The organism is Bradyrhizobium manausense, from assembly GCF_018129685.1.
Lineage (GTDB): Bacteria > Pseudomonadota > Alphaproteobacteria > Rhizobiales > Xanthobacteraceae > Bradyrhizobium > Bradyrhizobium manausense_D.
In genome coordinates this window covers 1-115,343 of record NZ_JAFCLG010000011.1, presented here as the reverse complement: position 1 = coordinate 115,343, position 115,343 = coordinate 1, and the positions used below count along the sequence as shown (strand labels likewise).

The 115,343-nt window shown below is 61.3% G+C and carries 101 protein-coding genes, 1 tRNA gene and 2 pseudogenes (1 of these 104 running past the window's edge); 47 read left to right on the top strand and 57 right to left on the bottom strand.

All coding sequences use genetic code 11. The features are described from left to right. The 4 genes from JQ621_RS24115 to JQ621_RS35525 all read left to right on the top strand — a co-directional run. Positions 1-36, top strand: partial view of an Ada metal-binding domain-containing protein gene (locus JQ621_RS24115; protein ID WP_212237250.1) — the 3' portion only. It extends 234 nt beyond the left edge of the window; the window shows 36 of its 270 coding nt (coding positions 235-270); its start codon lies off the left edge, out of view; its stop codon occupies positions 34-36. Continuing rightward, entirely contained in the window at positions 33-968 is a 936-nt protein-coding gene (locus JQ621_RS24110; protein WP_212237249.1) for a metallophosphoesterase, read from the top strand. Before JQ621_RS24115 ends, JQ621_RS24110 begins: the two co-directional genes overlap by 4 nt. Before the next feature lie 484 nt (positions 969-1,452). Next, a tRNA-Arg gene (locus tag JQ621_RS24105) sits at positions 1,453-1,529 on the top strand. Continuing rightward, complete coding sequence (locus tag JQ621_RS35525; protein ID WP_244645946.1) at positions 1,515-1,988, top strand: hypothetical protein; 474 nt, start codon at positions 1,515-1,517, stop codon at positions 1,986-1,988. The genes JQ621_RS24105 and JQ621_RS35525 overlap by 15 nt, the downstream gene beginning before the upstream one ends. Positions 1,989-2,039: 51 nt before the next feature. Here the strand turns inward: JQ621_RS35525 and JQ621_RS35520 are convergent. From JQ621_RS35520 to mobF, 3 genes and pseudogenes are all read right to left on the bottom strand, one after another. After that, positions 2,040-3,164 (bottom strand): annotated as a pseudogene (locus JQ621_RS35520) (recombinase family protein); the annotation flags it as partial. Positions 3,165-3,262: 98 nt separating this feature from the next. After that, positions 3,263-3,463: a hypothetical protein gene (locus JQ621_RS24095; RefSeq protein ID WP_188102945.1), complete on the bottom strand. Its 201-nt coding sequence runs from the start codon at positions 3,461-3,463 to the stop codon at positions 3,263-3,265. A 28-nt stretch (positions 3,464-3,491) separates the two neighbouring features. Next, a complete protein-coding gene (mobF, locus tag JQ621_RS24090) occupies positions 3,492-6,152 on the bottom strand; it encodes a MobF family relaxase (RefSeq protein ID WP_188102943.1) in 2,661 nt (886 codons plus the stop codon). Positions 6,153-7,060: 908 nt separating this feature from the next. On the opposite strand from mobF, the gene JQ621_RS24085 reads away from it, so the two are divergent. Then, positions 7,061-7,291, top strand: coding sequence for a hypothetical protein (locus JQ621_RS24085; protein WP_188102940.1), 231 nt, complete (start codon positions 7,061-7,063; stop codon positions 7,289-7,291). Between the two features lie 410 nt (positions 7,292-7,701). Here the strand turns inward: JQ621_RS24085 and JQ621_RS24080 are convergent, their stop codons facing one another. Next, entirely contained in the window at positions 7,702-7,980 is a 279-nt protein-coding gene (locus JQ621_RS24080; RefSeq protein ID WP_188102938.1) for a hypothetical protein, read from the bottom strand. Positions 7,981-8,475: 495 nt separating this feature from the next. Here JQ621_RS24080 and JQ621_RS24075 point away from each other — a divergent pair, with 495 nt between their 5' ends. The 3 genes from JQ621_RS24075 to JQ621_RS24065 all read left to right on the top strand — a co-directional run bounded on the left by JQ621_RS24075 (position 8,476) and on the right by JQ621_RS24065 (position 10,393). Beyond that, positions 8,476-8,685, top strand: a complete 210-nt coding sequence (locus tag JQ621_RS24075; RefSeq protein WP_244645945.1) for a hypothetical protein — start codon at positions 8,476-8,478, stop codon at positions 8,683-8,685. A 262-nt stretch (positions 8,686-8,947) separates the two neighbouring features. Next, positions 8,948-9,202 carry a hypothetical protein gene (locus JQ621_RS24070; RefSeq protein WP_188102937.1) on the top strand — a complete coding sequence of 85 codons (255 nt, stop codon included), beginning with the start codon at positions 8,948-8,950 and terminating at the stop codon, positions 9,200-9,202. A gap of 453 nt (positions 9,203-9,655) precedes the next feature. Next, positions 9,656-10,393: an outer membrane protein gene (locus tag JQ621_RS24065; protein WP_188102935.1), complete on the top strand. Its 738-nt coding sequence runs from the start codon at positions 9,656-9,658 to the stop codon at positions 10,391-10,393. A 681-nt stretch (positions 10,394-11,074) separates the two neighbouring features. On the opposite strand, the gene JQ621_RS24060 is transcribed toward JQ621_RS24065, so the two are convergent. The 8 genes from JQ621_RS24060 to JQ621_RS24025 all read right to left on the bottom strand — a co-directional run bounded on the left by JQ621_RS24060 (position 11,075) and on the right by JQ621_RS24025 (position 20,339). Further along, the gene (locus JQ621_RS24060) at positions 11,075-12,826 is read right to left on the bottom strand and encodes a PAS domain-containing hybrid sensor histidine kinase/response regulator (RefSeq protein WP_307768972.1); all 1,752 of its coding nucleotides are present in this window, start codon (positions 12,824-12,826) and stop codon (positions 11,075-11,077) included. A gap of 606 nt (positions 12,827-13,432) precedes the next feature. Then, positions 13,433-15,133, bottom strand: a complete 1,701-nt coding sequence (locus tag JQ621_RS24055; protein WP_188102933.1) for a type IV secretion system DNA-binding domain-containing protein — start codon at positions 15,131-15,133, stop codon at positions 13,433-13,435. Positions 15,134-15,138: 5 nt separating this feature from the next. Then, complete coding sequence (locus JQ621_RS24050) at positions 15,139-15,747, bottom strand: hypothetical protein (protein WP_188102932.1); 609 nt, start codon at positions 15,745-15,747, stop codon at positions 15,139-15,141. Continuing rightward, the gene (locus tag JQ621_RS24045) at positions 15,740-16,594 is read right to left on the bottom strand and encodes a hypothetical protein (RefSeq protein WP_188102930.1); all 855 of its coding nucleotides are present in this window, start codon (positions 16,592-16,594) and stop codon (positions 15,740-15,742) included. Before JQ621_RS24045 ends, JQ621_RS24050 begins: the two co-directional genes overlap by 8 nt. 115 nt (positions 16,595-16,709) lie before the next feature. After that, entirely contained in the window at positions 16,710-17,345 is a 636-nt protein-coding gene (locus tag JQ621_RS24040) for a hypothetical protein (RefSeq protein ID WP_188102928.1), read from the bottom strand. Between the two features lie 120 nt (positions 17,346-17,465). Continuing rightward, positions 17,466-19,052, bottom strand: coding sequence for a hypothetical protein (locus tag JQ621_RS24035; RefSeq protein WP_188102926.1), 1,587 nt, complete (start codon positions 19,050-19,052; stop codon positions 17,466-17,468). Positions 19,053-19,094: 42 nt separating this feature from the next. Then, positions 19,095-19,811: a SprT-like domain-containing protein gene (locus tag JQ621_RS24030; protein ID WP_188102924.1), complete on the bottom strand. Its 717-nt coding sequence runs from the start codon at positions 19,809-19,811 to the stop codon at positions 19,095-19,097. A 132-nt stretch (positions 19,812-19,943) separates the two neighbouring features. Continuing rightward, complete coding sequence (locus JQ621_RS24025) at positions 19,944-20,339, bottom strand: glyoxalase superfamily protein (protein WP_283813210.1); 396 nt, start codon at positions 20,337-20,339, stop codon at positions 19,944-19,946. Positions 20,340-20,945: 606 nt separating this feature from the next. Between JQ621_RS24025 and JQ621_RS24020 the strand changes: the two genes are divergently transcribed. After that, positions 20,946-21,719 carry a hypothetical protein gene (locus JQ621_RS24020; protein ID WP_188102920.1) on the top strand — a complete coding sequence of 258 codons (774 nt, stop codon included), beginning with the start codon at positions 20,946-20,948 and terminating at the stop codon, positions 21,717-21,719. Here JQ621_RS24020 and JQ621_RS24015 read toward each other — a convergent pair whose 3' ends face one another. Next, complete coding sequence (locus JQ621_RS24015) at positions 21,720-22,748, bottom strand: hypothetical protein (protein ID WP_188102918.1); 1,029 nt, start codon at positions 22,746-22,748, stop codon at positions 21,720-21,722. Between the two features lie 307 nt (positions 22,749-23,055). Between JQ621_RS24015 and JQ621_RS24010 the strand changes: the two genes are divergently transcribed. The 12 genes and pseudogenes from JQ621_RS24010 (at position 23,056) to JQ621_RS23955 (ending at position 38,471) form a co-directional block, all read left to right on the top strand. Continuing rightward, a complete protein-coding gene (locus tag JQ621_RS24010) occupies positions 23,056-23,628 on the top strand; it encodes a hypothetical protein (protein ID WP_188102916.1) in 573 nt (190 codons plus the stop codon). A gap of 311 nt (positions 23,629-23,939) precedes the next feature. Continuing rightward, positions 23,940-24,344, top strand: coding sequence for a hypothetical protein (locus JQ621_RS24005; protein WP_188102914.1), 405 nt, complete (start codon positions 23,940-23,942; stop codon positions 24,342-24,344). Positions 24,345-24,500: 156 nt separating this feature from the next. Next, positions 24,501-25,388, top strand: a complete 888-nt coding sequence (locus JQ621_RS24000; RefSeq protein WP_188102912.1) for a hypothetical protein — start codon at positions 24,501-24,503, stop codon at positions 25,386-25,388. Between the two features lie 436 nt (positions 25,389-25,824). Further along, positions 25,825-26,297, top strand: a pseudogene (locus tag JQ621_RS23995) (DUF932 domain-containing protein); the annotation flags it as partial. Positions 26,298-26,424: 127 nt separating this feature from the next. Continuing rightward, positions 26,425-27,411, top strand: a complete 987-nt coding sequence (locus JQ621_RS23990) for an ArdC family protein (RefSeq protein WP_188102910.1) — start codon at positions 26,425-26,427, stop codon at positions 27,409-27,411. A 200-nt stretch (positions 27,412-27,611) separates the two neighbouring features. Then, on the top strand, positions 27,612-29,723 hold the full coding sequence (locus JQ621_RS23985) for a ParB/RepB/Spo0J family partition protein (RefSeq protein ID WP_188102978.1): 2,112 nt from the start codon (positions 27,612-27,614) through the stop codon (positions 29,721-29,723). Between the two features lie 141 nt (positions 29,724-29,864). Continuing rightward, positions 29,865-30,107: a DUF6117 family protein gene (locus JQ621_RS23980; protein ID WP_188102908.1), complete on the top strand. Its 243-nt coding sequence runs from the start codon at positions 29,865-29,867 to the stop codon at positions 30,105-30,107. Between the two features lie 146 nt (positions 30,108-30,253). Continuing rightward, complete coding sequence (locus JQ621_RS23975; protein WP_188102907.1) at positions 30,254-30,496, top strand: DUF4326 domain-containing protein; 243 nt, start codon at positions 30,254-30,256, stop codon at positions 30,494-30,496. A 214-nt stretch (positions 30,497-30,710) separates the two neighbouring features. Next, positions 30,711-35,063, top strand: coding sequence for a strawberry notch-like NTP hydrolase domain-containing protein (locus tag JQ621_RS23970; RefSeq protein WP_188102905.1), 4,353 nt, complete (start codon positions 30,711-30,713; stop codon positions 35,061-35,063). Between the two features lies 1 nt (position 35,064). Next, positions 35,065-36,114: a DUF7146 domain-containing protein gene (locus tag JQ621_RS23965; protein ID WP_188102903.1), complete on the top strand. Its 1,050-nt coding sequence runs from the start codon at positions 35,065-35,067 to the stop codon at positions 36,112-36,114. A gap of 325 nt (positions 36,115-36,439) precedes the next feature. Beyond that, positions 36,440-37,378, top strand: a complete 939-nt coding sequence (locus tag JQ621_RS23960) for a DUF2493 domain-containing protein (protein ID WP_188102901.1) — start codon at positions 36,440-36,442, stop codon at positions 37,376-37,378. A gap of 796 nt (positions 37,379-38,174) precedes the next feature. Continuing rightward, positions 38,175-38,471: a DUF736 domain-containing protein gene (locus JQ621_RS23955; protein WP_188102899.1), complete on the top strand. Its 297-nt coding sequence runs from the start codon at positions 38,175-38,177 to the stop codon at positions 38,469-38,471. 356 nt (positions 38,472-38,827) lie between these two features. Here JQ621_RS23955 and JQ621_RS23950 read toward each other — a convergent pair whose 3' ends face one another. Then, positions 38,828-39,217 carry a helix-turn-helix domain-containing protein gene (locus JQ621_RS23950; RefSeq protein WP_188102897.1) on the bottom strand — a complete coding sequence of 130 codons (390 nt, stop codon included), beginning with the start codon at positions 39,215-39,217 and terminating at the stop codon, positions 38,828-38,830. A 573-nt stretch (positions 39,218-39,790) separates the two neighbouring features. After that, the gene (locus JQ621_RS23945; RefSeq protein ID WP_188102895.1) at positions 39,791-40,039 is read right to left on the bottom strand and encodes a hypothetical protein; all 249 of its coding nucleotides are present in this window, start codon (positions 40,037-40,039) and stop codon (positions 39,791-39,793) included. A gap of 351 nt (positions 40,040-40,390) precedes the next feature. Here JQ621_RS23945 and JQ621_RS23940 point away from each other — a divergent pair, with 351 nt between their 5' ends. Then, positions 40,391-40,642 (top strand): helix-turn-helix transcriptional regulator, encoded by a 252-nt coding sequence (locus JQ621_RS23940; RefSeq protein WP_188102893.1) that lies wholly within the window; start codon positions 40,391-40,393, stop codon positions 40,640-40,642. A gap of 421 nt (positions 40,643-41,063) precedes the next feature. Continuing rightward, on the top strand, positions 41,064-41,315 hold the full coding sequence (locus JQ621_RS23935) for a PilZ domain-containing protein (protein ID WP_188102891.1): 252 nt from the start codon (positions 41,064-41,066) through the stop codon (positions 41,313-41,315). Between the two features lie 137 nt (positions 41,316-41,452). On the opposite strand, the gene JQ621_RS23930 is transcribed toward JQ621_RS23935, so the two are convergent. Next, positions 41,453-41,677, bottom strand: coding sequence for a hypothetical protein (locus tag JQ621_RS23930; protein ID WP_188102890.1), 225 nt, complete (start codon positions 41,675-41,677; stop codon positions 41,453-41,455). Between the two features lie 158 nt (positions 41,678-41,835). On the opposite strand from JQ621_RS23930, the gene JQ621_RS23925 reads away from it, so the two are divergent. The 3 genes from JQ621_RS23925 to JQ621_RS23915 all read left to right on the top strand — a co-directional run bounded on the left by JQ621_RS23925 (position 41,836) and on the right by JQ621_RS23915 (position 43,582). Continuing rightward, positions 41,836-42,201: a hypothetical protein gene (locus JQ621_RS23925; RefSeq protein ID WP_188102888.1), complete on the top strand. Its 366-nt coding sequence runs from the start codon at positions 41,836-41,838 to the stop codon at positions 42,199-42,201. Between the two features lie 108 nt (positions 42,202-42,309). Then, positions 42,310-42,888: a hypothetical protein gene (locus tag JQ621_RS23920; protein ID WP_188102886.1), complete on the top strand. Its 579-nt coding sequence runs from the start codon at positions 42,310-42,312 to the stop codon at positions 42,886-42,888. Positions 42,889-42,931: 43 nt separating this feature from the next. Beyond that, positions 42,932-43,582: a hypothetical protein gene (locus JQ621_RS23915; RefSeq protein WP_188102884.1), complete on the top strand. Its 651-nt coding sequence runs from the start codon at positions 42,932-42,934 to the stop codon at positions 43,580-43,582. Positions 43,583-43,765: 183 nt separating this feature from the next. Here JQ621_RS23915 and JQ621_RS23910 read toward each other — a convergent pair whose 3' ends face one another. From JQ621_RS23910 to JQ621_RS23900, 3 genes are all read right to left on the bottom strand, one after another. Next, a complete protein-coding gene (locus JQ621_RS23910; protein WP_188102882.1) occupies positions 43,766-44,281 on the bottom strand; it encodes a hypothetical protein in 516 nt (171 codons plus the stop codon). A gap of 311 nt (positions 44,282-44,592) precedes the next feature. After that, the gene (locus tag JQ621_RS23905) at positions 44,593-45,714 is read right to left on the bottom strand and encodes a DUF2336 domain-containing protein (protein WP_212237246.1); all 1,122 of its coding nucleotides are present in this window, start codon (positions 45,712-45,714) and stop codon (positions 44,593-44,595) included. A gap of 31 nt (positions 45,715-45,745) precedes the next feature. Continuing rightward, positions 45,746-47,701 (bottom strand): putative bifunctional diguanylate cyclase/phosphodiesterase, encoded by a 1,956-nt coding sequence (locus JQ621_RS23900; RefSeq protein WP_212237244.1) that lies wholly within the window; start codon positions 47,699-47,701, stop codon positions 45,746-45,748. Positions 47,702-48,707: 1,006 nt separating this feature from the next. On the opposite strand from JQ621_RS23900, the gene JQ621_RS23895 reads away from it, so the two are divergent. Next, entirely contained in the window at positions 48,708-49,973 is a 1,266-nt protein-coding gene (locus JQ621_RS23895) for an IS256 family transposase (RefSeq protein ID WP_212237242.1), read from the top strand. A gap of 804 nt (positions 49,974-50,777) precedes the next feature. Here the strand turns inward: JQ621_RS23895 and JQ621_RS23890 are convergent. The 6 genes from JQ621_RS23890 to JQ621_RS23865 form a co-directional block, all read right to left on the bottom strand. Next, on the bottom strand, positions 50,778-52,820 hold the full coding sequence (locus JQ621_RS23890; protein WP_212237427.1) for a carbohydrate porin: 2,043 nt from the start codon (positions 52,818-52,820) through the stop codon (positions 50,778-50,780). A 164-nt stretch (positions 52,821-52,984) separates the two neighbouring features. Beyond that, positions 52,985-53,212, bottom strand: coding sequence for a hypothetical protein (locus JQ621_RS23885; protein ID WP_212237240.1), 228 nt, complete (start codon positions 53,210-53,212; stop codon positions 52,985-52,987). 9 nt (positions 53,213-53,221) lie between these two features. Continuing rightward, the gene (gene mgtA, locus JQ621_RS23880) at positions 53,222-55,903 is read right to left on the bottom strand and encodes a magnesium-translocating P-type ATPase (RefSeq protein WP_212237237.1); all 2,682 of its coding nucleotides are present in this window, start codon (positions 55,901-55,903) and stop codon (positions 53,222-53,224) included. 126 nt (positions 55,904-56,029) lie between these two features. Continuing rightward, positions 56,030-56,296, bottom strand: a complete 267-nt coding sequence (locus JQ621_RS23875; protein WP_212237235.1) for a hypothetical protein — start codon at positions 56,294-56,296, stop codon at positions 56,030-56,032. 911 nt (positions 56,297-57,207) lie between these two features. Continuing rightward, positions 57,208-57,453, bottom strand: a complete 246-nt coding sequence (locus JQ621_RS23870) for a PilZ domain-containing protein (RefSeq protein WP_212237233.1) — start codon at positions 57,451-57,453, stop codon at positions 57,208-57,210. Positions 57,454-57,833: 380 nt separating this feature from the next. Then, entirely contained in the window at positions 57,834-58,061 is a 228-nt protein-coding gene (locus tag JQ621_RS23865) for a hypothetical protein (protein ID WP_212237230.1), read from the bottom strand. Positions 58,062-58,371: 310 nt separating this feature from the next. Here JQ621_RS23865 and JQ621_RS23860 point away from each other — a divergent pair, with 310 nt between their 5' ends. From JQ621_RS23860 to JQ621_RS23850, 3 genes are all read left to right on the top strand, one after another. Then, entirely contained in the window at positions 58,372-59,592 is a 1,221-nt protein-coding gene (locus JQ621_RS23860) for an efflux RND transporter periplasmic adaptor subunit (protein ID WP_249125521.1), read from the top strand. A 43-nt stretch (positions 59,593-59,635) separates the two neighbouring features. Next, positions 59,636-62,893 carry an efflux RND transporter permease subunit gene (locus tag JQ621_RS23855; protein ID WP_212237221.1) on the top strand — a complete coding sequence of 1,086 codons (3,258 nt, stop codon included), beginning with the start codon at positions 59,636-59,638 and terminating at the stop codon, positions 62,891-62,893. A 66-nt stretch (positions 62,894-62,959) separates the two neighbouring features. Further along, positions 62,960-64,486 (top strand): efflux transporter outer membrane subunit, encoded by a 1,527-nt coding sequence (locus tag JQ621_RS23850; protein ID WP_249125520.1) that lies wholly within the window; start codon positions 62,960-62,962, stop codon positions 64,484-64,486. A 359-nt stretch (positions 64,487-64,845) separates the two neighbouring features. Here JQ621_RS23850 and JQ621_RS23845 read toward each other — a convergent pair whose 3' ends face one another. The 3 genes from JQ621_RS23845 to JQ621_RS23835 all read right to left on the bottom strand — a co-directional run bounded on the left by JQ621_RS23845 (position 64,846) and on the right by JQ621_RS23835 (position 67,341). Then, a complete protein-coding gene (locus tag JQ621_RS23845) occupies positions 64,846-65,181 on the bottom strand; it encodes a hypothetical protein (RefSeq protein ID WP_212237217.1) in 336 nt (111 codons plus the stop codon). Positions 65,182-65,288: 107 nt separating this feature from the next. Then, the gene (locus JQ621_RS23840; protein ID WP_312015440.1) at positions 65,289-66,668 is read right to left on the bottom strand and encodes an ATP-binding protein; all 1,380 of its coding nucleotides are present in this window, start codon (positions 66,666-66,668) and stop codon (positions 65,289-65,291) included. After that, the gene (locus JQ621_RS23835; RefSeq protein ID WP_212237215.1) at positions 66,652-67,341 is read right to left on the bottom strand and encodes a response regulator transcription factor; all 690 of its coding nucleotides are present in this window, start codon (positions 67,339-67,341) and stop codon (positions 66,652-66,654) included. Before JQ621_RS23835 ends, JQ621_RS23840 begins: the two co-directional genes overlap by 17 nt. A gap of 216 nt (positions 67,342-67,557) precedes the next feature. Here JQ621_RS23835 and JQ621_RS23830 point away from each other — a divergent pair, with 216 nt between their 5' ends. The 3 genes from JQ621_RS23830 (at position 67,558) to JQ621_RS23820 (ending at position 71,035) form a co-directional block, all read left to right on the top strand. Then, on the top strand, positions 67,558-67,776 hold the full coding sequence (locus tag JQ621_RS23830) for a hypothetical protein (RefSeq protein WP_212237213.1): 219 nt from the start codon (positions 67,558-67,560) through the stop codon (positions 67,774-67,776). A gap of 469 nt (positions 67,777-68,245) precedes the next feature. Continuing rightward, positions 68,246-69,700, top strand: a complete 1,455-nt coding sequence (locus tag JQ621_RS23825) for a glycosyltransferase family 39 protein (protein ID WP_312015439.1) — start codon at positions 68,246-68,248, stop codon at positions 69,698-69,700. A gap of 816 nt (positions 69,701-70,516) precedes the next feature. Then, complete coding sequence (locus JQ621_RS23820; RefSeq protein WP_223806705.1) at positions 70,517-71,035, top strand: tetratricopeptide repeat protein; 519 nt, start codon at positions 70,517-70,519, stop codon at positions 71,033-71,035. A 31-nt stretch (positions 71,036-71,066) separates the two neighbouring features. Here JQ621_RS23820 and JQ621_RS23815 read toward each other — a convergent pair whose 3' ends face one another. Then, positions 71,067-72,413, bottom strand: a complete 1,347-nt coding sequence (locus tag JQ621_RS23815; protein ID WP_006022561.1) for a sensor histidine kinase — start codon at positions 72,411-72,413, stop codon at positions 71,067-71,069. Next, a complete protein-coding gene (locus JQ621_RS23810; RefSeq protein WP_024343199.1) occupies positions 72,413-73,066 on the bottom strand; it encodes a response regulator transcription factor in 654 nt (217 codons plus the stop codon). The genes JQ621_RS23815 and JQ621_RS23810 overlap by 1 nt, the downstream gene beginning before the upstream one ends. A gap of 119 nt (positions 73,067-73,185) precedes the next feature. On the opposite strand from JQ621_RS23810, the gene JQ621_RS23805 reads away from it, so the two are divergent. From JQ621_RS23805 to JQ621_RS23795, 3 genes are all read left to right on the top strand, one after another. Next, complete coding sequence (locus JQ621_RS23805; protein WP_006022563.1) at positions 73,186-74,460, top strand: TolC family protein; 1,275 nt, start codon at positions 73,186-73,188, stop codon at positions 74,458-74,460. Beyond that, complete coding sequence (locus JQ621_RS23800) at positions 74,457-77,687, top strand: efflux RND transporter permease subunit (RefSeq protein ID WP_006022564.1); 3,231 nt, start codon at positions 74,457-74,459, stop codon at positions 77,685-77,687. The genes JQ621_RS23805 and JQ621_RS23800 overlap by 4 nt, the downstream gene beginning before the upstream one ends. Positions 77,688-78,285: 598 nt before the next feature. Then, positions 78,286-78,981: a VIT1/CCC1 transporter family protein gene (locus JQ621_RS23795; RefSeq protein WP_006022566.1), complete on the top strand. Its 696-nt coding sequence runs from the start codon at positions 78,286-78,288 to the stop codon at positions 78,979-78,981. 548 nt (positions 78,982-79,529) lie between these two features. Here JQ621_RS23795 and JQ621_RS36035 read toward each other — a convergent pair. Together JQ621_RS36035 and JQ621_RS23785 are read right to left on the bottom strand one after the other, a co-directional pair. Continuing rightward, positions 79,530-79,775, bottom strand: coding sequence for a PilZ domain-containing protein (locus JQ621_RS36035; protein WP_080655009.1), 246 nt, complete (start codon positions 79,773-79,775; stop codon positions 79,530-79,532). 145 nt (positions 79,776-79,920) lie between these two features. Continuing rightward, positions 79,921-80,397 (bottom strand): hypothetical protein, encoded by a 477-nt coding sequence (locus JQ621_RS23785; RefSeq protein ID WP_124810153.1) that lies wholly within the window; start codon positions 80,395-80,397, stop codon positions 79,921-79,923. A 369-nt stretch (positions 80,398-80,766) separates the two neighbouring features. On the opposite strand from JQ621_RS23785, the gene JQ621_RS23780 reads away from it, so the two are divergent. The 7 genes from JQ621_RS23780 to JQ621_RS23750 all read left to right on the top strand — a co-directional run bounded on the left by JQ621_RS23780 (position 80,767) and on the right by JQ621_RS23750 (position 90,646). Further along, on the top strand, positions 80,767-81,063 hold the full coding sequence (locus JQ621_RS23780) for a hypothetical protein (RefSeq protein ID WP_006022569.1): 297 nt from the start codon (positions 80,767-80,769) through the stop codon (positions 81,061-81,063). A 303-nt stretch (positions 81,064-81,366) separates the two neighbouring features. Continuing rightward, the gene (gene mgtA / locus JQ621_RS23775) at positions 81,367-84,081 is read left to right on the top strand and encodes a magnesium-translocating P-type ATPase (protein WP_006022571.1); all 2,715 of its coding nucleotides are present in this window, start codon (positions 81,367-81,369) and stop codon (positions 84,079-84,081) included. Positions 84,082-84,642: 561 nt separating this feature from the next. After that, positions 84,643-86,802 carry a carbohydrate porin gene (locus JQ621_RS23770; RefSeq protein WP_006022572.1) on the top strand — a complete coding sequence of 720 codons (2,160 nt, stop codon included), beginning with the start codon at positions 84,643-84,645 and terminating at the stop codon, positions 86,800-86,802. An 87-nt stretch (positions 86,803-86,889) separates the two neighbouring features. Then, a complete protein-coding gene (locus tag JQ621_RS23765) occupies positions 86,890-87,588 on the top strand; it encodes an MgtC/SapB family protein (RefSeq protein WP_006022573.1) in 699 nt (232 codons plus the stop codon). Between the two features lie 90 nt (positions 87,589-87,678). After that, positions 87,679-88,743: a sensor histidine kinase gene (locus JQ621_RS23760; protein WP_006022574.1), complete on the top strand. Its 1,065-nt coding sequence runs from the start codon at positions 87,679-87,681 to the stop codon at positions 88,741-88,743. Continuing rightward, entirely contained in the window at positions 88,743-89,375 is a 633-nt protein-coding gene (locus JQ621_RS23755) for a response regulator transcription factor (RefSeq protein ID WP_006022575.1), read from the top strand. The genes JQ621_RS23760 and JQ621_RS23755 overlap by 1 nt, the downstream gene beginning before the upstream one ends. A gap of 311 nt (positions 89,376-89,686) precedes the next feature. Further along, positions 89,687-90,646, top strand: a complete 960-nt coding sequence (locus JQ621_RS23750) for a LysR family transcriptional regulator (protein WP_024343196.1) — start codon at positions 89,687-89,689, stop codon at positions 90,644-90,646. Here the strand turns inward: JQ621_RS23750 and JQ621_RS23745 are convergent. From JQ621_RS23745 to trbB, 11 genes are read right to left on the bottom strand one after another with little or no spacing between them, the layout of a single operon-like run. After that, complete coding sequence (locus JQ621_RS23745) at positions 90,579-90,818, bottom strand: DUF2274 domain-containing protein (protein ID WP_006022577.1); 240 nt, start codon at positions 90,816-90,818, stop codon at positions 90,579-90,581. The two genes, JQ621_RS23750 and JQ621_RS23745, sit on opposite strands and share 68 nt — an antisense overlap. Before the next feature lies 1 nt (position 90,819). Further along, complete coding sequence (locus tag JQ621_RS23740) at positions 90,820-92,076, bottom strand: TraB/TrbI/VirB10 family type IV secretion system protein (protein WP_006022578.1); 1,257 nt, start codon at positions 92,074-92,076, stop codon at positions 90,820-90,822. Further along, positions 92,073-93,140, bottom strand: a complete 1,068-nt coding sequence (gene trbG / locus JQ621_RS23735) for a P-type conjugative transfer protein TrbG (RefSeq protein ID WP_006022579.1) — start codon at positions 93,138-93,140, stop codon at positions 92,073-92,075. Before trbG ends, JQ621_RS23740 begins: the two co-directional genes overlap by 4 nt. Beyond that, positions 93,137-93,820 (bottom strand): conjugal transfer protein TrbF, encoded by a 684-nt coding sequence (gene trbF / locus JQ621_RS23730; RefSeq protein WP_006022580.1) that lies wholly within the window; start codon positions 93,818-93,820, stop codon positions 93,137-93,139. Before trbF ends, trbG begins: the two co-directional genes overlap by 4 nt. Before the next feature lie 2 nt (positions 93,821-93,822). Then, positions 93,823-95,178 (bottom strand): P-type conjugative transfer protein TrbL, encoded by a 1,356-nt coding sequence (gene trbL, locus JQ621_RS23725; RefSeq protein WP_006022581.1) that lies wholly within the window; start codon positions 95,176-95,178, stop codon positions 93,823-93,825. A 1-nt stretch (position 95,179) separates the two neighbouring features. Next, positions 95,180-95,581, bottom strand: a complete 402-nt coding sequence (gene trbK-alt, locus JQ621_RS23720; RefSeq protein ID WP_006022582.1) for a putative entry exclusion protein TrbK-alt — start codon at positions 95,579-95,581, stop codon at positions 95,180-95,182. 10 nt (positions 95,582-95,591) lie between these two features. Then, positions 95,592-96,353 carry a P-type conjugative transfer protein TrbJ gene (trbJ, locus tag JQ621_RS23715; RefSeq protein ID WP_006022583.1) on the bottom strand — a complete coding sequence of 254 codons (762 nt, stop codon included), beginning with the start codon at positions 96,351-96,353 and terminating at the stop codon, positions 95,592-95,594. Continuing rightward, positions 96,350-98,788, bottom strand: a complete 2,439-nt coding sequence (gene trbE, locus JQ621_RS23710; RefSeq protein WP_006022584.1) for a conjugal transfer protein TrbE — start codon at positions 98,786-98,788, stop codon at positions 96,350-96,352. Before trbE ends, trbJ begins: the two co-directional genes overlap by 4 nt. A 13-nt stretch (positions 98,789-98,801) precedes the next feature. Beyond that, positions 98,802-99,083, bottom strand: a complete 282-nt coding sequence (locus JQ621_RS23705; RefSeq protein WP_006022585.1) for a VirB3 family type IV secretion system protein — start codon at positions 99,081-99,083, stop codon at positions 98,802-98,804. Further along, entirely contained in the window at positions 99,083-99,415 is a 333-nt protein-coding gene (locus JQ621_RS23700) for a TrbC/VirB2 family type IV secretion system protein (RefSeq protein WP_006022586.1), read from the bottom strand. The genes JQ621_RS23705 and JQ621_RS23700 overlap by 1 nt, the downstream gene beginning before the upstream one ends. Beyond that, a complete protein-coding gene (trbB, locus tag JQ621_RS23695; RefSeq protein WP_024343194.1) occupies positions 99,412-100,428 on the bottom strand; it encodes a P-type conjugative transfer ATPase TrbB in 1,017 nt (338 codons plus the stop codon). The genes JQ621_RS23700 and trbB overlap by 4 nt, the downstream gene beginning before the upstream one ends. 373 nt (positions 100,429-100,801) lie before the next feature. On the opposite strand from trbB, the gene JQ621_RS23690 reads away from it, so the two are divergent. Further along, positions 100,802-101,008: a hypothetical protein gene (locus JQ621_RS23690; protein WP_006022588.1), complete on the top strand. Its 207-nt coding sequence runs from the start codon at positions 100,802-100,804 to the stop codon at positions 101,006-101,008. A gap of 362 nt (positions 101,009-101,370) precedes the next feature. Here JQ621_RS23690 and JQ621_RS23685 read toward each other — a convergent pair whose 3' ends face one another. From JQ621_RS23685 to JQ621_RS23665, 5 genes are all read right to left on the bottom strand, one after another. Further along, positions 101,371-101,823: a hypothetical protein gene (locus JQ621_RS23685; protein WP_006022590.1), complete on the bottom strand. Its 453-nt coding sequence runs from the start codon at positions 101,821-101,823 to the stop codon at positions 101,371-101,373. A 171-nt stretch (positions 101,824-101,994) separates the two neighbouring features. Continuing rightward, positions 101,995-103,761, bottom strand: coding sequence for an NRAMP family divalent metal transporter (locus tag JQ621_RS23680; protein WP_006022591.1), 1,767 nt, complete (start codon positions 103,759-103,761; stop codon positions 101,995-101,997). A 46-nt stretch (positions 103,762-103,807) separates the two neighbouring features. Then, positions 103,808-104,179 carry an SLOG family protein gene (locus JQ621_RS23675; RefSeq protein ID WP_242443339.1) on the bottom strand — a complete coding sequence of 124 codons (372 nt, stop codon included), beginning with the start codon at positions 104,177-104,179 and terminating at the stop codon, positions 103,808-103,810. A 32-nt stretch (positions 104,180-104,211) separates the two neighbouring features. Then, entirely contained in the window at positions 104,212-104,730 is a 519-nt protein-coding gene (gene hisE, locus JQ621_RS23670) for a phosphoribosyl-ATP diphosphatase (RefSeq protein ID WP_006022593.1), read from the bottom strand. A 77-nt stretch (positions 104,731-104,807) separates the two neighbouring features. Next, positions 104,808-105,023, bottom strand: coding sequence for a hypothetical protein (locus JQ621_RS23665; RefSeq protein ID WP_006022594.1), 216 nt, complete (start codon positions 105,021-105,023; stop codon positions 104,808-104,810). Positions 105,024-105,363: 340 nt separating this feature from the next. On the opposite strand from JQ621_RS23665, the gene JQ621_RS23660 reads away from it, so the two are divergent. The 3 genes from JQ621_RS23660 to JQ621_RS23650 all read left to right on the top strand — a co-directional run bounded on the left by JQ621_RS23660 (position 105,364) and on the right by JQ621_RS23650 (position 107,462). After that, a complete protein-coding gene (locus JQ621_RS23660) occupies positions 105,364-105,642 on the top strand; it encodes a metal/formaldehyde-sensitive transcriptional repressor (RefSeq protein WP_006022595.1) in 279 nt (92 codons plus the stop codon). A 165-nt stretch (positions 105,643-105,807) separates the two neighbouring features. Then, positions 105,808-106,827, top strand: a complete 1,020-nt coding sequence (locus JQ621_RS23655; protein ID WP_197057830.1) for a sensor histidine kinase — start codon at positions 105,808-105,810, stop codon at positions 106,825-106,827. Continuing rightward, positions 106,824-107,462 carry a response regulator transcription factor gene (locus tag JQ621_RS23650; protein WP_006022597.1) on the top strand — a complete coding sequence of 213 codons (639 nt, stop codon included), beginning with the start codon at positions 106,824-106,826 and terminating at the stop codon, positions 107,460-107,462. The genes JQ621_RS23655 and JQ621_RS23650 overlap by 4 nt, the downstream gene beginning before the upstream one ends. An 81-nt stretch (positions 107,463-107,543) precedes the next feature. On the opposite strand, the gene JQ621_RS23645 is transcribed toward JQ621_RS23650, so the two are convergent. The 9 genes from JQ621_RS23645 to parA all read right to left on the bottom strand — a co-directional run bounded on the left by JQ621_RS23645 (position 107,544) and on the right by parA (position 115,121). After that, positions 107,544-107,972, bottom strand: a complete 429-nt coding sequence (locus tag JQ621_RS23645) for a hypothetical protein (protein ID WP_006022598.1) — start codon at positions 107,970-107,972, stop codon at positions 107,544-107,546. 7 nt (positions 107,973-107,979) lie between these two features. Next, positions 107,980-109,968 (bottom strand): conjugal transfer protein TraG, encoded by a 1,989-nt coding sequence (locus tag JQ621_RS23640; protein WP_006022599.1) that lies wholly within the window; start codon positions 109,966-109,968, stop codon positions 107,980-107,982. A gap of 24 nt (positions 109,969-109,992) precedes the next feature. Further along, positions 109,993-111,732, bottom strand: coding sequence for a relaxase/mobilization nuclease domain-containing protein (locus JQ621_RS23635; RefSeq protein WP_033965849.1), 1,740 nt, complete (start codon positions 111,730-111,732; stop codon positions 109,993-109,995). A 244-nt stretch (positions 111,733-111,976) separates the two neighbouring features. Further along, complete coding sequence (locus JQ621_RS23630) at positions 111,977-112,750, bottom strand: lytic transglycosylase domain-containing protein (RefSeq protein WP_006022601.1); 774 nt, start codon at positions 112,748-112,750, stop codon at positions 111,977-111,979. A 3-nt stretch (positions 112,751-112,753) separates the two neighbouring features. Further along, on the bottom strand, positions 112,754-113,101 hold the full coding sequence (locus tag JQ621_RS23625) for a DUF736 domain-containing protein (protein WP_006022602.1): 348 nt from the start codon (positions 113,099-113,101) through the stop codon (positions 112,754-112,756). Between the two features lie 70 nt (positions 113,102-113,171). Further along, positions 113,172-113,717, bottom strand: coding sequence for a S26 family signal peptidase (locus JQ621_RS23620; protein WP_006022603.1), 546 nt, complete (start codon positions 113,715-113,717; stop codon positions 113,172-113,174). Next, positions 113,714-114,235 (bottom strand): DUF2840 domain-containing protein, encoded by a 522-nt coding sequence (locus JQ621_RS23615; protein ID WP_006022604.1) that lies wholly within the window; start codon positions 114,233-114,235, stop codon positions 113,714-113,716. Before JQ621_RS23615 ends, JQ621_RS23620 begins: the two co-directional genes overlap by 4 nt. Continuing rightward, the gene (locus JQ621_RS23610; protein WP_006022605.1) at positions 114,232-114,486 is read right to left on the bottom strand and encodes a hypothetical protein; all 255 of its coding nucleotides are present in this window, start codon (positions 114,484-114,486) and stop codon (positions 114,232-114,234) included. Before JQ621_RS23610 ends, JQ621_RS23615 begins: the two co-directional genes overlap by 4 nt. After that, positions 114,483-115,121, bottom strand: coding sequence for a ParA family partition ATPase (parA, locus tag JQ621_RS23605; protein ID WP_006022606.1), 639 nt, complete (start codon positions 115,119-115,121; stop codon positions 114,483-114,485). The genes JQ621_RS23610 and parA overlap by 4 nt, the downstream gene beginning before the upstream one ends. Positions 115,122-115,343 lie beyond the last annotated feature (222 nt).

Genomic DNA, 115,343 nt, shown 5'->3' with positions numbered 1-115,343 from the left:
TACAAAGCCTGGCGCGCCACCCAATCGCAAAGATGAGCAATTTGCAGAGACCTAATCAAGGATACGATCTCGTCGGCGACATCCACGGTCACGCAGGCCCTCTACGTCGGTTGCTGGATGAACTCGGCTATACAGAGGTCGAGGGAATTTTCCGACATGCCGCGCGGAAAATGATCTTTGTCGGTGACTTCATCGATCGCGGTCCGCAACAACGGGAGGTTCTTCGTATTGCCCGCGCGATGTGCAAGGCCGGGACCGCTAGAGCGGTCTTAGGAAATCATGAGTTCAACGCCATCGGTTGGGCGGCCCAGAATGAGGACGGGCACTTCCTTCGAGAGCATTCTGCCAAAAATGCGCGCCAGCACGCTGAATTTCTCCTCCAATTCGGAGAGGGCTCCGCTGCTCATATGGAAGCCGTCGGTTGGTTTAGAAGCCTGCCGATTTGGCTGGACCTTCCGGGCCTTCGTGTAGTCCACGCGTGCTGGCATGAAACGTCCCGCGTGGCCCTCATGCCATTTTTGGACGAGCGAGGCTGCATCACGGAGACAGGAATCCGGGAAAGTTATCGTCGCGGAACAGCCGCACATGCCGCTGTCGAGACACTCCTCAAGGGCCCAGAACAACGATTGCCCGAGGGTATTCATTTCTTCGATAAGGATGGGCACAAGCGAGAGGAGGTGCGCCTCCGGTGGTGGGACGACGCCGCGACGACGTTCCGAAGCGCCGCCCTCAGCATGGACGGGCGAGAAGACGAGTTGCCTGATTCAGCGCTCCCCAGAGACTTCCGATACACCGGGAACAAGCCAGTGTTCTTCGGCCACTATTGGCTGCAAGGCCTCCCTGAGCTCACCGCCCGGAACGCTGCCTGTCTCGACTTCAGTGTAGCCAAAAACGGTCATCTAACGGCTTATCGATGGTCGGGAGAAACCGATCTGTTGACCGAAAACCTAATATCGGTCGCTGCATAGGGAGCTAATTCGCCGCAGCAGCGGCGAATTAGAACCGCCACAGCCCCGGCACGCTCGGCATTTTTTGGCGCACCCGACACGATTCGAACGTGCGACCTTTGCCTGAGGAGGGCCCCGCAACCATGCTACCGAGCCAGCCCAGGCAAACCAAGCGGTTGCCCATCCCTCGCCATTAGGCTATTGAGGCGGCGCTGCACCCGTAGCTCAGCTGGATAGAGCGTTGCCCTCCGAAGGCAAATGCAAGCTCTTTCTGATGGTCGAGGGTGTCGTAAAAAACGAGTGAAACCAAGCGATTGGCGAAACTCGAAGGAAGCACGAAAATCGCATTCGAGGTCGCGGAAGCACCACGGAAGCAAACCGAAAGGAGGTTGTGGAGTACGAATGGCGATGATCGGCGAGGCTTTAGCCCGCGTCGTTTGAGCCATGTCGATTCTAGAATTCGCGATTGACCGTGGTCGATCTCGGACACTATCTGAATATCGATGCGCCCGTAGCTCAGCTGGATAGAGCGCCACCCTCCGAAGGTGGAGGCCACACGTTCGAATCGTGTCGGGCGCGCCATTTGCGTACAAAACCACGAACATTTCCGTTCTCGGTCTGTTTGCCGGCGATGGCGGCTTGCAGGACGTCCTTGCTGCCGATGATCCGGATGGCACGGTCGTCAACCTCGACCGCATCGAGGATCGAACGGATGTAAGCCTTGCGCGTATTGGTATCGCCGGCGTCCAACTTGTCGGACATCAGTCGCGCAAATGCATCGATCTTCTGGGCGTCGACAGCTGCGGCCGTGCCGCAAAGGGCCCGGGCCTGGTCGAGGGCTGCCTTCGCGCGCTCGCGTTGGCCTTTCAGGGCGGCGGTACGCTCCCTCAGGATATCATCCAACTCAACGATGCCATCCTCAATAGACCGATAAAGGCGCTTCAGGCGATCTTCCGAGTCGCTCAGTTCTTTTTGCAAGGCAACCAGCCGCTGGCTCGCGGATTCAGTCTTCGCGGCCTGGCGTTCGATCAGCGACTTTAGGAGGTCGGCGAGCCGGTCAGGAGCCAGCACGCACGCCTTTAGGTTGGTCAAAACGATGTCATCCAAGGTCGCGGCCGGGATATGACGACCCTTGCAGACAGTTTTGCCCTTCTGCTGGCAACCCGCACAGGAATAATACGAATACGACCGGCCCTGCCGGTTAGTCGTTCCCGTACGGGTCATTCCCGCTCCGCAGGACGCGCAGACCGCGATGCCCGTGAGCAGCGAAGGGCCGTTGACTACACGGGGCGGCGTGGTCTTAGGATTGTTACGCGCCAGTTTTGCTTGCACGCGCTCGAAGTCGTTCTTCTCGATCAGAACCGGGATAGTGATGTGGACGACGCTGGACGGATCATGGTGGCGCCCATCACGCGAGCTGCGCACGCCGTAGGGCCACTGGCCAGTGGCATAGCAAGCGTTGGTCAGGATCTTGTGCACCGGCCCGACGCCGAAAGTGGCGCCCCGTCGCGTGCGGTAGCCGTGGCTGTTGAGCCACTTCGTCGCCTCCTTCACGCCGAGCGGGCCGGTTGTGCCGTCCCCGTCCAGATAGAGCTTGTAGAGCAACCGGACAGTCTCGGCTTCGACGGGATCGATATCGAGCTTCTTCTTGACCTTCTGTCCGCGTCGCTCCGCTTCAACGATCTTGTAGCCGAGTGGCGGCGTGGCACCATTCCAAAAGCCCTGCCGCGCCGACTCGCGCATCGCCCGCGTCGTGTTTTTGGAGATTTCACGGGAGGTGTGCTCGTCAAAGGCTCCGATGATTTGTCTTACAAGGATTTGGCTGGGATCATCGCCAGTCGGTTGGGTCACCGAGATGACCTCGACGCCATGCTTGCGCAACTTGCGGATGGTCAGCTCCATCTCGGCGACGTTGCGAAAGAAGCGATTGAATGCGTAGAACACGATCGCATCGTAGGGATGGTCCGGCGCGCAGGCCCTGTCAATCATCGCCTGCAGCACGGGCCTGCGGTCGTCCGTCGCTGTCTTCGCCTCGACGAATTCCTCGACGATCGCGCAACCATTCTGATCGCAGAAGCCCGCCGTGATCTTGCGCTGGCTCGGGATCGAAGCTTCGTTGGAAAATTGTCGCCCGGTGCTGACCCTGTAATAGGTCGCAACGCGCCTTGGCGCATCGTCTTGCTTCTGAACCGAGTTGCGAAATACGTGCTTGTTCATGGTCAGACCTGCGATTGCACAGTGCTAAGTCTTGGCTGTCTCGGATCGAATCTGCGCAGCAGATAAGGTACCCTGTCAATCAAAATCTGCGCACAAGATCAGCGTTCCTTCGGGGTGTTGCCGAGCAAGTCCTGGAGTTCTGCACCCAGTAAAATTTCAATTGCGCGCAGTTCTCTCTCAAGGATCGGCACGGACTGCGGTATCTCAATCGTCACCTGGAAATCGGCCGGTTGTGGCTGGCGCGGGCCACGCTTCCGCGGCGCACTGGACTTACCAGGCGCGACATTGCCGAACACCAAGATAGCTCGTTTGCGAAGGCTTGCGCGCCTAGAGCTCATGGCTGAGCTCCCGTCGCCGTTCGCGTGAACGTTCGGCCGTCCGACCGAGGGGCCTTATCCCCTCGATCACATCGAGCGTGGAGATCTTGGGTGCTGCGCGGGAAAGCCGCTCGGCCAGCCAGCCCCGGCGCTGTGCTTCCGCGAAGACCAGGCCGTCACGCTGCTGATCGAACGGCAGTTCGGAGGCGAGCCGCCGATCAATGCTCTTGGCGTCAAGGACGAGCGTCGTCCGCTCGCGTGCTCGGCTCGCCGCCACGTAAATGTCATGACGATTGTAGCTGTGGTCCAGATAGGCGATGGCGTGGTCGACCGTTAGGCCCTGGCTTCCGTAGACCGTCGAGGCGTAGGCCCAGCCAAGACGCGGCCGCCCCTGCGCGTCAGCAAGCCGCATGGGATCGAAAGTGGTCTGTCGCCCGTTGATATCGGCTTCGATGAGGATGCGGCTCGCATCGCTCGAGGACTGAGCGGTTTCGCTGACGTTGACAATGGTGGCTGCAGAGCCGTTGACCACGCCCAGTTCGTCATCACGGCCGAGGAATCTGATCCTGTCCCCCGCGGCCAGTGAGATCTGGGCGGTGTGGCCGGAGGGCGTGGCCGCGGTGAAGCTAACCTCGGTCCCCCTGATAATCCCGGCCTCCTTGAGGCGCTCGCGTGCCGCTCGCGAGATAGCGGCAACTGTCGCGTTGGACTTGGCGAGGATCAGGACTGAGGCGCCTCGATCGTGCGCATGGATCTGCTCGGCGGCATCAAGCGCCGCCGTAACGGCCGCTTTGGCTCCGTCCGCCTCGATCAACAAACCTCGGTCTGCGAAGGCCTCGAGCGCGGGGGCTGCCCGCCCGCCGCCGAAGGAAGTGATGGCCTCTCGGGCCCAGGGCTCCCGCTGGCGGACAATGTTGCTCACTCGCGCTGCTTCAACGGCCCGCGCCACGAGGTCGAGACCAGGGCCGGCGCCAATCGCCTGGAGCTGCCGGCGATCCCCCACCAGTATGATCTTGGCGCCGGCATTGGTTACGGCGTCGAGCAGCGCGCCCATGTCCCGCGAGGACAATAGGCCCGCCTCGTCGACGATCAGAACGGTCCGGCTGTCGAGAATCTTTTCGCCGGCTCTCAGTCGCGCGATCCAGGAGGCCGTCGCCCGCGCCTCGATTCCAAGATCGTCCCGGAGCATGTTTGCGATCCGCCAGGCGGATGCGGTGGCGATCACCCGGCACCCGGCTGCAGCGTATCCACCCACGACCGGCGCCAAGAGCGTGGACTTGCCGACCCCGGGGGCCCCCTCGACGATCGCGACCGCGGAGCTAGTGGTCGCCGCCAGCGCCGCGTCGGTCTGTTCTGCCGTGAGGCCGGAGGCGTTGCAACGATCCCGCAGCGCCCCCGGATCGACGGCAAGCCAGGACTGGTTCGCGAGACGTCGCGCCTGCTCGACGACATTCCGCTCGATCGCGAGCATTTCGGGGGTGGAGTAACAGGGCAGCCCGAGGGGATCGCGGCCGATCTCGACAACGGCCCCCTGGCTCAGCAGGCAATTGAGCTCGACATTCGCACGCTCCGCTGGCAAGCTGGTGCCGACGAGGGCGGCGGCCACCGCGCGCAAGAGCTCGCGCCGCTCGATAACGCTCTCATGCTCGGTGAGATTGGCCGGCAGGGCTGCCATCCTCTCCGAAAGCAGCCGTTCGGCCGCCTGCTGATCAAGCACCGTGGAGTGATCCCGCAAGCTGTCGGCGAATGATTCCGTGTCCAAGCCGAGCGACTGCGCCGCATCGCGCCAGACGTCTTCCCGCCGGAGGCTTTCGCCCTCAAGCTTGCTGCTTCGCGTCGCCTTGGCGATTGCGCCGGCGAGTGCGGCTGCCTCGCCGCTGATGACACCGTGCTCCGCAAGTTCGTCCTCGATCTCCTGTCGTCGCGCGCTGAAATATCTGATGGTCGCATCGTCGACGCCTGCAATCTCGAACACGCCATTCTTGCCGACGCGGTCGATCGCAAAACCGATCTTCTCGAGCTCATGCGCGAGAGCGGCGTGATACGTCGCACCCGCGGCCATCTTGAAATCGCGGATGATTTTTGAATGCAGCCCACCGATCGTGTGATCGCTTTGACGTGTAGCAATGTTCAAACAGACGCAATGCGTATGCAGATTTGGGTCGGCGAATACCTTCCCATCGCTATGCTGAGCCGGCCGGCTTTCGCCATGCCGAAACGTCGCAGAAGTCAGGGCCACCTTTTCGAGAAAGGCACCGTTGCGGCCGCGACGCGCCCACGTCGCCTCGCGCTCCAACATCGACAGTGTGGCGCGAACGGCCTTCTGCTGAGCCGCTTCGATCAGACGTTTTGTATCGTACGGTGCAAGACCCCAGACCACCCCGACTGAACGCGGGGCACTCAGGGTGATGTCGAAGGCGGGCGTGCGCTCCTTGTGCCGACGAATCTGTTCGAGCAGTGGGGCACCATCTTCATCGCGCGCGTGATACAGGCGATCGAAGGTGGCGCGGTCGACGGGTGAGCCGTCGACGATGGCAAACTCTCCTGCAGGCGCGTACCAGATGCCAGCCGGTTCGCTGCTGCCGGCGTAATACTCCGTCTCGCGCTGACGCGTGTAGTACGTGCTCGCCGCTGCCGGATTCCAGGTCGCAACCACGAAGAAAGCCCCCAATGGAGGCCTTCTTCAATATGCATATCTCGACCAATTGCGATTGAATCAATGCGGTCAGATTGTTATAGATATCTCAATGGCTTGGCGTTGGCGCTGAATGCTTGAAAGCTCAGCTCTATGGCGCCACCTGCGTTACCTTGATCCACCACTTACGACCGTTCCTCAAAGAGGCCGTGCCGATCACCCGCCGCCGATCGGGGACCAATCACAATAGTCAAATCCGGTGGATGAGAATTCCAGGGCAAATCCTTCAGCGGTGGACCCTGTGCTGACACCTGCACGACGAGCTTTCTCCGCATGGAGAGATCCGTGCCACCGCAAGACAAGTTCCACCGAAGGCCATCAGGTCAGCGAGAATCGTCGATTGTAGTACTCAAATTTGAGTGTGTCTGGCGGTCTCATTGCGAAGCGCGACGAATGAGCTCTTTTCCGATGGAATACCGTTTGTGCAGCCTCGCATAGGGAGGCGATCTTTTCCTGGACGCATTTGACGCCTTGCAACTCATAGCCTAACCCCAGTGCCACACCAAGAATTTCGATCCGTGACCACAAGCTCGAAGACCTTGAACCTCGGATGCCGCGTTCTAAATCAAGGCGCACAAGCCACTGCGAAGAAGCACAAATGTCGGACCTTGAAAGGCAAGGCGTATCGTCTCGCCGAGACCATCATCGCCCCGAGCGAGCTTTAATGGCCGCCATAGGCAACTCATTGACCGGCTGCGAAACCGCGACTGGATATCAGTCTCAAAACTCTCAGATCATTCAAGCATACGGCGCACGCTAGGCCAAAATGGATGGATCGAGCGGCGTATGCGATTGCGGGGGTCGAGTATCGAATAGCGCAGAGCGGCCTTGCCGAGCTGCAGTTGCAACGATAACAAGAGTGTAGCGCAAGGCGTAGATGCCCCATGTCAAAAGCTATGGAATTGATCGTCGCAGGTTATGTCAAGGGTAAGAACCGGCGCGCTCTATCGGATCTTCTTGCCCACCGCCGGAAGGTGCTGGCCGAGCTTCAGGCCGTGACGGGCATCAATCCAGCGAACGCCGCACAGGCCGTGCAGGAGGAATTGTCGATTGTGGAGGCGGGGCTCCAAGAGCTCAAGCTGCCGCCCGGTTCTCTGCCTGAAAACGAGTTCTAACTCTCACCGCATCACGGCTATCTGCAATTTCGCCACAGCGTCATTTCCCTGCAAGGGTCCGGCGAAGCTGTTGACGGCAACGTCTCGGTTGCGAATTTGTTCTATTGAGAAAGTCGCCACATGACTCTTGCCCAGTTTTGGATGACAAAAGGGGAGGGCAGCGTCTGCTCATCTCGCTCGCCTTGCAACTCGTTATTGCGCTAAGGGCGGGAAACTACTGGGCTGAAAGTCGTTGGATGTCGCCGGCCCGGGTGCTGTGAGAATCATTTGGGCCAGTGTGCCGTCGTGCCGTGCCCGGTGAGATCAGTAGTTGCCTCATTCGGAACGAGCAGGTTGCTAATATTGCTTCGGTACGAGCGTTGTCGCCCTCTTGCTTCAGAAGGGGGCATCGCTTTTTCGCTCAGGGCCATTCAGCGACTTTCATCGACCTTTGCCGTCCGCGCGATCCCATCAGCTGTGAGCCGGTAAAGCGTATCAGGGCCCTGCTCGATGAGCGATGTCTCGGCGAAGGCCGCAAACATGGCTTTCGGAATGCGTAGCGCGGCGCGATAGCTTCCATTTGCTGCCAACATCCGCACGTGCTTTCGTTCCGCCGTGACGATCCAGACATCGTTCGGTGTCCTCTCATCCACCAGAAGTCGGAAGTCGTTTTCGGCGATTAGTTGGAGAGCCTCGCCGGCGGATTTCATAGGTGCCCCGTTCTTCGGGAGTTGGTTTTCGCAACCATGGCCTTAACATCTTCAGGTTGAACGAACGTTACCAGCGTTTTTAGAACTTGATTGTCTTTTCGAAGCCTGCCCGCGCCTTCAGCCGGCGGCCGAGAATGGGAGCGTAAAAAATTTTGCGGATTTCTGGGGCATCTTGCGGACAAATCTTTTGAGGAGAGCAGGAGACGACCTCGCCAAAGAAGGGGCAATGGATCCTTCGCCGACGAGGTCGTGACGCCAACTTGGAAAGGCGCCTCTGACATTCTACCGGAACTTGCGATCGTTTGTGCTGGAAGATGCGTGTGGTCGGACCGAAGAAAGTAAAATAATTCGAGGCTTTGGTAGAACGTAGAGCCTCGCGGAAGAGACGGGTTGCTCGCTGTGACAGAAAAGCCGCAGTTCGCATTTCTTTCGGTAAGGTACACCTTTGATGCGGTCTTTGCTCTCAACAATGGCTAGTTGTCTGACCGGAAAAGGATGGGCGCCGCGCGTCCAAATTCAAAAATGGCTTACCGGGTTTATTCGAAGGCGAGCGTCGGTGCGGTTGGCATTATCGTCGAGACCGCGAAAGACGCGCTGGTTAAAGCAGCCGAGTTTGCCGAAGATGGTGTCGATGTGGTGGTCAAGGATTTTGCCGGGCGCGTAATCGACCTGGACGCCCTCGCCGAACGCGCCGCCAACGAGTAGTTGCTTAGCAACGGACAGGGCCATCCCGTAGTCGTGCAGTCCGGTCGGTCGTTTCCGCTTGATGCTTGTCGCGACAGCCTCGAGACATTCCGTAATGGAGGTTTCTGCCCCGAATTGTATCGGCATTCGGCTGTGCGAACCAAGCTCGGCTCAATTACGCCCCGGCGCAACTTACTTTAACCAATCCCTTCAGCCCGCTTGAAACCAACGCGCCCCAAGGGGATAAGGGATGCTCTGATGTGAACCACTGGATGCACCACTGATGGCGGGTTGGATGGTAACGGTCGCCGTCGTGAGAGAAAACGACGAACTCGGTCATGAGATGTATGCGGTTGCAATTGACGATCCGGCCCAAGCCGCGCAGTTTGCATTGAAGGTCGCCAACAGCGATGCCGCGGTGGTAGACGGCGAGATAGACGAGGCTTCGATAAAGAGCATTGGGCTGAAGCCAGGAGATCTCATGAAAGTGTTGGATGAGACATCGGACCCGCTCACCAGCAATATGCGACGTCACTAACTCTGCTCAGCGGTTTGAAGCGGACTCAACCGAGCGCCAGTTCGGCGGGGGAGTGTGTGCCTTTGCACCCCGTTGAGGCGCAGTTGATACTCACAGTATCGGTCACAACCAACCGGGAGTGAAGGATTTCCTCCAACCCACGGGCATCAGGAGGCGGCGCTTTCCTGTCGGTCGCCGGTCGTGGACTTGTAGCTCGCTGATCCTTGAGGTGCGCCGCCTTAGGAAAACTCGGCGACCCGAATACTCGTTTCCCGAAGCTGCAGAGCGGTCTGCGCGCGTCTGAGCCTGAGGGCTTGCTTGGAAGCTCCAAGTCCGAAGTAGAAGCCAAAGCCGGGCCCGCTCCAAAGCGTTTTCGGTTGAACTGTGACCATGCCGCCACAGCTGTTTGGCGTCCTCATGCGTTGTGATGCGGGCAAACGATCGAAGCCCATGGTTTTTTAGGGGATCACTCACATGAAGACGTTCTTGTCATCCGCCGCACTCGGCATGCTCCTCCTAGGGACGGCGTCAGCCTCTGCTGCCGATCTTGCGGCGCGTCCTTATACAAAGGCGCCCCCGATGGTCGCCCAGATCTACGACTGGAGCGGCTTCTACATTGGCGTCAACGGGGGCTGGGGCCAGAGCCACGACAACCGCTCGTTCGATCCGACGGCAACCCCGTTCGGCAGTTATGATGCCAATGGCGGCACGGTAGGTGGCCAGATCGGCTATCGCTGGCAGAGCAGCCAGTGGGTGTTCGGTCTGGAAGCTCAGGGTAACTGGGCTGACATCTCGGGCAGCACGGCGAACCTGATCCTGCCGGGTGGGGCCGTCCGCTCAAAATTGGATGCGTTCGGTCTGTTCACCGGTCAGGTCGGCATGGCCTGGAACAACGCCCTGTTCTATGTCAAAGGCGGTGCGGCGATTACCGATCGCAACTACCAGTTTCTGGCGCCCGGTGGCGCGCTGGCGTCTCAGACCGGCTATGGCACCCGGCTCGGCGGAACCGTCGGTGTCGGCTTCGAGTACGGCTTTGCCCCAAATTGGTCGTTCGGTATCGAGTACGACCACATCTTCGAGAACAAACACACTGCGACTTTCACGACGCCGGCTGGCGCCAGCTTTACCGGCTTTAGCACTGGCGGCGACACCGACCTGGTTCTCGGTCGTCTGAATTATAAGTTCGGCGGTCCGGTTCTCGCGCGTTATTAATCGCTGCTTCTGAACGCGACGTTGAAAGCCCCCGGGCTGCGGCTCGGGGTGTTTTTCATTGCTCGATACTGACGTCATTCCGGAGCTTGCGGGCGTCAGTTGTAGATCTCCGCCGGTTGCTCGGGGCTTCTTCTCGTCGGCCAACGCTTACAAGGTCGCGGCAGGCGGCCATGGTCCGGTAGTCCGGAGCCAGCCGGCGGATCAGCCTTATAGCTTTAAGGTCTCGAGCAGGCGCGCTCAAAATGCCGCGACGATCGGACCTGATTGAGATAAGCCCACATGTAGAGCCTGAGCATCACCAGGCTCGAATCCGGGCTGCCACTTCGTCGAAAGCGATCGCTCGGTTGAAGCCAACGTCGGCCATGTCCAGGCTGGCGACGAATGCGTCGACCATACGGACGCGACGTAATCGTCCACGCGCGCCGGCAACCGGCTGATTTGATCGTCGGCTATCGCCTTCGATAAAGCCCACAAGGCTCCTTCACTCGCCTCAATGCGGTGATTGTAGGCATTCGGCCACGCGCAGAAGAGGTGGAGCGGAGCCCGTGCGACCCAAATTGCAGTTCGAAGTGAAGCTGCGGTCGGAATTTAAGTTGTCCGCGTGGACCCGTTTTCTAGCTGAGACAGGGCGGTGGTGGGGCTGCTGTGGGGTCGCCTCCTGAAGATTCCGGTTCTTCAGGCCTAACTACGATGGCCGCGGGGCCGGTTGGCCCCGTTCCCATCAAGAACTTGGCGCACCTTTCGGGCGAGCGCATCGAGCGAGAAGGGCTTGGGGAGAAACGCGACACCGGGATCAAGGGTACCGTTGTGGATCACAGCGTTGCGCGTGTACCCGGTCGTGAAGAGGATCTTGAGATCCGGTCGCCTTTCGAGGGCTTCGTCGGCGAGCCGGCGGCCATTCATGTCGGGCATGACAATGTCGGTGAACAGCAGGCTCACCGATGGCTGCAAGTCCAACAGCTGAAGCGCCTGCGCAGCGTTCTCTGCCTGGATAACGGTGTAGCCGAGCTCCCGTAGGGCATCTACGCTCATATGTCTGACGCCGGCCTCATCCTCCACGACCAGGATGATCTCGTTAACCATGCCAGCAGGGCGAGGTTCAGTTGAGCCCCGTACCGGACTGGACGAGGCCTGCCCCATGAACCGTGGTAAATAGATCTTGACGGTCGTGCCTTGGCCAGGCTCGGAGTAAATCTTTACGTGCCCGCCGGATTGTTTCACGAAGCCATAGACTTGGCTCAAGCCCAGGCCCGTTCCGCGGCCAGCGCCCTTCGTTGTGTAGAACGGGTCAAACGCGCGCTCGATGACCTCTGGCGGCATGCCTGTCCCCGTGTCGGTGACAGCGATGAGCACGTATTGGCCTGCGGTAACCTCCGCGTGCTGACCGGCATAAGCTTCGTCAAGGTGCGTGTTAGAAGTTTCAATCGTCAGGCGGCCGCCGTCGGGCATGGCGTCGCGGGCATTGACGCACAAGTTCAGGAGGGCGTTCTCAAGCTGGCTGGCGTCGGCATAGGTCCGCCAAAGCCCACCCGCTAAGACGGCTTCGACACGTAAATCCTCGCCGATCGTTCGCCGAAGCATTTCGGACATTCCGCCGACCAGTTTGTTGGCATCTACAGATTCGGGCTCGAGAGGTTGCTGACGGGAGAACGCCAGCAGCCGCGCAGTCAAGATTGCCGCGCGGCGTGCGCCCTCCTGCGCATTCTCGATGCAGGCCGTGGCTTTTTCAGGTTCGGTAGCCAGCCGCCGAAGGGCAATGTCCAAGCTACCAATGACGATCGCCAGCATATTGTTGAAGTCATGCGCAACGCCACCGGTCAGCTTCCCAATAGCGTCCATCTTCTGGGACTGACGGAGCGTGTCTTCTGCCCTTCTCCGCTGTTCGATCTGATCCTGCAGTTCAGCAGTTCGTGCCTCAACCAGCCTCTCAAGCCGTTCTTCGATCTGCTTGCGATCGGAGATGTCGATGATGGCCGACAAGATAAATAAACCCTCGTCCGTTTCGATTGGATTCAAACCAATTTCAATCGGAAATTCACTCCCGTCCTTCCTGAGGCCGTAGAGATCGCGGCCCGCTCCCATCGGGCGCGATACTGGTTGTTGAAGGAAAGCGGAGCGATGGTGGGGATGCCCCGAACGGAAACGTTCAGGCACGAGCATCTCGACCGCCTCACCGAGCAATTCCTGCCGCGACCAGCCGAATAGAGCTTCGGTTTGCGCATTCACCAGATGAATGCGCCCATCGGTACCGACCAGCACCTTGGCGTTCGGTGAGTGCTCGACCACTTGGCGAAACCGCTGCTCGCTTTTTTGAAGGGCGGCTTCATACCGGGTGCGCTCGACAGCGCGAAAGGCCAATGCCCCGACTGCAGCCGCGAGCACCAGCAAAAGCGCTCCCGTTGCGATCAGACCTGCAAGCTCAAGCGCGGTCACAGAAGCGGCCCTCCTTTATAGGTGCTCACGCGCGGCCTGTCGCGCTATCGATCCAAACTTGATCTTACTCACGGCACGACGCGACGCGTCTGGTTGCGCTCGAGGTTGCCGGACAACCATTTTACGCCCCGGGGGCGTTACATAGCACAGGTAGATAAGGAATTGCGCTAGCGACACGCAGCGCATGAGACGACCTTAATTTCGGCCCGACGGCGGGCGGGCATTTCGACCTGGTTACAAGCCTCCGATCGGCGCGGCCAGGGAGGCAATTGCCTCCGGGAATACCGTAGGATTTTGGACTGACGATCGCGCGACCTATTTATCGGCTGGTGACGAGAGCGTAGATTCAAAGGAGCAGCGAAGCCCTGTCCGGCTGAAGGTCTGGCGAGACGGCATTATTGCTGGAGGCGTTATCGACTTGAATTTAATTGCCGAACGTGCCGCCGAAGGAGTAATCTTCGAGAGTCAGACGGGCTGTGGTGCAGCCGGGATGTGTCGCCGCGCATGCCTGCGGCGCTTGAGGCGATGCGCGTCTCGTCGCGATTTGGACCAAAGCATACCATAACGAAGATTATGCGCCTCGCCACTAGTAATGCGACACTTGCGCTAAGTGCGCCTCTGCCTTCGCCAGACTCGCATCGGCCATTCCACTTCGAGCACGTCGCCGAGCCCAAGAACGAGAGCTTTGACCTTCCGATGGGCAACGCCAAGTCGGTACGCAAGGTATTCCGCTCGGACGATTGGCACCTCTCGCACGCGTTTCGCCATCGCGCTTTGCTCAGTTCGACCTGCGGGCCCACGCTCGACGGTCACCGTCACGTCCGCCTCGAGGATGGAGCGCTTGCCAATCGTCTCTTCGGCAAGCTCCGTCGTTTCGGGGCCTTGGGTCTGTGCGCAGACGATCTTGGTCCTGAAGCGCTGGAAGATGCTCGGAGCCGCATCCTCATAGATTCGCTTGAACTGTGCGATATCCTGAATAGCGGCGATTGTAGATGCTCCCTTGTTCCTTGCGACATCCAAGAGATCGGGCCATCGCCGCAGCCGGCCTAGCGCAGGGGCCTCGTCAAGCACGAAGTTCCGGATGCGCGTTTGGCTTACCGACAATCTGTTGTCGCCGACCGCCGCCGTGATGAAATCGACGGCCATCCCGATCCAGGCCGCGCTGGTTTCCGGATGACGGCCGGACCGCTGAACGATGACGACCTTGGGCTGATTCGGGTTCGATCCGCTAACCCATTCGCCGAACGAGAATTGCCGCTCTCGCGGAATGCCTACCCATGCTCTCGCCAGTGGTCGGAGCACTCGCAGCACGCTGCCGCGGAACGTTAGCAACAGCGAGACGGTGGTCTTGCTGAGCTCGCCCGACCCATCGAATTCGATAAGACCCGCTGCTGGGCGATAGAACTGCTCGAATTCCGTCTTCATTCGCGCGGGCTCGCGGAGGCAGGCCATATAGAGCTGCGGCAGTCCCCAAGTGTCGCCGCACTTGGCCTTGCACACGATCATGCAACCCGCAAAGAGCGTCGCGGCGCCTTTGCCCCAGAACGCCTCGCTGGTCTGGCCGATGATCTGCTCGGCCGCGCTCTCACAATCGCCGTCGTCACGAAGATCCCGCCCCATCGCCCAGGCAAACGTTCCCGGACGATCCGGATTGATGAAGGCGAACTGATCGTCCTCCATCGGAAACCCATCCAAAATCTCACCGGTCGTGTCGTGAACGAACAGGCCGTAATCGGCGGAGGGATTTCGCAGCAATCGACCGATCATTTCTTCCAGCAGGTAGAGAATGATGCGCGTCTTGCCGGAAGCGATAGCGCCAAGGATCAAAAGGTTTTGAACTTCCATGACGCGCGGGATGAACACGCCCGGCAGCCATTGTATCGTACGGTCACCTCCTTTGGGCCCTTTACCCAACAGCTCATTGGCGCTCGCGATCGCGGCTGGCCCTTTCAGGAGTTTGAGCCCTTCGTAGTGCTCGCGACCATCCACAATGGGCGTGGCGCGACGGCGCACCCGAAACGCGATAATTCCCGACATGAGCGCAGCGAGGGTTATACCGATTAGCCGCGGCAGTGTTTCGCGGAGCAGATCGTCAGCAGAAAGGGCGGCGAGCGGGCCGTGCCTGTTGATGTTTGAGACCATCTCGGTAACGCTAACTGCGACCGCCGTATCCTGCCGCCACGCCGTCGGCGGAATGAGCGCGAAGGACAGCGCGAGCCCGATCAGGCACGATAGCAAGGCCATGCCAACGAGGGCGAATGCCGCTGGCGTCGCCGGACGATATTCGTAGTTTGCGAGACGATCCATGCTGACTACTCCACCAGACGGCCACGATGGCGCCAAACCGCGATTGGCGCACGCGCAGGAATGAATTGCGGGGGAAGATGCTTGTTGTCGTCGTAAAGCTGTTGCCGCGGCATGCGCAGTTGCGCGGCAACAGCGTTCCAGTCCATGTCATGGGTCGGGAAATACAGGCAGCCATCGGTGTACGGGCTCAGCCGGGTGCAGCGCGGCCAGTTCCCCCGCTCGCCCGGCCGCACGATTTCGATGTGGGTCAGGGTCCACCTCCAGACCTGCGGACTCGCAATTGCCATCATGACAATGGCGGTGGTCAACACCGACGTGACCGCCGTCATCTGCGCAGAGGACGGCAACAGCCGCCACCGCTCACGCCATCCGAGCGTCTCGCGCTCAGGCTTGGCCGGCGGCGAAGGCGCCGGCAACCTGATCTCCGGCGCGATCGTGCCGACAACCTCGCGATACTGGGCGGCGGTCAAACGTGCCAGTGTCTTAGCCGGCAGGCGCACGAATTGCGCCGGCGTCATCTGCTTGAGGCGATTCATGAGCTGCCGCGATTCGCTCGTGGCGTCTCTCTTTACCTTCGTCACATCCTTGCGGAAGAGGGCGCGGCGATCAGCCATCGCGCGCTCCCGAGAGGAACGGCAGGATGCGGACGATCTCGTCCTGCATGATGCCCGACCATTCGGCGATATCTTTGACCAGGATTTTCGCTTCGTCGCGCGGGCGGCCGGTGCGGCGGATCGCTTCCGCATAGTTGTCGACATGCCAGGATACGACCGTCGAGGGCAGCGCCTGCAGGCGCTCGAAGATGGCCATGCTGCGAGGGCGCACCCTGGGCATCTTGATCACGGGATAGCGCTTCGTGGCGCCCAAGAAGGCCTTGCGCGTGTCCCCGTCGACGTAGCGGATCGCCTCGATCGGATCGCCCGCGTAGTAGTTCAGGACCACGACCGTGGTGGCATTCGGCAGATTGCGCTCGATGCGCTTGAGCTCGCGGAGCATCTGCGAGGCGGAGTCTTCACCGGCTTTGCATACCACGAGCGCCAACACCTGCAGGCCCAGGCTCGTGATATCCTCATCGAGGTCGAGGTCGGTGATGCCGGCATGGAACAACGGCGCGAGCGCGCCTCCGACTTCGAGCAGCACGGACCGCTTGGACTGCGGCATATCGGTGACCGCGCGATACCAGGGCGCGATGAGATCGCTGGGAACGAGATCCTCTCCGCGGCTCTCCCGATGCTCCGGGACGAGCAAGCTCGCGACGGTAACACCGGACTTCATGGCAAGCTTTCGCTTGGAATCCATCTGGAAGAGATCGAGCGGCTGCTCCGCCAATGCGAAAGCAGTGACGAGCTGCAGCGCGGTCGTGGTTTTGCCCGCTGCGCCTTCATCGGAGCTCAGGATCACGCTGACAGGACCGCTCTCGGCGAAGGAGATGTTCTTTTTCTCAATATTCTGGTCGTTCATTCTTGCCACTTTTCGGTTGGGGCTGCGCGACGGCTTGGTTGCGCGCTTGCTGTTTCAGGATGCGCGATACGTCTTGGAGAAAGGCGCCGCGCTGAATGGCGCGGCGGCTTCGATGCTACGCTCCCGACTTGGCGCCGGCCCGCAAGGTGGCCAGGATCAGCTCGCGGTCGCGCCCCTCCCGAGTACGCTCGCGCGCCCGCCAGTATTCGGCCTGCGGCAAGGGCAGCGCGATGGTGTGGTAGGCTTCGATCGGGATGACGTGTGCGCCGTCGATCAGATACGTCTCGTTTTCGATCGCCTGCACGAGCTGCACATACGTCGGCCGGATCATGTCGACGGCATCACGCGGCAGCAGCGGCTGGCACAGCGCGCGGAAGAACGTGTGCTTCATCCAATTCTCGCTATCGTTGCTCTTGGGGATGTCCAGGTGCTCGGCGAGGGGCTCGAGATCATCGCGCGAGATCGACAGCTCGGCGGCGCCAAACGTGGCAATCTCTGCCGCCGCGCCCCCCGCGAGGAGGCGGCTCTTCAGGGCGGGCTTGGCAGCGATCCGGGCGCGATAGCTCTCATCGATGTAGCCGGCATGCCGCCCATTGTGCGGATCGATGATGATGTAGTCGGTCGGGATGCCTGCGGTCGCGGCCACAACGACGTGACCGGTCTCGTGCACCAGGAGGCGGCTCATGACGGGGACCTCCTCCGTGGCGCTCGCGCCGCGCGGGAGGGGGTAGGCATTGAGATTCGGCAGCATGCTTGGTCCTTCTCCTCGGTTGACGGGCGCTTTGATCCGCCCGACCGCGATCGTGCGGGCAGCGCACGCCGTCCGTCCAAAGAATGAATCGAGACAGAAATGAAACGTCCTATCAGTGCCTTACTGGATGTCCGGGGGCAGGACGACGACGGCAAGCGAGCCCTTTGGTCCCGCGACGATGGCGTAGCGCCGTCCGTCGTGCTCCTTGACGGTAACCTCCCGCGTTGCTCGCGCGGCACGAATCGTCCCGTTCACCGATCCCGCGATCTCCAACGCAAACTTGAATTTCGCGGGCGCGATGGTCTTGCTCAGGACCTCGCGGAGATCGATCTGCATGCCGGACAGAACGGTTCCCTCGGGCCGCGCTGTCAGCAGTTGATTTGCAGCCCCCCACAGGTCGCGGTCGAGCTCAGCATCGACGCCCCTTGCAATACGTCCGACGAAGCGTGCCAGTTCGAACGTCCTTCCGCAGACCGCGCCGTTCTGTATCCAGAGCGCAGCCGGGTTGATGTCGGCGAAGATCGCGACCTGACAGGCCTCGATCACCGACAGGTGCGTGTTGGCATCATTGTATGCTGCTTCCAACGTTGCGGCGGTGGCGTCCTCTTTCGTGCCGGAGGCCTTGCGTTGTGCTGTGACCACCAACTGCGCACGCTGATAGGCGCGAAACAGGATTCTCACCGTTTCCGTTTCCGCGCGAATGGCGTCGCCCAGCCAGTCGTTCGTATGCCGCTCGCCCCCACTTCTCGATGCGGCATACTTGTGATTTGCCCACTTCTCAAGCTCTTGCTCCGATCTGAACGCAGTCAGGCTCGCAAGGTGCTCGCGACCCGTGACCAAGCGGCTGGGGATGTCGCCGAGCCCGATCGGCATGGCGGCGAGTTCCTTTACCGCGCGACCGGCGCCGCCGAGAAGCGCTCTGAGACCATGGAAGGTCAACAGCATCTGCACTGAAAGCGCGACCTTGAGCTGTTGCACGCTGCCTTCGTGCTTGTACTGTCCCGACGTGCTCTTAGTCGCTGGAATCTCGCTGAGGACGGCCATCACGAGATTGCTATCGCCCGTCTTCAGCACCGTCGGGCGGATGTTGATGGTCGCGAGCGGCGCCGGAATGTCGCCGTATTCCCGCTTCTCCTTCTCCCGCTGGCGCTCGGCTGCCGTTTCGCGCAGCCTGCGGCTGTGTTCGCGCCTTGCGTCTTCATCTTTCGGCTGCGCTTGTTTGCCCGCCTTCGCTCTCCCGTCTTGCTCCTTTACTGCGCACGCTGCCGACTGGGTTGCGCGATCCGAGGTGATCGCGGAGTTCCCGAAGCCGCCGATCCGAACAAAGAGCTTGTCGACCTCGCGTGAAGCAGTGAGTGCGACAACCGGCCTGTCCTTGAACATCCCCAGCACGCCGTCCGTGACCAGGCCATCTTCCTCTCGCAGCTTGGCAGGGCAGATCGTCAGAACCTTGTCGCGCACCATGCCCACCACGGCCCCGACCAGCGCCCAATCGCCGATGCGAAAGCGGATAGGAACGGTCGCCGTGATAACGTCGAAGGGAAGCTCAAGCTTAGCCGAGCACTCCAGGACGCTGGGACGCTCGCCGCCCGCGGACAACATCAACCTCGCGGTCATGTCCCCGATGAGCTCTCGCTGAATCCGTGCCCCGCCGGGCTTTTCGCCGGCGGCCTCGATCGCGCAAATGAAGTTCCAGGCGGCATTCATGTTCGATCTTCCTTCCGTGATATGGTGATGTTCTTCGCCTACCTAAGGCACGAGCCGCTCTTGGCAGTCGCCGCAGACGAGATTGGCCACGGGCTTGGCCCAGGCGTTCTGCTGACAGCACGGGCACCGATAGCGGGTCTTGCTCTGGCGCTTCTTCAGCGCGACCTTGCGCTGGGTCTTGGTCGTGCGCTCGACGTAGGCGAGCGCGAAGCCCTTGGCGATCAGCGCGTCGGCAATACGATCGAAGCGCCCGCCCGGCTGGATGAAGTGCGTCATCCGCTGGCCGGTCTTATTGCCGCCGGGACGCCCCGTGTGCGAGGGAATAAGGCCGATCTCGGCCATCTTCGCCGCCCACTCCGAGTTGTGGTACCCGCTGCGCGAGGGCTTGCCGTAGTGATGTTGCCACTGGTGCACGAGCTCGTGAGCAAGCGTCGACAGCACCCTCTTCGCGCCGCGGGCGGCGAAGCACGCGGGGTTGAGCGCGATCTCGTCGGTGACGACGGCGCCGTCGGATGACTTGAAGCGGCGGCCGGCGAAATAGCCCAGAGCGCTGCGCTTGCGTTGCAGTGTCACCAGGCACGGCGGCAGCTTGCCGCCGAACAGCTGGTTGTTGAACCGAACGCAGGCCTGACGCAGCGGACGGTATGACTGCGGGATCGGATCGATCCTGGGGCCAGCCTTTACCTTGCGGTGCTTTTGTATCGTACGATCAAGCAACGCGTGCTTGCGACGCCGATTGACCCTGCCGGTGGTCGCCATCAGGCTGCTCCGTCCTCGATGGACCAGCACCGAGAAGACTGCGGCATCGCCGCTTTCGCCCCATTGTGGTGATTTCCCACTGAGGGGCGGATGCCGGGACGCGTCATGGTGATCGTCTGTTCGACGTCAGTATCAAACATCGCTCTCGCTCCCCTTGATGAGGTTCGAGGTCGCGGCCGCATCGTCCGCGAACTCGTTGTCACTACACAACATCGACTTGCGCCGTCCTGTGGGGTTCACTTCATCGAGCACCGCGCCTGCAACGTCGGCGAACCCGGCTTCTGCCATCACGCGCTCCTGGTGCTGGAAGCGGGCTTCGACTGTCTCGTCGTCGGCATCATCGTCGAAGGGGCTCAGCGGCCCATCCCAAATCGTGTTCTGCCATTGGGAGAAATGGACAAAGCCGTGTAGGCGGGCCATCAAGTCGAGGCACTTGGTGTACTTCAGGTCGTGGCCGTACCTCGCCAACGAATTCCTCAGACGCCTGGCGTCCCTCTTGATCCTCTTCTCGTATGTGAAGAAATGCATGCCACTCACGCTAACTGGCACTTCGATTAAGCTCGGCTCGAGCGCCCCTGTCGTGCGAATACGTTAGGGTCTCCCTTGACCAAGACCCAGGCGGGTAACCCCCATGGGTTTCGGTGCTGATCACTTCTATGATGGCAGGTGGACATCATTCGCGTTGACGGTCGGCTCTCGATTGACCATCGCCGACGTACGCGAGGCGGACGGTTCAACAGTTTCCAAGGAGAGCGCGGGGCTCGGCAGGCGGTTCTTCGCGATGTCACCGACATGGTCCCGACTCGAGCCGCCGAGGGTCGGATCAAACAAGCGGTAGCGCGATACTAGAGTCATCGCCGCGCGCGCTGTGTTTAATTCCGCCTTGCTTCCTTCAGAGAGCTTGTTCGAGCGTCCATTCCGATGTTGCGATACCCGGCACCGCCGATCGAGCGCTGCGATGGACGGATTGAGCACTGATGAAAGTGAGAGTTAAGCTTCTATGCGCTAAACGTCGTTGTCTGCGACCCGCCCTGCTGAGGACCTCGCTGGAGCGCACGCGCGACCCGCGACGGCGAAACGGAGAAGCTCTTTGTTAAGCACAGTCGGTAAAACCGCTCCTCGCGAGCACGTCACGTGAGCCATGATCTTGTTGATCTGGTTCGCGCTGCTTTGCCGGCCCTCTCAGGAGGACTGCCCTGGGACGTTCGTCTTGTTGATCATCTCGGTGATGCCGGCGCTGAGCCCGAACTGGGGACAGTTCGCATTCACAAGAACTGGCGCACGTCGATTCACGAGCCTCGTCTAGCCCATGTCACCCGACACTATCCTCTTGCGATCGAGCCGTTCGACGTCGTCGATCCCCGCGAGGTCCTGGAACGCCACCGCATGCAATGGCGCCAACACCGAGTCATGATGTGCAGAGCCGTCACACTTGAGCGAGAGTGGCGTGGCGGACGCTTCACCGGAAATCTCATCGCAGGTCCCGCCTTCATCGCGAGGGTTGAGGAAAACCAACCGGTTGCCCATTGGCATCCCGCGCAGGCGGTGGCGGCTGCCCTGACCGCGGCGCGCTCGAAGCAGCAGGCCGAGTCCCGCCATTTGGCCAAGCTGCGAAGAAACGCCCGTGCGTTCCTCGATGAGCTTGTTGCAGCCCCGCGATTCCTTGGCCTTGATCTGCCAGTCGCGCCATACAGGTCCCTCGTTCCCGGCCTTTGGCGCCTCAGAAGGACCGAGAGCATCCCATTTCTCACGCTCAAGGACACTATCTGTGATCAGATCGGGCGCATGGACCGAGACGGTATACTGAAGCTCCTTCTGCAGCTTGGCCTCGATCTTGCTGAGCAGCGCAGCTTGCTCGAAAAATTACTTGATGAGTTCTTCGCTCAGCTGAACGATCCTACCGCATGATCAATCCAACAACCTCATCGAGTGAAGGGGCGCGGCGTCGAGCGGACCACGACAATGAGAGGCGACGAAGATCAGCTTGCGGAGCCTACCTTCGGTCCCGTGACGCTGCATCTTGAAGTGACCGCGAACCCTGATGCGGCGCCCGAGCTGCCAGCCCTCTTGGTTGTTGGCCCGGACGCGGCGCCCGAAATTGTCGGCGGGGGCACGCAGGCGCTCAACACGGAAAAGGCTGAGTCCGCGCTGCCGCCTTCGCGCCGCCCGATTGGGCAGGCGCCCCTCTCTGTTGATCGTGGCCATCGGCAGGATCTCGCGCCGATCCGGCTGAGCAACGGCCGCATAGGCAAGCGTCAGCCAAACCAGATCCTCGATCTCCGTCACGAGGCTGTCGAATTGCAGGCCAGATTCGTGATGACGATGACGGACCAGCTCGTGGAATAGGTCGTCACCGCGACCGGACTGGCTGCCGACGACCCAGCTGGCGCGGGCGCACGCCAAGCCGCCGATGGCGCCGGCTACGGCGAAGATCCGAAGTCGATCCGATGCATCAGGCACATAAGGATCGAGTGAGCGGGGCCTCATGTAACGATCCGGCCGCGGTACGCGGTAAACGAAAACGGCCCGAAGCTGATGGGTTTGACCGAGGCGAAACGCTCCTTCGGCGACGTCGATATAGATCGCGAACTTTTCCCGGGCGAAATCGCGCGCCCGGCGAACGACTTCTTCGGATGCGCCCGCACCGGCAAACAAAGGAGCAAGATCCCGTCCTACGGCGCAGGCGAAGGGCGTCACCCGAAGATCGTCCGGCCGGGCGAAGAACGGAGCCAGAGCAGCGAGAAATTGACTGTCGTCGTCTGCCTTACGCCCCCGCCTAGCCGCTCGGACCGTCTCCGCCGCGGCATCCTCAGTCAGCATGCGCATCAACTGATAGTCAGTCAGCCGATGAAACCCCGCCGCGCGCGCCTCGTCGTCCGCCAGCGTCCGGACCACATGGCCCGTCTCTTCCGTAATCTCGTCCAGCCACGCACGCATCTTCTGACTCTCCTTCGTCGCACTTGCGGAGATCGTTGCGGATCTCTCGCTCGCGACATCCGATAGCGAGGTCGGATCGGAAGATTCAGAAGGGTTACCCGGGGTAGTTTTGGCTGAGATCAGCCGATGGCCTTGAATGGACGGTTCTGTCGGCCGATCTGAGAATGATCCCTGGAGCCGTCTCGTACGCCCTCAGCAGTGAGCATTCTCGCCATTTGTGTAACGAATTATTTCAAGCCGATGTCCTATGACACAATACCACCTTTCGTGCGCAATGAAGAATGGTCCTTGGAATCGGAGGTAAGAGATGGGGCTCAAGATGCCTGCCTACGCCTACTATTCGGCGAAAGGTCACAATAGCGTCCGCGATGAGGAAGACCGTGGGTGGAATCCCAGGAGTCAGCAGAAGCTGGACAAATTCTTCAATTTCGTCGCGCATCCTCTCGTTCGAGAGATCGGTCTCAAGCAGGTGATCTACAATAACCAGCAAGATTTGCGCGAAATCGATTGGCGCGCCCGGACCATTTTCGAAGTCGAAATCGAGTATCGGCCTCACCTGGCAGAGCTGATAGATGCGATAGATGAGCACGGCACCGTGGTCGTCCCCGACATGAGTCACCTGACCGACGGCAATTCCTGTTGTCTTCGAGTGATTGAGCGATTCTGCGAGTGCGCCGTCGCGCCCGTGACCGTGGCGGACGTTGAAAACAGAATCGACCGGCTTGAGCCTCATCTCAGGCGACCTCTGCCGGAGCTGCGACGGACGCCGCGTTTCCTGGCGGACGTCAAGTTATTCTTCAAGGAGATCGGCAACGGCGCTGTCGACAATCGAGACCGGCTCAAGAATTGGCTGGCGCACAAGCCCAAGGAATTGGCCTGATCCTTTGTTTGAGGAGACACGGCGTCAAAAGCTCGATCGTGTGCGTGGAGTTTTGAGCAAACCCTCTGGGGTAACCTTCCTATGTTGTCCTGACATGTTGGACTAGTGCTTCCCCCAAGCAGTCGTACGACTGAACGTTCAGTGGGAAGCACATGTCCAGCAACAAGTCGCAGCGCGCCAAGCGGAACCGCTCTTCGAAATCCAATGACCAACACAAGGCGGGCGCATCGACGTCCGCTGCACCGCGGGGCGCTGAGGAGCTCCGTTCGTTGCTCATCGATCAGTCCAATCTGCCGGCCGCGGCTGGCAGATTGGCCGAGCGCCTCGCGAGCTCGTCAAAGCTCTTCCAGCGTGGCGCCGGACTCGTCAAGCTGATCGAGACCGCTGATGGGTTCTCGACTCTCGATCTCAACGTCCACGACGTCGTCAATCATGCGCACCAGGTGTGCCGCCCGGTTGTGAAGAAGATCGTCCGTGGTGAAGTCGTCGTCGAAGCCGTGACCCTCCCCGATCGGGTCGCTCGGTTGTATCTCAACCGGCACGACGCCTGGGGCGTTCCCCACCTCGACGGGATCTGCCGCGCTCCGATTCTTGCGAACGATGGCTCGATCCGCGTCGCGCGTGGCTACGACAAGGATACGCGTTTCTGGTGCACGGGCATCGAGCTGCCGAGCATTCCCGAGCGCCCGTCACGCAAGCAGGCCGAGGCGGCCTAGCGTACCCTTCGCAAGCCCTTTGCCAGCTTTCCCTTTGCGGACGCACAGACGATCGCCAGCCCCAGCGGCCAGTCCATCGTCGATCCCTCACACCCTCCGGGCATCGACGAAGCCACCTACGTCCTCGCGGTTTTGACCGCGGTGTGTCGTCCGAGCTTGCCGCTCGCGCCCGGTTTCATCATACGTTCGCCGCAGTATTCGGGCGCTGGCACCGGCAAAGGTCTGCTCGTTCGTGCGGCGTCACAAATCGCCTTCAACTTCTCTCCGAAGGCCTTCACCAGCTCCGGCGAACGCGCCGAGCTCGAGAAGCGATTGACGGCCGCCCTCGTCGCGGCCGACCCGATCATCTTCCTCGACAACGTCAACGCGGAGGTCGTGCGTTCGAATTTGCTGGCGCAGATCGCCACTGAGAACCCGTGTGCGATCCGTCGGTTCCGCGAGAATACGAAGGTGGTTTCGATCACGAGCTCCGCCTTTCTGGCGATGACCGGGAATGCCACGACGGTGTCAGAGGACCTGGCGCGGCGCTTCCTGATTGTCGAACTCGATGCCGGCTGCGAGGACCCCGAGCAGCGCCGGTTCGATGAGGATTTTCGTTTGACCATCAAGGAGAAGCGAAATGAGCTCCTCGCTGCGGCGCTCACCATCTGGCGGTGGGGACGCCGCAATCAGAGCAAGCCTGGCCTGGCGCTCGGCAGCTTTGAGCAGTGGGCCACTTGGTGTCGTGATCCGCTCCTTGCCCTCGGCTGCCCCGACCCGGTTCGCCGCATCTCCGAGATCAAGCGCGATGATCCGCTCCGCGCGCAGGTGGTTGAGTTCTTTACCACCTGGCACGAGCTGTATGGGGAGCGCCCTATGAAGGTGAAGGAGCTCGACATTCGCTTATGCCGGTTGGCTGACCCGCAGGAGCGCGGCAGCCGGCAGAGTCTCGCGAGCTTTGTGGCACGACTCGAGGGGACGCGTGCTGGCGGCTTCGTGATGCTCCGCATCAAGTCCCCCTCCAAGTGGAGCCCGTCGAGCTACGCGCTGAAGAGGACCGAATAGGAGGCCAGCAAAGGACCTCCGACATCACGGACCTCGGCGCGCAAACGCTGCGAATGAATCAGCAAACGCCACGACAACGCGGTCATAGGGGGCATAGGGACCATGGGTGCCATCGGGGGGATTGCAGCGATGGGCACTCAGCAGTTTGTACGCGGCTTGGTAACTGCATCAATTCTACGCTCCCTCAGCATACGATCGATGCTTGTAGCTGCAGTCACCGAAACATCAAGTCATAGGGGGCATAGGGATCATAGGAGGTACCGTGCGGCGAGTACATCAGCCGCAGGTCGGGCCCTGCTATCGCAGCTTCTTATCCCGCGTTGGGCAGGTCCTTTGGATGCGTCCGACCGATCGTAGAGTCAGAGTTTGGCAGGAATTTCCGTGACGGGTTGAGGCAGGCGAGAGAGTCTCGCGGCGCCCGTCATGGAGATGTCCCATGACCCAACTGAATGTTCTGGACGCCGATCGCGGTGTACGCGCCGGTTACAAAGTGGATACGAGCCGCGGCGAGCGCATAGGCCGCGTGTCCTCGGAGTGGTTTTCCCGGTCGGCCGACGAGCGCTACCTTTCGCTGTCGGAGTTGCAAGCCGCGGTGCTCGGCCGGGCCGAACGCAGCCGGACCCGGACCATCGAGAGCGCGGCGATCCGGGTGGAGGCGAGCCGCGACGATGGCGAGCGGCTGACGTTGATGCTGCCGGGCGAGACACCAGTCGCGCCGACCCATTGGAGTTTCGGTCACCTCGCAACGATGGTCGGCGCGGCATCCGCCTATTTGCGCCAACTTCCGGCACCGCTCGCGGCGATCAATCTACAATATGGACTGACTTCGAATCGCCGGAACAGATCAAGACGCTTGAGGTCGAGGATGGGCGCGTCGAGCTGCGCGCGGTCACAAGCCCGGACTACGGCTGTTATCTGAACAGTCAAGCTGTCTCACCAGCCGTTCACTGATTCCTTTCCATCGACGTTGAGCCTGATGCCGCCCGCACGCGGTGGCGATCCCTTGCGCTCGCGTCGCTCCCAAGGAGCCATCACGATGTCTTCCCAGAAGCAGCCCGGAGCGCGAGCCGATGTTTACACGCGCATCACCGCCGAGATCATCGCGGCAATCGAACAAGGTGCAGGCGAGTGGCGTGCGCCGTGGTTCCACAACGGGACGAGCGTTGCCCGTCCGACCAATGTTGCTTCCGGCAAGCGCTACCGGGGCATAAACACGTTGGCGCTTTGGCACGCAGCCATGGCTGGCGGTTACGCTGATGGCCTATGGGGCACTTATCGGCAATGGCAGGCTGCCGGCGCGCAGGTCCGCAAAGGCGAACGCTCAACCACCGTCGTGCTGTGGAAGCAGATCGCTTCCCGGGAGTCGGCTGACGGCGATGACGGTGGTGATGATGGTCGCCAGCGGATGTTTGCCCGGGCATTCTCGGTATTCAATGTCGCGCAGGTGGATGGATACGAACGGCAGCCCATTGACGTCCTGCCGGAGAGCGAGCGTCTGGCGCATGCCGAGGCTTTCATCACCAATCTCGGGATCAGGACCGTGTTCGGTGGTTCGGAAGCCTACTATCTGCCTTCATCGGACGCGGTGTTCATGCCGGATTTTGCTTCCTTCCGTGATGCTGCGTCATTCTATGGAGTTTGGCTGCATGAGAACGGACATGCCTCAGGGGCAAAGCACCGGCTTGACCGCGATCTCTCGGGCCGGTTCGGTTCGGCTGCCTATGCCGCCGAGGAATGCTGCGTGGAGATTCTCAGCGGTCTCGTCCTTGCCGATCTGGGTATAGCTCACCATCCGCGGCCCGATCATGCAGCATATATTGCCTCGTGGGTCCAAGTGCTGAAGGACGATCCTCGTGCTATCTTCACTGCCGCCAGCAAGGCGCAGCAGGCCGCCGACTGGATGCACGCCAGGCAGCCCGTATCCACCGAAGCGCATCAGGCGTCATCCGCCATCCCCGACGAGACGGATGTAGGCCCGCACCTGCTCCAGATCTCGCTGGCGCGTTGTGCCAGTGGCACCTGATCCGAACCAACCGCGCCGGGCACAAATCCGCTTGTCCCCACCAACATCGGTTCGCCTGTGCGAGCCGGGTGATCGCATGTATTCCCCGTCTCGATTTTCATTCCCGGGGCGCGCCGGAGAGTGAGAGGGGCGTGCGGATTTCACTGACGGGTTGGAGGTCGAGAGAGAGTCTCCCGGCCGCCCGTCGTGGAGAATCCGACATGGCAAGCGCCGTTCAGAAGATCAAGCTCAGTCCGTCCCGCGATATTCCCTTCAATAAGCTGGTGTTGAGCCAGTCCAACGTCCGCCGCGTCAAGGCGGGCGTCTCGATCGAGCAATTGGCGGAAAGCATCGCGCAACGCACCTTGCTGCAAAGCCTCAGTGTCCGCGCCGTTATCGACGGCGATGGCCGGGAGACCGGCATGTTCGAGGTCCCCGCCGGCGGCCGGCGGTATCGCGCCCTCGAACTCCTGGTGAAACAGAAGCGGATGGCGAAGACGCAAGCCGTGCCTTGCGTGGTGAGAGACGAGGGCCTCGCCGAGGACGACTCTCTCGCAGAAAATGATGAGCGAATCGGACTTCACCCCCTCGATCAGTTCCGCGCGTTTCAGACCCTCCGCGAGAGCGGTATGAGCGAAGAAGACATCGCAGCGCGGCACTTCGTTTCGCCGGCGATCGTCAAGCAGCGCTTGCGCCTGGCATCCGTCTCACCAAAGCTGCACGACATCTATGCCGAGGACGGCATGACGTTGGAGCAGCTCATGGCGTTCTCCGTCACCGGCGACCATGCACGCCAGGAGCAGGTCTGGGACATCGTCAGCAAGTCAGGCTACGACGAACCGTATCAGATCCGCCGCATGCTGACGGAGAACACGGTTCGGGCCTCCGACCGCCGCGCCCAGTTCGTCGGGCTCGACGCCTACGAGCAGGCTGGTGGCGTCATCATGCGTGACCTGTTCGAGCAGGACGACGGGGGCTGGCTAAAGGATGTGCCGCTGCTCGACCGTCTCGTCACCGAAAAGCTCAAGGCGGAAGCCGAGACCATCGCCGCCGAGGGCTGGAAGTGGATTGGCGTGGCGGTCGACTTCCCCTACGGCCACACCAATGACCTGCGTGAACTCGAAGGTCGACCCGTCGATCTCACGGATGACGAGCAGGCCACCCTCGACGCCCTCAACGCCGAGTATGCCAAGATCGAGACCGACTACCAGGACGCCGGCGAACTGCCCGATGAAATCGACCAGCGCCTCGGCGAGATCGAAGCGGCTCGCTCCGCCTTCGAATCCCGCTCGCTCAGCTACGATCTCGCCGAGGTCGCCCGCGCCGGCGCCTTCGTCGGCATCGACGCCGAAGGGAGGCTCTCGGTCGATCGCGGCTATGTCCGGCCGGAAGACGAGGCGTCCGAAGTCTCGGCCATCGAATCCGACGGGGAGGGCCATGAGGATCGTACCCAACCGGCTGGCGCGAGTAAGCGCGCGGTCATCAGTATCGGCGGCGCCCCGGCCGAACCCGTGGAGGATGAGGATGACGACATTGCAAAACCGCTGCCGGACCGGCTTATCACCGAGCTGACGGCCCATCGCACGCTGGCGTTGCGCGATGCCTTGGCAAACCATCCTGCCATGGCGTTCCAGGCGGTGCTCCACACTTTCGTACTGGCCAGCTTCTACCGCTTCGCATCGTCGAGTGGCTGCCTGGAGATTGCGATCCGAACGCCGACGTTCCCCGCTCAGGCTCCGGGCTTGAAGGAGAGCGCATCGGCCATCGCCATCGACGCGCGTTCTGCGGCGTGGAAGGCGCGCCTGCCGAAGGATGAGGCCGATCTGTGGGACGCGCTCACCGCACTCGACGGAACCACGCAGGCGGCACTGTTCGCGCATTGCGCCGCGTCTGCTGTCAACGCGCTATATGAACCGGCGAACCGGTACAACGAGGGCCGAGTCTTCGCCCACGGTGTCCGGCGCAGGCTCGATCAGGCCGATGTCCTGGCACGCGCGATCGGGCTTGACATGGTGACGGCAGGTTGGAAGCCGACCGCCGAGAACTATCTCGGGCGCGTGACCAAACCCCGGATTCTCCAAGCGGTGCGGGAGGCCAAGGGTGAGGCATCCGTGCAACTCATCGATCACCTCAAGAAGGGGGACATGGCGCGGGAAGCCGAGCGTCTGCTCGACGGCACCGGCTGGTTGCCCGAGCCGCTGCGGCTGGCCGATCCGGACAGCGAGCACGCCCCGGTTGGGGAAGCCGAGGCGTTGCCGGAATTCCTCGCTGAGGATGACGAGGGGCGGGGCTATCCCGAAGACGACCGGCTCCTGGTCGTTGCCGCCGAATAGCTCTCATGCGGGAGCGGCTCACCGCCGCATCTGAAGACTTCCATTTCTCCTCTGAGCCCGGCCAGCGCGCCGGGCTCTTTCATCTCCGGAGAACGATCATGACCATCCGCAATCAACCTCAACGCCTGGGAGGGCCGTGCAATGAGCATTCCCGACTACATCAGCGCCAATTTCCAGTCATTGCTGCGTGCGGCGGCTGACGGCAACCTCGCGCTGATAGAATGTACCGACGCGGTGACCGCTGAGCCCCGTTACGTGATTTGCGGCGTCGGCCGCGACGGCACCGACCTTGTTCTCACGCCCTTTGGCCATCTCGCGGATGGCAATCCCTACACCGCCTATCTGCCGCCATCCGAACCGCGGGCCCGATCATCCCCAACCTGACCCTGCCGCGCAGGGACCTGTCTGGCCGCGGCAACGTCAATGGGCAAGCCGTCCCCACATCCCCAAGGGCGATGCGTGACATCCATCCCTGAACCGTGCCCTCACGGCCAGTCCATCGCAACAGACGGGTCAGGAGGGACAGTGATGTGCAGGTTCTCAACAAGCATCAGACCGGCGTGCAGTCGGATGCCCTCAACATCGGCCGCGGCAGCAAATGGGGCAACCCGTTCCGGATCGGCCACGATGGCGTCCGCGTTGCGGTCGTCAAGAAGAACGAGCGTTGGCTCCGCGATCAGCATCCCCTGCTGCATACGCTCGACGAGTTCCGCGGCTGCGATCTCGTCTGCTTCTGCGCGCCGCTCGCCTGCCATGGCGATTGTCTGCCGTGACTCGCCAATGCCTGCCGCGACGAACGCGTCGCTTGGTGGCGCGGTCTCATCATCCGCAACCCATCAGCATGTGTGTAGCTCGGCGGTGCCTCGATTGGCGCGGCGGGGCCCCGCGTTCTTAGAGGACGAGCGCGGCCGGGACGGGTTTGAGCCGGCGAGGTCGAGAGAGCGCCCGCGGGCTCCACCCGTTTTCGCTCTCCCGAGGCCTGCCTCCATGACAAACTTCTCTGCTTCCGCCGCCGTCTCCGCGATCGCCCCATCTTCTGTTGTCGCTTTGGATATCGCGGACCGTTCCGCCGCGACCGGCCGAGCCGCCCATCTTCTTCTTCCTCATCTCGAACGGGGCCGCCGCATCGACGCTGCCCTCTTGCGCGCCGCCATGGAGACCGCCTTCGGCGGTACTGACGCGTCGGGCGCCTGGGACTGGAAGACCGGCTATGACGCCGTGGAGGCCGCGACCGTGCTGTTCCTGCGCAAGTTCGGCCCGGCGATCCGCGCACGCGCCGCATCGCCTGCCGCCATGCTGCCGCTGCTGGCCAGGATCGCCAGTCTTCTTCCCACCCACACCCGCCGCTCGGAAGAGAGCGAGACGTTTCAGCAGTTCTCGACGCCCATTCCTCTCGCCTTTGTAGCGAGCGTGGCCGCAGCGATCCGCCCCGATGACGTTGTTCTGGAGCCGTCCGCCGGCACCGGGCTGCTCGCCATCCTGGCCGAGCTCGCTGGCGGATCGCTGGTGCTCAACGAACTGGCCGAGGCCCGCGCGGAACTTCTGTCGCGCCTTTTCCCCGCTATCGCCGTCACCTCGTTCGACGCCGCGAACATTGACGATCATCTCGACACCGCTATCGTTCCGAGCGTGGTGCTGATGAATCCGCCATTCTCGGCCATCGCCAACGTCGACCGCCGAATGGCCGGCGCGGCGCTCTGCCATATGTCCTCGGCCCTGGCACGTCTCGCCGAAGGCGGCCGTCTGGTCGCGATCACGGCCGCGAGCTGCGCGCCCGACAATCCCGCATGGAGGGATGCCTTCATCGCCTTGCAGGAACGTGGGCGCGTGGTGTTCTCCGCCGCCATTGACGGCGCGGTCTTTGCCAAGCACGGCACCACCGTCGAGACATGCCTGACGGTGATCGACAAGGCGCCCGCGCGAGACATCAAGTCGTTCCCGCCATCTCCGGGCACCGCGCCGGATGTCGCGACACTGCTCAGCTGGGTGATACAACAGGTGCCGCCGCGGTTGCCGATCGGATCGGCCGTCGCCATTCCAGCGGCCGCGCGGCCGGCCATTCCCAGAACAGTCCGCGCTTACGCCATGCGTCCGGCCGCCGTCCCGGTGTCGGCGATGGCGCCCGAGGCGATCGAGCTCGCCTATGAATCCGTGACCTGGAAGCCGGTCGAACATGGCGGCATCACCGAAGCGCTCTACGAGCCCTATGGATTGCAATCGATCCGTATTCCCGGCGCCCAGGCGCATCCGACCAGGCTGGTGCAGTCGGCAGCCATGGCCTCGGTCGCGCCGCCCACTCCGTCCTACCGGCCACATCTCCCCGCGATTGTGGTGCCGGACGGCCTGCTGTCCGACGCCCAGCTTGAATCCGTCATTTACGCCGGCGAAGCCCACGGCGGCATTCTCGCGGGGGCGTGGACGGTCGACGAGACCTTCGATGTCGTCTCGGCCGCGCCGGATGATGCCGAGAGCGCCGTCCGGTTTCGGCGGGGCTGGTTTCTGGGCGACGGCACTGGCGCCGGCAAGGGCCGCCAGGTCGCGGGCATCCTGCTCGACAATTGGCTCAAGGGCCGGCGCCGCGCGCTCTGGGTCTCGAAATCCGACAAGCTGATCGAGGACGCGCAGCGCGACTGGTCGGCGCTCGGCCAGGAGCGCCTGCTGGTGACCCCGCTGTCGCGGTTCCGGCAAGGCACGCCCATTCGTCTGGAGCAGGGCATCCTGTTCACGACCTACGCCACGCTGCGCTCCGACGCGCGCGACGAGAAGGTTTCGCGTGTCAGGCAGATCGTCGAGTGGTTGGGCCGTGATTTCGACGGCGTCATCGTCTTCGACGAGTCTCACGCAATGCAGAATGCTGGCGGCAGCAAGGGCGACCGTGGCGACGTGGCCGCTTCGCAGCAGGGCCGAGCCGGGCTTCGCCTGCAACATGCCCTGCCGAACGCGCGCGTCGTCTATGTCTCGGCGACCGGCGCCACCACGGTTCACAACCTCGCCTATGCGCAGCGGCTCGGCCTCTGGGGCGGCGAGGACTCTCCCTTCGCCACCCGGGCCGAGTTCGTCGAGGCCATCGAAGCCGGCGGCGTCGCCGCGCTGGAGGTGCTGGCGCGCGACCTCAAGGCGCTCGGTCTCTATGCCGCGCGCTCGCTCTCCTACGAAGGCGTCGAATACGAGTTGGTCGAACACACCCTCAGTGAAGAGCAGATCCGGATCTACGACGCCTACGCCGGCGCGTTCGGCATCATCCACAACAATCTCGACGCGGCGATGCAGGCGGCGAACATCACCGGTTCGACCGGCACGTTGAACGCGCAGGCAAAGTCTGCCGCGCGGTCCGCCTTTGAAAGTGCCAAGCAGCGCTTCTTCAACCACCTCATCACGGCGATGAAGACGCCGTCGCTGATATCAGCCGTCGAGCGCGATCTCGCGGCGGGCCATGCCGCCGTGATCCAGATCGTGTCGACCGGCGAAGCGCTGATGGAGCGGCGACTCGCCGACATTCCGACGGAGGACTGGGGCGACGTCCAGGTCGACATCACCCCGCGCGAATACGTCCTGGACTATCTCGCGCACTCGTTCCCGACCCAGCTCTATGAACCCTTTACCGACAACGAGGGCAACCTGTCGTCGCGTCCGGTCCATCGTGACGGCCAGCCGGTGCAGTGCCGAGACGCGGTCGCACGCCGCGACCGGCTGATCGAGAGGCTCGCCTCTCTGCCACCCGTGCACGGCGCGCTCGATCAGATCATCCAGCGCTTCGGCACCGAGGAGGTCGCCGAAGTCACCGGCCGGTCCCGGCGGATCGTTCGCACGCGCGGAGCGGATGGTATCGATCGGCTCGTGGTCGAGAACCGTGCCGGTTCTGCCAATCTCGCCGAAACCCAGGCATTCATGGATGACGACAAGCGCATCCTCGTCTTCTCGGAAGCCGGCGGTACCGGGCGCAGCTACCATGCGGAGCTCTCGGCGAAGAACCGCCGGCTCCGCGTTCACTACCTGCTTGAGGCCGGATGGAAGGCCGATGCCGCCATTCAGGGCCTTGGCCGCACCAATCGCACCAACCAGGCGCAGCCGCCGCTGTTCCGCCCGATCGCGACCAATGTGAAAGCCGAGAAGCGTTTCCTCTCGACCATCGCCCGTCGTCTCGACACCCTCGGCGCGATCACAAGGGGCCAGCGCCAGACCGGCGGCGAGGGACTGTTCAGGTCCGAGGACAATCTGGAGAGCCACTATGCCCGCGACGCGCTGCGGCAGCTCTATGTCCTCCTCGTCATGGGCAAGGTGGAGGATTGTTCGCTCCAGACGTTCGAGGATGCCACCGGGCTGAAGCTCACAGACGCCAACGGCATCAGAGACGAGTTGCCGCCGATCACGACGTTCCTCAACCGATTGCTGGCGCTGACCATCAACCTTCAGAATATCCTGTTCACAGCGTTCGAGCAGTTGCTCACCGCACGGATCGAGGGCGCGATCGCAAGCGGGACCTACGATGTCGGGCTTGAGACGCTGACGGCGGAATCTTTCGTCGTGACGGGACGGCAGACCATCTACACCCATCCCGGCACTTCGGCCGGAACCTGCCTCTTGACCATCGCCCAACGCGACCGAAACCGCCCCGTCGCCCTGGACGAGGCCTTGGGCCGTCTCTCCGACCCGCGTGCCGTGCTGCTGGTGAACAGTCAGTCTGGTCGCGCCGCCGTCCAGGTGCCGGCGCGTAGCCTGATGACGGACGACGGCGAGGTCGAACGCCGCGTCCGGCTCATCCGCCCCATGGAGCATCCGACGGTCGCACTGACGACGATGCCGCAGACCCACTGGCAGCAGACCGACCGCGCGACGTTCTCGCGGGTCTGGGCGGCGGAGGTCGCCGAGGTGCCAGAGTTTACCGACAGCGAGATCCACATCGTGTCGGGATTGTTGTTGCCGATCTGGAAGCGGCTGCCCAACGAATCGACGCGCGTCTATCGGCTCCAGACCGACACAGGTGAGCGGATCATCGGACGCAAGGTCTCACCCGCATGGGTCGTAGGCGCGCTGTCAACCGGGATGACGACGCTGACGCCGGAGCAGGCCTTTATGGCATTGCTGGACGGCAAGACCGTCCTCGATCTCACCGACGGGTTACAGCTTCGTCGCGTCCGCGTCATGGGCGCCAACCGCATCGAGCTTACCGGCTTTACCGATGCGATGCGAGACCGGTTGCGAGTCTACGGCCTGTTCCACGAAATCATCTCCTGGAAGCTGCGGATGTTCGTGCCGACGGATGCGTCCGGGCTGGCAATCCTCGGCAAGGTGCTGGAGCGCTATCCGCTCTCGCGCATCTCCGATCGGGCGGCGGCATGACATGTCGCGCGATGCTTCCGAACTGGCGCGCCGCCTCGCGCGCGAAGCTGAGGCGGTGTGCCGCCATTACCTGTCCAACGGGCGGCGCCAGGGCCGCTACTGGACGGTGGGCGACGTTCGCAATACGCCCGGCCGGTCGATGTTCGTCCGGCTCAGCGGACCGGAATCCGGTCGCGGCGCCGCCGGGCATTGGACCGACGCCGCCTCGGCCGAATATGGCGATCTTCTCGACGTCATCCGCGAAAGCTGCGGTCTCGTTGACTTTCGCGATGTCGCCGAGGAGGCGCGACGCTTTTTGCGTCTGCCCCGCGCCGAACCGTACCAAACCCCAAAACCCGTTCGCACACCCGTCCCCGCCGGGTCGCCGGACGCGGCGCGGCGGCTGTTTGCGATGTCGCAACCGATCCGACGGACGCTGGTCGAGAGCTATCTGTGCCACCGCGGCATCAAGGCTGTCCACGACGCAGGCGCGCTGCGGTTCCATCCACGTTGCTACTATCGCCCGGATGACAGTTCGCCGACCGAGACCTGGCCGGCGATGATCGCCGCCGTCACCGATCTCGAGGGCCGGATCACCGGCGTTCATCGCACCTACCTCAATCCGCAGGGCTTCGACCGCTCCGCCAGCGGCAAGGCGCCGATCGACACGCCCAGGCGCGCGATGGGTCATCTGCTCGGTCACGCCGTTCGCTTCGGCATCGCCAGGGATGTCATGGCGGCCGGCGAGGGTATTGAGACGATCTTGTCGCTCCGCTACGTCTTGCCTGATATGCCGATGGTGGCAGCGCTTTCAGCCGCTCACTTGGCAGCCGTGCTCTTCCCTGCGGGTCTGCGCCGGCTTTATATCGTGCGCGACGACGATCCCGCTGGCGACAACGCCGTGGAAAGCTTGAGCGCACGGGCCGGCACCCAGGGCATCGAGGCGATCCCGCTGTCACCGCGCTATGGGGATTTCAACGAGGATCTTCAGAACCTTGGCACGGATACCCTTCGGGTAGCCCTGCGGGTGCACTTCACTCCAGAGGACCTGGCACGCTTCATGGCGCTCTGAGGCGACGCCGATAAGGGGAAGCGAGCGCGCGGCTCGCATGTTCGGTCGGACGAGATCGCCAACGTTTCCTGCGATGCCGGAGAGGCCGCATCCCCGGCCTTCTGAGAGGGCGACCCTGCGGCAAGCGGTCCGGCCACGCAATGGCGGGAGCCGGCTATTTTCCGTCGCGCCCTAACGGGCGCTTTACATCGCGAAGCAAAATAGCCGGCTCCCGCCATCCTCCGCTCCGCTTCGGCCGCTGCGCGGTGCAGGTCCGGTCCGCCCGCCGCCTTTCGTCGCCACGAAGGCCGCGATGGGCGCGGCCGATCCGACAAAGGAAATCGCCATGACGACCGATCGTGACGACCAGGTTTTCGATCCCGTGCTCACGACATCCCCAACCGATCACGTCCTCACTGAACTCCAGCTTCACGGCTATCGCCCGTTCCAGGACGAACCGGACCCCAGACTACTGCCCGAAGCGCGCACCGTCGCCAACGCCGTCGCCGACATCTTCGACGCCCTGATCGCGACACTCAGCGACACCCGCCTCGAACCCGATCTGGAGAACCTGCTGTGGGGCAGCGTCAATCTCTTCCACCGCGCCACCGAACGGATCGAACGCGAGCTCGACGGCAACGAACTGGCGCAAAAGCGCAGCCAGAAGGATCAGGACGGCTCAGAAATCCGCTCGGTCGAACTGGAACGGCTCATCGCCGAGGGCATGACCCTGATCGAGCGGCGCAACGCCATCGAGCTCTTCCGCGAGCTGGCCATCGAGCAATTCGAAACCCACACCGGCTCACTCTGGCGGCCCCGATCCGGATCGCTGGTCGACCATCGCGCGGTCACCGCAGCGATCATCGACTCCAGGGATTTTCTGGCCGCAAAGCGTCGTGCCGATACCGAGGTGCTCGTCCCGGTCGGACCCAAGATCGCACTCACCGGAGGCCTCGACTTCGATGACTACCACCTCATCTGGGATCGTCTCGACAAGGTGCATGGCAAGCACCCCGACATGGTCCTGCTGCACGGCGGCTCGCCGAAAGGCGCCGAGTTGATCGCCGCCAAATGGGCGACGAACCGCAAGGTGCCGCAAGTCGCTTTCAGGCCGGACTGGACGAAGCACGCCAAGGCGGCACCCTTCAAGCGCAACGATCTCATGCTGACGTTGATGCCGATCGGCGTCATGGTCTTCCCGGGTACCGGCATCCAGGATAATCTGGCCGACAAGGCGCGCAAGCTCGGAATTCCCGTCTGGCAGTTCGGCAATGGCGGCGCGTAAGCGCCGCCACGGCCGACAAGAAATTCTCGGTCCTGACCCGACAAGAATGCCCGCATCAAATGGTGCTCGTTCAAGATCTCATGTCCCTGACTCGGAACCGCGCAGCGCCACTGTTGCTTCCCAAGGACAATGTCCGAACGATGGCACTGCGGCTCGGTCATGCCGATCAGCACCAAGGAGTTGACGTGCGATCGCGTCGAGAGGCCGACGGCGGCAGGAGCGGTCAATCCGCTGGAGCCGCGCCGCGATCTGTTCACCGCCCTGACGCGTTGATCGCCTCTTGATTGGAGATTGCATTGCCGTCGCCAGCCGAGAGCTCGGCATCACCCGTTCCGACGGTCTGCTCGGGTCCACTGTCGCGCGGCGTTCGACCAAGGCCAACCTTCACAAAGAGATCCGGAGCCTTCGTCCGATCGTGATCGGGGGTGAGCCTTGCTGCGAGAGCCAGACGATTGCTGCGGCCGGCCAGCCATCATCGGCTGTGCTTGGTGCGACCTTGAGCCAGTGCTCTCCCGTGAGTTGCAGATGCCCTCGTCCATGCGGGCCTTTTTTGCTGGCGGATCACGCGCCACAATACGCTCGCTGCGCTCGCCGACCTTTGCCCTGCAATGGCTTGATCGCGATCTTCTTCCCCTGCCGCCAAGCGGCGGCATTCCTCGCGAGACAACAAGATCGCTCGACGCCATCCTCCGCTGTGCTGCGGGCCTGACGGCTGCAGGTCGGTCGTTGCGGCTCTCACTGACCGCCATCAAGGCCGCGATGGTCGCGGGCTTGAAACAAGCAACAGGAGATCACCATGGCTCAGATTGGCACCTTCACCCGCGCTGAAGACGGCTCGTACACCGGCACCATCAAGACGCTCTCGCTCAACATCAAGGCGCGCTTCACCCCAGCCGAATCCTCCGAGAATGAGAAGGCTCCCGACCTGCGCGTGCTGGCAGGCAATGTCGAGATTGGAGCCGCGTGGCAGCGCACCTCGAAAGAGAAGACCGTCTACCACTCGGTGAAGCTCGACGACCCCTCCTTCCCGGCGCCGATCTATGCGAACCTCGTCGCAGTCGATGACGGCTACGCGCTGGTCTGGTCGCGCTGAACCGAGCATCACGGCGCCTCGCCCCTCGCGAGGCGCCGCAGCTCTTCTACCTCGCGCGGCACGCCGCGAAGATGCGCCTTGGCGAACTCTTTCGACCGCATCCGCCATGTCGCCGGCCGGGCAAAGTGCATGGTCCATCGCACCTTGCGCCGGACACGGCGGCGTGGCGCGCGATGACCGCACCTTGTGCTGAGGAGCCGCAGGATATTGCCGGCGAGCCCAGCATGGGGTCCTTGGCGCAGGACGTGGCGCGGCCCGAAGGCCAGGGGCGTCCGCCCAGTGAAACGGAGCGGCTTCAAGCGAAGGTCGCCGCTGCACGGCGCCAGCCCGCAATGATGCGGCGCTGAGACTACGGGTCAGGCGTTCTCACCCGCCCTGGCGATCCGCTCTGCGAGCACCGAGAGCTGCCGTCTGAGCCTCCGATCGGTAATCTGCTGAAATGCCTCGAACATCCTGACGGCGTCCTTGTCCACATCGGCGGTCAAGATTGCCGGCAATTGAGCGCCTTGCGATTTCAGTTGCCTCTCGCCGAGCAGGAAGCCGGCCGAGACGCCAAAAATGTTGGCGAACTTGAGAAGCCTTGTCGGGTTGACCTGGTTCTTGCCCTGTTCGTACTTCTGAATCTGCTGGAACGTGATCCCGAGCTTGCCGGCCAGTGTCTCCTGGGTGAGTCCCTGATGGAGACGCAGGCTCCGGATACGGGCACCGATAGCTGCGTCGATGGATTCGTCTTTCCGTTTCGCCAATTCAGAACCCCAATATAGGGAAAGGAACAAGTCCCAGTCATCGAACCAGACTTAACTATGATGTCAACGCGCTGTTTCCGAAACCGGGCGCGCAGCCGTCCATCAGAGCTCTGACGCTCGCATTCGTGCCCTCTCGATCAATTCTTCGGCTTGCGTGATGCATACCGAAACATCCGTGGCATTTGGATCGGGGTTCATCGCGGCGCGGCGCAGATGAGCGGCGGCCAGCTCGATAAACAAGAGGATATAGCGAAGGTCCCGTCAAACACGCCTCGGTATTTCGTCGCCCCGGCCTGGAGTGCGAAGTAGAGCCTCGGCGACGGCCGGCGCGTTCTCGGGCCTGGGATTGGGTTGCGACGAGATCGGCTTCCGGAATTTCGCGACGTTCGACATGAGCGTTCTGCCGTATCGACCGGTTTCGCAGGCTTGCGTTGCGGTCGAGATTAGAGAGTTGCGGGTTAGCGTCGGGTTAAACCCAGCGTTGTTGACACTAGGAGGCATCTGCCGGGATGTGAAGTGTGAAGAGACGCCCCGATCGGATCGTGCATGTGCCACAGCGACGCCTCCGAGGTTTCAACAGGGCGGCGCATCGGGCCGATTGCTGGTCTCCCGGGCCCTCCTGGCGAATTCGGCCTCCACCAGCAATTCGTGGACGAGAACGCGGGCGAGCCGGTCAGGCATCATTCGCCCACGCTCGGCGATGCGTTCTTTCTCCCCCACGACCACGACGAGCTTGTCGCCGACGATCCGATATCCGCATTGATGCCGCTCGCCACGGTAGATGTAGTCGAACGGCACGACGTTGCCGTCGTCTGTTGCCATCATCACTCTCCCCCAAAGCCATAGTCACGGAATCGAACTGCCTATCCGATTGCGGCGATACGAGCTTCGCCCGACGCAATCTTGCCCGACAGAATTGCATGTTTGGCGCAGTATAAAGCTCATCCTCGATCACGAAACCTCGGTCGCAAGCCACGGCATGAAGTCTGTGCGGCAACGTTCCGCGCATGAAGGTTGGTACCAGCTTGTCTGGCGTTGATTGACGTAACGGGGCGCGACCCAACAACATCGTCTTGCTCGCAAGAGTATACGCCGCCAACGCTATACGCTTAGACGTGTATTATACGTTAAAGCGTGTAGCGCGACTTCCTCGCAAATGCATCATCCTGATGGATGAGGCGGCGAAACCCTGCACATACGAGACGGCTGCTTGCCCGCAATCTCCGTCGGCTGCGAAATGAGAAATCATGGTCGCAGCACGATCTCGCCGATGAGGCGGACGTTCGCCAGGCACTCGTCAGTGCGTTGGAGGTCGCCAAAGCCAATCCCACCCTGGAATCGCTGGACCGGATTGCCGCCGCCCTCGATGTGGACGTGGCGGATCTGCTTGCGTCCCACATCGGGTCGAAGCGATCGACAACCTAGCACCGCCATTCTTCCGGCGCCCGCGCCTCGCGATGCGAGGCTGCCGGCAACGAATCTCTGCAGATGAACTACGGGAGTCCCGCGCGCTCCCAGATCGTTCTTGTGAGCAGAGCCATCAGAGCAGTTTGCCGAGATCGGCGAGCACCTTGCCGGGCTTGCCAGGGAACCGGCTTCCTTCAAGGTAAGCAGCCGCTCAAACCCGGGCTGAAGAGATATCCGGCGCGCCCCGCAAGATCGAACTTTCTGGTGCGGCTCTCGACGAGACGGGCAGCCGCTAGGACGTTCAGGTCTATTGTGCGTGCCAGCATCGCAGGTACGCCATAGAGGGCCCGCCGACCGTCTTACATCAATCCGGGGGATTGAAAATCCGATCTACGAGCCGTCTTATGCGCACTCGTTGGGAGTGAATCGCGCGCGAACCATGACGAATGAAGACCATCGCATCTCGCCCAGACGCCGAGTGCTGAAATCGGGGACTATTGAATTTTCCGGCAGCGCACTCCCGTGCACGGTTCGCAATCTCTCTGAAACAGGCGCGGCCATCGAGATCAATAGTCCGCTGTGGTTTCCTGAACGGTTCACGCTGGTCATCGACAGCGAGCAATTGCGCAAACCGTGTCAGATCGCGTGGCGCAAGGAGAGACGGGTCGGGGTCATCTTTGTGGTAACATAGGACCACAATTTTCGATCCCTTCGTCAAGGCTGCTGCAGCGCTATTGTATTCGTCGCGCTCGCCTTTCGCTGTCTTGAGCTCACACGAGACTAGCGCGCGGCTCCGCTGAACTGGTGGACGACTATCACGACGCGCCGCTAACCGGTGCTGGAGTGTCGGTTCTGGACGGCGGCATTCAGCGCCTCGATCGTCTGCTGTAGCCGCACAACGATCGCGCGCTCGTTTTCGATCGTCTGCCGAGTGGCGTCTGCCGAATGTACGCCGACGGCCATCCTCAGCGTTTCGCCGGCCTCAAGCCGCCGGATGCGGTCGTTCGTCAAATCGATCAGATCTTGAAGTCGCTTCTTCCAATGCGAGGGCATGCTTGCAATCTCTGCGGGTATCATCCCATAACTTGCTTGCGGGACCCCTAACAAATCGTTTTGCCTTGCCCGCAACTCACACCCCCGAAAAATCCCAACTTGACCTCTCTGAAATCGGACGGCACACCCGCCAAGCGTTCTGAATGTAATGAATTCCCATGCCCAAAGACGCAAGACACCGCCAGGCGTGGAACCGGCATGGTCAACAAGGGCATGAGGACGCTGAAGGACACAAGAACCTGATGAAGTCTTTTCTCGCCGTTGTTGCGCTCTTCGCTCTGACGGCCCCGGCCAGCGCATTCTACACCGAGTGCACAGTCTCGAAAGACATCGAACTCGCGAACCGGCCTGACGGCCAAACCGAGCCGCGCTACATGCCGGTCAACAAGGGCGACAAGGTCGCGGTCCGCGATGAGTACCAGGATTGGTGGTTCGTCATGCATAGTAGCGACGGCAGCACCGATTATGGTTGGCTCCCGAAGAAAGTCTTGACCAGGTGCAAACAGATGGAGGGAACGCCTTAGGCCAGGCCAACCGATCAACCAGCAGAACCCCGGCGGCACTTGAGGTGCATACGGAGCCCGGGCGCTCGCATTGCACAGGTTGACCCATGGTTCTATGACTAGAGGCAAATGGGATCAGATGCACATAGCCACAGCACGACCTACATCCGTGAAAACCTCGACCTCAACCTGGTGAATGGCCGATATGCCTCGGGCCTGGTTCGCGAGCTCACCGAGATGTACGACGGCCGTACCGACAACGTGTTTGCGATCTTTGATGAAATAGCCGGCCTCGAGGGCCATCCCATCGCACGTCCTAGCCTGACCAAGCCGCCGTCGCGGTTTGCAAAGTCGCCGCTACAGGGGCTGTGGCACAAGCACTACCATCAATCCGCTTTTATTCCGACGAATGTCGTAAATCACTGGCGCGCAAACGGCTTTGCCGATCACCTCAAAGAGACGGCGGCCAAGATACCAATTGCCGATGACAAGATGATGGGCTTCCTGCTGCACGAGTTCGTCATCTCGGGATACCGCGATCGTAGCCAAGCCCGACGATTGACGGGCGAATGGATTATCTACGCCCGGCAAGACGACAGAAATACCTACCTTACGTTGGGTATCCACGGTGATGATCACGCCATCTATGAAAGGGTGCAGGCCTGCGCGAACGAGTTTCCGGATCTCGAATTGATGCGGCGCCTTTAGCAGAACTCCGCGGTCCAGACCTCATTACACACGGACACCGTCCATGAGCTACGATGCTTTGAATGCCGCGATCGATCGGTTCTTCCGATGTTACTTCAACCAGCTTCAGGCGCCGGATCCCGACACGTTGCTCAATTTCCTGAACGCGCTTCACGGGTTGAATGACAAGCTGAAGCACGAATCCGGTCGGGATCTTTTTGGGTCCTCGGATTTCATTGCGCTCAAGGCGCTGCGCAATCTCTTTCATCATCACCTTGAGCTGGTGCACGAGGCCAGGATCATTCCGGTCGAGGAGCTGCCGGCAATGACCACGGATCTGATCGTCGTTTGTCTCGTCCCGCGCTCACTCGTCGAGCGCGCGGAACGCGAGACTGACCGGCGGCATCGCGATCAGGTCCGCTCCGCGTTTACTACGTTCAAGTGGTATGGAGACGTCGCGAACATTCAGCCCTGCATGTTCAATGTCGCGGTGGACTTGTTCGAAGCAGTTGCGGATCTCGACGTTGCCCCAGTCTCGGAGGCATACAAGGCCTTCGAGGGAGCATATCAACTTGACAAAGAACGGGGCCTGCCACATCGCGTCACGGGCGACATCTGGTGCGCGGCCGGATCTGTCGGCGAAATTCTTCAAACTGTTCTTGGCCAGCGCTCCGGTCGCCCCGCTCAGCGGAATGCAAGCAAGATCGACAAGTGACTATCTGTTGTCACGGATCCGCCGAGGACCACAGGGGACTGCACGATCGTCAGGGGCGCGATCATGCCTGACACTCACTTTCGCCTTGCGCGTCGAATACTCGTCTATTCCGCCTGGGTTCTCGCGTCAGCTTTGATCTAATAGATAGATCTCTGCCCCGCCAAACGAGCGGACCTTCTCGGTCTATTCCGACTTCCGCCGCACGCTTCGGGCCCGGTTCATAAACGCGAGAACGTCTTCGTTCGCTCGACGACCAGCGCCCTCAGCCGGCTTCGCCGAGCCCGTCATTCTGCCTCGGTCTCCGGCGTTTTTGGTGGTATGGGAGGAGACCGCGGACCGCTTCTGCTCGGCAGCCTTCGCGGGGCCTGGCCTTACCTCTTTTCCGGATTTGGCTCGAGGCGGGATGGATGTGGCTGACCCGGCGGGGCGGCCCATCTCTCCCTCGGTTTCGGCGCGCTTGCGCCAAACCGTCGATGACAGCGTACCGACGCTCAAGGGCTTGCCGTCTCTGCCGGTCACGCCGGCGGCGGTCAGAGCCCGGATCATGTCCGGCCAGCTCATGCCCCGCCGTGCGGCGGCCTCGAACCAGGCATAGTGTTCGGCAACAAGCTTCGACAGCTTTTTGCGGCCCCCACCTGGGAGATGGAAGTCGTCGGCCATTGCATTTAGCCTGGCCTCTAGCTCTTTGTTGCTGGTCATCTCAAAGCCTCATCGAACCAGCAAGAAATAGGAAGCCGCCCTAGGCTCTGCAATCCTCTGCAAAACAATGCAGATCGAAGCAGAGAGATGCAGAAGTTTGCAGAACTCACACCTGTGCATCTGTGGATGACACCCACATGGCAAGAACTTTTTTGATGGGACGGCTCTCCGGAGAACGATAACGCTAAAATGGATGATGAAATCGGGCTAACGCCCCGGCGGTCGTGGTCTTCAAGGAGACATGATGATCGCGGCCAAGGAGATCATCACAAGGGTTGGATAGCGGCGTGGCACTTGATAGTCGACTCGCTTCACTTCCTGCTACTGGGTGCCATCGGCATCGTCGGCCGATCCGAGGCCTCGCGAAGTCTATAGAACTGGAGCGCGGTCTGAGCTGTCTTCACCCGCATTCGGGAATAGCTGGCAAAATACTGATCCGCTTCCGGCTGGGCAACGGCCTGCCCACACGCCTGGAACCTGATCAGGGCCAGGGTTGTGTTCCAGGACAGTCCGGCGGCTCTCGCAAACAGCAGGATTTGCTCATGGCGGCCTTGTGCGAGCGCGCGTTCGACCGTGCCTATCGGAAGGTCGCACATCAGCGACAGTGCCGCGGCGACTCCGTCGAAATTCTCCTCCCTCACGAGTTCATCGAGGACGCTCTCGTCGAGATTGTCGCTGGAATGGAGGTCTTTGAGATAACCGCTCAGAAGACGGAAGTCGGAGGACCCGGCCCGGGCAACCGCCTGCACGTGTTCCGAGGCGAGAGTGATGGCTGCACGGATCGAGCCGACCTGCAAAGGATTTGCAGCCTCGAGCTGCAATCTCAGGCCTTCGGACGCCTGTCGGAATAGCCTGACCATCTGCTGGCGCGGAATATCCCGGCGAGCCCAAATGGAGAGCGCAAGGGTATCGTCCGATCCGGCCTTTTCGACGAGGCTGGAGACACCAACTGGAGAGAACCGGCTGCCGGAATTGGTTGCGGTACTGACCAGCACCGCCCGATTGCCGCGCGTGATGAGAACGTCCGTCAAGCCCTCTTTCAGCTCGCGACGTTTCGAGATCGCGAGCAGATGGTCCTGGCTCATTGTCTCGGCGTTTCTGATCAGGTCTTCGTCGCTGAGGCGCTCCGATCGGGAAAGAACGGGGCCGGCGACTTCGATCGCCCTATCGAAAGCCAGCAGGCGCATGACGTTGCCCGGGGCATCGGCTGCGTCGGCCAGCCGGTTGCCAAACTGAGCCCGGGCCGCGACCTCGACGCTGTCGACCAGCCTGGTCATGACCTCATCGAAGAGGTCTATCTCCGCCGGGGAGTGCGTCCCGGAACTGCAAAGAAACAGATCGGTCACGCGCTTGAGCATGTCGGCTCGCCGCGCAAGGCTCTTGCCTGACACGGCATCTTCGAGCTGGTCTATCAGACTTTCCTGGGACTTCATGCCAAACTAACCGGTCCTTCCGACAAGGCGCTCAGGCAACGATTTCGGCATGCGACTGGCGGCCCTCGCTCAGGAAATCGCCAAGGGGCATCGGTCGGCCGATGAGATAGCCCTGCGCAAGATCTGCTCCGGCAAGCGACAGCTGATGCAGCTGCTCATGTGTCTCGACGCCTTCGGCCGTTACCGAGATGCCCAGACCTCGCGCCAGAGCAATCGTTGAGGCGACAATCGCCGAGCTTTCGCGTTGGCTGGTCATGCCATGCACGAAGGACTTGTCGATCTTGATCCTGTCAACCGCTTCAAGCATCAGCTGGCGGGTCGCAGAATGCCCGGTCGCGAAATCATCCAGCACGATCGAGACCCCGATGTTTTTCAGCTGGCGCAACGTCTGGAGATATTCGGGCCGATTGTCCAGCAATACGAATTCAGTGATCTCCAATTCGAGCCGCCAGGGGCTAAGCCCGGATTCCACCAACGCACAGAGCACCAGGTCGAACAGGTTGCCACAGTTGAACTGATGGGCCGACAGATTGATCGCAACCCTCAGGTTCTCGGGCCAGGCCGCAGCATCCCTGCAGCCTTGCTGCAAGACCCATTCCCCGAGCGTAACGATCAAGCCCGTTTCTTCGGCCAGCGGTATGAACTGATCCGGCGAGAGCATGCCGCGCTCGGGATGATTCCAGCGAATGAGCGCCTCGGCCCCGGTCACCCTGCGAGTCTTCAGGTCGAGAACGGGCTGGTAATAGAGCTCGAACTCCTCCCGCTCGATTGCACGAGTTAGTTCGCTCTCGAGCAGCTTCTGATGCTCGACCACCTCCGTCATTTCGGCGTCGTAGATCCGGAAGTTGTTTCGTCCCCCTTCCTTGACCGCGTAGAGGGCCAGATCCGCCTTCTTTATCAGCTCCGTTCCGTCGCGGCCCTGCTCGGGACACAGCGCTATGCCGATGCTCGTTCCGACACTTGCGATATGGCCGTCGAGTTCAAATGGCCTGCCGATAACGTCGATGATCCGCAGGGCGAGCGAGATCACCGGCTCATGGACTGCAGCGTCGAGGTTCTGGATGATCGCGAATTCATCGCCGCCGAGGCGCGCAACGAGGTCGTGTTCGCGAATTTCGGAGCTGAGACGGCTCGCCACCTCCTTGAGCAATTGGTCCCCTGCCGCATGGCCAAGCGTATCGTTGACCGCCTTGAAGCGATCGAGATCGAGCAGGAAGACGGCGGTATTCCCGATTGCGCCGGACTCGGCAGTGACCCGCTCGAGCTCGCTGACGAAACAGGCGCGGTTCGGCAGGCCGGTGAGCGGATCGTGGGTGGCAAGGTAGGCCACCTTCCTCTCGTTCTGCCGTCGCTGGGTGATGTCTTCGTGAGAGGTGAGCCAGCCACCGTCCGACAGAACGCTGCGCGAAATCGACACCGTGCGGCCATCGGCCAGATCCAGGATTTCATGGACCTTCTTGATGTTGACGGCGCGGTAGACGTCGGTCGCAATCGCGAAATTCGTCCCCTGCCTTTTTCGGCTCTCGAGAATCTCCTGCAGCGTGGTGCCGGGCTTGATCTCCTCGGGTGTGAGTTTGTAGATTTCTCCATAACGGGCATTGGCCACGATGACCCGCTGGTTGGCATCGAACAGGCAAATGCCCTGGGGTACGTTTTCGACGGCGCTCTCAAAGCGCTCGTTGGCGCGTCGAAGCTCCGCTGCCTGCTCGGAAACTTCTTCCGTCCGTTCCTTGATTCGGTGTTCAAGTGTTTCGTTTGCATCCCATAGCTGATGCTTTGCGAGCTCCAGCTCGTGGATGTTGTTCGACATCGTCCGGAAAACGAAAAGATACAGGAAGGGAAAGACGATGACGACCAGAGACGAGGCGTCGACCATGGCCTCGATAAGCCGATTGTCGACGTGAACGAATTGGAGGCCGAACATGATGGTCAACTCACCGACAAACACGGTGAGTATCAGCATCCAGAGTAGTCGAAAGGCGGTCATTGGCGTCTCAACTTAGTGCAGGAGGGGCGGAATCGCGTCCCGATTATTAGAAATCGCCTAGCCGTTGATGCCCGTTGAACGGCGGTTCAGGCCGCTGAAAAAGCCGAAGGAGATATCTGCCCTCGCACACTTCTGTGACGGTGGCGGTAAACGCGGCGGCGGGCATGGGGCCGTTTCCTTCTTATCGCTCTTCGGTGCGCGCTTTCTCCGCGCTCGCCGTTAATAGCTATCGGCCATGCACTTATGTTCGGCTAACAACCGTAGTTAACTCTTGTTTAACCAAGGCGCTCGGCAACGAATGACTTACGAAATACAGGAGAGGTTTGCCAAAATGTTCGTCCCAACCCCCGTCATCATGGTACTGCACGACCCGGAAAGGCCCAGCACACCAGCGAGCAATTCCAGCGCTTGATTGTGAACAGGCGTCTAAGATTGACCCCTCTGCCGCTCAATAGATCAATAGATTAGCTCGCCGATCGGCGTCGGGACCCCACGCCGATTGACAGCCTGGCCGGCAAACTACGTATCAGCCGCGCTCGCGCCGTCTCCGCAACCCTGACCAGCTCCGACGGCGCGAGCGCTACCGTCGTGCCGTTCGGAAAGTTTAAAAGGTGATTGACAACAATCCGCAATTAAAGGGCCGAATGACATCCGTGGCCGTGATCGCGTCGCATGGGCCTTTACCTTTGCTGCCGCCGCCTACAATCTGGTTCGGCTGCCAAAGCTGATGGCAGCGGCCGGCTGATGGCCAAAGTGCCCGGCCGCGCGAAGACCCTCGGCCATCGTCGCGATCGACAGAGACCGAAACGCCTAATTTGCAACCTCGGCCGAGTTCTTCAACAGCCTGCTAGATGCGCGACACTTCAGAGAGTCACAATTGAAGGGCTACTTGCAGATAATCGCCCCGAGTGAGCTATGGGCGAAAGTTGGTGACGGCATAAAGGGGTAAGGCGGCGTATCGTGGGGGTGCTTGACGCCTCCACTTTCCATCGAAGGAAGATACGCCGTGACCGACACTAACGTTTTTCAATTTTCTCAGCCAGGAAGTTTCGCGGACCCGCTGACCGAGGTTTTGCGCAACGGCGCGCGAGCGCTGCTGACGCAGGCCGTGGAGGCCGAAGTGGCGGCTTTGCTCGGCAGGCACGCCGATAAGGTTACCGATGATGGCCGCCAACGGCTGGTGCGCCACGGCCATCTGCCCGAGCGCGAGGTCATGACCGGCATCGGCCCGGTCGCGGTGCGCTGCCCGCGGGTGCGCGACCGTGTCGGCGAGGGCTCGGAGCGCATCCGCTTTTCGTCGGCGATTCTGCCTCCCTACGCGCGCCGGTCGAAGAGTCTCGAAGTGCTGATCCCGATCCTCTACCTCAAGGGCGTTTCCACCGGCGACTTCGAGGAGGCGCTCGTTGCGTTGCTCGGCAAGGATGCCGGCGGGCTCTCGGCCTCGACCGTCGGGCGGCTCAAGGAGGCCTGGTCGGAGGAGCACGCGCGCTGGAGCAAGCGCGATCTGTCAGCCAAACGCTACGTCTACTTCTGGGTCGACGGCATCCATGTCCAGGCCCGGCTCGAGGACGAGGCGCAATGCCTGCTGGTCATCATCGGGGCCACGCCCGAGGGCAAGAAGGAGCTCGTCGGCCTCATCGACGGCGTGCGCGAGAGTGCCCAATCCTGGAGGGAGCTGCTCCTCGATCTGAAGCGGCGCGGGCTTGCGACGGCGCCCGAGCTCGCGGTTGCCGACGGCGCGCTCGGCTTCTGGCAGGCGGTCGAGGAGGTGTGGCCGAAGACGCGCGGCCAGCGCTGCTGGGTGCACAAGACCGCAAACGTCCTCAACAAGCTGCCGAAGAGCCAGCAACCGAAAGCCAAGCGGGCGCTGCAGGAGATCTGGATGGCCGAGACCAAGAAGGATGCGCTGGCAGCCTTCGACGCCTTCGTCGAAACCTGGGGCGTCAAATACGACAAGGCAGTCGAGTGTTTGACCAAGGATCGCGACGCGCTGCTCGCCTTCTACGACTTCCCGGCCGAGCATTGGAAGCATCTGCGCACCACCAACGTCATCGAAAGCGCGTTCGCGACCGTGCGCCACCGCACCGTGCGCGCCAAGGGATGTCTGTCGAACAAGACTGCGCTCGCTATGATCTTCAAGCTCGCCGAGGCCGCCGAGAAAAGCTGGCGTCGTCTCGATGGTCACAACCAGTTGCCGAAACTCATCCTCGGTGTAAACTTCGCCGACGGAATCGAAGTCGTCAGATCGCAAGCTCAATCCGCTGCCGCCTGACCCCGTCCGTCACCAAGATTCGGCGATAGCTCGCCCCGAGTCGTTTCAAACCATTGCCGTTGTCGTATGTTCCGGCGGAACGAGGTCCGGAAATGGAGGCGAACCCAACCGGACCTCGTAATCGACGCCCTGTGTTGGGAGAACAGGCCGCGATCCCGATCAAAGTAGAACGCCTTATGTTGATAACAAGTATACGTGGATTCGCCTACACACCCGCGTGGCTCAGAAACCTTACAGGAAGCTTACAAGCACCGGTTTATCATTGATGGCCTAGACCGCCAGCCCTTGCCGAAGTGTCGCGGCTTGGCGATTCGAGCGATGGTGATTAGGGCAATAAAGGGACCGTACGAGCTTAGTCATTACAGGGAGCGTAGTAGCGCTTCATCAGCCGATGACCGGCGCCGAATGCGACAAATTCCTCGTGAAGGCAGCTATCACGTCGTTTGAATCTCTGCTCGCCATCGCACCGCAGGTTCTCAAAATGGAGCCGAACCGTCCGCGCATGGTCGAGATAGGTTGCGAAGTAGTGCGCGGCCTGGATACGTCCGCGACAGCTATGGAGTAACACGTTTCGAACGTCGGGAGGTAGCCGGTCGATATGATCCGGATTCCATGGCTCGTCGTGTGAACTTGAGCTTCCGAGAGCCACCGCGAGGCCTTGAAAGAAGGCTACTTCAATCAACAGGCAGGTTGCGAGCAAGAAGAGCAGGTGTGGCTTTCGTTTGCGCATTGGAGCACCGTAGGGCCACTGATTTGAACGGGGCGAATGCTATCAAACATTGCGGCATCAGTTGAGAAGAAAAATCAGAATTGTGCATGCAGGCGCGTGGCGACGATCGAGACTGGCCCGCGGTCACGGTTATAGGCCGGATTGGCGATGAACTGATAGTCGAAGCTCAGCATCCAGGTAGCGATCGGAAGCGTGTAGTATACTTCCAGGATCTTCTCCGCGCCCGGATGCGGAAGCCGCCCATCGCCGATCAATGCGCTGTATCCACCGACCGCGAAATAGGCCTGGTGCACCGCGGAGATCATGTTGCGAATTCCGGCGATTCCGAGCGTATCGTTCGGCCTGTTCCAGAATTTTCCGGAGATCGAGGCGCCGCCGGCGAGCGTGGCGTCGGCGTCGGTGAACGCGTAGGCCTCGAGCCTGCCGGGCGTGTAGCCGGCCCGCGCGAACAGGCCCACGCCGGGAATGACCTGCTGCTCGACATTGCCGGCAACGCCGAGCTTGCTCGTGTAGCTGCGCACGAGCGAGAGGTCCGGCGGCGCGCCCGTGAGGTTGGCGAGGTTGACGGCGTCCTGGAAGTTGCCCATCCGCGCACGGGTCAGATAGCCGGTCACAGCGATCTTGCCGGGCTGGTTCAACAGGCTGTAGCGGCGCTCGATCTCGCCGACCATCTGGAATTGTCCGAAGGCCGGATCCAGATCCGTGCTGTTCGGAACCGCGGGGCCGTCGAATGCGCCGGCGCGGAACGTCCACGCCCCGGTGTACCATTCGGCTGCGACGCCATATGTGAAGGCCCACGCATCGGCCGCGTAGTCGAATGCACCCGTGGTGACCAGCGTCCAGTTGAGGAAGTCGCCGCGGGGGTCGTGGGCGTACTTGTTGGAATCGAAGATATCGACGACGCTGAACTTGCCGACCGTGAGTACGAGACGATCGCTGGTCTGCGAGCCCGCGAATTGCGTGAGCCCGGACTCGACTTTCTGCGCCTCGCCGCCGAGATCGATCGTCTGCCGCAGAAACGCGCGCGGGATCCTCGCATAGGGATAGGTGGCCCCGACCTTGTAAGCCTCCGCGCTGGGGAAGCCGGCCACGCCGAACGTGCCGTTGAGGCCGAAGCCCTGGTCGATCTCCGGGTTGATCCAGATTTCGGCGCCGTCCCAGGGGCGGAAGCCGACATAGAGGTCCGCGTCGAAGGTCTCGCGCACCTGATTGGGGGAGAGGCTGTTCTGTCCGGCATAGGGCGCGCGAAACGACAGCGCGTACTGGGTGACGATCGTCGTCTGTCCATGGACGGCGAAGTTGTCCGTCTCGGCAGGTGAAATGCCCTTGACCGCGATATCGGTGCGCGCGGGGTCGGGCCCGAGCTGATAGTTCAGCCCGACCTGGACCCGCTGCACCGAGAGATTGGAGTTGAGCGACTCCGCCGATGCGGCGAGGCCCTTGCGATGATCCCCGAATTCCGAGGCGAGATATTCGACCTTGGCCGTCCAGTGCGGTGCGATCGGCACCTCGGCCCCGATGCCGGCGGCCCAGCCAAGACGCCATGTCAACGCCGTATCGACGGTGCCGATGCCGGCGTTGCCGACCAGCGGCGTACCGGTAAGCTGCGTGCGCTCCAGCCGGTCGTAGGACCAGGCAAAGCCCGCGGTCGCATAAAGCAGCCAATGATCGAAGGCGTAGCCGAGCCTGCCGCGTGCCGTTCCCATGCCGAGGACCGTGTCGCGATAGCTGGCCGTGCCGCCGGAGGCGGACGTCACCGTTCGCTCACCGGCAATCGTGTTGGGGGCCGAGAAATCCGTCTCGACGCCGAGCACCACGCGCGACGGCAACATGACATTGTAGCCGGCCTGCAGGCCGAACAGATAGCTGCCGGTGCCCTTGAAGGCGTCATACGAGTTGAACAGGCGGGTCGATCCACTCGCCGTCGACAGGGCGTCGCTTGCGCTCCAGCCTGACCAGCCGTACGCGTATCCGAAGTGTCCGCCCAGATAAAGGCCGGTCCACTCCGCAACATCAGGCTTCGGCGCCTTGGTCGGATAGGACTCGGCCGCGCCGGCCGCAACGGGCATGGCAAGGGCGAGTCCCGCGACTGCGCTGGTCAGACATATCCGCTTCATTTCGCTCAAGAGCCTTATCCAAGGTCGTGCTTTAACCAGCGGAGAAACCTCTCGCCGCTTCCTGCATTCGCGCGTGACAAAGTTGCAACTATGGCTTCATCGAATCTGTCGAAGACGGCTCATCGATCGTGGTCGAACCTAGAAGTTGGAATTGAAGCGCAGCTTCAAATCCGATGATGACAACGGCCCCTCGGTCTGATCAAGAGCCAGCCGAGCCGCCAGACCCCGCCGCTTAAGCGGTAGGCGCGCTTCGCGCCCGCCAGATCGATCAAACCGGCGAGATACAGTTGCTGAGAACTCAGCAGTATGCCGCGAGCGAGGCGGATCAAGGCGCTTGCGGCATAGCGCGTGACGCGATCTCCGATGCGCTCCCAAACGTGGCCGGTTCGCATGATCCCTCCCTACAGCCATTGATCGAAGCGGCGGATGTAGAGCCGCTTGATCAATTGTGTGAGCAGGCAGTAACTCAGCAGGATTGCGACCAGGATCGGGAAATATGCCTCCGGCAACGGCAACATTCCGACGTGTGCACCGAGCGGCGAGAACGGCAAGTAGATGCCGATCGCCATGATGCTGGCGGTGAGCAGAATCACCGGCGTGGCGGCCCGGCTCTGGATGAACGGGATGTGTTGGGTCCGGATCATGTGCACGATCAGCGTCTGCGTCAGCAGGCCAACCACGAACCAGCCGGATTGAAACAGCGATTGCTTCTCGATCGAGTCGGCTCCGAACACATGCCACATGACGATGAAGGTCGCGATATCGAAGACAGAGCTGATAGGACCGATGAACATCATGAAGCGCGCAATTCCGCTGGAGTCCCATTTCCGGGGTTGCTTGAGATAGTCCTCGTCCACGTCGTCCCACGGAATCGAAACCTGCGAGATGTCGTAGAGCAGGTTTTGGATCAGCAGTTGGATAGGCAGCATCGGCAGGAACGGCAGGAAGATGCTCGCAACCAGCACGCTGAAGACGTTGCCGAAATTCGAACTCGCCGTCATCTTGATGTACTTGATGATGTTGGCGAACGTCTTACGTCCCTCGATGACCGCCTCTTCGAGCACGAGGAGGCTCTTTTCCAGCAGGATGATGTCGGCCGATTCCTTCGCGATGTCGACGGCGGTGTCGACCGAAATTCCGACGTCGGCGTCCTTCAGGGCCGCGGCATCGTTGATGCCGTCGCCGAGGTAGCCGACGGTGTGGCCCTTGCTCTGAAGAGCACGGATGACGCGCGACTTTTCCATCGGAGACATCTTGGTGAAGATAGTGGTGCGCTCCGCGGTATCGGCGAGCTCGGCATCGGACATGGCGGCCACGTCCTTACCCGTCACGGCCTTGTCGACGGCAAGTCCGACCTCCTTGCAGATCTTGCGTGTCACTACCTCATTGTCGCCGGTAATGATCTTGGTATCGACACCGTGCTCTCTGAGCGCGGCGATCGCTTCGCGTGCCGTCTCCTTGGGAGGATCGAGAAACGCCACGTAACCCGCGAGGACGAGGTCTTGCTCGTCAGAGACGGTGTAGGTGCGATCTTCGGGTGGCAACGCCTTGTAGGCGACCGCCAAGGCCCGCAAGCCATCCTCGTTCAGGTCCCGGGTGATGGCGCGCACCTCTCGCCGCATCTCGCTGGTGAAGGGCACTATTCCGTCAGGAGTTGCTGCGTTATCATCGGCGGAGGTGCATAGCGCGAGCACTTCCTCGATCGCCCCCTTGCACACCAGAAGATTCTTGTTTCCGTTGCGGACGATGACCGACATGCGGCGGCGCACGAAATCGAACGGGATTTCGTCGACCTTCCGATAGTGCTGAAGCTTGCCGACCAATTCGTCTTGCTCAGCGTATTCGAGGACGGCCACGTCGAGCAGATTCTTCAGTCCGGTCTGATGGAAGCTGTTCAGCCAGGCGAGCTCCAGCACCTGGCTGTCCTCGTTGCCGTGAATGTCGAGGTGCCGCTCGAGGATCACCTTGTTTTGGGTCAGTGTGCCGGTCTTGTCCGTGCACAGAATGTCCATCGCACCGAAGTTCTGGATGGCGTTGAGCTTCTTCACGATGCTTTTGCGGCGCGCCATCATCACCGCACCCTTGGCGAGGTTGGCGGTCACGATCATCGGGAGCATTTCCGGGGTCAGGCCGACCGCAACGGAGACCGCAAACAGTAGCGATTCCAGCCACGCGCCCTTACCGAGCCCGTTGATGAGAAATACTAGCGGGGTCATCACCAGCAGAAAACGGATCAGCATCCATGAGACTCTGTTGATGCCAATATCGAAGCTGGTGAGGGGACGGCCGCCGACTATGTCCCGTGCCATCACACCGAAGTAGGTGGCATCGCCCGTTGCCACGACGACGGCCGTCGCTGTGCCGCTGACAACATTCGTACCCATGAAGCAGGCGGTCTCCAGCTCCAAAGCGGCTCGACCCGAGCTTGCGGGCTTGGCGGCTGGGGGAACGGAATATTTCTCCAGCGGGATGGATTCCCCCGTCAGCATCGCCTGGCTGACGAACAGGTCCTTCGCGGTCAGCAGTCGCACATCCGCCGGCACCATGTCGCCTGCCGACAGATAGACGATGTCGCCGGGGACCAATTCGGAAATCGGCATCTCTTGCGGGCGCGACATGCCGGCACGCAGCACCGCGGTCGTCGAGCTTACCATGGCTTTGAGCTCTTCGGCCGCCTTGTTCGATCGGAATTCCTGCCAGAAGCGCAAGAGCGTGCTGAGCAGCACCATGGAGATCAGGACGATGATCGTTCTGAACGAGCGATCCTCCGGCGCGGCGAAGATCACGTCGGAGAACACCGATACGATGCTGACCGTGAACAGTACGCCATTGAACGGCGTCAGGAACGCGTGGAAGAGTTGCTGATACCAGGTCGGCGGCCTCTCATGCGTGACCTCATTGGGGCCGTACTGCTCCTGCCGCGCCTCGACTTGGTCCTCAGGCAGGCCGCTGCGTGTAGTGTTCAGCTGCGTGAGGGCGTCCTCAGGCGCGCACTCGGCGAGCCCCGTCAGCAGGGTGGACGAGACGTGCTTGTTGCGGCGCGGATCGCGGCCGGTCAGGACATGCTTTGCTTCGATATTCATGGCAGATGACTCGTCGTTTCGAGCGATAGTCCGGATGCTGGCTCGCAGACGCGGCAAGGCGTCCCCGCCGCGTGCGGCTTAGCGCGGCGGCAGATTTCGGGATTAAGATATTGGGAAAGAGGCGGGCTAGGCGGCGCGACGCAAGGTATCGCTGCAACTGACGCCCTCGTCAGTTGCGGCGCTGCGGTCCATCACCCAGCGACATTCCGGCCGATTGCTCACTGGGTTGGTATGCCAAATCATGATCGGCACCACGCGATTGGCCGCCCGCGGTGCGTCGGCGCAGCGGTGATGTTCAGCCCGGCGATCCTGGATGACGATGTTCGCCTGACCCATGTGGAGTGCGGGCGCGGCAACATTGCCGCGAAGAAAGACGATATTGTTGATACTCATGGCTCACCTCCGGACCGGCCCAACGGTCCCGGAAGGCGAGCAGACAGGACGCTAGGCCCGGCGCGTGCTCGCCCGGCGGGCAACGCCGGGAGCAGTCCCAGTTGACTTGCTTAGTGTCCGACGGAGCCGCCTCGGCCCCACCGGACAGCGACTAGGGTAGCTGTCCATCTCTCGTTTCGGTTGGTTTGAAATGAGCTCGGAAGTCCGAGGTCATGTGGTCCGAATGCTCCCACACCACGCGGCTGTCAAGCAAAAATCGCCAATTTGCAAATCAGGAAACCAGGCCATTCCGCTCGGGGCCACCGAGCTTATCTCGCGTTTTACCTGACGTGTAGCGGCATCTGAACTCGACGTCAGCGTATCAGCGCTTGACCGTGGGAAGCCGTTTGGCTTGCGGCGGAGCCCGACTACCTTTCGGTAGAGCAACGACTGGATTTGCTGGCGGGACGGGGCCGCCCAACGAGGTCTGCCTAGCCGGACCGCCAACATGGGATTGCGCCGTGGATGATCCTGTCCACGCCCCAATGGCTCCGCATAGCAGAAGAAAAGCAGTAGCAGCTCTCATTCTCACACCTCAACCAGCAATGTGATCTCTTAAATGGTCGATACCCTTCATCGCTTCATCACCGCAATAGCGATCCCGATGATCACTGCAGCAAGCACCCAGCCCCGAACCGGCAAGCCCAAACGACGGTGTCTCGAACCAACCACTCGCCCGTGCCACAGGCTCTACTCCGGTCGGCTGGCGCCAACCTTGACGAAGATGCGAGCGCCAGTTCCTCACATTGATTACCGAGCCCGCCTTGCAGATGAAACCGCTACCAAGAGCACTTAGCCATTGATACGTGCATCGCCAACCAACTTTTGAAGCGACACGTCCGTTCGCGACGGAAAGGCGCGCAGCGCGGAGACTATTCCAACTCGAACACAACCCCGAGTCGTCGCTCAACACGCCATGCGACGCGACAGGTCCGACGAAGGCCTTCGCTCCCGACGATCAGCGTAAACCTATCGGGAAACCATAACGGGGAATTAATCTCTATGGCTGCTCCGGTTTGAGAGATATTCCTCACCGTGCATGGCAGGGCGTCGCCGGAGAACTCAATGATCCCCGATTTGAACACCCGACGTCTCGATGAAGATCGATGCTCGTCCATGTAGCGCAACAGTCCCCCTGTGCTAAGCGCCGCCGAGGCGGACTATGGATTATGCTCTCTGACGCGCAGGATATGGCTTCTTGGCGCGCTCAATTTCGGCCATCACCGCTTGCCGATTGGCAATGCCTGGGAGAATAACCTCCGGCTGTGCGACTTGCGACAAGGTCGGGCAAAATTCTGGCTTGTCCACCCAGCGCGTTCCGGCCAGTTTGGGGCAGGCGCCGTTTATGATCGTCCAAGCCACGCCATCCGGCGTCCTCACGATCGAGCTGCAGTTTGGGCAGCGTGTCTGCATTTCTACTCCCGCGGCTTAAGTTTTCGTCGGGCTGGTGCCGGCGTCGCCTGCATCATCCTTTATCGGCCATCACAACTGAGTTCGCCTACCTAGATGCTTTTTCGATGATCTGTGCAATCGCCGACACCAGCGCAGCGAGTGCGGCGACGGCAGCCCATCTGGATTGCCTGGACAGCTCGGAGGCCAAGAAAAGGCCTCCCACCTGATAGGCCAGTCCCAGGCTGAATGCGACAAGCAGCGCGAGGGCGCTGGCGAGAAACGCTGACAGAAAAGCAACCCAAAAGGCAAAGCGTCTGTTCATCGTCGTGCTCATGGGCCGGAAGCCCCGCGAGGCTAAGCGCAGATTGCGCGCAAGTACAAAGGATTTGTGATCTCGATGCCGACTGATCGGCAACATTTTTGCCCCGCCTCGAGTGCGACTTCATCTTTGTAAGGTTCGTGTAAGCTAGTCGTCATTCCGCGCTTGAAATCGAGGCGCGCGGGGAGACTCCCCGCTTGCCCGCTACCGGACAAACAACTATTCAGGGGCTGCCTTGCATTGGCTGATGCAACACTGCGAATTGCTGATCGACCTCGCACCAGCCTCAGGACACCTAAGTGACGACCCTGGCACGAAGCTTGCGATGAATATGCTGAAACGATCGGTCGCGACCAAGATTGTCCTGACGACCTTGGCGGGGACTGTCCTGACCGTTCTCGTCTGGACAAAATTTATCCTCGCGCCCGGCTCGCCGGAAGTCCCGGCACCGAAACGAACCGTGGGACGCGCGGCGCCGACATCCACCGGCGAAGATGTCGTCGTTGAGCTCTCCGACAAGCAGGCTGCCGCGCTGCAACTGGGCACGGTCGCTTCGCGCGAGTTCGTGCTACTCAAGACCTCGGTCGGCACGATCGGCTTTAACGAGAACATGCTGGTCCAGGTGTTTTCGCAATACTCCGGCAAGATCATTAAGGCGTCGTTCAATATCGGCGACGACGTCAAGCAGGGCGACATCCTCTTTACGATCGACAGCCCAGACCTCTTGCAAGCTGAGTCGACTTTGTTGGCAAGTGCCGGCGTGCTTGAGCTGCAGAAACGCAATCTTGCGCGCGCCTCCAATCTCTTGAAGTCCGGAGGCAGTGCGCAAAAGGACGTCGATCAGGCGACGTCGGACGAGCAAACCGCTGAGGGTAACTACAAGGCTGCAAGGAACGTGGTTCTTATCTTTGGCAAGACCGATGAAGAGATCGATCGAATCCTAAATACCCGAATGGTCGATTCTACTTTGCTGGTGCCAAGCCCGATCTCAGGACGGATTGTGGCGCGTAGCGCGGCTCCCGGCTTGCTGACGCAGCCGGGCGGCGCGCCGCCACCCTATCAAATTGCCGACATCTCGACGATGTGGATGGTTGCCAACGTGATCGAAACGGACGCGCCTTCTTACAAGCTCGGCCAGGAGGTCGAAGTTCGGGTGCCGGCCTATCCGACCCGGGTCTTCAAGGGTAAGGTGACTGCGCTGGGTTCGACCATCGATCCGAGTACGCATCGTCAACTTGTGCGCTCGGAGATAGCAGATCCGGAGTACCTGCTGCGATCCGGCATGTTTGCGAGCTTCGTCATTCGTGTCGGAGATCCAACGCGCTCAGTCGCGGTGCCGGCAACTTGCGTCGTTCGCGAGGGCGACGGCACCATGACCGTCTGGGTTACGAACGAGGGGCGCCGATTCGTCAAGCGGACGGTCAAGATCGGACTGCAGCAGGATGGATGGACCCAGATAATGGAAGGTCTTCAGGTTGGCGAAACGGTCGTTACGGAGGGGGCCATTTACCTTAGCAACAAGCTCCTGCTGGGAGACGCCGGATAGTCTGGCGCGATTTGCGTAATCGGGACCAACAAGGCGGGGTGGCGTGATTAAATCTGTTTTGGCGTTCGGACTGACGCGGAGCGCGATCATTGTGCTCGGCGTGGTGGTGTTCTGCGCCGCTGGTCTCGTCGCGTTTACGAAACTCAACATCGAAGCTTATCCCAACCCGGCGCCGGTGATCCTGGAGATCACCGCCCAGGCCCCTGGCCTCTCCGCCGAGGAGATGGAGAAATACTACACGATTCCTATGGAGGTCGGCCTTTACCCCACGCCTGGTGTCGCCAATATTCGCTCCACGTCCTTCTATGGTCTGTCGTTTGTTCGTGTCACCTTCAAATATGGCATCGACTACTTCTTCGCTCTGACCCAGGCCGCAAACAGCCTACAGCAGAACGTTAACCTGCCCGGTAATCTGGTTCCCACGATCCAGGCGTCGAGCCTGGTAGGCGAAATCTATCGCTATCAGCTGGTCGGCCCGGCTCACTTTGGACTGACAAACCTACGAACGCTGCAGGACTATGTCGTGACGCGGCGTCTCCTTACGGTGCCAGGCGTCGCGCAAATCAATAGCTGGGGCGGCACCACCAAGCAGTTCAGCGTCGAAGCCGATCTCGATAAGCTTGAAGCCTACAACATCACGGTACCACAGCTGATCAGCGCGCTCGGTAACGCGAACATCAATGTCGGCGGACGCGAGATATCCATCGGTCAGCAATCGGTCAATATCCGCGGCATCGGTCTCGTGGATTCCGGCGGGGCGGATGACGTCACCAGGGGATATCGCGTGCGGGACATCGAAAACGTTGTCCTCACCCAGTCGGGCGGTCTTCCCATTCAAGTCAAGAACGTCGCCAGAGTCGAGGTTGGCTATGTGCCGCGGCTTGGGATCGCGGGGCGCGATCACCAGGATGACGTCATCGCCGCCATTGTGGTGATGCGGCGGACGGAGCATACCAACGATGTCATTCCCCGCGTCGAAGCCGAGGTGGAGAAGCTCAATCGAGACGGCAGCCTGCCACCCGGGGTGAAGATCGTTCCCTACTATGACCGCAGCTCACTCGTTGGCGTCACCACCCATACCGTCTTGCACAACTTGATCTTCGGCTGCTTGCTCGTCTTCCTGATCCAATGGATCTTCCTCGGCGACTTGCGCAGCGCCATCATCGTGAGCGCCAACATTCCGCTGGCGCTGTTCTTTGCCATTATCATCCTCGTCATTCAGGGTGAGGACGCCAATCTGCTCTCACTCGGCGCCGTCGACTTCGGCATCATTGTCGACTCGGCCGTGATCATGATGGAAAACATCTACCGCAATTTCCAATCTTCCTCTGAGCATCGCCGAACTCTGCTTCAGCAGCTGTCAGAAGGCTATTGGGGATCGGATCCGACATCCGCAAGACCGGGATCCACGCGGCCTTGGCCGGAGCGTTTGCGAATCATTTTCGCGAGCGCCCTACAGGTCGACAAGGCGGTGTTCTTTACGGCCGCGATCACCGTAACCGCCTTCGTGCCGCTGTTCACCATGCAGGGTGTGGAAGGCCAGATCTTCGGCCCGATGGCGCGGACCTATGGCTATGCGCTCGCCGGCGCCCTGTTGTCGACCTTCACAGTGACCCCTGTTCTTGCAGCGCTTCTGTTGCCAAGACATGTCGAGGAGGTCGAGACGCGCATCGTGCGCGCCCTGCGCCGGACCTACACCCCTGTGCTCAGGTGGGCGCTCGGCAGCCTTAGGACGGCAATCTTGGTGGGCGTCGTTTTCCTTGGCGTGAGCCTGCTCGCGGCCTCACGGCTGGGAAGCGAATTCCTGCCTGCGCTGGAAGAGGGCAATTTCTGGATCCGCGCCTCGCTGCCGCCGACAATCTCTCTTGAGGCAGGCACCTCAGCAACGCGGAAGATGCGGGAAATCCTGATGCGCCACCCGGAGGTCATCACGGTGGTGTCGCAGCATGGACGACCAGACAATGGCAGCGATGCCTCGCCATTCTCCAACGTCGAGCTGTTCGCGCCTCTGAAACCGTTCGAGGAGTGGCCTGCCAACGTTACGAAGGAAAAGCTAACGGAAGTGCTTCAGAAGGAATTTGCTGATGAACTGCCCGGCATCAACTTCAACTTCTCCCAATATATTCAGGATAACGTTGAGGAAGCACTGTCCGGGGTGAAAGGAGCGAACTCGGTCAAGATTGTTGGACAGAATCTTGACGTCCTGGAGCAGTTGGCGAGCCAGGTCATGGCTGAGATGACGAACGTTCGGGGTGTCGCTGACCTCGGCATTTTCCATCTCCAGGGTCAGCCCAACCTCAACATCAAGATCGACCGAGAAAAGACCGCGCGATACGGCCTGAACACTGGTGATGTCAACGCGGTCGTTCAGGCGGCCCTCGGTGGGACAAATGCGACGACCGTCCTGGAGGGGGATCGTCAGTTTGCCCTGGCGGTCAGGCTTGAGCCGAAATATCGCAGCAGCATCGATGCGATCAAATCGGTGAAGATCGCCTATCAGACGCCGTCCGGGACCAACGCCTACATCCCGCTGAGCGAATTGGCCGACATATCGCTCGATACTGGGGCTTCATTCATCTACCGAGAGCGCAGCCAGCGCTATATCCCAATCAAGTTCAGTGTCAGAGGACGCGATCTCGGGAGCACGGTGACTGAGGCCCAAGAACGGGTCGCAAAAGCGATCAAGCTGCCGAACGGCTATCAGATCTTGTGGGCTGGAGAGTTTGAAGACCTGCAGAACGCCAAAGAGCGCCTCATTATCGTGATCCCGATCACGCTACTCTTGATCCTGGTGTTGCTGTACGGCCTGTTCAACTCGCTGCGGGATAGCTTGCTTGCGCTCGCCGGCATTCCGTTTGCCATCGGCGGTGGAATTATCGCCCTTTATCTTTCCGACCTCAATTTCAGTGTTTCGGCGGCGATTGGATTCATATCGTTGTTCGGCGTAGCCGTGATGGACGGTATTCTCAACATCACCTATTTCCGCGAACTGAAGGCACAGGGCATGACCGTCGCGGAAGCGGTGTTCCGCGGCGCCGAGCAGCGCATGCGGCCGATGCTGATGACGGCCTTGTCTGCAGGCGTCGGCTTGTTTCCCGCGGCGATTTCCCACGGTATTGGGAGTCAGGTTCAGCGTCCATTGGCCACCGTGGTGGTGGGCGGCATGTTCATTGGCCCGGTGCTGCTGCTGGTGGTTGCTCCGGCCTTGCGCCAGATCTTCCTCTCGAGGGAGCACGGGCCCGCGACAGATGAGGACGATTTGTCTCTGCCTGATCCGGAACCTGGCCACGGGGCCTCATGAGTGTCATTGGGGGCATGTAGCGTGAAGGTGCGCGTTAGCGGTCGATCGCTGAGCAGAAGTCGGGGCTTGGTCTGCGGCACCCTCGCGCTGGCGCTTTCCGCTTGCGCGGTAGGCCCGAACTTCACCCCTCCGGCAGCTCCCGAGGTCGCCGGATATCTGCCTGGCAAGCTTGCCTCGCCCGGACCGAAGCCGAGCAGCCCCCAAGTGCCGGGCCAGCACTTTGTGACCGGCGCGGAGGTCTCAGCCCGGTGGTGGGCCGCATTCAAATCAAAGCCGCTCAATTCGCTCATCAAGCAATCCGTCGATCACAATCCGAACTTGCAGGCCGCCGAGTCGGCGATCAAGGCTGCCTACTACAACGCTCTGGCGCAGCGCGGGTTGTGGTTTCCGCAGGTTTCCGGCAACTCGACATCATCTGAAATTTTGCAGTCCAACGCGGGAAGCGTGTTCGGAGCACCTCTCGATTCCGCTCCGCAGACCGGCTATTCGCTCGTGACCCATCAACTTACCATCACGTTCGTACCTGACGTCTGGGGTGGGAATGCGCGCGCCGTCGAAAATCTCGATGCTGTCACCGAGCAGCAAATGTTCCAGCTAGAGGCCGCATATCTGACGCTGACCAGCAATGTCGCCACGGCGGCCATCCTGGAAGCATCGCTGCGAGGGCAGATCGCCGCTACGGAGCGCATCATTGCGATTGAACGTCGTCTGCTGGGTATTCTCCAGCGACAGAATAGCCTTGGACAGGTGGCCCGCGCTGACGTTCTCGCCCAGGAGGCCGCACTTGCGCAGGCCGAGCAGTTGCTGCCACCGCTGAAGCGGCAATTGGCCCAGCAGCGCAATCTCCTGACGGCATTGGCGGGCGAGTTGTCGGCCAACGAAATTGCTCAGGCGTTTGAATTGGCGCAATTCAGGCTGCCGGCAAACCTTCCGATCAGCTTGCCCAGCAAGCTCGTCGATCAGCGGCCCGATGTGCGTGCTGCCGAAGCCAACATGCACGCCGCGAGCGCGCAAGTCGGCGTCGCGATTGCCGCCCGTTTGCCGAACATTCAACTTTCGGCCAACGGCGGCTCCAGCGCGTATAATCTGGCGCAGAGTTTTGCACCAGGAACCGGCTTTTATACGCTCGCGGCGGGCGTTACAGCACCGATCTTTGACGGCTTCACCCTCTATAACAAGCAGAAGGCTGCTGAAGCTGCCTTGGAACAAGCGGAAGCTCAGTATCGCTCGACCGTCATTACAGCCTTTCAAAATGTTGCCGATGCCTTGCGCGCCCTGCAAACCGATGCGCAGGCAATGCAGGCTGCCGTGCATGGCGAGGAGACCGCGAAAGCCAGTCTTGACGTGGTGGAGCAGCAGCTCAACGCAGGGCAGGTCAATCAACTCGCAGTTCTCAATGCACAGCAGACTTATCTCACGGCCTCCATCGCTCGGGTGCAGGCCGAGGCCAATCGTCTTACAGATACGGTTGCGCTTTTCATGGCCCTCGGCGGCGGCTGGCCGGCCAATTGCACGACCCGTGTGTGGCGGGAATGCGCCATGGGACAAGGCGGGACGACTCTGGTCCAAGAAGTCGGGAGTCCAAAACCATGAGGCATTGTGGAGCCGCAATTGCGCTTACGGTCGCCCTCGCAACTAGCGCATGGGCGCGTCCTTCCGGAACGGGCGGGCCAAACGGCGCTTCCGCTCCCCGTCAGCCATCCTGCCTGATCGAGGTGCTCGCCTCCGAGGAATTGCCTGGAGCCCCAATCTTTCAAACGCTGGTCCGCGCGCGATTGCGGATCACGCCGCAAGGTCAGCCGCCTTTTGAAAGGACCGTCGAGCGATTCATATCCTGGCAGGAGCCGCCGCCTCGGCGTGGCCATAGGCTGACGGTTTCGTGCGATCCCGCAAGCATAGGCGCTCTCGTTCCCTATTGAGGGAGCTCGATTGCCCGTCGGACGGATGTCACCCTACCAGACCACGTAAGCGCAGAGGAGAGCCAAGGGTAGAATGATCACGCCAAGTCTCGCCCAGGTGCGATACCCGCCGCGGTCCTTTGGCACGATGAAGAGGTGAACAGCCAGCCAGACGCATACAACTCCGCCGAGCACCACGCGAGCAACATCGCTCGGCGTTTCATAAAGCGACCAGATATGTTCGACCTGCGGGCTGGCGACGCGGGCCGTTACAACGATCAGGATACCGATAAACAATGTCCGCACCGCCAGACCCGCGAACCAAACGAACTTAGGTAGCCGGGCTACCGAAAACTTGCCGTCTGGAACTTTGTCATTCGCCGTGGTCACAGGCCTAACCCACCATGCATAATCAGGATATCGCTGGCGCGGCACGGGGGCAAGCAGGCCCGCACCGATTTCGGTTATAGAAACAAGGAATGGATTGGTTCTGCGATCTAGGCAGCCGATGCGGTCTGCTGCGCGGTGGGACGGACCGAAAGAAATCGCATCTTGAATACCGCGCCGCCCTCGGGCCCATTCTCGACGAGCAATTCTGCCTCGTGCGCATCCACGATCTTGCGCACGATGGAAAGGCCTAACCCAGCGCCTTCGGACTTCGATCGTTCGCGCCGCCAGAATCGCTGAAAGATCAGCTCGCGCTCCTCAGACGCAATACCCGGCCCCTGGTCGCTGATGCGAACCGTACCTTCGTCATCTACGCTGACCTCGACTGTCGTGCCTGGCGGCGTATGACGGATGGCGTTTTCGACGAGATTCCTGAGGGCCCTGTAAAGCATCTCGGGATGGCCGTTGATCCACGCCGGATCGGCGCCACCACTCCAGGAAAGCTGGCGCTTCATTCGGATTGCGAGAGGCGCCATGTCGCCGACGAGCTTCTTGGCGAGACTCTTGATATCGAGCCGCTCCTTCTGTCTGCCGCCAAGGCTGTCAAGCTCCGCGATCTCGAGAAGCTGGCCCACAATCCGACTCATGAGATCGATATCCGCTTGCAGTTGCCGCCGTAGGCGCGGATCGATCACATCTTCGAGGCGCGCACGCAGGATTGCGAGCGGGGTGCGCAGTTCATGTGCGGCATCCGCTGTAAATTCGCGCTGGACGCGGAAACCGCTATCCAGACGGTCAAGCGCCTGATTGATGGCCTCTACTAGTGGCTGAATATCGCTGGGAATTCCCCGAGTCGTAAGTCGGATATCGGTCCTGCTGGGGCCAATCTCCTGCGCCTCTCTCGACGCGCGTCGCAGAGGGCGAAGGGCCCGCCCGAAGATTACGATATCGACCGTAAGAAGCAAGAGCAGGATTGGGATGCTGATCCAGCTGACGCGCAAAAAGAAGTTTGCGACAATATCATCGGTCAGGACGTCGCGGTGACCGAGATCTTCTCCGACCTGAACCGTAAAAAGCTTTCCGGCGACATTCTCTCGAATGCTCACTCCTTCGATCCTGCTGTCCCCGATCTCGACGTCCAGCTCGCCGTCGCCGCTGGGGGCGCCGATGGGGAAAAGTGGCGCTCCGATAGAAGAAGCAACCAGTCCGCCCTCCTGGTCGACAATTGCGTAAAAGTAGCGTCCGTATTGACGGGAGAATTGCGCCTGCAACGAACCAGGTAGTGCCAGTGTCGCCGATCCCGTAGGCGAAATTTTCAAATACCGGGCGATCGCCGAGGCTTGCTCCGCCATCGATCTCTGATGCAGGCTTTTCGTTTCTTGACTTAGCAGCCAGAACAGCACCAACGGCATGAAGATCGCGGTGAGGGCAATCGCCACCACATGCAGAAAAACAATGCGAGACGTCGTTGAACTAAGCGAGATCTTCACTGCGGCTCTCCGTCAAAAGATAGCCAACCCCACGGATCGTGTGGATCTGAACCCGTGCTCCCTTCTCTGCGAGCAATTTCCGAAGCCGTGATACGTAGACCTCAACGGCGTTCGAGGAAATGTCGGCCGAAAGGCCAAAAATGTGGTCTTCGACGGCTTTCTTTGGAACCATAGTGCCTTGGCGGCGGAGCAGCAGCTCCAGGACGGCGAGCTCGCGCGCAGAAAACATTTCCGGCCGTTTGTTGATGAACACCTGCTTGCTCTCCGTATCGAAGACGATATTCGCGAGCGTGAGGGAGCTTCCAAGCAACTGCCCGGGACGCCTTAGCAGCGCCTTGAGACGCGCCACCAATTCCTCGAAGGCGAACGGCTTCACGAGGTAGTCATCTGCACCAACCTGCAATCCGTGAACTCGATCCTGAATACTGTCCCGCGCTGTGAGCACGAGCGCGGGCAAGGGATCTCTGGCTTCTCGAAGCTCACGCAGAATGCTCAGTCCGTCTGCATCCGGTAATCCCAGATCCAGGACAACGGCGGCGTAGCGAATTCGAGCGAGAGCTTCGCGGGCGGCAGTCGCGGTACCGACCGGGTCCACATCAAATCCGAATTTCGATAACCCCGTCACGAGCAGCTCTGCGAGCTCGGGACTATCTTCGACAACGAGAAGCCTCATCTTGGACTCAGGAGGTAAAATCAGTTGTTTCTCTAGACCAAGGCTGCCTTTGCCGCGAGTCGTTTACGATGTCTGGTGCACCATGTTGTAAGGTTCGTGTAAGGTTAAGGCCTTGAGAACCAGGAGTTCTCCGTATCTTTTCGGACATGCCAGGATGAGCTTGAGCATGTTACGGTATGGGGCTCGCCGTTCATTCCGTCGGCGACGAGATCGGCCATGAGATTTCCCGCGCCGCCACAGAACAAGCACATGCTCGTCGCCCGCTGGTCTTTGCAGGGATTTCTGCTGAGTGCCGTGATGGTGGCTATCTCCGGGCTTGCTCAGTTTGTGCTGGTTGCTCTCGGCGCCCAGCTCTATTTTCTAGGCTTTCTGCCCGCCGTATTTCTTGCCGGGTTATTCGCGGGATGGCCCGCGGAGGAGTTGTCGCGTTGTTGAGCTTACCGCTTGTCTGGTGGGCATTCATGCCCCCTCATTTCGAGTTTGGGCCTCTGACCCACGCGGACTATGAGGCTATGAAGGTATTCATTCTGTGCAGTGCGCTCCTTGCGATGTTGTCGGACCTCGGCCAGCAGATGCTTGCCGCAGAGATTGACCCGACCGAAGGCCCGGATACTTGATCCCTTTCTGAGATTGCCCCAGAACAGGCCCTACCTGGAACTCTGTTCTTCCCGGGAGAACGGGCAAGCGCCAAGGCTTTTGGTTTGGATGCCAAGGTTTGGATCAGGGATACGTTCCATGTTTGACTTCTATGCTTGACTTGTCGTTTTCGGAAATGGCCGCTCGGTCCGACCGGGCTCCTGCGCCTTGGCGTCGCCCGCTCATTCGATGGCTCGACAGTACGGAGACGGGATGGACAATTCCGACGCTTCTGGCCGCCTTTGTGACGGTCTGGACTGTCTATTTGATGGTCGCTTATCTGGGGACGGACCTGCATCCCGACGTGCTGGAGACATGGACGCTCGGCCGAACCTTTGAATGGGGAAACCCAAAGCACCCGCCGCTCATGGGTTGGATGGCCCGGATTTGGACAGAGGTCTTTCCCCTGACCAACTGGTCGATGCAGCTGATGGCCATGGTCAATGCGGCTGCCGGCCTTTGGGTCGTCGATCTAATCGCGCGACGATTTGTAACCGGCGACAAGCGAATCTTCATTCTGCTCTTGCTGATGCTCACACCCGCTTATCAGTTTCACGCGCAGCGGTTCAACGCTAATGCGGTGCTCCTGTCCCTATGGCCGCTGGCAACATATTGTTTTCTGCGTTCGGTCCAAACACGCGCGCCTTTCTGGGCGGCCGCCGCCGGGATAACTGCAGCGCTTGCCATGCTGGGAAAGTATTACTCGGTATTCCTGCTTGCGGCCTTCGTCTTTGCGACACTCTTGCATCGCTCGGGGCGTTCTTACTTGACCTCGTCTACCCCGTGGGTTTCCGCGGCAGCAGGCTTGCTTACGTTGGGTCCACACTTGCTTTGGCTGGCGGAAACCGGAGCGCCGACATTCGATTATGCCATTTCTCACGCCTTGGCCGACCGTCTAACATCTCTGCACGACGCGCTCAACTTCATCCTCGGTCTGATGGCTGCGATGAGTGTTGCTGCGTTGACCTGGGTTCTTACCGCCGGGCGCCGATTGCAACGTGCGAGGGATGACTTCGCAAAACTGGATGAGGGGCTGATGCTGCTCCTGCTCATTGCGGCGGGCACCATCCTCTTCCCGGTGCTTACATGCCTAATTGTAGGAACGGACCTGCCTTCCTTGTGGGCCCTTCAAGGCCTATTTCTATTCGTGGTGCCGGTCGTCGCCAGCACCAGTTTCGCCATTGAACGGTTTTATACCGTGAATGAACTTGTGCTCGTGGCGATGATCGCGTCTCTCGCGGTCACTGTTGGCGCGCCGATTCATGCCATCTACCGTAACAAGCACGGGTACGAAGAGGGCAGAAATTTCTACAGCCAGGCTGCGATCGAACTCACAAGACAGTGGCGCGAGATAACCAACACGCCACTCAGCGCCGTGAGTGGGGATGACAACTTAGCTTTTGCCGCGGCATTCTATAGCCCGGATCACCCGCACTATTCACGTCCGTTCGCCTATCAGTACAGCTGGCGCCTCCCCCGGAAAACAGCTCTCGACCACGGATGGGCCGCGCTTTGCTTTGCTGATCAGGTTGACTGCCTGGCCTGGATGCAATCGACATCGGCCAGGGCGGAAAATGCTATCCAGCGTAGATTCGAAGTGCATGCCAGCCTGCTGGGTGTCCCTGGTGTGAGCCGGGCTGTGGTTTCTCTACTCGTGCCACCCAATGTGCCGCAGCCCTATGAAGATCTGAGCTCGATCGACCGCATTGAGGCGATGCTCTAACACGGTTCTGAAAATTGTCGCTTGAGCCCAGGTCGTATTCGGCCGAGCGTAGGCCCCAATCGGCATTATAAGTCGTTTGATCGACCTCAATAGCCCAAGGAGCAATAGCAGAAGTCTATTTACATAGCAATTTCAATGATATACGAGTTCGTAGTTTTATTCTGAGTGGCGCGCCAACTTAATATTAGGTTGATATCTTGCATATTTGCGGAGCGCCGTTGCAGAGCAATTCGCCGTATTGACCTCCAGATATTTCAGAGGTCATTCAAGTTGGCAGCGCCGCAGAGCGCGATGTTCAATTCTTGCAGGACGATTTCTTCCGGATAGCGGCTCCTCGTTGCCCTCCCGTGACCGAGTCCGGATCCATCCCGTCCCGTCGATTGCCGCTGCTAGTACATCAAACACCGCTGATGTCTTCATGCTACCAGACTGAGGCTTAGTCCGGGAGTCTTGGATCTGTCCCTGTCGGATGGCACGCACGGCGCTCGCTTGGTAATCTCTATAGCACTCGACGGGTGTACTCTCGTTCGGGAAGCGACCAGATCGGATGTCTCAAACGTCGATTGTCAGGGAAAATTCAGACAGGATTGTTAGAGAACAAACTGGGAATAATATAATGCACGTACTTGAGGCTACTCTTTGCTCATTTGCATTACGCCGCTGTATACGAGAACACGAACTGCATCGATCCTAGCGCGAACCACCCGCTGGAAGCGTTGTGCTCTTACGTTATTGAGCACAACGATATTTATTGCGTACTTTGCAATTAACTCGTCGCCCACATCAGCTTTGAGCGACGAGGATTGGGACTCGTGCGTGCATGCGGCCGAAATCGTACCCGATCGCTCGATCCGGGGATGCACAGCGGTTATCCAGGCAGGCGAGCGGATGATCACCCAGTTGGCGGCGGCTTATAACAATCGCGGTGTCGCGCTGCGGTCGAGTGGAGATATCGACCGTGCCATGGAGGATTACGATCGAGCACTTCGTTTGTCCCCCGACTACTATGTCGCGCTCAACAACCGAGGCGTTGCTTTAATGAGCAAGGGAGAGCTTGATCGCGCGATTTCTGATTTCGATCGCGCCGTACAACTGAGGACTGACTACCTCGGTGCCTATTATAATCGCGGGAAGGCACTCGGGCGTAAAGGACTCTTTGATCGTGCCATCGCGGATTATGATCTGGTCATCAAGGCTGATCCGAAGAATCCGACCTTCTTGTTCGAACGCGGAACGATGAAAGCGAACGCTGGAGATCAGAGCGGCGCGGATGCTGATTTCGAGCGCGCCGAATCGCTCAGGTCGAATGGTGCGCGGACGACGCGGCCACGATGAAACTCGCCCAACCTAGACGCCGTTGAACTTGTCAGGCTGATGGGAGCCGCAACTCCGCGTGAAGGCCTCCATTTCTGCCATTGGATAGTTCGACAGAGCCGCCGTGCAGTGTGGCGAGATCGCGGACGATTGCGAGTCCGAGCCCGCTTCCCGGTTTGGCCTCGTCGAGCCGCTCGCCTGGGGCGAACGCGCGGTTTAGTGCATCAGCCGGGATGCCTGGCCCGTCATCAACGATCGTAATAAGGAGCTGCCCCGTCGGGGTATCGCGCGTAGCCTTGATCGAGACAACACCACGAGCCCACTTGCAGGCATTATCGACCAGGTTGGCGACCATCTCGTCAAGGTCGTTGGGATCGACGGCGGCAAGCAATTCCGTCTCGGCTGTATGGACGATCGTCAGCTCACGATGAGCATAGAGCCGCCGCATCGCCGCGGCTATTGATGCGAAGGCAGGTTCGACCTGCGTGATGACGCCAGGCAGGCCGGCGTTGGCTGCGGCACGGGCTCGGGCAAGCTGGAAATCAATCTGGCGCTGCATCCGCCCTGTTTGCTGAGTCAGGACCGCGGCGCCCTCGGTATCACCTCTCGCGAGCAGCCGGCGCGCTTCGTCCGTCAGCACGGCCAATGGTGTCTTCAGGCCATGCGCGAGATTGCCCGCCTGCGTGCGGGCGCGGCGAACCATCTGGGTATTGGCGTCGATCAGAGCGTTGAGATCATCGACCAGCGGCCGAACTTCGGACGGGAAGTCACCAGGCAGGGTTTCTGCTTTGCCCGCGCGAATGTCGCCCAGCGCGTCGCGCAGACGGCGCATGGGACGCAGACCAAACCAGGCCTGCAACGTGCCGGCCCCAATTAGGGCTATTGCCAGTGTGCCGAGTGACAGGGCCAGCGCCTGATTAAAATGTCTCAGTACATCATCGACGATCCGCTGGTCGGCGCCAATTTGAAGCACGTAACCGTTTTCAGCGGTCTGCCACGGTCGCTCATATGCGATCATCGGCTCACCAGCCGGGCCAGCTTCGACTGAGCGAGTAAGCTGCCGATCCGCCCCCCGCGCGGGTGGCGGAAAACGCCGTTGCGGTTCGAGGGAGGCTGATTGTAGGACGATGCCGTTGCGATCGCTCACCTGCCAGTAATAGCCAGTCCCGGGCTGCGCGAAGCGCGGATCACTGAGCCTTTGTGCCAGAGCGACATGTCCGTCGGCCGTGCGGGCCAACAGACCTTCGAGCTCGTCGAGATGACCGATCAGCTCGGCATTGACAAGCTCCGTGACGTGCGCCCGGAACAGCGCGGAAATCGAAACGCCAGCGACAGCGATACCTGTCACGGTCGTGAGAATAACGCCAACCAGCAGCCGGGCGCGCAGACTTCTGACCATCAGCCGAACCTGTAGCCCAGACCGCGCAGGGTCCTGATGGTATCGCGGCCGATTTTGCGTCGCAGCCGACCGACATAGACCTCGATCGTATTCGAGCTGCGTTCCTCATTCAGGCCGTAGAGATGGTCGAGCAACTCGGCTTGCGTCACGACGCGGCCGACGCGATGCAGGAAGAGGTGGAGCAGGCGAAATTCCTGTGCCGTCAATTCGATCGGCTGGCCCGCAACATTGGCGGTGCCGGCAACGGGGTCAAGCACGATATCTCCGTGGCGCAATTCGGAGGTGGCTTGGCCCGCGACGCGCCGCATCAGCGCGCGCAGGCGAGCTGCGACTTCGTCGACGTGAAACGGCTTCGCCACATAGTCATCAGCCCCTGCATTGAGACCTTCCACCTTCTCAGTCCAGCTGCTGCGCGCCGTCAGGATCAGGACCGGTGTGGCGGCCCCGGTACGTCGCAACCTCCGTAAGACCTCGATGCCTGACAGGCCGGGTAAACCGAGATCGAGAACGATCGCGTCGAATTCTTCTTGCAGCGCGAAGGAAAGGGCGTGCTCACCATCTTCCACATGCTCAACGACAAAGCCAAAGCTGGCCAACCCTTCCTTCAGGCGGGCGCCAATGTCCTGATCGTCTTCGACAAGAAGAATGCGAATGGTCATGTCTCCTGATTGCTGCAGTCCGATACTGGATCAACCTGCATTTACGCTGACAGCTTGTGTTCAGACTAGCGTGGCAATCAGGCGTCTAGAAGTCAGTGTTGAGACTCGTGCCAATGTTAAAATTGCTCCTGATAATCGTTCGCATATCAACAATTATCTTGGTGACCCCAGCCTTCGCTCAGCAGGCCGCCGTGCTGTCGATTGATGCACTTGCCAATTCCGTCGTGGCAAGTAACCCCGAACGACGCTTTTATTTCCAGCAGATCGGGCTTGCAGGTGTTGAGCGCGACGCGGCTGATCGCCTGCCGGACCCTGAAGCTGCATTCGAGTTAGGCGAACGCCGGATGGCCGACGGCCTGACAGGTGCACCGAAAGGCGCCGGGCCGACATATGGCTTGTCGATTATGCAGCCGCTCGACTTTGCCGGACGCGGGGCGCTCCGTCGCGCCATCGCCGAGCATCAGATCGCGCTGGCGCGGCTCGGTCTTGCGCAATTCGACGCAACGCTCGCAAGCCGGGCACGCTCTTTGGGATATGCCTTGTTCGCGGCCGAGCGGAAAGCCGCCGCGGCACGCGACGTTGCCGCGCGGATGCGCGAGCTTGCACGCGTTGTGGAGCAGCGGGATCCGGCGGGCATCGCCACCACGCTGGACACGGCCATTCTGGATGCGGGTGCCATCACGGCGGAGCGAAATGCCGCGATGGCTGATTCCGAGACCAGCACGATCGTCTACGAACTGAATCAACTTCGCGGCGCGCCGCTCAAAGCGCGGCTCCGCATTGCTCCGCCCGATATCACGCTGCCCGGCCTTCCGTCGGTCGAGCGCATGGCGCAACAAGCTGGCATCAACAATTTCGAGATTCAGTCGCTGCGCGCGCAATTGCAGCAGCAAGGGTTGCGCGTTGACCTCGCACAAGCAGCGCGTGTGCCGAACGTCTCAGTCGGTCCCTACTTCAATCGCGCGAAGTCAGACAGCCGCGAGACCAATTTCGGCATACGGCTGACGACGACGTTGCCGCTTTGGAATAGCCAGGCTGCTGGCCTCGCACAGGAGTTGAGCCGTCAATCCCAGGGCGATGCGGCCCTGCTCGCCGCCAACCGACGGATCGCGAGGCAGGTTTACGAACAGGCAGCCTACTACGAGGCGAAGCGTCGAGCCCTTGCGGGCTGGCCAGCCGGGGCCACCGAGAAATTTGCGGCCGCAGCTACCGCCGCCGCCGATAGTTATCGCCAGGGAGCGATCCCGATCGCAACTTACGTCGAGATGCAGCGCCAGTATCTGGACGCGCTGTCGGCTCTGCTCGACACGCGACGTGAGGCTATGGAAGCGATGCTTCAACTTCGGGCGCTCAATGGCGGCCGCAGCTTCGACGGCGTGTCCCGATGACGCGGCGGATTCTGGAATGGACAACCGGTCGACCAGCCACGGTGATGATCATCGCTTTGCTGATCGCTGGTCTTGGAATCTGGTCTTTCGTGAATCTGCAAATCGATGTCATTCCCGACATCACAGGCGTGCAGGTGCAGATCAACACGACTGTTCCTGCCCTGGCGCCAGAGGAAATCGAGCGTCTTGTGACGCTGCCCATCGAGCGCAGCATGGGTGGTCAGCCGGGCCTGCGGGAAATGCGATCGCTCACCAAGACCGGACTGTCACAGGTCACGCTCATCTATCAGGACGGCACGGACCAGCTTCGCGCACGCCAATTCGTCAACGAGCGGCTTTCCGCAGTGCGCGACATGCTGCCAGCCGGATCATCGCCGCGCCTCGCTCCGATCACCACCGGGCTTGGCGAAATCTGGTACTACACACTCGAATGGGCGCAACCGCCGTCCGATTTGGACGAGCGGCAACAACTGATGGAGTTGTTCGAGGCTCAGGAATATATCGTGCGCCCGATGCTGCGCGCGATCGAGGGGGTCGCCGACGTCAATTCCAACGGCGGCCTCGAACGTCAGTTTGTCATCGAGCCTGATCTGAAGAAGCTCACGACAGCGGGCATCACGCCGAGCGAGCTTGCCCAGGCTGTTGGCGCCAACGTCGCCAATGCCGGCGGCGGGACCATCACCAAGAACGGCCAACGCTTCACCGTCCGAACCGAAGCGCGTGTCACGACGGCGGAGATGATCCGCGCATTACCCGTGAAATTCGCAGGTGGCGTGCGGCCGCTGACTGTAGCGGATCTGGCGACCGTGACCATCGGCCATGCTCCACGCGATGGCGCCGCGACCACCAACGGCAAGGAAACCGTGCTCGGCACAGTGATGATGCTGGTCGGGCAGAACAGCCGGGACGTTGCCCGGCGCGTCGATGCGCAATTGCCGAACCTGCGCGCCGCGCTGCCCAAAGGCATGATCCTTCAGGTTCAGTACGATCGTTCAGAATTGGTGGATCGCACCATCGCGACGGTCGAGCGCAACCTTGGCGAGGGAGCGTTGCTGGTCGCCGTCGTATTGCTGATCGTGGTCGGCAACTGGCGCGCGGCATTTATCGTCGCGTCGGTCATCCCGCTGGCCTTTCTCATGATGATCTCGGGCATGCATGCGCTCGGTATATCGGGCAATCTGATGAGCCTCGGCGCGCTCGACTTCGGCCTGGTCGTAGATGGCGCGATCGTCGTCGTGGAAAACACATTGCGTCTGATGGGCGAGGCACAGCGCCTCAAGGGGCGCGAGCTGACGGCCGATGAACGCCGTCGCATCGTCATCAACGCTGCGGGGGGCGTGGCGCGGCCCGTGTTCTTCGGCATGGCCATCATCGCGCTGGTTTATGTGCCGGTACTCAGCCTGGGCGGCGTCGAGGGGAAGCTGTTTCAGCCGATGGCGCAAGCCGTGATGCTGGCGCTGGCAGCGGCGCTGATCGTTACCTTTACGCTAGTGCCGGCGCTGTGCGCCCGGCTGCTACGAGGCGAGAAGGTGCGTCAGCCGAGCGTCAGTGAAAAGGAAGATTCTCTCCCGGAGATAACCGCCGACAACCACATCACGCATAACGGTGGCTTCGCCGGCCTCGTGATCCGGGGCTACCGTCCCGTCCTGGACTTCGCCCTCCGTCATCCCGCTGCCCTTCTCGTTCCATCGGCAGTCCTGTTGGCCGTGGCATTGAGGATATTCCTGACCCTTGGCTCGCAGTTTACGCCACGCCTCGATGAGGGCTCCATCACGGCGATGGTCTACAAGCCCGTGGGGATGTCGCTCGACCGTAGCCTTGAGATCGAGCAGCAAACCGAGCGTGAAATTTTGCGTCGCTTTCCGCAAGTGACCCGAACCTTCTCCCGCATCGGCACCAGCGCGGTTGCGACCGACCCGATGCCGCCGAATGAGAACGACCTCTACATCTTCTACAAGCCGCTCGACCAATGGCCGCAAGGTCCGGACATGCCGCGCAACAAGAGCGAGCTGGTTGCGGCGATCGAAAAGGCTGCCACTGCGCTGGCGCCGGAGCAGTCATTCCTTTTCGCGCAGCCTATCGAGATGCGCTTCAACGAAATGTTGGAGGGCACGCGGGCGGATCTGTCGGTCAAGATATTCGGAGACGACTACGACGTGCTTGAGCGGCTCGCCGCGCAGGCGCGAGAGGAATTGCAAGGCGTGCCCGGCACCGCCAATGCCGCATTCGAAGCGGCCAGCCGCACCCACAGTGTGGTGGTCGAGATCAATCACGACGCGATGGTGCGGTTGGGGCTGGGAACCGCCGAGGTCAACCGTGCCATTGCGTCAGCGATCGGTGGGGACGAGGTCGGCTTCATCGCGGACGGAGAGCATCGACACGCGATCGTCGTTCGTATGCCCGAGTCCTTACGCGCGGACACAAAATCGATCCTCTCCCTTCCATTGCGCGTCGGCGCGTCCGGCCTTGTGCCGCTGGACCGCGTTGCAAGTCTGCGCGAGATGAGAACGGTCGAACCGATCCTGCACGACAATGGTAAGCGCCGCGCCGCCTTGATGGTCAATCTCAACACCAGCGACATCGAAGGTTATGTGACCGCAGCGCGTGCACGCCTCGACGGCAAGCTTGCGCTGCCTGAATCCTATCGCATCGAGTTCGGAGGCCAGTTCCGTCAGCTAGAAGCGGCCCGAGCCCGTCTGATGATCGTCGTGCCGGCGGCGCTGCTGATGATCTTCTTGCTCGTTTATTCGGCGTTGGGGAGCGTCCGTCATGCCGCCGTCGTCTATACCGGTATTCCGTTTGCGATCACCGGTGGCGTGCTGGCACTCTGGCTACGTGACATGCCATTCTCGATCACCGCCGCGATCGGCTTTATCGCGGTCTCCGGCATCGCGATGCTGAATGGTCTCGTTCTGATCGATCATATCAATGCGTTGCGGCGGAAGCTGCCTGTTATCGAGGCAGTCCGGCAAGCCGCCACGGATCGGCTCCGTCCGGTATTGTCGACCGCCATGGTCGCGGGAATCGGCTTCGTACCGATGGCGATTTCACAGGGCGCGGGAGCGGAGGTGCAACGACCGCTCGCCACTGTCGTCATCGGCGGCGTCCTGTCGTCCACCGTTCTGACGCTGCTGCTGTTGCCGGCGATCTACCGATGGATGGAGCGCCGCTCCGCAGCCGTCGTCGAACGAGAGAAACAGCCGTTGGAAGTGGAGGTTTCAGCATGAAAAGATCGAATCGGCTCCGTGACGTGGCAATCTTAGCCGCTATGACGTCACTTTTCTTTGTCTCGCCGGCCCTCTCGCTCGCAAGTTCTCCTGTCCATGACAATCAACCCAGTCCTTTCTACGTGCAAAACCTGCCGGCGGAAGTGCGGGCAGGCCTTCAAAAATACAGGAAGGTATGTGGCGATGAATTGACAACAACGCGTGGCTTCAGCCGCTTCATTGACGTTGGGAACGTTCGTCTCATCGCTCTTCATCTTCATGAACTCAGATGTGGCGACCGCCTTACGTTTTGTAGCAGCGGAAAATGCCTCCATCAGGTCTACATGTCGCACCACGGACGATATCATCTGGTGATGAGTGTCAGGGCAAATGAAGTCACGTTGAGAGGCCTGGACAACACTCCGGCGATTGAAGTTGAATGCGGCTTTGGACTACAGCGTATGTGGCGATGGAACGGTAGGCGTTTCATCGGAAGATAGCATCATTGATCAGCCTGACCGGCCAAGTTTCCAGATCGATCTCGAAGGCAAGGCGCCTTTTCCTATGTGCTCAGCGCCGCGTTACAAAGCCTTAGAAATGTAATTCAGGACCATGTTCCATGCGAGCCCTTCATAAAGAGAACCATCTGATCGAACGAATAGGTTGGCTTCGCGCAGCGGTGCTAGGCGCCAATGACGGGCTGATTTCAACATCGAGTCTGATCGTCGGTGTTGCCGCCGCGACCGCCGCTTCCCACGAAATTCTGGTTGCTGGCGTAGCGGGGCTCGTCGCCGGAGCAATGTCGATGGCTGCAGGCGAATATGTGTCGGTCAGTTCCCAGGCCGATACGGAAGAAGCCGACATGGCGCGTGAGCGCCGCGAACTTGCCACGCAACCTGAAGCGGAGCTGGCCGAACTCGCCGCGATCTACGAGCAGCGTGGTGTAACGCCCGAACTGGCGCGACAGGTCGCCGAGCAGATGATGGCAAAGGACGCCTTCGGGGCCCATGCGCGGGATGAACTCGGACTGACCAGTCATGTGATGGCGAAGCCAGTTCAAGCGGCTTTCACTTCGGCGGTCACCTTCGCATCTGGCGCGACTTTGCCGCTGGCCGTCGCTCTCCTGTCGCCGGCCTGGACCGCCACCTGGACCGTCTCCATTGCCTGCCTCATCGGACTTGGCGTTCTCGGAGCGATCGGCGCTCGCGCTGGCGGCGCCAGCATATGGAAACCCACTCTTCGGGTCGTGTTTTGGGGAGCAGTCGCCATGGCCTCAACTGCGACCATTGGTGCCCTCATCGGTCGAGCCGTCTAGTTCGCGGAGCTCTCTATTTTTTAATCGATTTTGCACTCGATATTTGCATCGCTGCAGAATGGGATTTTCTGCGATGTATTCCAGCGGTACCCAATCACACATGCCGCGGACTTCAGGACTAGGAGAGAGCCACTGCGTACGCGGCCCAGATTTGGAAAGAGCTAGTCATTTCCTCATAGACCCGGGAGAAGCAAAATACCGGATACCTTGTACTTGGTCCGATATCAGCTCCGCGTTCGGTTCGGCGCACCCGTTTGGGTGGGGCTATTGGCGGCAGCCGGCGAACGCTGAAAGATGAGAGGATCACGATGCCCCAAAATAAATTAATCGCAGATTCAATCACATATGCGTTCGCACTTTTATCCAGTACGGCGCGCCATTCTCCTTGTGAGATTGGCTCTTTCCCCCACACATTGTCCTTGTTATTTCTGTAGCCTGCCGTCCGGCCATATCAGCCGTCACGCCTGCAGCGCCGTGCGCGCGGCCAGTATCTCGGGCCAGCGCCTTTACACTCGCCCTTGAAAGTGAAGGCGCGTTCTAGCTTTGTGTCAATCGAACGCCACGCCGATGCGCGTAGCGCTCCGCCAGACTATTCGACACTGTGAGCAAGCGCCGCCAGGTTCTATTTTCAGCTCGAAGGCATCCGGAATGTTCAGGGCAGCAGGAACTTCGAGGCAGGCGCCTGTGTCCGACAAGTTTCGGACGACGCAACTTATCACGGACGATCGCTGATTGAGAATGATCTTCCCCGTCAACAGCGTGCGGCGACGGCGAGTGGTGCGACGCTCCGTCATAACCAATACCAAACGACGCCGCAGGCGGTTGTCGCTGCCCCGCGTCTCGCCTCGACGGCCACCTTCGCGATTCCCGTATCGCGTGGCAGGTTATTGGCGAGTATTTTGAAGACGAGAGCCCCCGGCATAGCGCACTCGCAATACTTCAACGTAGAAACACCATCCGCGCGGTTTGGCCGAGCAGGACAAAGGCCAAAGATTCGTCCCAGTAGCTCAAGACTCCCAATCTGAATCGTTGGTGGTTCATGAGGGCCAAGGCACAGCTGATAGCCGCGCTCATAAACAGCATCATCGTAAGCGCTTTCCCGAATCCCCAGGGCAGCGGGCTTTGAGCACCGGCAAAGATCAGCACGATCAAAAGTTTGAGAGAAAGGCGACGGAGCACAAAGCGCGAGTCCGACGTCATTTTCGGCTCGGCTGCATAACGACGTCGTATCCGCGAAGAGGCAGTACGAAAGAGACACTGCGATAAACGCAATGTCGGTCGGGCAAAGGCATCCAAGCCCGTGCGGCGAAACCGAAACGCCGCTTTCAGAAAGGTTAAGGACAACGAATAAAGCAATCGCCGAAGACGAGGGCTTCGCGCGACGATGCGCTCGACAAGAACCATATCGATACCCACACTAGACCTCGGATCGAAATAAATCAGAGCGATCACATCGCTAGTGAAGTCGACGCGCCCGTGTCCGGTGAGTCTAAGCGGCTTGATATTGCGCAGGTAGTTATCGCCGAAGACCTTACAATATACGATGGTATATCCCGGATATTGTTTTGTATATCGGATCAACCCCGCAAGACACTGTCACTCAAGGAATGACGGTGATATCCAGCCAATGTCATCTAGCGGCTCCAACCCGCTGCCGACGCATGAGGATCAACGAGCAATGCCAAGCGACAGTAGTCGAGCAAGCGTGCCGCTCAGGTCGTTCTCGCGAGTCTGAATCATCAGTCTCGCCTGTGACGGCCGAGCGGCTCGTCACGGAGGTGAGACATGACTCTCCAATTTTTTACTCTGCCGGCTTCGCTCCGCGTTTCGCGGATCGCCTCGCCGAAACGCAATCCCGCATTCGCCGACCCGCGATGCGAGCGTGACCGTCCTTTCACGAAGTCTCCCCGCACGAACCGGACTCGACTGGTCGCGGCGTGGCGTGTCAATGGCGAGACCGGTCGGCTCGAATGCATCTGGATGCTTGACGCCGAACCAGACACGGGCGGCGGGTTGCGCCGATTGATCGAGCGCGCCGGACTCCTTCTTGCAGTTTACCAGCATGGTCGCTTTGCGGCGTGAGGCGTGTGATGCATTCCCTCACGCTGCATAAGGCCAGCACGGCGATGGTTCTGGTGTCCGCCGGCCTGGACGGGCTTCACCCCCGCCGGGGCGGCAATCCGTACTCGCGCAGAATCGCACGGTCGCGCGAAGGTGCGGACCCTCCCTGGTGAAGAGCGGCTGCGCTGCTCAAGCGCGGTCCGAATGCCGAGCGTCGTGAAGATGCATCGGTTTCATTATCCCCTCAGCCGACCAAGACCCCAAGCGCCGAAGACCGTGCCGAGAGGCGCATGGTCTCGGCGCTTGCGGCAGGAGATTCATCCAATGAATGCCCCCATCCTCAAGGCGGCTCTCAAGCCGCGCGGAAAAGACGAACGCAAGCTGTCGATGAAGGCGGTCCGTGAAGCCCAGAATGGGTTGGATGACACCTTCGAAAACGTCAAAGGCGACCGCAACGGCCTGATTGCCCGAGATGCGATCGAACGGCTGGCAAAAGACGGCCCCAATGAGGTTGCGCAAGAGCGACGCCTGCCAGCGGTTGTTCAGTTTTTTGGCGCTTTCAAGAATCCGTTCATTGCAGTGCTGCTGATCCTGGCTGGGATCAGCGCTGTAACGGACATCTGGCTTCGGCTTCAACATGGCGAGGATGCGGATCCGACAAAAGTCACCATCATCATCGTGATGGTGCTTGCCAGCGCCTTGATGCGCTTCGTTCAGGAGTACCGATCGAGCGCTGCGGCCGAAGCTCTGAAGGCGATGGTCCGCACGACGGCGACGGTTCTTCGTCGAGGATCGGCAACGTCAAATCCCGAAGCATTCGAAATCCCGATGCGAGAGATCGTCGCCGGCGACATCGTGCGTCTTTCAGCAGGGGATATGATCCCGGCAGACGTGAGGCTGATCGAATCCCGCGATCTGTTTGTGAGCCAGGCAGTGCTCACCGGTGAGGCCATCCCTGTTGAGAAGTATGACACGCTCGGGTCTGTCGCCGAGAAGTCCGCGGCGAGCGTAGCGTCCAGCGAAATGAACGCGCTCGACATGCCCAACGTCTGCTTCATGGGCACCAACGTCGTGAGCGGCACGGCGACCGCGCTTGTCGTTGCCACGGGTGCTCGCACCTATTTCGGATCGTTAGCCAAGGCGATCGTCGGATCGCGCGCTCAAACGGCGTTCGATCGCGGCATCAACAGTGTGAGCTGGCTGCTCATCCGCTTCATGCTCGTCATGGTTCCTGTCGTCTTTGTCATCAACGGCCTGACCAAAGGCGACTGGGTGGAAGCGCTGTTGTTCGGCCTTGCCGTCGCCGTCGGACTTACCCCCGAAATGCTGCCGATGATCGTTTCCTCGAACCTCGCGAAGGGCGCCGTAGCGATGGCGCGGCGCAAAGTCGTCGTGAAGCGACTCAACGCCATTCAGAACTTCGGCGCGATGGATGTTCTCTGCACGGACAAGACCGGCACGCTGACTCAGGACAAGATCATTCTGGAGCACCACGTCGACGTTACCGGGCAACCCAACGCTGACGTTCTCCGGTTGGGCTGGTTGAACAGCTACCACCAGAGCGGCGTGAAGAACCTGATGGATCAGGCCGTCGTGCGATTCGCCGGGGCGGAGCCAGCCATCACGAACACGGCCGCGAGCTACCGAAAAGTCGATGAACTTCCGTTCGACTTCGTGCGCCGCCGACTCTCAGTGGTCGTCGAGGGCGAGGACGGAGATCACTTGCTCATCTGCAAGGGCGCGGTTGAGGAGATGCTGTCGATCTCTACGCACGTCAGAAGAGGCAAAGATCTGATCCGCCTTGGTGACGTTGAGCGCAAGAATCTGGCTGCGATGGCTCGGGCGTACAACGAGGACGGATTCCGTGTGCTGGTCGTCGCCACCCGAGGGTTTGTGGCGTCCGAGGCCAAGACGCATTATGCCATCGCGGACGAAGCCGATCTCACGATTCAGGGGTTCCTTACTTTTCTCGACCCGCCAAAGGAGACGGCTGGACCAGCAATCGCTGCGCTCGCGGAGCATGGCGTCAAGGTCAAGGTTCTTACGGGCGACAATGCGGTCGTGAGTGCCAAGATCTGCCGTGAAGTAGGACTTGAACCGGGCCAAGCCGTACTCGGGCGCGACATAGAAAAATTGGACGACACCGCGCTTCGCGTTTTGGTCGAGGAGCGGACGATCTTCGCGAAGCTCACTCCGCTCCAGAAGTCGCGTGTATTGCAGGCGCTTCAGGCTAACGGTCATACCGTCGGATTTCTCGGTGACGGCATCAATGACGCCCCGGCGCTGCGCGATGCCGATGTCGGCATTTCCGTCGATAGCGGCGCCGATATTGCGAAGGAGTCGGCCGATATCATCCTGCTCGAGAAGAGCCTGATGGTTCTTGAGGAGGGTGTGCTGAAGGGGCGCGAAACCTTCGGCAACATCATGAAATACCTCAACATGACCGCCAGCTCGAACTTCGGAAACGTGTTTTCAGTGCTGGTGGCGAGCGCATTCATTCCGTTCCTGCCGATGCTGTCGATCCATTTGCTCGTGCAAAACCTGATGTACGACATTTCCCAATTGGCGCTGCCTTGGGATCACATGGACAAGGAGTTTCTCAGCAAACCGCGGAAGTGGGATGCCAAGAATATCGGTCGTTTCATGATCTGGATCGGGCCGACGTCCTCGATCTTCGACATCACGACGTTCGCTCTGATGTGGTTCGTCTTTGCCGCCAATAGCCCGGAGCATCAATCGCTCTTTCAGTCGGGCTGGTTCATCGAGGGCCTGCTTTCTCAAACGCTCGTGGTCCATATGCTGCGTACCCAGAAGATTCCCTTCGTCAACAGCACAGCGGCTTTGCCGGTCTTGCTGATGTCGAGCGTCATCTGCGTACTGGGGATCTATTTGCCGTTCTCTCCGCTGGGAGCAGCCATCGGATTGCAGCCCCTGCCTATCGCCTACTTCCCGTGGCTGGCCGGAACGCTGCTCTGCTACTGCCTCGTCGCTCAACTGATGAAGACCGTCTACATCCGCCGGTTCGGACAATGGTTCTGACGGCCAAGCGCATGAGAGGTCCTGATCATGTCCACATCACCGTTGATCCTGAGATTTGCGCCGCCGCAGGCTGGAGACTGCCCGCGACAAGGGCCGCCACCGCCGAGGCGACAAGCGCCGCGTCCGCCCCACAATCGCGAGCCGGGCGATGCCAGGTCGTCGCTTCGGAATCGGTTGGACAGACGTTTGTGTTGGGCTTTGGCGGTTTTGGCGATGTTCGTGACGCATGCGGCCGTTCACCTTGCTCGTCGCCGTCTGCTGGACGGTTTCAAGCTCAGATTCCTGCTGCGTTGCGGCGCACGGTTGAACAGAGCGGCGATATCGCGAATGCGGCGTTGCCGCTGGTGAGCCACACAAGCGCAAAACGATCGCTTGCATGGAACCAAAGCACGAGGCCCGGACCTGAACCGGACTTCGATCAGCAAGGAGCTTCAAATGGACGACCCATCTAGTCGCGGCGCGACCAACAACTCGCGCCGCTTGAATTCACGAGAAAACTAGGAGGGCAGCTCGCGGCTATTGGCGCCGGGCGCTCTCGCAACCCGACGCCAGGAGTAGCCCATGACTTATTTTACGACCCACGGACTTCCCAATTTCACTATCACCACCGGACTGAAGGTTTTCAGGCGTCGTCGGGTTCTTTTTTGCCGACTGATGGTGATCGCTTTCTACTTGCTGGCGCTCGGTCTTGTAGCGGTTCTTCAGGTAACCAAAGCGCACGCGCAAGAACTTCAAACGACTCCCGGCCATCCGGATGCGGCACGGCTCAACACTAGTGGACCGCAACCCATCCTGGCGATGCCAACGAAGGCACCGGGGGCCTCGCGTGACAATAAGGTGGAATCGGGCGGGCCCGACTGGTCGGGCGTCTATTTTGGCGGACACACCGGTTTCGGGGCTGGCAGCCTTGGCCCGGGAACGAACCCCGTCTTGAATCAGTCCGTTGGCCTGCCGCCTACGGTGACAGGAATGATCGGCGGCTTTCAGGGAGGCTACAACTTTCAGGCCAGCGATCGTTGGGTGCTCGGCGCGGAAGCCGATGTCACTTTTGTGAGCCCGCCCGATGAGACGCGACGGATACCGGCTCCCTTCAACACATCCCTGGATGTCGTGGGGACGGTGCGTGGCAGGATCGGCTATGCTTTTGGCCCATTCCTCCCCTATGCAACGGGAGGCCTCGCTTGGACACGAACGAACGTCGACATCAATGGCGATGACGGCAGCGTTTTGTCAAAACTGGGGCGCTGGCACGCTGGGTGGACGGCAGGCGCAGGTGTCGAAATGGCCTTGGGCGGACCATGGACGGCACGCGTCCAGTACGACTACCTCGATCTGGCTTCCTCGACCTATCGACTCGATGGTGCCGGACTGCGCGATGTGTCCGTCCGCCCCCGAACCCAGAGGTTCACGCTTGGCCTGAACTACCGACTGGGCGATGTGGCCTCGACACTCCCAAGACCACCGGCAACTGTCGAAATGTCGCCGGACTGGAATATTCATGGCCAGACCACATTCATCGCCCAAGGCTATCCCGCGATTCGTTCCCCCTACGCTTCCAGCGCCAGCCTGCCCGGTGGTGGGCAAGTTCGTGAGACGTGGACCGCGGACGCATTTCTTGGCGTGAGGCTTTGGGACGGTGGTGCGTTCTATTTCAATCCCGAGCTAGCCCAAGGCTTCGGGCTGAACGGGACGCTCGGACTCGCAGGCTTTCCAAATGGAGAAGCGCAAAAAGGCGGCGCTGAATTTCCGAAATTTCGGCCACAGCGCTACTATCTTCAGCAGACATTCGGTCTTGGTGGCGAGCAGGAGGATGTCGCAGACGGCCCCCTGCAACTGGCGGGGCGACGCGATATCGATCGCGTCACTGTCACGGTTGGTCGTTTCGCGGTTGGCGATTTCTTCGACGCGAATGCCTATGCCAAGGATCCGCGCGCGGATTTCATGAATTGGGCAATCTGGTCGTCGGGGGCCTATGACTTCCCCGCCGACCTTCCCGGCATGACGCGCGGTGCGGTCATCGAGCTGAATCGTAAGGATTGGGCTGTGCGAGCCGGGGCCTTCCAAGTGCCCAGGGAGCCGAACAGTGATGTTTTGGTCTTCAATGGGGGCGGCGGTGGCGCCGTCGAGTTCGAGGAACGGCACAGCCTGTTCGGGCAGCCGGGTAAGGTTCGGATCGGCGCTTTCATCAACCGTGGTTACACCGGCGCGTATCGCGACGCTATCAACCTCGCGCAAGCGAGCCCTCAAACAGATATCAACGATGCGATGACGGCCCTGCGCCGCAATCAGAATAAGTATGGCTTTTATGGAAATATCGAACAGGCTTTGACAGCTGACCTCGGGCTTTTCGCCCGTGCAAGCTGGAACGACGGCCGCACCGAAATCCTCTCCTTCACGGACATCGACCGCAGCATTTCCGGTGGTTTCTCCCTAAAGGGTTCTGCATGGGGACGGCCTGCGGACACGATCGGAGTCGGTGCTGCGGTCAACGGCCTCTCGAGTGCACATCGTAACTTCCTCGCCGCCGGAGGCACGGGGTTGCTGATCGGTGATGGGAGACTGCGCTACGGCCACGAGTCGATCGTCGAGGCGTATTACGCCTTGCGGGTCAACGGCTGGAGCACCGTCACCTTCGACTATCAGTTTGTTGCAAACCCCGCCTACAACGCCGACCGCGGACCAGCCTCGATTCTGTCGCTTCGCGCCCACGCCGAATTCTGACAGCGAGTGGAGTGGCAATTCCAGCAATAGCGCGGGCTTGCGCCTCGGGAGGGCGCGACCGACGCAACGAGATGGGAACACATTCAGATGGATTGGCAAAGCCTTGGCCACACCGCACTCACGCTCGGGGGCGCATTCCTTCTTGGCGGCTTGATCGGCTTCGAACGGCAATGGCGCCAGCGCCTGGCCGGGCTGCGAACCAATACCCTCGTCGCGCTCGGCGCGGCCATCTTCGTCCTCTTTGCCGGGCTGTTCCCCGGCGAGGCGAGCCCGACGCGCGTTGCGGCCCAGATTGTTTCCGGCATCGGCTTTATGGGCGCCGGCATCATCTTCAAGGAAGGGTTGAATGTGCGCGGGCTCAACACCGCCGCGACGCTGTGGTGCTCCGCCGCGATCGGCGCGCTGTGTGGGGCCGGATTTTTCTTTCATGCATTGATTGCGACGACGTTCGTCATCGCCGTCAACGCAGTTCTGCGCCCGCTCGTGCGCCTCGTTGAGCGCCAGTCATTCGCCGCAAGCCCGTTGGACAGCGCATATGCGATCAGCATCATCTGCCATGGAGAGGCTGAGGCGCATGTTCGGGCGCTTCTTCTTCGCGATCTCGCCGGTGCGCTGCACATCCGCGACCTCGAAAGCACGAATATCGAGGACACAAACCGAGTCCAGGTGAGCGCGACAGTGCGAGCCGACACTCGGCAGGATCGCCTTTTGGAACAGATTATCGGTCGTCTCAGTCTGGAGCCGCTGGTAACATCTGCTCGGTGGCGGTTCGAGCCAGGCGAGTGACCGAGAAGCAATAGTTATCTAGGTACACGGCGGAGTAGATTCTCCAGGGAAGAATATTGAAAGTAGGTAAGTTGATCGAGAAGGTGAACAATGCTCAAGATCGCCAATGATATACGTCCCGGATCGGCGCTGACGTTGATCGCGATGGGCGTTGCGATGGCCGGCATTTTTATCGCCGATACGGTCACGGACTACGCCATCGCAGCGGCCGTATTCTACACAGCGGTCATTCTCGTTGCGACACGCATCTTGTCTGGCACGGCTGTAGTGGCCCTCGCTTGCATTTGTGTCGCGCTGACCCTGATCAGTTTTTTCTTGACCCACTCCGGTGCGTATGAGGTCGGCATCGTCAATACCGGGATTAGTATCGTTGCGATCGGCGTTACAACCTATCTCAGTTTAAGGATGGTGGCTGCGAAGGCCGAGGCGCTGGAGGCGCGCGATCGGCTTTTGCGAATTGCGCGGGTCACGACGCTCGGTCAACTGTCGGCGTCGATCGCGCACGAAGTCAACCAGCCCCTGGCTGCCGTCGTCGCCAGCGGCGGCGCGTGCACCCGATGGCTTGCCCAGGAGCCGCCAAATCTCGACAAGGCCCGCCTCGCGCTCGACCGCATCGTCAGCGATGCCAACCGGGCAAGCCAGGTCATCGCGCGCATTCGCGCCCTTTCGAAGGGCGAGGCGCCGCGCCGACAACCATTCGACCTCAGGGAAGCTGTCATGGAAATCGCGACCTTGTCGCGCGGCGAGATCGAGCGTGGCGGCGTCGCCTTGCAACTGGACCTGCATGACGGCCTACCTCGCGTTTTTGCCGATCGGGTCCAGATCCAGCAGGTCATCAGCAATCTCGTCCTCAATGCGACCGAGGCGATGTCGGACCGCGCATTGCCCGAGCGTCGTCTGCGAATTGCCGCCTCGCAGGATGGACGGGATGCGATCGTTCTCGCGGTGGCCGATTCCGGCACCGGTCTGGCGCCGGGAGCTCGTGAGCACCTCTTTGACGCCTTCTGGACGACGAAAGAGGGAGGCATGGGTCTTGGCCTTACCATCAGTCAGACGATCGTTGAAGCGAATGGCGGACAGATTTCCGCGGCTCCAGTCCCTGGAGGCGGGACCGTATTTGAGGTGCGCCTGCCGCGCCACATGGAGGCAGCCTGATGAAAAATGAACCGACGGCGGATTCGCGGCCGCAGCCCATCGTCTATGTCATCGATGACGATCGGTCCGTTCGCGCCGCGCTCGAAGATTTGCTCGCATCCGTTGGGCTACAGGTGCGCTCGTATAGCTCGGTTGCCGAATTTCTGGAAAGCTCCATGCCGGACGCGCCCGGCTGCCTGCTGCTCGATGTGAGAATGCCCGGACAAAGCGGGATCGATTTTCATCGGCAAATGCCTGAATACGGCATTCATCTGCCGACGATATTCATCACGGGACATGGGGACATCACGATGGGCGTGAACGCCATCAAGAATGGCGCCTTCGAGTTCTTGACCAAGCCGTTTCGCGACCAAGACCTGCTGGATGCTATCCAACAAGCGATCGAAAAAGACCGGCGAAGGCGCGAGAGCGAAGCGCGTTCGCTGGATTTGAATGCGCGTTGGGAGACATTGACGCCCGGCGAACGAGACGTTTTCAAGCTCGTTGTAAAGGGCCTCCTCAATAAACAAATCGCCGCCGACCTGAATGTTAGCGAGATCACGGTGAAGGTTCGCCGTAGCCATCTCATGCAGAAGATGCAGGCCAAGACGATTATTGACCTTGTTAGAATGTCGGACAGTTTGAGCGTTTGAATCTCGACTGAGAGGAGAGCCCCTGCACCGCGAACTGGTGCGCGATCTGCGCGGGCGTGCCACCCCCCCCCTTTCAGAACACGGTATATTTCGAAGATACGTTGGTATATCGAATCTATATAAGATCATCGGCCAATGAGCGTCTGTAGCCGTCTATTCTAGGGTGAGAATCGGGAGGTCTTGCCTTAGCTGCGGTCGGGGCGCGATGGTCGTGGTAGATGGTGCTTACAGAGCGATGCTCGCAACGAGCGGACGATGGACCGTCGCGAGGCCAGGAATCATTTCGAATAGATCTCGGTCGCAATTGACCGATGCTTGAATTCCGCCAGATCCGGTATTTTCTTGCGGCGGCCGAATATGGCAGCTTCCGAAAGGCGGCCTTGGCCTTGGGAATACAGGAATCGGCGATCAGCCGTCGCGTTCGCGATCTCGAAGACGAACTCGGCGCTTCCCTATTTCAGAGGCACAACGGCGGCGTCTGCCTGACGTTGGCAGGACAGCAGTTTGTGCGTCGAGCACGCAAAGCACTTCAACAGATCGACTGCGGCGCGAAGGATGTGGCCGCCATAGGTCGCTCCGAGCGGGGGCATATCAAGGTCGGCATCTTTTCGTCGCTCGCGTCTGGATTCCTGTCCGATCTGCTGGGAGCCTACGGCAAGGAGCATGCAAGTGTACGGGTCGAATTTTTTGACGGCGATCCTGCGGATCACGTTGCCTCGATCCGGCGACTTCAACTCGATGTGGCTTTTATCACGGGAACCACACAGTGGTCGGACTGTGAAACAGAGCAACTTTGGTCCGAGCGAGTATTCGCCGTACTTCCCAGCGATCATCCTCTCTCTGAGAAATCGGAGCTTGGCTGGCGTGATCTTGTGGACGAGAGATTCATTGTAAGTGACGGTGCCCCTGGATCGGAAATTCACGACTATTTGGTTCAACGCCTCGCCGATCTTGGGCGTCACCCAGAAATCGATACCCAATACGTCGGGAGGGACAATCTCCTGTCGCTTGTGGCGATCGGCCAAGGCGTCACGGTCATGAGCGAGGCCGGGACGGCGGCTCAGTTTCCGGGAACTGCCTATCGGCAGCTTGCCGGCGAGGTTCTGCCGTTCTGCGCGGTGTGGTCGCCGCGGAATGATAACCCGGCCTGGCGCCGCCTCCTCAGTCTTGCGCGTTCAATGTCGCGCTCGGCTGCCGCCACAATCATTCAGACGGTTTCGGCAGTTCTTTTGACTTCCTCGCTTTCGCAAATCCCCGATCCGTGGCTATGAACCGCTCCAGCATCGGAGCGATGAGGCGAACGGGATCGGCCGGCGGTTGCCTCGCTTCGCGGCCGAGAATTTCTGCGTAGGCCGTTAGGTCGCGATGCAGGCTTGCCGGTAACTCCACCGTGACCTTCACCGGTTTGTCGTCGACGATCGCTCCCAATTTCAGCTTGGTCATGTCAGCCTCCGTAGGGTTCGAGAACGAGATCGCGGGTGACGATGACGCGGACGGGCAAGCCTGGCCGGATGGTGAGGGTCGGTGCGATGTTGAGCTGGCGCTGGACGATCTGCTGGCCGGTTTGACTGACGCTATTGGAGGCACCCTGTCGCAGCGCCCGCACAATATCGCTGTCCTGGCCAGACGAGCCCGCCTCCGCACCGATGCTCAGAATCGTGGAAAGTGCAGCGGCCTTGAACAGTTCGCCCCAGTGATAGTCGACGCCATCCTCAAGGCCCGCATAGCCCTCGGCGTCCGCACCAGGCTGACGCTCCAGAACGATGGAGCGGCCATTGGGGAAGATCAGCCGGTTCCAGACGAGAAGTATGCGCCTCTGACCGAAGCCGACGCCACTGTCATACTGGCCGATAACGCGCGTGCCCTGTGGCACAAGCAGGATCTTGCCGGTCGGGCTGTCATAGATGTTCTCCGTCACCTGTGCGGTGATCTGACCCGGCAGGTCGGAGCGGATGCCGGTGATGAGCGCGGCCGCGATGACGGCGCCGGCCTGCAGGACGTTCTTCGACGCTGGCGCGGCAACGCGATCCGGCGAGACAGTGCGCTTGTCGGGCGTCTGATTGAGGAATGCGAGCTGACGATCCTGCGCGGAGGGTGTCGCTGGCTGCGGCGCAAGGCCGAGGCTGGCGAGATCGGCCGACGGCGTGGCGGTCGCAGTCGGCTGTGTCGAAGCTCCAGCCGTAGCGGGCCGAGTCTCGGTGGATGCGAACAGCCGTGCGGTCCGAGCCGCCTCCAGTTCCTGCGCCCGGCGCTGTTCCTCGGGGCTCGGTCCCGTCGGACCTGATGCCGGTGCGCCGATCGGCGGCACTGTGCCACCGTTCTGCGCGTTGAGGATCGGGCGACCGAGGTCGCCGGGCAGCGGCGGGCCGAGCTTCGGGACGCCGGAATAATCCTTCGGCAATCCAGCCAGACCGTCCGGTGTCGAGCGGTTGTCCGTAGAGTAAAGCTCCTGACCCTGGCCGCTGTGACGAGTCTGGAGCGCATAGATCAGCGCCCCACCGACACCGAGGCTTGCCGCAAGACCCAGACCGGCCAGCACCTTGCGGGACAGGCGGGTCACACGCGGCGGCTCGGCGCGCAGCCGCATGGTCGCGGCCGGCTCGCCGGTCAGCGGCCGAGCGTCGTCGTCGGTCGGCTGAGGCTGGGGCGCCGAACCGGGCGTCCGGCCTTCCTCCTTTTCGGGATCGCGTTCGTCGCTCACGATGCCGGCCTCCCGTCGGTGCGGGAGATGCGGACACGCTTCTGGTTCTTGCCCGCGCCGAACCGCAGTTCGGCGGCGGCGAACAGTCGATCGACGATCATGTAGTTGCCGCGCACGCGATAGTTCACCAGCTCGGAGGTGTCGCCCTCCGGTCCGACCACGAACAAGGGCGGCATCTCGCCCTGTCCGATGCCGCGGGGGAATTCGATGAACACCTGCTTGCCGTCATCGAAGGCGCGCAGCGGCCGCCACGGTGCGCGGTCGCCGGTCACCTCGTAGCGGAAATTGACACGGGCGAGATCGATGCCGCCCGACACCGGCTGCGCGGCCTCGGCTTGGCTGTTCTGGCGGCGCAGCGCGATGAGCTGGTCCTGCGGATATTGCCAAGACACCGATGCCATATAGGTCGATGGCGTCGCGCGCAGCTCCATGTGATAGGTGCGCCGGTCGGTGTTGATGACGAGATTGGTCATCAGCTCGGCCCGCGTTGGCTTCACGAGGATATGGACCTGCTTGGCCGCGCCAACGCCGCTCTCGGTATCGCCGATGATCCAGCGCACTGTGTCGCCAGCGGCGACAGGACCGGAGCCGACGAGCTGCTCGCCGGGCTGAAGCGCGATGTCGGTGATCTGCCCCGGCGAGGCGTAGACCTGATAGAGCGCGCCATCGACGAAGGGATAGACCTGCATCGAGTTGATGAAGCCGTTGCGGACGGGCTGGACGCGCGCTGCGGCATTGGCCTGGTTGACGCGCGCGGCGGGATCGGACGGTTCCGGCTCGGGCTTGCCGTCCTTGCCGATGGGCTTCAACTGACCAGGCAGCGGGAGCGGTTTGGGAAGCTCCACCACCCGGACGGGCGCTGGCGGATCGGAGGTCTGCACAGCCGGCACCGCATTGTCGTAGGAAATCTCCGGCGGCGGGGTGTGAGTGGCGCACCCTGCCAGCGCCGAACCGGCGAGCAAGATTCCCGGCAAAGCGGATTTGCGGAAAACCGGAACTACGTGGATGAGCAAAGCCGGGAGCCCTGCACTCCAAGGGGCGGCTTTGCGGAGTGCGGGCGTCATTGTCCAAGCTCCTTCGACCAGTTGATGGCGTTGATGTAGATTCCGAGTGGGTTCTTCCGCAGCGTGTCGGCGTCGCGTGGGGGCTGCACGACGACGGTGAGGATCGCGGACCAGCGTTCGGTGGAGGCCAGTGAGCCGTCCTGATAGCGTCGCTCGATCCAGGCGATGCGGAAGCTCGACGGCGAGGCGCGGATCACCGACGACACTTCGATCGCGATCTGCTGCTTGCCGACCTTGGTGAAGGGGTCGTTGGCGCGCGCATAATCGTTCAGCGCGAGCGCGCCACCCTGTGTCGTGAAGTCGTAGGCGCGCAGCCAGTTCTGCCGCACGATGATGGCGTCGGACGGGATCGAGCGGACCTGCTCGATGAAGCGCGCGAGGTAGAAGGCGATTTGCGGATCGTTTGGCTGATAGTCGGCGGTCGCCGGCGCGATCGCCTGCGCCTGGCCGAGCCGGTCGACCTGCACTACCCAAGGCACGATCGAGCCGTTGGCGGACTGCCAGACCAGCGCGGCCGAAAGGCCGCCCGCGAGGGCCAATGATCCGAAGGCCATGTAGCGCCAGTTACGGGCCTGCACGCGGGCGGAGCCGATGCGATCGTCCCAGACCTGAGCGGCGCGCTGATAGGGAGTCTCGGGCTGAGGGGCTTTGCCGTAGTGGGTGGATGGTCGCTTGAACATGGTCAGTCGCTTTCGGAGAGGTTGACGGAGGAGCCGCCGCCATGGCTGTCGCCGCTACGCACGGCGTGGGCGGCGGCCTGAACGCCATGGGACATCTGCTGCGAGCGCTTCATGCGTTTCGCCCAGGCCGGCGGCCCGTCGCTGGTGGAAGACGCAGCTCCGGGAGATGCGGCCTCCGCGGTGGCGGTCGTCGCAGCACCGGATGCGCCGGTGGCGATCTCCGTCGCGGCCTGGCCACCGGCCTGATAGCTCTGCTTCAGGCTGTCGGCGGCACGACCGGCTGCGCGCTTCAGCGGTGAGACGGCCGCCTTCGCGCCGGTGCTGGCAACACTGCCAAGACCCGACGCGACGCCGGATGCGCCGGCCTGGCCGGCCGCGCCGAGGCTGTAGGCGGTGGAGGCGCCACCGGCGAGGGCTGCACCGCCACGCGCGGCGGCGGCAGCGCCGCCAGCAAGTGCAGCGCCGCCTGTCACGACGGCGCCGGCAGCGGCCGCGCCTGCTGCGACAACGCCGCCGGCGGCAAGACCAGTGCCAATGGCCGCGCCGGCGCCGAGCTGCGGGCCACCGGAGATGAGGCCGTTAGCGATGCCGGGACCGAAGATGCCGAGACCAAGCAGCGACAGCGCGGCAAGCACGATCGCCATGGCATCGTCGATCGATGGCGTTGCGCCGTTGAAGCCCGAGGTGAACTCGGAGAACAGCGTCGAGCCGATGCCGATGATGACGGCGAGCACCAGCACCTTGATGCCGGAGGAGATGACGTTGCCGAGCACGCGCTCGGCCATGAACGCCGATTTGCCGAACAGGCCGAAGGGAATGAGGACGAAGCCGGCGAGCGTGGTCAGCTTGAACTCGATCAGGGTGACGAAGAGCTGGATCGCCAGGATGAAGAACGCCAGCAGCACCAGCGCCCAGGCGAAAAACATGCAGGCGATCTGGATGAAGTTCTCGAAGAACGACCAGTAGCCCATCAGGCTGGAGATGGAGTCGAGCAGCGGCCGGCCGGCATCGAGACCAGTCTGCGCCACCTTGCCGGGGCGCATGAGATCGCTCACGGCAAAGCCCGTTCCCGAAGCCTTCAGGCCGAGGCCCGCGAAGCTCTCGAAGACGATGCGGGCGAGATTGTTCCAGTTGGAGATCAGGTAGGCGAAGACACCGACGAAGAGCGTCTTCTTGACCAGCCTCGCCATGATGTCGTCGTCGGCGCCCCATGACCAGAAAAGCGCGGCGAGCGTGACGTCGATGACGATCAAGGTGGTGGCGATGAAACCGACTTCGCCGCCGAGCAGCCCGAATCCTCCGTCGATGTAGCGAGTGAAGACCTCGAGGAAATGGTCGATGACACCGGTGCCGCCCATGTCAGCGAACCTCTGGCTGAGCGGGCTCGGCCTGCATCGCAGGCCCGGTCACGTCCGCTGGCGCACTGTCTTTGTGGATGGGAGCGGCCGACGCGGGCGCGCTTGGAAACAGCGTGGTCGGCGCAACCGGCGATGGTGATGAAACGGGGGCCGGCTGGCCGAGGAAGCGGCGCCGGTTCTCTGCCCATGCCTTCAGGCAATTGGGATCGCGCGTGCCGGCCTCGCCGATCTCGGAACAACGAAGCAATTCGGCGGCGAGAGGATCCGATGTTGTGACCGGACGGCCCTGCGTCGCGAGGACGTCCGTCGAAACGTCCTTGCGGTTCATCTCGATCGCGGTCGCCGTGATGGCGACCGCGACGAAGACGATGGCGCCGACGCGAGCGAGGGTCTTGCCGTCCATCGTGCCAGCCTCAGTTGCCGCTGTTCGGGAACATGCGGGCATTGCCGGGCTGGTAGCCCGAGCCCGGCGTCAGGAAACGCCGGCGCTGCTCGCGGCCCTGTTCGGCGGCGGCGGCCTGCTCGGCCGACTGCAAGGCCTGCGCCCGGCCGTTGGCCGCCACGACGGCGGTGAGATCCGCGAGTTGCTGCGCCTGGAGCGCAAGGAGTTGGTTGCCGGCCTGCGTCGCCTGCAGCGCGCCGGTCGCGCCCTGGCTCTGGCCGATCAGCGCCGACATCTGCGTGCGATTGGTGTCGATGTTGCCGACGACGCCCGCCTGCACCCGCATTGCGTCCTGCAGGCCGCCGACCGTGTTCTGCCAGCGCGAGCGGGCATCGGTGACGAGTTGCTGATCCGAAGCGGACAGCGAGACGTTCCCGTACTTCTGCTGGAACATCCGGTCGATCTGCTGGACGTCGTAGGCGATATTCTGCGCCTGGTTGAGAAGCTGCTGCGTGCGCTGGACGGACTGCTGAAGCTGTTGCAGCGACGAGAACGGCAGGCTCGCAAGGTTGCGTGCCTGGTTGATCAGCATTTGCGCTTCGTTCTGAAGCGAGGTGATCTGGTTGGTGATCTGCTGAAGCGATCGCGCCGCCGTGAGCACGTTCTGCGCATAGTTCGAGGGATCGAATACGATGATGGCGTGAGCGGGCGTCGCCAGCATGGGCGCGAGCGCGACGGGAGCGGTCAGCAGCGCGGCAGCAAAACGCGCTGCGCGGGAATTGCGCAGTTTCATTGGGACGTCTCCTTGTTGGTGAGCGTGGGGATGAGATCGGCGGCCCAACCGACCTCACGGTGATCGAGCCATGCGGCGAGGAAGCCGTCGCGGCCGTGTTCGGCGACGATGCGGGCAATGGCCGCCTGGTCGGTCTTCGATGACGCGGCGCACAGAGCGAGCGCGACATCGGACAGACCGAGCTCGAAGAGGCGGTTGCCGCGCCGCGACTGGCAGTAATAGTCGCGCTTGGGCATTGCCCGCGCGATGATCTCGATCTGGCGGTCGTTGAGGCCGAAGCGCCGATAGATCGCCGTGATCTGCGGCTCGATCGCGCGCTCGTTCGGCAGCAGAAGCCGGGTCTGGCAGCTTTCGATGATGGCAGGCGCGATGGCCGAGCCGTCGATGTCGCTGAGCGATTGCGTGGCGAAGATGACGCTGGCGTTCTTCTTGCGCAGCGTCTTCAGCCATTCGCGGAGCTGGCCGGCGAAACCGTCATCGTCCAGCGCCAGCCAGCCTTCGTCGATAATGAGAAGAGTCGGCGAACCGTCGAGCCGATCTTCGATCCGATGGAAGAGATAGGAGAGAACCGCCGGCGCCGCGCCGGTGCCGATCAGCCCCTCAGTCTCGAACGCTTGAACGAACGCCGAGCCAAGATACTCGCGTTCAGCGTCGAGCAGCCGGCCGTAGGGACCGCCGACGCAATAGGGCCTGAGCGCCTGTTTGAGATCGTTCGACTGGAGCAGCACGACCAGGCCGGTGATCGTGCGCTCCTCGACGGGCGCCGATGCCAGCGAGGTCAGCGCCGTCCAGATATGCTCCTTCACCTCGGGCGTGATCGCCACGCCCTCGCGGGTCAGGATCGATACGATCCAGTCGCCCGCCCAGGCGCGCTCGGGCACGTCGTGAACGCGGGCGAGCGGTTGAAGGCTGACGTTATCGGTCGCGCCGTCACTGAGATCGCCGCCGAGGTCATGCCAATCGCCGCCCATGCCGAGCGCCGCCGCGCGGATCGAGCCGCCGAAGTCGAAGGCGAAGACTTGGGCGCGAGCATAGCGTCGGAACTGCAGCGCCATCAGCGCCAGCAGGACCGACTTGCCCGCGCCGGTCGGGCCAACGATCAGCGTGTGGCCGACGTCGCCGACGTGAAGCGAAAGCCGGAACGGGGTGGAGCCTTCGGTCTTGCCGAAGAGCAGTGGGGGCGCTGCAAAATGCTCGTCCCGTTCCGGCCCCGCCCACACCGCCGACAGCGGGATCATGTGGGCGAGATTGAGCGTGGAGATCGGCGGCTGGCGGACGTTCGCATAGACGTGGCCGGGCAATGATCCGAGCCAGGCGTCCACCGCGTTGATCGTCTCGGCCATGGCAGTGAAGTCGCGGCCCTGAATGACCTTCTCGACGAGGCGCAGCTTCTCGTCGGCAGCGCGCGGATCCTCGTCCCACACCGTCACCGTCGCGGTGACGTAGGCCATCCCGGCATAGTCGGCGCCGAGTTCCTGGAGCGCCATGTCGGCATCGGCGGCCTTGTTCGCGGCGTCGGTGTCCACGAGGACGGACGCCTCGTTGGTCATTACCTCCTTGAGGATCGCGGCGATCGACTTGCGCTTGGCGAACCATTGCCGGCGGATCTTGGTCAGCAGCTTGGTCGCGTCGGTCTTGTCGAGCAGGATCGCCCGCGTCGACCAACGATACGGAAATGCGAGACGGTTCAGCTCGTCGAGCAGGCCAGGTGTCGTCGCCGTTGGAAAGCCTGTGACGGTGAGGATGCGCAGATGCGACGCGCCAAGGCGCGGCTCGAGCCCGCCGGTGAGCGGCTGGTCGGCGAGCAGCGCGTCGAGATAGATCGGCGTTTCGGGGACGCGGACACGGTGCCGTTTGGTCGAGACGCAGCCGTGGAGATAGGTGAGCGTCTCCGCGTCATCAAGCCAGCGGCATTCGGGCATGAAGGCTTCGACCAGGCGCAGGATGCGATCGGTGCGATCGGCGAACCCGGTCATCACCTCGTTGGGGTCGAGGCCCGACTTTTCCCGGCCTTCATAGAGCCAGGATTCCGCGCGCGCGGCGTCCTCGGCCGGCGGCAGATAGGTGAAGGTCAGGAAATAGCTCGACTCGAAATGTGCGCCAGCTTCCTCGAAATCCGCTTTGCGCTCGGCGTCGACCAGCGCCGAGGCGGGATCGGGAAAGCGGCTGTCGGGATAGAGGTTCGAAGCTTGCCGCTGCGCCTCGACGAAGATTGCCCAGCCTGATCCAAGGCGACGGAACGCATTGTTGAGGCGGCCGGCGATGGCGACTAGCTCAGCCTGTACGGCGCTGTCGAGATCGGGGCCGCGAAACCGCGCGGTGCGCTGAAAGCTGCCGTCCTTGTTGAGGACGATGCCGGAGCCCACCAGCGCGACCCAGGGGAGGAAGTCGGCCAGGCGGCTGTTGCGATTGCGATATTCGGCAAGGTTCATCATGGCCGCGCTCCCCTCAGACCGAAAGGTGTGCGGGGACGCGCAGATGGCGGCGCACAACGTCGACGAAGAGCGGATCGCGCTTGGCAGCCCACACCGCGGTGACGTGGCCGATCGCCCAGATCGCGATCCCCACCAGCCAGAGGCGAAGCCCTAGGCCGACCGCGCCAGCGAGCGTCCCGTTCATGATGGCGATAGCCCGTGGGGCGCCGCCGAGCAGGATCGGCTCGGTCAGTGCCCGGTGAACGGGGACGGTATAGCCTGGGACGTCGCCGCCCTGATCGACAGCGCCCGTCATCAGACCAGCGCCCCGCCGCCGAACGAGAAGAACGACAGGAAGAAGCTCGACGCGGCGAAGGCAATCGAGAGACCAAACACGATCTGGATCAACCTGCGGAAGCCGCCGGAGGTATCGCCGAAGGCCAGCGTCAGGCCGGTAACGATGATGATGATCACCGCCATGATTTTCGCCACGGGACCTTCAATCGACTGCAGGATCTGTTGGAGAGGCTGTTCCCACGGCATCGACGAACCGGAAGCGTGAGCGGGGGCTGCCATCACCGCCGACAGAGTGGCGATGGAAACGGTCAAGACGAGATGATGGCGCGCGCGCCGCAGGCGTTGGATCACAGGCTTTCTCCTTCAGGTGCTGGGACGAACAAGCTCGAGCTGCCGTCGCCATCCGTGGTGGCCGGCGCGATGCGGTAGTCGCCGTCGAGACCGAGGCCTTCGACGCGCGAGAGTTCGGAGAGTCGCCGCGCGGACCCGCGACCGGAGAGGACGGCAACGAGGTCGATCGTTTCCGCGATCAATGCGCGCGGGACCGTGACGACTGCCTCCTGAATGAGCTGCTCCATGCGGCGCAGTGCGCCGATCGCGCTGCCGGCGTGGATGGTGCCGACCCCGCCAGGATGGCCGGTGCCCCAGGCCTTGAGCAGTTCGAGCGCTTCGGCGCCGCGCACTTCGCCAACGGGTATGCGATCGGGCCGCAGACGCAGCGAAGAGCGAACGAGATCGGAAAGTGAGGCAACGCCATCTTTTGTTCGCATCGCCACGAGGTTCGGCGCGGCGCATTGCAGTTCGCGGGTGTCTTCGATGAGGACGACGCGATCGGCGGTCTTCGCAACTTCGGCGAGCAACGCGTTTGTCAGCGTCGTCTTGCCGGTGGATGTCCCGCCGGCGACGAGGATGTTGGCGCGTGAGGAGACACTCCGGCGGAGTATCTCGGCCTGCGTCGCTGACATGATGCCGGCCGCGACGTAGTCGTCGAGCGTGAACACCGCGACAGCGGGCTTACGGATCGCGAATGCGGGGGCAGCGACGACGGGTGGCAGCAGGCCTTCGAACCGCTCGCCGGTTTCAGGCAACTCTGCGGATACCCGAGGAGCACCAGCATGAACCTCGGCTCCGACATGGTGCGCAACCAAGCGAACGATACGTTCGCCGTCCGCTGGTGACAGCCGCTCACCGGTATCGGAAAGTCCTTCGGAGAGTCGGTCGATCCAGAGGCGCCCATCGGGATTGAGCATCACCTCGACGATGCTGGCGTCATCAAGATAGCGCGCGATTGCAGGACCGAGCGCAGTGCGCAGCATCCTTGCGCCGCGCGCGAGGCCTTCCGAATTGTGGTGTGATGCTGTCATAGTGCCCCGTTTCTATCGGGGCCGATACAGTCCTTCCCCAGACGGGGATGATTAAAGGGGCCAGATTTCGGGGCGATTCAACAAAGATTCATCGACGTAGTAGTGTAGCGTGCAAATACAGGAGAACGGCGGTGTCGGACGCACGATACGCCAATACGCTCGCGGAGCTTGACCGGCTCTGCGCAAGCGTCTGATCCTCGCACAATGACCGCTCAATGCATTTGTTGTGGAGGTGATGGACATCCTCGATCGCGGAGATCATCCGGGGGGTGAGATCCTTCTTAATCGGGATCATGCACGGCGTTAGGCTGAACGGGACGGTACGTACGATAGCATCTTTGCAGCCATGAACCCCAGCCGAGTAGAGTAGCCTATGTTTCTTAGATCGGTTTTGGCCGCCGCCGCATTTGCTGCGGCGGTACTCCCCGCGGAATCGGTGTTCGCCGAGGGCGCCCGAAAAGCCAATCAAGGGCAACAGCGCGAGATCGGCAGCAAGGTAATTGAGAAGGCCAACGCCCTCCTTGACAGTTTAACACCGGCGCGGCGCAATGAAGCCCTCGTCGATTATAGATCACGGTGACGGACCGATCGGCGCGGAAAGAGATTTGTAGGCTTCCTCACCATTCAGCGCTGATTCAAGGCTATTTGACGCGCGATCGAACGCGGAAGAAACATCAACGCGTTTCGGGTAGCTCTGCACGGCTGAGCTTTTTGCGCACGCGCGCATGAATCTGGTCGACCCAAGCCAATCCCAATCGCCTGATGCGACCTTTCGGACACCTTAAGAGGAGAAAGTGTTCGATGCGAGACACCACAAAAAGCAGAAGGCGGATCCGAAGTGGCGGAGGCCAATGCGATAGTTGATTACTCATTGTTTTGCGTCTCCTTTGAGAAAATCTGCCACGGCTTTTTTTTGTTCGATGAATCTCAGGCGCTGGCACGCTATCCTGGCGTGCGCTTCGGCGGCCAGATCAACATGTTTGGAAGTGTCGGATAAAGGCGCAGACGCTCAAACGCCGCGGCTAAAGCCATCTCTCGGCGTCGAGCCGTCCAGCGGATATAATTTGCGATGAGCGCATAGGCGACAACGGGCAGCCTTTCGCCGCGTTGGACAAGGATAGCGATGCAACGTTCTAGTCCGTCATGGAGAGCACGCGTTGCAAAATAATGAAACGTGAACGGATCGCTGCGCGCTTTGGCAAAAGCGATCAGCATAGCGGCGATCAATCCGCAAGCATCGATCTCGCATTGAGAATCGCCGAAACAGCTGTCGACAAAAGCGATAATCTGAAAGCCCTTGGTCTGCTCGACTGAGGTCAGCGAAAAAGAACTACAAGAAGTTGCATCGGAAAGCGCCTGGATGCGTTCGGGAAGAGTCTTGAATTGTTCAGACATGAGGCGCCCCCATCAGCTAGTTAGAACAAAAGAGTTTTGTCTATTCAGATTGTTTCCTTTTCGTTTTGGTTGGCAGGCGACGACGCGGGGTATAGCAACGTCCGCGAGGCTATTGCGGACATGTCGGTGCTCGCGCCCGTGCGTCAACGTCGTCACCCGCCTTCTTGCGTGCTACTTCGAGCCGGTATTGCTTGTAGCAGCGTCGTTGCTGGTTGGCGTTCCGCCGATCTGGGGGATGCTGACCTCGACGCCGGTCGCGGCGACGAAGACCTTGAAGCCGATCAGCGCGACAGCAATCAGAAGATAGCCGCGTAGCACGCCCATCCAGACCTTCGTCATCAACGTCATATGCAGGGCAGGCAGCCGATTAAGCGGCGGCATGCGCCAGTTCCGGCGCTCGAGCATCGTCATCTTGGCGAAGCGGTGATCTTGATCGTTGCCATATGCGGCAGCGGGCACGTCATAACTACGCTTGCGTGCTGCGAACGAAAAGACGAACCCGCAAAGCCCCAGCAAAGAGCCGCCAATCAGTATTTTCAGAATTGTGCTGTCAGCCACATCTGGGAAGACGGTCGCCACGGTGAGGATGATCGAGAGCAACACAAGGGACCAGATTATTGCTCCGGTGAATACATTGAGCTTAGGACCGTTGGACCAGGGGCCGACAACCGCCTTGTCGTTGCAAAGGAGGAGCAGGAAGACCGTGGCACTTGGTAGCAGCACGCCAGCGAGAGCCTGCACGGCACTGACAAAGAGGCCCAGCAGCGCATCACTTGCGAAGGCAACAAGGCCTGCGGCAATGAATATGAGAATCCCGTAAGCAACGTAGAATCCGATGGCATCCGTGACTTTGCGATGCAATGAGTGCCTCACCCTGAGGACGTCGGCGATCGCATAAGACGTCGAGAGCGAGACGGCTGCTGCGCCGATGAGGCAAGCATCCAAAAGAGCGATTGCAAAAATCGTCGCCGAATATGGACCCACATATTTGTCCAGCGCCGTAAGCACCGCACCTGTATCCGTGAAATTGCCGAATTCCGGCCGTCCGGCAAACAATGCGGCACAGAACGCCATCATGGCAACGGCGCCGATTACTACCAGGAGGATCCCGAGGCAAAGATCGACTTTCTCGTAGCCGTTGAAGGCGGGCGTGATCCGCTTATCGACAACATAGCTTTGTTGGAAAAAGAGCTGCCAAGGTGCGACGGTCGTGCCAACGATGCCAATGACAAGCAGCATGACTGCCGCCATGTCGGAGTGAGCGGGCCATTGCGGCACGAGCAGTCCATGGGCGATCTCACCGATTGGTGGATGGATGGCGAGGAGCACAGGTATTAGCAACAGACTGCCAAAGACCAAAACCATCGCGAAGCGTTCAAACCGCTTGAAACTTCCGGTGCTGACGGCGGCCACTATGAGCACCGCCGCGACAATCAGTCCCGGAACTCTTGGCAAACCAAAATATTGGAGTGCGAATACGATGCCGATGAACTCGGTTACAATGGTTAGTCCGTTGAGAAGAACTAGGTCTATAAGGCTGAAGGCACCCCAGAACTTTCCGAAACGTTCGAATATCAGTCGTGCATGGCCAACGCCCGTCACAGCACCTAGCCGTGACACCATCTCCTGATTCACGTAAATCACCGGGATCAAGAGCATCAACGTCCACAGCAGAGAGGTGCCGTAGTTCTGACCTGCCTGCGTATAGGTTCCAAAAGCGCCGGCATCATTGTCGCCGACCATGACAATCAGTCCCGGGCCGACGATTGCCATCAAGGTCGCCAGCCTAGCCCGCCAAGTCTTTCGTACACCGGTGTCGTGCTGCCGGATGGTGCCGAACGCGCCGTGGATGTCGCCAATATGCGCGCTATCCAGGACAGCGGGCGCGCTTGAGGCCAATTCGATTTGTTCAAGCGATGTCGCAGAGGTATCGGACATTTCAAACTCCGTTGAGTTTTGCTCGTTTTTGGGTGAATTCACTGGATCAGAGCGAAGCGGTTGTTGGCTGGCCCCGCTGCGGCGGATGCTTTGCGACTGGGCAAGCTCCAGCCGTGTTGGGCGGAATGGCGAGCACGGCGAGCCCGACGTTGATTGCCCGTTGGACGAGATCGGCGGTGTGGCGCCCCCCTGGGAAAGCCACGACAAAGTCGGGTCGGCTGTCTGTCAGCATGAAATCGCTGCGCAGCCCTTCGGCCTTCTTGCCGTAAAACTCCCAATTTGGCGGGTAACGCACCACAGCGATCCCATGGCGACGCGCCCACGCCTCAGCGATGATGCCGACGCCTGCAATGCTGCCGTGGACCACAACGCTGATTGGCTTTCGCCAATGCAGTGCAGTTAGTTCGTGATGCACCATCTCGGCGTCCTCGAAGTGACGTCCTCCACAGACTAGGAGGCGCATGGCCGTGTCCTTTCGGGCTGCTCTTCGGGACACGGTGCTGGTGCGCGCGAGTTGGCGGTGATGCAGGGCGCAGGTACGCGATTTCCTTCCGAGCTGTCGTTGACCGGGGCGGGATCAGTCGTTCCCCGACGCGGCTTAGGAAGCTTTTCGGCAATGCCCATGCTTTCCACGCGGCGCCGCATCTCGGCCCAGACTTCGCTGGGTTCAATATTGAGTGCGTGCCACAGAACGACCAAGTGATAGAGAAGATCGGCACTTTCGCTGACCGTCTTTTGGGTCCGCTTCCTCACCGCCTCGAGAGCGACCTCGGCAGCCTCCTCGACAACCTTCTGCGAGATCTTCCGCAATCCGGCATTCATCAGCTCTGCCGTGCGAGCATGCTCCGTCAATGTCACATCATTCAGCGCGTTGTAGAGCTGCTCTAAATCGTTGGCGAAGATAGTATTCGCGCAAGTCGTATTAGTGCCTGCGGGGCGCGCAGGCAGCAAAGCCACCACTGCATTCATTAGTTAATCCCTTCGTTTGAACTTTGCTGCCAACAGCAGCGCTACGCTGCGCACGGCATTGCCGTGTGTCGCTATGATCAATCGTCAGGATTCTTCAGAGTGGCGGATGTCTCCAATTGCCAGCCCCTAATCAGCCGGCCATCGGATTCCTGATGCCAATGGGCAAGAAGCTTTGGTCTCGCCAAGTTGCGAGCGCCCAATTTCAAGCCGGGAAACACCCCGGCGAATTGAATATCATCATGGGCGACCACCGGTGGCGCCCGACGTGTGTCGATGTTGAGATGAGCGGCCATGGCCACCTCCGTCTGTTCAAGCAGTTGCTCGAACCCGGGTGGCCTGGACGGACGGTGCTCAGCGTCGAAGTGCTGGCGCAGTTACGTCGGCAGAACCGACCCGAGCGATGATGCAACCCAGCGGAGCGTCGATAGCAGGTGACTGACGCCTACTATCTCCCTCCGAGGGGTCGTTGCTAGATCGCGGGTTCATATGATCCTCTGCTGTGCCAATCCGGATCCAATTCACGACGAACTGGACCACGACGCGAACAACCCTGCCGGTCTTCACTTCGCGCGACATTCATATATACTCTGGGGGGTATATTACAACTATACCCGGGTATAGCGGAGGGACGCGATGGCGCATGCGGTGGCTGAGAAGCAGAAGCTGCTGAATAGGGTCCGACGCCTTCGAGGTCAGGTCGATGCGATTGAACGGGCCCTCATCGCGGATGAGAGTTGCGGCGACGTGATGCGGATAGTCACGGCCACGCGCGGTGCGATCAACGGAATCATGGCCGAAGTCGTCAATGGGCACATTCAAGCGCATATGGTCGATGCGAACCGCACGCCCACAGAAGCTGAACGTAATGCCGCGCTCGAATTAGTCGACGTTTTGCACACCTACATCAAGTGAACTGCGATGGCTCCACAAAAAACACCAGTCAATCAGCCTGCCCACGTCGATCCTATAGATCACGAGGCAAACTTGACGCATCGATACCCGCTCGGCACCCGTTCAAGGGAACTACTGACGTTCATCGATGGGCTATGGCGCCTCGTTAGGTCTGGAACGCTTCCCTTGCTGATCGGCATCCTCACTATCGGCATCTTCATCATCGACACCATAACCCCTTACGAGATATCCGCTGCGACGTTTTATGTGATTGTCGTTCTATTGTCGGCTCGCTTCAGCCACACGCGGGGCATGGGCACGGTCTCTGGAATATGCATCGCGTTGACGATCGCGAGCTACATCCTGACGCCGAGTGGAAGCTTCGGAACCGGAGTCGTCAACACCTCGATCAGCCTGCTGGCGATCGCGGCAACGACCTATCTCGCTGTCAAGATGGAGACCGCTCGTGTGGCGGCCGAACAGGCGCAGACCCGCCTTGCGCACGTCGCTCGGATCACGACTCTCGGCGAGATCGCTGCCTCAATCGCCCATGAGGTCAATCAGCCGCTCGCCGCAATCGTGACCAACGCCAATGCATGTACACGCTGGATTCACGGAGATCCCGCGAACCTAGAAAAAGCCGCGTCTTCGATAGATAGCATCGTCAGCGACGCAAACCGAGCAAGTGAAATCATCAAGCGCGTCCAAGCGCTGTCTATGCGTGCAGAACCAAAGAGGTCCTGGATTGAGATCAACGTCGTAATCAGAGAGGTGCTGGGGCTTTTGCAAAGCCGTTTCCGAGAAAGCCGAGTTTCCGTTTATACGAACCTGTCGAGTGATCTGCCCATGATCTTCGGTGATCGTATTCAACTTCAACAGGTTGCACTCAACCTTCTCGTGAACGCGATAGATGCGATGGGTACGCTGCAGAGCAGTGTTCGTGAGATTCGAATAAACTCCGCTAAATCAAGCGCGTCCGGCGTGATGATCACGATAGAAGACACGGGAGGCGGTATCGATCCTGGCTTCGTAAGGCATCTTTTCGATGCCTTTCACTCCACCAAGAGCGATGGCATGGGAATTGGACTTTCAATATGCCGATCAATTATTGAATCTCACGGCGGTAATATTTGGGCTGAGCCGACCAATCCGCGCGGCGCTACCTTTTGTTTTACTCTGCCTGGCGACAGGGAGAAAATACTATGAGACAGTCGAAACAGCCCGTCGTTGTGGGCGGCACGGTAGCCGTCGTCGACGATGATCTTTCCGTGCGTGAAGCGCTCAGAAATCTCCTGAGTTCTGTCGGACTTGATATTCACACCTTTGCGTCTACGCACGAGTTTTTGGCGTGGTCGATTCCTGATACGCCGATTTGCTTGGTATTGGACGTTAGAATGCCGGGTCAGAACGGCTTGGATTTCCAACAAGAGCTTTTCAGAACGCGTGTGGAGATCCCGGTCGTGTTCATTACGGCGCACGGGGATATCCCGATGTCGGTCCGGGCTATGAAGTTTGGCGCGATCGAATTTCTGACCAAGCCGTTTAGGGACCAAGACCTACTTGATGCGATCTATCTCGGTCTCCAGACTTCGCAAATCCGACGAAACGAGAAGACAATGACAGCTGATCTTCGCGCGCGGTACGATTCGCTTTCTGTTCGCGAGCGCCAAGTTATGGACATGATACTTGATGGAAAACTCACAAAGCAAATTGCTGCGAAGTTTGCACTCAGCGAAATCACGGTGAAGGTGTGTCGGGCGCAGATCATGCGGAAGATGGAGGCGGCATCCTTGCTTGAACTCGGGCGGATGTCCGAGAGATTGGAAAGAATAAGGGATTGAGAGGCAGTCGATTATTGCTGACTTCAATGCGGCCTTGGAGAGCAGCTTGGGCTCACGCAGGAGCGTGCGCGATCTGACGAGCTATTCTGCCTCGCCATCAACGTCCTCAGAAATCTCCTGATGAAGCTTCGGGCCCTTCGCGAGACGGCGGCCGAGAGCTGTGACAAACTGATCATAGCGTTCGCCAGCTTTGGCGCGCGCGGCCTGCGCAGCAGGTTCTGGCAAACTCGGTGTGGTGGTCACCCAGAAGCGCACGAAGACTGCGAGCATCTCGACCGATATTCCGATATCGCGCTCCATCCGCGACATGCGTCGGTCGAGCTGGTCGAGGCGTTTCGTGATGACGGCCTCCTGGCGTTCGGCGGCATCGGGTGAGAGGAATGACTCGATCGCCGCCTCCGCGACCAACGATCGCGAATGGTCGCGGCGCGCGGCGTGATCTGCGAGCCGGTTCATGACAGAGGGGTCGAGATAGACGGAGAGGCGTTGCTTGCGGGGTGGTTTCGTCACGGGCGTCTCACAGCTCCATGCCGTCACCGGGGTCGAGCGAGACCTGGCGCGCGACGCCCTGCATGAGCCGGTTCATACGGCTGGTGCGCACGGCATCGTCGTCAGACTCGTCCCGATCGGTATCGATCTCGAACGGGTTGTCGATTGGCACTTTCTTCTCGACGGGGTTCACCCGATTGAGTTCCGGTTGCTGGCGGCGTTCCGACTCGGTTGGATCTTCATCGGCGGGCTGCGCTAGCAAGGTGGCCTCGGCAATCTGTGGTCGGGCTGGCAACTGGTGCGTGGTCCAATCGTCGGGCTGTCCTTGCTGCGACGTTGTGAGCGCGGGCGGCGGCAGCAGGCGTTCCTTGAACCGAGCATCCTCGTAATAGCGCGCCTTCTTCGCACGAATCGGCGGCGTGCCCGCCGCCATGACGATCTCGTCGGTGGGAGGGAGCTGCATGATTTCGCCAGGTGTGAGCAGTGGCCGAGCTGTTTCCGAGCGCGAAACCATCAGATGGCCAAGCCAGGGGGACAGCCGGTGGCCGGCATAGTTCTTCATGGCCTTCATCTCGGTGGCGGTGCCGAGGGCGTCCGAAACGCGCTTGGCGGTACGCTCGTCGTTGGTCGCGAAGCTGACGCGCACATGGCAATTGTCGAGGATCGAATTGTTCGCCCCGTAGGCCTTTTCGATCTGGTTTAGGGATTGCGCGATCAGGAAGCTCTTCAGACCGTAGCCGGCCATGAAGGCCAGTGCTGACTCAAAGAAGTCGAGCCTCCCCAGCGCCGGAAACTCGTCCAACATCAGCAGGAGACGATGGCGTTCGCCCTTTGCTTGCAGATCCTCGGTCAGGCGTCGGCCGATTTGATTGAGGATCAGTCGGATAAGCGGTTTGGTGCGGTTGATGTCGGATGGTGGCACGACGAGATAGAGTGTTGCCGGGTATTTTCCGCCCACGATATCGGAGATCCGCCAGTCACAGCGCCGCGTCACTTCGGCGACGACGGGATCGCGATAGAGTCCCAGGAACGACATGGCGGTAGAGAGCACGCCTGAGCGTTCGTTGTCGGATTTGTTGAGGAGCTCGCGTGCGGCGCTGGCGATCACGGGATGCGGTCCGGCGTCGCCGAGATGCGCCGTCTTCATCATCGCATCGAGGGTGGATTCAATTGGTCGCTTCGGATCAGAGAGGAACGCCGCGACGCCGGCCAGAGTCTTGTCCTTTTCCGCATAGAGGACGTGGAGGATCGCGCCGACTAGCAGCGCATGGCTCGTCTTTTCCCAATGGTTCCGCTTGTCCAACGACCCTTCTGGGTCGACCAGGATGTCGGCGATGTTCTGGACGTCGCGAACCTCCCATTCGCCGCGGCGCACCTCGAGCAGAGGATTGTAGGCAGCGGATTTTGTGTTGGTCGGGTCAAAGAGCAGCACGCGGCCGTGCCTGGCGCGGAAGCCGGCGGTGAGCTGCCAGTTCTCGCCCTTGATGTCGTGAACAATCGCCGAGCCCGGCCAGGTCAACAGCGAGGGCACAACGAGGCCAACACCCTTGCCGCTTCGGGTGGGCGCGAAGCACAGAACATGTTCAGGCCCATCATGGCGCAGATAAGCGTGCTCGTAGCGTCCCAGCACGACACCATCGGGACCGAGAAGGCCGGCCGTCTCCACCTCCTTCTTCTCGGCCCAACGCGCCGAGCCATAGGTCTCGACCTTCTTGGCCTCGCGTGCACGCCAGACCGACATGCCGATGGCGACGGCGATCGAGATGAAGCCACCGGACGCCGCGATGAAAGCGCCTTCGACGAAGATCGCGGGTGCGTAGGCGTCGAAGCCGTACCACCACCAGAAGAAGGAGGGTGGCAGATAGAAAGGAAAGCCGAACAGCGTGAACCACGGCGCGCCCAACTCCGGCTGGAACGCCAATCGCCAAGCCACCCATTCCGTTGCGCCCCAAGTGGTGGCGAGGACGATCAGGAAAACGGTGAGGATCTGGCCCCATAGGATCTTCGTGGCGGACATTGGAACGGTCCTTTCGGAGAGAGGTTAGAGGCCGAGCCCTCGTTTGCGGCCAAAGCTCCAGTCGATGCCGCCATCATCGCGGGCGACGCCGGAAACATGCTTGCCGAGGTGCTTTTCCAGAGAGGGTGACCAGGGCACGAGTTGGAAGCCGAGGCCGTCGTCCAGCATGGCAAAGCGGCCGGAGGCGAGTGCCAAACGCTGGCGGTAGGTGCCGGCAACATACTCGCCGCTTCCCGCGCGATTGAACGGCTGGCCTGTTTCGGCGGAGAGTTTTTCGCCGGCCGCTTCCAGCTCGCGACGGCGCAGCGTGTCGATCAGCCCGCGATTGAAGGTGACACGCTGGCCGTGTCGCTCGCCGAAGCCCTGTCCGACCAGATGATCCGCGCGTCGATCCAGCGCCTGCCGTACCTCGGCGCCGAAGCCGGCCTCGGACAGGGCGGCAGGTTCGCGCGCGATGTTCTGCCGATCGAGCCAAGTCGCGCCGGTTGCCGTGACCTGACGATCGATATCGAGATCGGAGCGGACGGCGATTGCGACCCGGCGCTGTCCCTGTGCATCATCGAACGCACGCAACTCGACGATCGAACCCGCCGCGCTGTCACCGGCGGCTTCGAGATCGGGCAGCTTGATGTGATGGGTGCGGCCGTCGACGCCGTCGACCACGGCGTAGGCGGAGCCCTTCAGCTCGTCATCAAGACCGCGATCGACCAATCGGCCGATCACGGGCGCATCGAGGCTTTCGGCCGCGAGCACATAGCCCGCCGAGCCGCGTTCGATGCCGCGATCCGTCAAAGCCCGGTGCATGCGTTTGATGATGTCGCCGCGCTCGCCGAGTTCACGCAGAGTCGCCTCGGCCTTCGTGTCGATCGCCCATTGACCGGGGCCGACCTGCTCGGCGAGGCCGAGTGTTTCCAGCTTGCGGAGCCGTCCGACCTTCAGCGCATGAAATTCGTCGAGCCGGACGTTCGGATCGATCGCCGTCTCGATGACGCCCGTGGCATGGCCATCGCGGATAAGCTGGCGGTCAAGCTGCGTGAAGCGCTCGGCATCGACCTGGCGTTTCAGGCTGCGCTGGATGTCGAGGTCGGTGCGCGGCCCTAATTCCTGCGTGATGAGGTCACGCGCGCGGTCGCGCATTCCTTCCTTGATGTAGTCGCGTGAGATGACGAGGTCCTGCCCGTCGTCACGGACCCCGCGCACGATCAGGTGGACATGGGGATGCTCGGTGTTCCAGTGGTCGACCGCCACCCAATCGAGGCGGGTGTCGAGATCCTTTTCCATCTGCGTGACGAGATCGCGGGTGAAGGACCGCAGGTCGGCCATGTCGGGCGCATCGTCGGGCGAGACGATGAACCGGAAATGGTGGCGGTCGTCCTGGCACCGTTCCGCAAAGGCCTTCGGATCGGCGTCGTCGCCCCCGGGACCGAAGAGATGGGCCTTCTCCCCATCGCGGGTCACGCCTTCGCGGCGCAGATAATTGAGGTGGGTCGCGAGCGGCGCCGAGCGCGATGTCTGGCGCACGACGCGCGCCTTGATGACAGCGCCGCGCGTTCGCGCGGTGAGCAGCCGGTTCGCCTGGATGCTCGCACGCTGGCCCCGCCCGAAGCGCGAGCGGTTGCCGGACACGATCCGGCCGGAGCGTGAGACGCCGGCCCCGGCCTTCTTCGCCGCGGCGAGAGCCTGCGCGATGAAGGGACGAGCCTGCTGCGCACGGGTCGAGCGGATGCGGCCCGGCCGGATGCGGAAATCACTGTCGCCGGTCATGGCTGATGCCTCGCACATCGCGCCAAGCACAGGAAATCGCAGGAAAATCGGCGTAGTCGTGAGGTGCGGGGAAATCCCGCACATCGCGAAATCGCCTCATAACCTATTGAAAAACCACAACCGACCCAAGCCGCACCTCGCGGCCTTTTATCCTGCCATCGTCCGGTCGTGTTGCCTGCCTCTACCCTCAACGCACACCATGACGCGCTTGAGCACGCTATCGTGCGATCAGGAACCGGGCTGCTCATGGCGCATTCCTTTGGCCCGAACGCGGGACAAACAGCCCGCCCGACTGCGGCTCGATGGCGGAAACATCGCGCACGGACGATGTCGTCATCGCGGCATCGGAAGCGCGCTCGGCCGGTACGGGAACGGGTATCGATATGCGCTCAGCTTGCGCGATGAACAGCGGCGCGCGTGTCCAGGCGAGTGCATCGGCCGCGGCGGCCACGATCGGCCAAGTCGCATCGCCGCTGGTCACCGACGGCGCGACGATGGCGACATAGGCGCGCGTTTCCGCGGGCAGCGCCCGGCCCTTCAGCGAGTCCTCGTAACGACCAGGACCGGCATTGTAGGCCGCGATCCAGCCGGGCGATCCGTAGCGATCGAACAGCTCGCGGATGTAGCCGGCGCCGGCGATGATGTTGTCATGCGGATCATAAGGATCAGCGCCGAGACGGTGGCGAAGGCGCAAGCCTGCCCAAGTGGGCGGCATGATCTGCATCAGGCCCATCGCGCCCTTCGGCGAAAGGGCGCGTGGATCGCCTGCACTTTCGGCACGCATCACCGCCCTGATCCATGCGATCGGAACGCCGAAGCGCCGCGAAGCCTCGGCGATATGATCGCCATAGGGATCGCGTGGCGACGGTCGATCGGCGCCCAAGTCCTGCGCCATCGTGATCGCCGGCATGATGCTCGCGAGGCTAAGGCCGGAAAGGAGGAGGAGAGCCATGCGCCGGGCAGCGCAGCGCGGCCCGGACGCAATCGAACGGCTCCTCGGTTGACGAGAGCCAAGCATCGCTCAGTCCTTCTCGCCGCGATCGCGCGGACGCGACCAATGCAGCGACCAGGCCGAGCCGCCATCGTCGTCGCGGAACATGTTGGCGCGGATCGGGTGCGGGAATGTCGGATCGTCGATCAGCAGCGCGACGTATTCGCCGGCCTTCTCTCCGGAGCGTTTCCATCCGGCGCCGATCTCCGCGCCCGGCTCATTGTTCATGCCGTCGAAGACATGCACGCGATACTGCGGTGCGTTCTCAACCTCGGTCGGTTCGGCTGCGATGATTATGACGTCCTGGTTCAAAACCAGCGTCGTCAGATGCCCGACGAAGCCGGTCTCGTCGCGCGTGAATTCGCCAATCTGGGGCATGTCAGTCTCCTTCGCGGTGGGGATTGGGACAGCCATCGGCGAGCACCGCTCCCGCCGAATGGGAAGGCGGTCAGCGTGTCGGCGCACGCCATTCGAAGCGGCCGGTGCCGTCTTCATCGGTCCACAGTGGGACGGCACGGCCGATGATCTGGTCGGTCGAGATCAGGCCGAAGTAGCGGCCGTCGAGGCTGTCGCGGACCTGCCAGTTCATGAGGAAGACTTCGCCAGTCTGGACCCGGCGGCAGCCTTGCCAGACGGGAAGATCGCGGCCTGCGCGATCGCGCTCCAGTGCCGCACCGACCTCCACACCATCGACGGTGATAGTGAGGTTCGAACGGCAAACGGTCTGCCCGGAGACGGCGAGGATGCGCTTCATCAGCGGCACGCCCTTGGGCAGGTAGCCGCGCTCGGCGAGGAATGTCGCGAGCGGCTCGGGCGCATCGACCGCAACGAGATCGGTAACGTCGAGCGGCCCGTCGAAGTCGATCGAATAGAACCCGATGGGCGCGCTCGCCGATGCGTTCCAGATCAGCTTGATGGGCATCGGCGTGAGGCCGGGATAGCCGACGCTGAGCGCGGCGAGCGTCGTCGCCAGGAGAAGTCCGGCGCGGCTCACGACTCGGCCTTTCGGCGCAGCAGGAATGCGCGATGATGGTCGAGCGTGTAGGTGCGCGGCTCGTGTCCAGCAGCGAGCCGGTTGTGGACGTGACGCCAATGATCGGGCGAAACCGCTTCGGGATCGATGCCGATGCGCTCGATGGCGTCGATCGCCTGCAGCACGCGCTCGACCCTGGGCCAGCTCTCGACCTTCAGCAGGATTTCGCCGCCAGGACGAACGAAAGGCAGCGTCTGGTACGTCTCGCCGCGCGCAACCGAGCGCACGACGTCGATGCGCGAGATGATCGTTCCGAAGTCATTCGAGGCCCAGCGCACGAAGGCGAAGACCGCGCCGGGGCGAAAAGACAGGACACGCCGACGGCGATCGAGAATCTGTTCGTGGGCGTGCGTGCCGAAGCGGATCCAGTTCTCGATCTTCTTCTCAACCCAGGTCAGTTCGACATGGGTGAGATTGTCTTGGTGGCGTGCGGTCGGCGTCGGGCCGCCGCGCGCGCGGGGGGCCGCGGCGCCGGTCATGAGGGGTCTCCTTCGATGTGTGGGAATTCGCGCGCGAGCATCTCGCGCAGCATGTCGGCAACGGTAACGCCGCGCCGGAAGGCAGCGATCTTGATCCGTCCACGTAAGGCGGGCGTGACGTCGATCGTCATGCGGGCGGTGAAGGCTTCATCGTCCGGCGCGCGCGGCGCGGTGGCATCTGCGGCCTTGATCCAGGCCTCTTGATTGGTCGGACGTGCCGCAAAGCCGCGCCGTTCGGATCGCTCGCTCATGGTGAGATCCTTTCGAGCTCGGTGACGAGCGCCGCGATCTCGCGCGCGGCGGGTCCGTCGTCGTCGATCTCGAAAGCGAGCCGGCCCGATTGCGCGGCGTCGGCGTAGATGACGCGCTGTCCGATCGCCGTGCGCAGCACTGGCGGATCGTGGTCGGCGAGCGTCTCGGCCGTCTCGCGGGCGATCACGGTGCGCGCGCCGCAGCGATTGAGGACGAAGCGAGCGCGAAGCTCCGGCCGATAGATGCGCGCCTCCGACAGGAGCGCCAGCATCTCGGCCGAGGCCCAACCATCGAGCGGCGACGGCTGCACGGGGATCAGCACGAGGTCGGCGGCGAGCAGCGCGGATCGCATCAGCCCGGCGACGCGCGGCGGCCCGTCGATCACCACATGATCGACATCGCGCGCCAGCTCGGGCGCCTCACGGTGGAGCGTGTCGCGCGCCAGGCCGACGACGCCGAACAGGCGCGGCGCGTGCTCGCGGGCGCGTTGCTGCGACCAGTCGAGCGCCGAACCCTGGGGGTCCGCATCGACGAGCGTGACCCGCTTTCCCCTACCGGCCCATTCGCCGGCTAGGTGCAGCGCCAGCGTCGTCTTGCCGACGCCGCCCTTCTGGTTGAGGAAGGCCACGATCATCGGCGGCCTCCCGGGCGTGGACCGAAGGGAAGCTGCGGAGGGCCGGAGGTCCCGTTTCTCGCCGCGCCAGCGTTGGTAAGAGCGGCGCTGCTGGTGCGCCGCTTGCCAGCGGCGCTTAGCGCGTTCGCGGCCTGCCGGACGAGGTTGTCGGTGTGCCGTGTTCGGTGAATCGGCGCGGATGGAAAACTGAGTCGATGCAAGGATTTGAGTCCATGTGTTTGG

Bases quoted from the DNA above. Each gene is read 5' to 3' on its own strand.
- JQ621_RS24110 (WP_212237249.1), top strand. From the start codon at position 33: ATGAGCAATTTGCAGAGACCTAATCAAGGATACGATCTCGTCGGCGAC.
- JQ621_RS24085 (WP_188102940.1), top strand. From the start codon at position 7,061: ATGTCAAAAGCTATGGAATTGATCGTCGCAGGTTATGTCAAGGGTAAG.
- JQ621_RS24080 (WP_188102938.1), bottom strand. From the start codon at position 7,980: ATGAAATCCGCCGGCGAGGCTCTCCAACTAATCGCCGAAAACGACTTC.
- JQ621_RS24075 (WP_244645945.1), top strand. From the start codon at position 8,476: ATGGGCGCCGCGCGTCCAAATTCAAAAATGGCTTACCGGGTTTATTCG.
- JQ621_RS24070 (WP_188102937.1), top strand. From the start codon at position 8,948: ATGGCGGGTTGGATGGTAACGGTCGCCGTCGTGAGAGAAAACGACGAA.
- JQ621_RS24065 (WP_188102935.1), top strand. From the start codon at position 9,656: ATGAAGACGTTCTTGTCATCCGCCGCACTCGGCATGCTCCTCCTAGGG.
- JQ621_RS24055 (WP_188102933.1), bottom strand. From the start codon at position 15,133: ATGGATCGTCTCGCAAACTACGAATATCGTCCGGCGACGCCAGCGGCA.
- JQ621_RS24050 (WP_188102932.1), bottom strand. From the start codon at position 15,747: ATGGCTGATCGCCGCGCCCTCTTCCGCAAGGATGTGACGAAGGTAAAG.
- JQ621_RS24045 (WP_188102930.1), bottom strand. From the start codon at position 16,594: ATGAACGACCAGAATATTGAGAAAAAGAACATCTCCTTCGCCGAGAGC.
- JQ621_RS24040 (WP_188102928.1), bottom strand. From the start codon at position 17,345: ATGCTGCCGAATCTCAATGCCTACCCCCTCCCGCGCGGCGCGAGCGCC.
- JQ621_RS24035 (WP_188102926.1), bottom strand. From the start codon at position 19,052: ATGAATGCCGCCTGGAACTTCATTTGCGCGATCGAGGCCGCCGGCGAA.
- JQ621_RS24030 (WP_188102924.1), bottom strand. From the start codon at position 19,811: ATGGCGACCACCGGCAGGGTCAATCGGCGTCGCAAGCACGCGTTGCTT.
- JQ621_RS24025 (WP_283813210.1), bottom strand. From the start codon at position 20,339: ATGCATTTCTTCACATACGAGAAGAGGATCAAGAGGGACGCCAGGCGT.
- JQ621_RS24015 (WP_188102918.1), bottom strand. From the start codon at position 22,748: ATGCGTGCGTGGCTGGACGAGATTACGGAAGAGACGGGCCATGTGGTC.
- JQ621_RS24010 (WP_188102916.1), top strand. From the start codon at position 23,056: ATGGGGCTCAAGATGCCTGCCTACGCCTACTATTCGGCGAAAGGTCAC.
- JQ621_RS23990 (WP_188102910.1), top strand. From the start codon at position 26,425: ATGTCTTCCCAGAAGCAGCCCGGAGCGCGAGCCGATGTTTACACGCGC.
- JQ621_RS23985 (WP_188102978.1), top strand. From the start codon at position 27,612: ATGGCAAGCGCCGTTCAGAAGATCAAGCTCAGTCCGTCCCGCGATATT.
- JQ621_RS23980 (WP_188102908.1), top strand. From the start codon at position 29,865: ATGAGCATTCCCGACTACATCAGCGCCAATTTCCAGTCATTGCTGCGT.
- JQ621_RS23970 (WP_188102905.1), top strand. From the start codon at position 30,711: ATGACAAACTTCTCTGCTTCCGCCGCCGTCTCCGCGATCGCCCCATCT.
- JQ621_RS23965 (WP_188102903.1), top strand. From the start codon at position 35,065: ATGTCGCGCGATGCTTCCGAACTGGCGCGCCGCCTCGCGCGCGAAGCT.
- JQ621_RS23960 (WP_188102901.1), top strand. From the start codon at position 36,440: ATGACGACCGATCGTGACGACCAGGTTTTCGATCCCGTGCTCACGACA.
- JQ621_RS23955 (WP_188102899.1), top strand. From the start codon at position 38,175: ATGGCTCAGATTGGCACCTTCACCCGCGCTGAAGACGGCTCGTACACC.
- JQ621_RS23945 (WP_188102895.1), bottom strand. From the start codon at position 40,039: ATGGCAACAGACGACGGCAACGTCGTGCCGTTCGACTACATCTACCGT.
- JQ621_RS23940 (WP_188102893.1), top strand. From the start codon at position 40,391: ATGAGGCGGCGAAACCCTGCACATACGAGACGGCTGCTTGCCCGCAAT.
- JQ621_RS23935 (WP_188102891.1), top strand. From the start codon at position 41,064: ATGACGAATGAAGACCATCGCATCTCGCCCAGACGCCGAGTGCTGAAA.
- JQ621_RS23930 (WP_188102890.1), bottom strand. From the start codon at position 41,677: ATGCCCTCGCATTGGAAGAAGCGACTTCAAGATCTGATCGATTTGACG.
- JQ621_RS23925 (WP_188102888.1), top strand. From the start codon at position 41,836: ATGCCCAAAGACGCAAGACACCGCCAGGCGTGGAACCGGCATGGTCAA.
- JQ621_RS23920 (WP_188102886.1), top strand. From the start codon at position 42,310: ATGGGATCAGATGCACATAGCCACAGCACGACCTACATCCGTGAAAAC.
- JQ621_RS23915 (WP_188102884.1), top strand. From the start codon at position 42,932: ATGAGCTACGATGCTTTGAATGCCGCGATCGATCGGTTCTTCCGATGT.
- JQ621_RS23910 (WP_188102882.1), bottom strand. From the start codon at position 44,281: ATGACCAGCAACAAAGAGCTAGAGGCCAGGCTAAATGCAATGGCCGAC.
- JQ621_RS23905 (WP_212237246.1), bottom strand. From the start codon at position 45,714: ATGAAGTCCCAGGAAAGTCTGATAGACCAGCTCGAAGATGCCGTGTCA.
- JQ621_RS23900 (WP_212237244.1), bottom strand. From the start codon at position 47,701: ATGACCGCCTTTCGACTACTCTGGATGCTGATACTCACCGTGTTTGTC.
- JQ621_RS23890 (WP_212237427.1), bottom strand. From the start codon at position 52,820: ATGAAGCGGATATGTCTGACCAGCGCAGTCGCGGGACTCGCCCTTGCC.
- JQ621_RS23885 (WP_212237240.1), bottom strand. From the start codon at position 53,212: ATGCGAACCGGCCACGTTTGGGAGCGCATCGGAGATCGCGTCACGCGC.
- mgtA (WP_212237237.1), bottom strand. From the start codon at position 55,903: ATGAATATCGAAGCAAAGCATGTCCTGACCGGCCGCGATCCGCGCCGC.
- JQ621_RS23875 (WP_212237235.1), bottom strand. From the start codon at position 56,296: ATGAGTATCAACAATATCGTCTTTCTTCGCGGCAATGTTGCCGCGCCC.
- JQ621_RS23870 (WP_212237233.1), bottom strand. From the start codon at position 57,453: ATGGACGAGCATCGATCTTCATCGAGACGTCGGGTGTTCAAATCGGGG.
- JQ621_RS23865 (WP_212237230.1), bottom strand. From the start codon at position 58,061: ATGAGCACGACGATGAACAGACGCTTTGCCTTTTGGGTTGCTTTTCTG.
- JQ621_RS23860 (WP_249125521.1), top strand. From the start codon at position 58,372: ATGAATATGCTGAAACGATCGGTCGCGACCAAGATTGTCCTGACGACC.
- JQ621_RS23835 (WP_212237215.1), bottom strand. From the start codon at position 67,341: ATGAGGCTTCTCGTTGTCGAAGATAGTCCCGAGCTCGCAGAGCTGCTC.
- JQ621_RS23830 (WP_212237213.1), top strand. From the start codon at position 67,558: ATGAGATTTCCCGCGCCGCCACAGAACAAGCACATGCTCGTCGCCCGC.
- JQ621_RS23825 (WP_312015439.1), top strand. From the start codon at position 68,246: ATGGTCGCTTATCTGGGGACGGACCTGCATCCCGACGTGCTGGAGACA.
- JQ621_RS23815 (WP_006022561.1), bottom strand. From the start codon at position 72,413: ATGGTCAGAAGTCTGCGCGCCCGGCTGCTGGTTGGCGTTATTCTCACG.
- JQ621_RS23805 (WP_006022563.1), top strand. From the start codon at position 73,186: ATGTTAAAATTGCTCCTGATAATCGTTCGCATATCAACAATTATCTTG.
- JQ621_RS23800 (WP_006022564.1), top strand. From the start codon at position 74,457: ATGACGCGGCGGATTCTGGAATGGACAACCGGTCGACCAGCCACGGTG.
- JQ621_RS23795 (WP_006022566.1), top strand. From the start codon at position 78,286: ATGCGAGCCCTTCATAAAGAGAACCATCTGATCGAACGAATAGGTTGG.
- JQ621_RS36035 (WP_080655009.1), bottom strand. From the start codon at position 79,775: ATGACGGAGCGTCGCACCACTCGCCGTCGCCGCACGCTGTTGACGGGG.
- JQ621_RS23780 (WP_006022569.1), top strand. From the start codon at position 80,767: ATGACTCTCCAATTTTTTACTCTGCCGGCTTCGCTCCGCGTTTCGCGG.
- mgtA (WP_006022571.1), top strand. From the start codon at position 81,367: ATGAATGCCCCCATCCTCAAGGCGGCTCTCAAGCCGCGCGGAAAAGAC.
- JQ621_RS23770 (WP_006022572.1), top strand. From the start codon at position 84,643: ATGACTTATTTTACGACCCACGGACTTCCCAATTTCACTATCACCACC.
- JQ621_RS23765 (WP_006022573.1), top strand. From the start codon at position 86,890: ATGGATTGGCAAAGCCTTGGCCACACCGCACTCACGCTCGGGGGCGCA.
- JQ621_RS23760 (WP_006022574.1), top strand. From the start codon at position 87,679: ATGCTCAAGATCGCCAATGATATACGTCCCGGATCGGCGCTGACGTTG.
- JQ621_RS23755 (WP_006022575.1), top strand. From the start codon at position 88,743: ATGAAAAATGAACCGACGGCGGATTCGCGGCCGCAGCCCATCGTCTAT.
- JQ621_RS23750 (WP_024343196.1), top strand. From the start codon at position 89,687: ATGCTTGAATTCCGCCAGATCCGGTATTTTCTTGCGGCGGCCGAATAT.
- JQ621_RS23745 (WP_006022577.1), bottom strand. From the start codon at position 90,818: ATGACCAAGCTGAAATTGGGAGCGATCGTCGACGACAAACCGGTGAAG.
- trbG (WP_006022579.1), bottom strand. From the start codon at position 93,140: ATGACGCCCGCACTCCGCAAAGCCGCCCCTTGGAGTGCAGGGCTCCCG.
- trbF (WP_006022580.1), bottom strand. From the start codon at position 93,820: ATGTTCAAGCGACCATCCACCCACTACGGCAAAGCCCCTCAGCCCGAG.
- trbL (WP_006022581.1), bottom strand. From the start codon at position 95,178: ATGGGCGGCACCGGTGTCATCGACCATTTCCTCGAGGTCTTCACTCGC.
- trbK-alt (WP_006022582.1), bottom strand. From the start codon at position 95,581: ATGGACGGCAAGACCCTCGCTCGCGTCGGCGCCATCGTCTTCGTCGCG.
- trbJ (WP_006022583.1), bottom strand. From the start codon at position 96,353: ATGAAACTGCGCAATTCCCGCGCAGCGCGTTTTGCTGCCGCGCTGCTG.
- trbE (WP_006022584.1), bottom strand. From the start codon at position 98,788: ATGATGAACCTTGCCGAATATCGCAATCGCAACAGCCGCCTGGCCGAC.
- JQ621_RS23705 (WP_006022585.1), bottom strand. From the start codon at position 99,083: ATGACGGGCGCTGTCGATCAGGGCGGCGACGTCCCAGGCTATACCGTC.
- trbB (WP_024343194.1), bottom strand. From the start codon at position 100,428: ATGACAGCATCACACCACAATTCGGAAGGCCTCGCGCGCGGCGCAAGG.
- JQ621_RS23690 (WP_006022588.1), top strand. From the start codon at position 100,802: ATGTTTCTTAGATCGGTTTTGGCCGCCGCCGCATTTGCTGCGGCGGTA.
- JQ621_RS23685 (WP_006022590.1), bottom strand. From the start codon at position 101,823: ATGTCTGAACAATTCAAGACTCTTCCCGAACGCATCCAGGCGCTTTCC.
- JQ621_RS23680 (WP_006022591.1), bottom strand. From the start codon at position 103,761: ATGTCCGATACCTCTGCGACATCGCTTGAACAAATCGAATTGGCCTCA.
- JQ621_RS23675 (WP_242443339.1), bottom strand. From the start codon at position 104,179: ATGGTGCATCACGAACTAACTGCACTGCATTGGCGAAAGCCAATCAGC.
- hisE (WP_006022593.1), bottom strand. From the start codon at position 104,730: ATGAATGCAGTGGTGGCTTTGCTGCCTGCGCGCCCCGCAGGCACTAAT.
- JQ621_RS23665 (WP_006022594.1), bottom strand. From the start codon at position 105,023: ATGGCCGCTCATCTCAACATCGACACACGTCGGGCGCCACCGGTGGTC.
- JQ621_RS23660 (WP_006022595.1), top strand. From the start codon at position 105,364: ATGGCGCATGCGGTGGCTGAGAAGCAGAAGCTGCTGAATAGGGTCCGA.
- JQ621_RS23650 (WP_006022597.1), top strand. From the start codon at position 106,824: ATGAGACAGTCGAAACAGCCCGTCGTTGTGGGCGGCACGGTAGCCGTC.
- JQ621_RS23640 (WP_006022599.1), bottom strand. From the start codon at position 109,968: ATGTCCGCCACGAAGATCCTATGGGGCCAGATCCTCACCGTTTTCCTG.
- JQ621_RS23635 (WP_033965849.1), bottom strand. From the start codon at position 111,732: ATGACCGGCGACAGTGATTTCCGCATCCGGCCGGGCCGCATCCGCTCG.
- JQ621_RS23630 (WP_006022601.1), bottom strand. From the start codon at position 112,750: ATGCTTGGCTCTCGTCAACCGAGGAGCCGTTCGATTGCGTCCGGGCCG.
- JQ621_RS23625 (WP_006022602.1), bottom strand. From the start codon at position 113,101: ATGCCCCAGATTGGCGAATTCACGCGCGACGAGACCGGCTTCGTCGGG.
- JQ621_RS23615 (WP_006022604.1), bottom strand. From the start codon at position 114,235: ATGACCGGCGCCGCGGCCCCCCGCGCGCGCGGCGGCCCGACGCCGACC.
- JQ621_RS23610 (WP_006022605.1), bottom strand. From the start codon at position 114,486: ATGAGCGAGCGATCCGAACGGCGCGGCTTTGCGGCACGTCCGACCAAT.
- parA (WP_006022606.1), bottom strand. From the start codon at position 115,121: ATGATCGTGGCCTTCCTCAACCAGAAGGGCGGCGTCGGCAAGACGACG.